This window comes from Streptomyces sp. NPDC055140 (assembly GCF_053607285.1).
Map to the genome: position 1 here is coordinate 421,724 of NZ_JBSGTG010000003.1, position 108,802 is coordinate 530,525.

General features: G+C 69.8%; 102 protein-coding genes and 1 pseudogene. 39 read left to right on the forward strand and 64 right to left on the reverse strand.

Features of this window, described 5'->3' with window-relative positions; translation table 11 throughout:
• Nucleotides 1-44: 44 nt before the first annotated feature.
• A complete protein-coding gene (locus ACWFR4_RS09570; RefSeq protein WP_453651765.1) occupies nucleotides 45-2,348 on the reverse strand; it encodes a transglycosylase domain-containing protein in 2,304 nt (767 codons plus the stop codon).
• 411 nt (nucleotides 2,349-2,759) lie between these two features.
• On the opposite strand from ACWFR4_RS09570, the pseudogene ACWFR4_RS09575 reads away from it, so the two are divergent.
• The 4 genes and pseudogenes from ACWFR4_RS09575 to ACWFR4_RS09590 all read left to right on the forward strand — a co-directional run.
• Nucleotides 2,760-2,909, forward strand: a pseudogene (locus ACWFR4_RS09575) (Uma2 family endonuclease); the annotation flags it as partial.
• 118 nt (nucleotides 2,910-3,027) lie between these two features.
• Nucleotides 3,028-3,555 carry a PadR family transcriptional regulator gene (locus ACWFR4_RS09580; RefSeq protein WP_389533500.1) on the forward strand — a complete coding sequence of 176 codons (528 nt, stop codon included), beginning with the start codon at nucleotides 3,028-3,030 and terminating at the stop codon, nucleotides 3,553-3,555.
• Entirely contained in the window at nucleotides 3,552-4,238 is a 687-nt protein-coding gene (locus ACWFR4_RS09585) for an ABC transporter ATP-binding protein (protein ID WP_227297022.1), read from the forward strand. Before ACWFR4_RS09580 ends, ACWFR4_RS09585 begins: the two co-directional genes overlap by 4 nt.
• The gene (locus ACWFR4_RS09590) at nucleotides 4,235-6,640 is read left to right on the forward strand and encodes an FtsX-like permease family protein (protein ID WP_453651768.1); all 2,406 of its coding nucleotides are present in this window, start codon (nucleotides 4,235-4,237) and stop codon (nucleotides 6,638-6,640) included. The genes ACWFR4_RS09585 and ACWFR4_RS09590 overlap by 4 nt, the downstream gene beginning before the upstream one ends.
• A 39-nt stretch (nucleotides 6,641-6,679) precedes the next feature.
• Here the strand turns inward: ACWFR4_RS09590 and ACWFR4_RS09595 are convergent, their stop codons facing one another.
• Entirely contained in the window at nucleotides 6,680-7,615 is a 936-nt protein-coding gene (locus ACWFR4_RS09595) for a LysR substrate-binding domain-containing protein (protein ID WP_453468361.1), read from the reverse strand.
• 160 nt (nucleotides 7,616-7,775) lie between these two features.
• Between ACWFR4_RS09595 and ACWFR4_RS09600 the strand changes: the two genes are divergently transcribed.
• Entirely contained in the window at nucleotides 7,776-8,330 is a 555-nt protein-coding gene (locus ACWFR4_RS09600; RefSeq protein ID WP_100598182.1) for a peroxiredoxin, read from the forward strand.
• 6 nt (nucleotides 8,331-8,336) lie between these two features.
• Nucleotides 8,337-8,867 carry an alkyl hydroperoxide reductase gene (locus ACWFR4_RS09605; protein ID WP_100598183.1) on the forward strand — a complete coding sequence of 177 codons (531 nt, stop codon included), beginning with the start codon at nucleotides 8,337-8,339 and terminating at the stop codon, nucleotides 8,865-8,867.
• Nucleotides 8,868-8,969: 102 nt separating this feature from the next.
• Here the strand turns inward: ACWFR4_RS09605 and ACWFR4_RS09610 are convergent, their stop codons facing one another.
• The 4 genes from ACWFR4_RS09610 to ACWFR4_RS09625 form a co-directional block, all read right to left on the reverse strand.
• Entirely contained in the window at nucleotides 8,970-10,370 is a 1,401-nt protein-coding gene (locus ACWFR4_RS09610; RefSeq protein ID WP_453651770.1) for an AI-2E family transporter, read from the reverse strand.
• 147 nt (nucleotides 10,371-10,517) lie between these two features.
• Nucleotides 10,518-11,249 carry an aggregation-promoting factor C-terminal-like domain-containing protein gene (locus tag ACWFR4_RS09615; RefSeq protein WP_453467777.1) on the reverse strand — a complete coding sequence of 244 codons (732 nt, stop codon included), beginning with the start codon at nucleotides 11,247-11,249 and terminating at the stop codon, nucleotides 10,518-10,520.
• A gap of 409 nt (nucleotides 11,250-11,658) precedes the next feature.
• Nucleotides 11,659-12,978: a PhoH family protein gene (locus ACWFR4_RS09620; RefSeq protein WP_100598186.1), complete on the reverse strand. Its 1,320-nt coding sequence runs from the start codon at nucleotides 12,976-12,978 to the stop codon at nucleotides 11,659-11,661.
• Between the two features lie 320 nt (nucleotides 12,979-13,298).
• A complete protein-coding gene (locus tag ACWFR4_RS09625) occupies nucleotides 13,299-14,060 on the reverse strand; it encodes an isoprenyl transferase (RefSeq protein ID WP_116510472.1) in 762 nt (253 codons plus the stop codon).
• 133 nt (nucleotides 14,061-14,193) lie between these two features.
• Between ACWFR4_RS09625 and mgrA the strand changes: the two genes are divergently transcribed.
• Nucleotides 14,194-15,234, forward strand: coding sequence for an L-glyceraldehyde 3-phosphate reductase (gene mgrA, locus ACWFR4_RS09630; RefSeq protein ID WP_453467775.1), 1,041 nt, complete (start codon nucleotides 14,194-14,196; stop codon nucleotides 15,232-15,234).
• 49 nt (nucleotides 15,235-15,283) lie between these two features.
• Here the strand turns inward: mgrA and ACWFR4_RS09635 are convergent, their stop codons facing one another.
• On the reverse strand, nucleotides 15,284-15,802 hold the full coding sequence (locus tag ACWFR4_RS09635; RefSeq protein WP_453467773.1) for a hypothetical protein: 519 nt from the start codon (nucleotides 15,800-15,802) through the stop codon (nucleotides 15,284-15,286).
• 338 nt (nucleotides 15,803-16,140) lie between these two features.
• On the opposite strand from ACWFR4_RS09635, the gene ACWFR4_RS09640 reads away from it, so the two are divergent.
• Complete coding sequence (locus ACWFR4_RS09640) at nucleotides 16,141-16,491, forward strand: DUF192 domain-containing protein (RefSeq protein ID WP_453467771.1); 351 nt, start codon at nucleotides 16,141-16,143, stop codon at nucleotides 16,489-16,491.
• Between the two features lie 292 nt (nucleotides 16,492-16,783).
• On the opposite strand, the gene ACWFR4_RS09645 is transcribed toward ACWFR4_RS09640, so the two are convergent.
• Entirely contained in the window at nucleotides 16,784-17,572 is a 789-nt protein-coding gene (locus ACWFR4_RS09645) for a class I SAM-dependent methyltransferase (protein WP_453651772.1), read from the reverse strand.
• A gap of 99 nt (nucleotides 17,573-17,671) precedes the next feature.
• Here ACWFR4_RS09645 and ACWFR4_RS09650 point away from each other — a divergent pair, with 99 nt between their 5' ends.
• Both ACWFR4_RS09650 and ACWFR4_RS09655 read left to right on the forward strand, forming a co-directional pair.
• Nucleotides 17,672-18,178 (forward strand): DinB family protein, encoded by a 507-nt coding sequence (locus ACWFR4_RS09650; protein WP_453651774.1) that lies wholly within the window; start codon nucleotides 17,672-17,674, stop codon nucleotides 18,176-18,178.
• Nucleotides 18,179-18,487: 309 nt separating this feature from the next.
• Nucleotides 18,488-19,807, forward strand: coding sequence for a cytochrome P450 (locus ACWFR4_RS09655; protein ID WP_453467765.1), 1,320 nt, complete (start codon nucleotides 18,488-18,490; stop codon nucleotides 19,805-19,807).
• Nucleotides 19,808-19,976: 169 nt separating this feature from the next.
• Here the strand turns inward: ACWFR4_RS09655 and ACWFR4_RS09660 are convergent, their stop codons facing one another.
• The 3 genes from ACWFR4_RS09660 to ACWFR4_RS09670 form a co-directional block, all read right to left on the reverse strand.
• On the reverse strand, nucleotides 19,977-20,303 hold the full coding sequence (locus ACWFR4_RS09660) for a hypothetical protein (protein ID WP_355691463.1): 327 nt from the start codon (nucleotides 20,301-20,303) through the stop codon (nucleotides 19,977-19,979).
• A 10-nt stretch (nucleotides 20,304-20,313) separates the two neighbouring features.
• Nucleotides 20,314-20,781 carry a hypothetical protein gene (locus ACWFR4_RS09665; protein ID WP_453467763.1) on the reverse strand — a complete coding sequence of 156 codons (468 nt, stop codon included), beginning with the start codon at nucleotides 20,779-20,781 and terminating at the stop codon, nucleotides 20,314-20,316.
• 1,188 nt (nucleotides 20,782-21,969) lie between these two features.
• Entirely contained in the window at nucleotides 21,970-22,251 is a 282-nt protein-coding gene (locus tag ACWFR4_RS09670) for a hypothetical protein (protein ID WP_453651775.1), read from the reverse strand.
• Between the two features lie 161 nt (nucleotides 22,252-22,412).
• Between ACWFR4_RS09670 and ACWFR4_RS09675 the strand changes: the two genes are divergently transcribed.
• Nucleotides 22,413-22,712, forward strand: coding sequence for a winged helix-turn-helix domain-containing protein (locus tag ACWFR4_RS09675; protein ID WP_453464543.1), 300 nt, complete (start codon nucleotides 22,413-22,415; stop codon nucleotides 22,710-22,712).
• Between the two features lie 210 nt (nucleotides 22,713-22,922).
• Here the strand turns inward: ACWFR4_RS09675 and ACWFR4_RS09680 are convergent, their stop codons facing one another.
• The 12 genes from ACWFR4_RS09680 to ACWFR4_RS09735 all read right to left on the reverse strand — a co-directional run bounded on the left by ACWFR4_RS09680 (nucleotide 22,923) and on the right by ACWFR4_RS09735 (nucleotide 33,310).
• Nucleotides 22,923-23,549, reverse strand: a complete 627-nt coding sequence (locus tag ACWFR4_RS09680; protein WP_453464546.1) for an OmpA family protein — start codon at nucleotides 23,547-23,549, stop codon at nucleotides 22,923-22,925.
• Nucleotides 23,550-23,552: 3 nt separating this feature from the next.
• The gene (locus ACWFR4_RS09685) at nucleotides 23,553-24,131 is read right to left on the reverse strand and encodes a hypothetical protein (protein WP_453651777.1); all 579 of its coding nucleotides are present in this window, start codon (nucleotides 24,129-24,131) and stop codon (nucleotides 23,553-23,555) included.
• A 21-nt stretch (nucleotides 24,132-24,152) separates the two neighbouring features.
• Entirely contained in the window at nucleotides 24,153-24,761 is a 609-nt protein-coding gene (locus tag ACWFR4_RS09690) for a pilus assembly protein TadG-related protein (RefSeq protein ID WP_453651868.1), read from the reverse strand.
• Nucleotides 24,758-24,946, reverse strand: a complete 189-nt coding sequence (locus ACWFR4_RS09695) for a hypothetical protein (RefSeq protein ID WP_453651870.1) — start codon at nucleotides 24,944-24,946, stop codon at nucleotides 24,758-24,760. Before ACWFR4_RS09695 ends, ACWFR4_RS09690 begins: the two co-directional genes overlap by 4 nt.
• 177 nt (nucleotides 24,947-25,123) lie before the next feature.
• Complete coding sequence (locus ACWFR4_RS09700) at nucleotides 25,124-25,933, reverse strand: hypothetical protein (RefSeq protein ID WP_453651779.1); 810 nt, start codon at nucleotides 25,931-25,933, stop codon at nucleotides 25,124-25,126.
• A 132-nt stretch (nucleotides 25,934-26,065) separates the two neighbouring features.
• Nucleotides 26,066-26,968: a DUF5936 domain-containing protein gene (locus tag ACWFR4_RS09705; protein WP_372564703.1), complete on the reverse strand. Its 903-nt coding sequence runs from the start codon at nucleotides 26,966-26,968 to the stop codon at nucleotides 26,066-26,068.
• A 42-nt stretch (nucleotides 26,969-27,010) separates the two neighbouring features.
• Complete coding sequence (locus tag ACWFR4_RS09710; protein WP_453651781.1) at nucleotides 27,011-27,961, reverse strand: type II secretion system F family protein; 951 nt, start codon at nucleotides 27,959-27,961, stop codon at nucleotides 27,011-27,013.
• A 34-nt stretch (nucleotides 27,962-27,995) separates the two neighbouring features.
• A complete protein-coding gene (locus tag ACWFR4_RS09715) occupies nucleotides 27,996-29,333 on the reverse strand; it encodes a CpaF family protein (protein ID WP_453464558.1) in 1,338 nt (445 codons plus the stop codon).
• Between the two features lie 8 nt (nucleotides 29,334-29,341).
• Nucleotides 29,342-29,749, reverse strand: coding sequence for a TadE/TadG family type IV pilus assembly protein (locus ACWFR4_RS09720; RefSeq protein ID WP_453464599.1), 408 nt, complete (start codon nucleotides 29,747-29,749; stop codon nucleotides 29,342-29,344).
• Between the two features lie 65 nt (nucleotides 29,750-29,814).
• Complete coding sequence (locus tag ACWFR4_RS09725) at nucleotides 29,815-31,410, reverse strand: AAA family ATPase (protein ID WP_453464561.1); 1,596 nt, start codon at nucleotides 31,408-31,410, stop codon at nucleotides 29,815-29,817.
• Nucleotides 31,411-31,471: 61 nt separating this feature from the next.
• The gene (gene cpaB, locus ACWFR4_RS09730) at nucleotides 31,472-32,182 is read right to left on the reverse strand and encodes a Flp pilus assembly protein CpaB (protein WP_453651783.1); all 711 of its coding nucleotides are present in this window, start codon (nucleotides 32,180-32,182) and stop codon (nucleotides 31,472-31,474) included.
• A gap of 78 nt (nucleotides 32,183-32,260) precedes the next feature.
• Nucleotides 32,261-33,310 (reverse strand): hypothetical protein, encoded by a 1,050-nt coding sequence (locus ACWFR4_RS09735; protein ID WP_453651785.1) that lies wholly within the window; start codon nucleotides 33,308-33,310, stop codon nucleotides 32,261-32,263.
• A 178-nt stretch (nucleotides 33,311-33,488) separates the two neighbouring features.
• On the opposite strand from ACWFR4_RS09735, the gene ACWFR4_RS09740 reads away from it, so the two are divergent.
• Together ACWFR4_RS09740 and ACWFR4_RS09745 are read left to right on the forward strand one after the other, a co-directional pair.
• A complete protein-coding gene (locus tag ACWFR4_RS09740; protein WP_453651787.1) occupies nucleotides 33,489-34,496 on the forward strand; it encodes a chitinase in 1,008 nt (335 codons plus the stop codon).
• A 304-nt stretch (nucleotides 34,497-34,800) separates the two neighbouring features.
• Nucleotides 34,801-35,352 (forward strand): hypothetical protein, encoded by a 552-nt coding sequence (locus tag ACWFR4_RS09745; RefSeq protein ID WP_453651789.1) that lies wholly within the window; start codon nucleotides 34,801-34,803, stop codon nucleotides 35,350-35,352.
• Here the strand turns inward: ACWFR4_RS09745 and ACWFR4_RS09750 are convergent.
• Nucleotides 35,339-35,734, reverse strand: coding sequence for an ATP-binding protein (locus ACWFR4_RS09750; RefSeq protein ID WP_453651791.1), 396 nt, complete (start codon nucleotides 35,732-35,734; stop codon nucleotides 35,339-35,341). The two genes, ACWFR4_RS09745 and ACWFR4_RS09750, sit on opposite strands and share 14 nt — an antisense overlap.
• A gap of 169 nt (nucleotides 35,735-35,903) precedes the next feature.
• Entirely contained in the window at nucleotides 35,904-36,611 is a 708-nt protein-coding gene (locus ACWFR4_RS09755) for a hypothetical protein (protein ID WP_453651793.1), read from the reverse strand.
• A 687-nt stretch (nucleotides 36,612-37,298) separates the two neighbouring features.
• Between ACWFR4_RS09755 and ACWFR4_RS09760 the strand changes: the two genes are divergently transcribed.
• Complete coding sequence (locus ACWFR4_RS09760) at nucleotides 37,299-37,823, forward strand: hypothetical protein (RefSeq protein WP_453651795.1); 525 nt, start codon at nucleotides 37,299-37,301, stop codon at nucleotides 37,821-37,823.
• 275 nt (nucleotides 37,824-38,098) lie between these two features.
• Here the strand turns inward: ACWFR4_RS09760 and ACWFR4_RS09765 are convergent, their stop codons facing one another.
• The 6 genes from ACWFR4_RS09765 to ACWFR4_RS09790 all read right to left on the reverse strand — a co-directional run bounded on the left by ACWFR4_RS09765 (nucleotide 38,099) and on the right by ACWFR4_RS09790 (nucleotide 43,990).
• A complete protein-coding gene (locus ACWFR4_RS09765; protein ID WP_453651797.1) occupies nucleotides 38,099-38,623 on the reverse strand; it encodes a hypothetical protein in 525 nt (174 codons plus the stop codon).
• 39 nt (nucleotides 38,624-38,662) lie between these two features.
• Nucleotides 38,663-39,913 (reverse strand): MFS transporter, encoded by a 1,251-nt coding sequence (locus ACWFR4_RS09770; RefSeq protein ID WP_453651872.1) that lies wholly within the window; start codon nucleotides 39,911-39,913, stop codon nucleotides 38,663-38,665.
• A gap of 211 nt (nucleotides 39,914-40,124) precedes the next feature.
• The gene (locus ACWFR4_RS09775; RefSeq protein WP_453469767.1) at nucleotides 40,125-41,606 is read right to left on the reverse strand and encodes a GntP family permease; all 1,482 of its coding nucleotides are present in this window, start codon (nucleotides 41,604-41,606) and stop codon (nucleotides 40,125-40,127) included.
• A 115-nt stretch (nucleotides 41,607-41,721) separates the two neighbouring features.
• A complete protein-coding gene (locus ACWFR4_RS09780; protein ID WP_100598214.1) occupies nucleotides 41,722-42,132 on the reverse strand; it encodes a RidA family protein in 411 nt (136 codons plus the stop codon).
• Nucleotides 42,129-42,941: an IclR family transcriptional regulator gene (locus ACWFR4_RS09785; protein ID WP_453468104.1), complete on the reverse strand. Its 813-nt coding sequence runs from the start codon at nucleotides 42,939-42,941 to the stop codon at nucleotides 42,129-42,131. The genes ACWFR4_RS09780 and ACWFR4_RS09785 overlap by 4 nt, the downstream gene beginning before the upstream one ends.
• Nucleotides 42,938-43,990 (reverse strand): sugar kinase, encoded by a 1,053-nt coding sequence (locus ACWFR4_RS09790; RefSeq protein ID WP_453468105.1) that lies wholly within the window; start codon nucleotides 43,988-43,990, stop codon nucleotides 42,938-42,940. Before ACWFR4_RS09790 ends, ACWFR4_RS09785 begins: the two co-directional genes overlap by 4 nt.
• 151 nt (nucleotides 43,991-44,141) lie before the next feature.
• On the opposite strand from ACWFR4_RS09790, the gene ACWFR4_RS09795 reads away from it, so the two are divergent.
• The 6 genes from ACWFR4_RS09795 (at nucleotide 44,142) to ACWFR4_RS09820 (ending at nucleotide 52,838) form a co-directional block, all read left to right on the forward strand.
• A complete protein-coding gene (locus tag ACWFR4_RS09795; RefSeq protein ID WP_453468106.1) occupies nucleotides 44,142-45,440 on the forward strand; it encodes an amino acid deaminase in 1,299 nt (432 codons plus the stop codon).
• 208 nt (nucleotides 45,441-45,648) lie between these two features.
• Entirely contained in the window at nucleotides 45,649-47,256 is a 1,608-nt protein-coding gene (locus tag ACWFR4_RS09800; protein ID WP_453651799.1) for an N-acyl-D-amino-acid deacylase family protein, read from the forward strand.
• A gap of 133 nt (nucleotides 47,257-47,389) precedes the next feature.
• Nucleotides 47,390-48,601 (forward strand): pyridoxal phosphate-dependent aminotransferase, encoded by a 1,212-nt coding sequence (locus ACWFR4_RS09805; protein WP_453651801.1) that lies wholly within the window; start codon nucleotides 47,390-47,392, stop codon nucleotides 48,599-48,601.
• 426 nt (nucleotides 48,602-49,027) lie between these two features.
• Nucleotides 49,028-49,603, forward strand: coding sequence for a tetratricopeptide repeat protein (locus ACWFR4_RS09810; RefSeq protein ID WP_453651803.1), 576 nt, complete (start codon nucleotides 49,028-49,030; stop codon nucleotides 49,601-49,603).
• A 52-nt stretch (nucleotides 49,604-49,655) separates the two neighbouring features.
• A complete protein-coding gene (locus tag ACWFR4_RS09815; protein WP_453468110.1) occupies nucleotides 49,656-50,930 on the forward strand; it encodes a glycosyltransferase in 1,275 nt (424 codons plus the stop codon).
• A gap of 399 nt (nucleotides 50,931-51,329) precedes the next feature.
• Entirely contained in the window at nucleotides 51,330-52,838 is a 1,509-nt protein-coding gene (locus ACWFR4_RS09820; protein WP_453651805.1) for a glycosyltransferase family 39 protein, read from the forward strand.
• Between the two features lie 332 nt (nucleotides 52,839-53,170).
• On the opposite strand, the gene ACWFR4_RS09825 is transcribed toward ACWFR4_RS09820, so the two are convergent.
• Both ACWFR4_RS09825 and ACWFR4_RS09830 read right to left on the reverse strand, forming a co-directional pair.
• Entirely contained in the window at nucleotides 53,171-54,289 is a 1,119-nt protein-coding gene (locus ACWFR4_RS09825) for a glycosyltransferase (protein WP_453651807.1), read from the reverse strand.
• Nucleotides 54,290-54,345: 56 nt separating this feature from the next.
• Nucleotides 54,346-55,461, reverse strand: a complete 1,116-nt coding sequence (locus tag ACWFR4_RS09830) for a glycosyltransferase (protein ID WP_453651809.1) — start codon at nucleotides 55,459-55,461, stop codon at nucleotides 54,346-54,348.
• A 217-nt stretch (nucleotides 55,462-55,678) separates the two neighbouring features.
• Here ACWFR4_RS09830 and ACWFR4_RS09835 point away from each other — a divergent pair, with 217 nt between their 5' ends.
• Nucleotides 55,679-56,251 carry a tetratricopeptide repeat protein gene (locus tag ACWFR4_RS09835; RefSeq protein WP_453651811.1) on the forward strand — a complete coding sequence of 191 codons (573 nt, stop codon included), beginning with the start codon at nucleotides 55,679-55,681 and terminating at the stop codon, nucleotides 56,249-56,251.
• Nucleotides 56,252-56,305: 54 nt separating this feature from the next.
• On the opposite strand, the gene rfbD is transcribed toward ACWFR4_RS09835, so the two are convergent.
• The 5 genes from rfbD to rfbA all read right to left on the reverse strand — a co-directional run bounded on the left by rfbD (nucleotide 56,306) and on the right by rfbA (nucleotide 60,981).
• Nucleotides 56,306-57,217 carry a dTDP-4-dehydrorhamnose reductase gene (gene rfbD / locus ACWFR4_RS09840; RefSeq protein WP_453651813.1) on the reverse strand — a complete coding sequence of 304 codons (912 nt, stop codon included), beginning with the start codon at nucleotides 57,215-57,217 and terminating at the stop codon, nucleotides 56,306-56,308.
• Nucleotides 57,214-58,188, reverse strand: coding sequence for a dTDP-glucose 4,6-dehydratase (gene rfbB / locus ACWFR4_RS09845; RefSeq protein WP_453651815.1), 975 nt, complete (start codon nucleotides 58,186-58,188; stop codon nucleotides 57,214-57,216). Before rfbB ends, rfbD begins: the two co-directional genes overlap by 4 nt.
• A gap of 190 nt (nucleotides 58,189-58,378) precedes the next feature.
• A complete protein-coding gene (locus tag ACWFR4_RS09850) occupies nucleotides 58,379-59,131 on the reverse strand; it encodes a hypothetical protein (RefSeq protein ID WP_453651817.1) in 753 nt (250 codons plus the stop codon).
• 245 nt (nucleotides 59,132-59,376) lie between these two features.
• A complete protein-coding gene (locus ACWFR4_RS09855; RefSeq protein ID WP_453468388.1) occupies nucleotides 59,377-60,021 on the reverse strand; it encodes a dTDP-4-dehydrorhamnose 3,5-epimerase family protein in 645 nt (214 codons plus the stop codon).
• A 30-nt stretch (nucleotides 60,022-60,051) separates the two neighbouring features.
• Entirely contained in the window at nucleotides 60,052-60,981 is a 930-nt protein-coding gene (rfbA, locus tag ACWFR4_RS09860; RefSeq protein ID WP_453651819.1) for a glucose-1-phosphate thymidylyltransferase RfbA, read from the reverse strand.
• Nucleotides 60,982-61,117: 136 nt separating this feature from the next.
• Between rfbA and ACWFR4_RS09865 the strand changes: the two genes are divergently transcribed.
• Entirely contained in the window at nucleotides 61,118-62,401 is a 1,284-nt protein-coding gene (locus tag ACWFR4_RS09865) for a glycosyltransferase 87 family protein (protein ID WP_453651821.1), read from the forward strand.
• A 132-nt stretch (nucleotides 62,402-62,533) separates the two neighbouring features.
• Here the strand turns inward: ACWFR4_RS09865 and ACWFR4_RS09870 are convergent, their stop codons facing one another.
• Nucleotides 62,534-63,613 (reverse strand): glycosyltransferase family 2 protein, encoded by a 1,080-nt coding sequence (locus ACWFR4_RS09870; protein ID WP_453651823.1) that lies wholly within the window; start codon nucleotides 63,611-63,613, stop codon nucleotides 62,534-62,536.
• A gap of 183 nt (nucleotides 63,614-63,796) precedes the next feature.
• On the opposite strand from ACWFR4_RS09870, the gene ACWFR4_RS09875 reads away from it, so the two are divergent.
• Together ACWFR4_RS09875 and ACWFR4_RS09880 are read left to right on the forward strand one after the other, a co-directional pair.
• Nucleotides 63,797-64,195, forward strand: a complete 399-nt coding sequence (locus tag ACWFR4_RS09875) for a GtrA family protein (protein WP_453651825.1) — start codon at nucleotides 63,797-63,799, stop codon at nucleotides 64,193-64,195.
• A 141-nt stretch (nucleotides 64,196-64,336) separates the two neighbouring features.
• Nucleotides 64,337-64,759 (forward strand): SCO4983 family protein, encoded by a 423-nt coding sequence (locus ACWFR4_RS09880; RefSeq protein WP_453468383.1) that lies wholly within the window; start codon nucleotides 64,337-64,339, stop codon nucleotides 64,757-64,759.
• 589 nt (nucleotides 64,760-65,348) lie between these two features.
• Here ACWFR4_RS09880 and ACWFR4_RS09885 read toward each other — a convergent pair.
• Entirely contained in the window at nucleotides 65,349-67,190 is a 1,842-nt protein-coding gene (locus ACWFR4_RS09885) for a phosphoenolpyruvate carboxykinase (GTP) (protein WP_453467573.1), read from the reverse strand.
• Nucleotides 67,191-67,430: 240 nt separating this feature from the next.
• Between ACWFR4_RS09885 and trhA the strand changes: the two genes are divergently transcribed.
• The 3 genes from trhA (at nucleotide 67,431) to ACWFR4_RS09900 (ending at nucleotide 70,469) form a co-directional block, all read left to right on the forward strand.
• Nucleotides 67,431-68,111: a PAQR family membrane homeostasis protein TrhA gene (gene trhA / locus ACWFR4_RS09890; protein ID WP_453467575.1), complete on the forward strand. Its 681-nt coding sequence runs from the start codon at nucleotides 67,431-67,433 to the stop codon at nucleotides 68,109-68,111.
• 139 nt (nucleotides 68,112-68,250) lie between these two features.
• The gene (locus ACWFR4_RS09895) at nucleotides 68,251-69,846 is read left to right on the forward strand and encodes a DHA2 family efflux MFS transporter permease subunit (protein ID WP_453651827.1); all 1,596 of its coding nucleotides are present in this window, start codon (nucleotides 68,251-68,253) and stop codon (nucleotides 69,844-69,846) included.
• Nucleotides 69,843-70,469 (forward strand): TetR/AcrR family transcriptional regulator, encoded by a 627-nt coding sequence (locus tag ACWFR4_RS09900; protein ID WP_453467579.1) that lies wholly within the window; start codon nucleotides 69,843-69,845, stop codon nucleotides 70,467-70,469. The genes ACWFR4_RS09895 and ACWFR4_RS09900 overlap by 4 nt, the downstream gene beginning before the upstream one ends.
• A gap of 34 nt (nucleotides 70,470-70,503) precedes the next feature.
• Here ACWFR4_RS09900 and ACWFR4_RS09905 read toward each other — a convergent pair whose 3' ends face one another.
• Nucleotides 70,504-72,522 carry a thioredoxin domain-containing protein gene (locus tag ACWFR4_RS09905; protein WP_453467581.1) on the reverse strand — a complete coding sequence of 673 codons (2,019 nt, stop codon included), beginning with the start codon at nucleotides 72,520-72,522 and terminating at the stop codon, nucleotides 70,504-70,506.
• A gap of 119 nt (nucleotides 72,523-72,641) precedes the next feature.
• On the opposite strand from ACWFR4_RS09905, the gene ACWFR4_RS09910 reads away from it, so the two are divergent.
• Nucleotides 72,642-75,845, forward strand: a complete 3,204-nt coding sequence (locus ACWFR4_RS09910; protein WP_453651829.1) for a tetratricopeptide repeat protein — start codon at nucleotides 72,642-72,644, stop codon at nucleotides 75,843-75,845.
• Between the two features lie 98 nt (nucleotides 75,846-75,943).
• Here the strand turns inward: ACWFR4_RS09910 and ACWFR4_RS09915 are convergent, their stop codons facing one another.
• The gene (locus ACWFR4_RS09915; RefSeq protein WP_453467584.1) at nucleotides 75,944-76,198 is read right to left on the reverse strand and encodes a hypothetical protein; all 255 of its coding nucleotides are present in this window, start codon (nucleotides 76,196-76,198) and stop codon (nucleotides 75,944-75,946) included.
• A complete protein-coding gene (mca, locus tag ACWFR4_RS09920; RefSeq protein WP_266569213.1) occupies nucleotides 76,191-77,051 on the reverse strand; it encodes a mycothiol conjugate amidase Mca in 861 nt (286 codons plus the stop codon). Before mca ends, ACWFR4_RS09915 begins: the two co-directional genes overlap by 8 nt.
• 172 nt (nucleotides 77,052-77,223) lie before the next feature.
• Here mca and ACWFR4_RS09925 point away from each other — a divergent pair, with 172 nt between their 5' ends.
• Both ACWFR4_RS09925 and greA read left to right on the forward strand, forming a co-directional pair.
• Nucleotides 77,224-77,628, forward strand: coding sequence for a DUF4307 domain-containing protein (locus ACWFR4_RS09925; RefSeq protein ID WP_453467586.1), 405 nt, complete (start codon nucleotides 77,224-77,226; stop codon nucleotides 77,626-77,628).
• A 198-nt stretch (nucleotides 77,629-77,826) separates the two neighbouring features.
• On the forward strand, nucleotides 77,827-78,324 hold the full coding sequence (gene greA, locus ACWFR4_RS09930) for a transcription elongation factor GreA (RefSeq protein WP_453467588.1): 498 nt from the start codon (nucleotides 77,827-77,829) through the stop codon (nucleotides 78,322-78,324).
• A 143-nt stretch (nucleotides 78,325-78,467) separates the two neighbouring features.
• Here greA and ACWFR4_RS09935 read toward each other — a convergent pair whose 3' ends face one another.
• The 3 genes from ACWFR4_RS09935 to ilvA form a co-directional block, all read right to left on the reverse strand.
• The gene (locus tag ACWFR4_RS09935; RefSeq protein ID WP_453651831.1) at nucleotides 78,468-79,310 is read right to left on the reverse strand and encodes an ABC transporter permease; all 843 of its coding nucleotides are present in this window, start codon (nucleotides 79,308-79,310) and stop codon (nucleotides 78,468-78,470) included.
• On the reverse strand, nucleotides 79,307-80,320 hold the full coding sequence (locus tag ACWFR4_RS09940) for an ATP-binding cassette domain-containing protein (protein WP_453651832.1): 1,014 nt from the start codon (nucleotides 80,318-80,320) through the stop codon (nucleotides 79,307-79,309). Before ACWFR4_RS09940 ends, ACWFR4_RS09935 begins: the two co-directional genes overlap by 4 nt.
• A 184-nt stretch (nucleotides 80,321-80,504) precedes the next feature.
• The gene (gene ilvA / locus ACWFR4_RS09945; protein ID WP_453651834.1) at nucleotides 80,505-81,734 is read right to left on the reverse strand and encodes a threonine ammonia-lyase; all 1,230 of its coding nucleotides are present in this window, start codon (nucleotides 81,732-81,734) and stop codon (nucleotides 80,505-80,507) included.
• A gap of 167 nt (nucleotides 81,735-81,901) precedes the next feature.
• Between ilvA and ACWFR4_RS09950 the strand changes: the two genes are divergently transcribed.
• The 3 genes from ACWFR4_RS09950 (at nucleotide 81,902) to ACWFR4_RS09960 (ending at nucleotide 83,250) form a co-directional block, all read left to right on the forward strand.
• The gene (locus tag ACWFR4_RS09950; protein WP_116510573.1) at nucleotides 81,902-82,402 is read left to right on the forward strand and encodes a MarR family winged helix-turn-helix transcriptional regulator; all 501 of its coding nucleotides are present in this window, start codon (nucleotides 81,902-81,904) and stop codon (nucleotides 82,400-82,402) included.
• Nucleotides 82,403-82,507: 105 nt separating this feature from the next.
• Nucleotides 82,508-83,002, forward strand: coding sequence for a sigma factor-like helix-turn-helix DNA-binding protein (locus tag ACWFR4_RS09955; protein ID WP_453651836.1), 495 nt, complete (start codon nucleotides 82,508-82,510; stop codon nucleotides 83,000-83,002).
• Nucleotides 82,999-83,250 (forward strand): hypothetical protein, encoded by a 252-nt coding sequence (locus ACWFR4_RS09960; RefSeq protein WP_405478818.1) that lies wholly within the window; start codon nucleotides 82,999-83,001, stop codon nucleotides 83,248-83,250. The genes ACWFR4_RS09955 and ACWFR4_RS09960 overlap by 4 nt, the downstream gene beginning before the upstream one ends.
• Before the next feature lie 33 nt (nucleotides 83,251-83,283).
• Here ACWFR4_RS09960 and ACWFR4_RS09965 read toward each other — a convergent pair whose 3' ends face one another.
• Complete coding sequence (locus ACWFR4_RS09965; RefSeq protein WP_453464652.1) at nucleotides 83,284-84,456, reverse strand: cystathionine gamma-synthase; 1,173 nt, start codon at nucleotides 84,454-84,456, stop codon at nucleotides 83,284-83,286.
• A gap of 90 nt (nucleotides 84,457-84,546) precedes the next feature.
• On the opposite strand from ACWFR4_RS09965, the gene ACWFR4_RS09970 reads away from it, so the two are divergent.
• Nucleotides 84,547-85,656: a hypothetical protein gene (locus tag ACWFR4_RS09970; protein ID WP_453464649.1), complete on the forward strand. Its 1,110-nt coding sequence runs from the start codon at nucleotides 84,547-84,549 to the stop codon at nucleotides 85,654-85,656.
• 219 nt (nucleotides 85,657-85,875) lie between these two features.
• On the opposite strand, the gene msrA is transcribed toward ACWFR4_RS09970, so the two are convergent.
• Nucleotides 85,876-86,388: a peptide-methionine (S)-S-oxide reductase MsrA gene (gene msrA, locus ACWFR4_RS09975; protein ID WP_453651838.1), complete on the reverse strand. Its 513-nt coding sequence runs from the start codon at nucleotides 86,386-86,388 to the stop codon at nucleotides 85,876-85,878.
• A gap of 194 nt (nucleotides 86,389-86,582) precedes the next feature.
• Entirely contained in the window at nucleotides 86,583-86,810 is a 228-nt protein-coding gene (locus tag ACWFR4_RS09980) for a hypothetical protein (protein ID WP_453651840.1), read from the reverse strand.
• 147 nt (nucleotides 86,811-86,957) lie between these two features.
• Between ACWFR4_RS09980 and ACWFR4_RS09985 the strand changes: the two genes are divergently transcribed.
• From ACWFR4_RS09985 to ACWFR4_RS09995, 3 genes are all read left to right on the forward strand, one after another.
• Entirely contained in the window at nucleotides 86,958-87,902 is a 945-nt protein-coding gene (locus ACWFR4_RS09985) for a hypothetical protein (RefSeq protein ID WP_453651842.1), read from the forward strand.
• Between the two features lie 328 nt (nucleotides 87,903-88,230).
• The gene (locus tag ACWFR4_RS09990) at nucleotides 88,231-88,701 is read left to right on the forward strand and encodes a hypothetical protein (protein ID WP_453651844.1); all 471 of its coding nucleotides are present in this window, start codon (nucleotides 88,231-88,233) and stop codon (nucleotides 88,699-88,701) included.
• Between the two features lie 49 nt (nucleotides 88,702-88,750).
• The gene (locus ACWFR4_RS09995; RefSeq protein ID WP_453651846.1) at nucleotides 88,751-89,215 is read left to right on the forward strand and encodes a hypothetical protein; all 465 of its coding nucleotides are present in this window, start codon (nucleotides 88,751-88,753) and stop codon (nucleotides 89,213-89,215) included.
• A 47-nt stretch (nucleotides 89,216-89,262) separates the two neighbouring features.
• Here ACWFR4_RS09995 and ACWFR4_RS10000 read toward each other — a convergent pair whose 3' ends face one another.
• The 4 genes from ACWFR4_RS10000 to ACWFR4_RS10015 all read right to left on the reverse strand — a co-directional run bounded on the left by ACWFR4_RS10000 (nucleotide 89,263) and on the right by ACWFR4_RS10015 (nucleotide 92,343).
• The gene (locus ACWFR4_RS10000; RefSeq protein WP_453464632.1) at nucleotides 89,263-90,201 is read right to left on the reverse strand and encodes a hypothetical protein; all 939 of its coding nucleotides are present in this window, start codon (nucleotides 90,199-90,201) and stop codon (nucleotides 89,263-89,265) included.
• Nucleotides 90,202-90,331: 130 nt separating this feature from the next.
• The gene (locus ACWFR4_RS10005) at nucleotides 90,332-90,739 is read right to left on the reverse strand and encodes a helix-turn-helix domain-containing protein (RefSeq protein ID WP_453464629.1); all 408 of its coding nucleotides are present in this window, start codon (nucleotides 90,737-90,739) and stop codon (nucleotides 90,332-90,334) included.
• An 82-nt stretch (nucleotides 90,740-90,821) separates the two neighbouring features.
• Nucleotides 90,822-91,178 (reverse strand): DUF1330 domain-containing protein, encoded by a 357-nt coding sequence (locus ACWFR4_RS10010; protein WP_453464626.1) that lies wholly within the window; start codon nucleotides 91,176-91,178, stop codon nucleotides 90,822-90,824.
• A gap of 124 nt (nucleotides 91,179-91,302) precedes the next feature.
• Entirely contained in the window at nucleotides 91,303-92,343 is a 1,041-nt protein-coding gene (locus tag ACWFR4_RS10015; protein WP_329581640.1) for an NAD(P)-dependent alcohol dehydrogenase, read from the reverse strand.
• 148 nt (nucleotides 92,344-92,491) lie between these two features.
• On the opposite strand from ACWFR4_RS10015, the gene ACWFR4_RS10020 reads away from it, so the two are divergent.
• Nucleotides 92,492-93,415, forward strand: a complete 924-nt coding sequence (locus ACWFR4_RS10020; RefSeq protein WP_453651848.1) for a helix-turn-helix domain-containing protein — start codon at nucleotides 92,492-92,494, stop codon at nucleotides 93,413-93,415.
• A 1-nt stretch (nucleotide 93,416) separates the two neighbouring features.
• Here the strand turns inward: ACWFR4_RS10020 and ACWFR4_RS10025 are convergent, their stop codons facing one another.
• The 6 genes from ACWFR4_RS10025 to ACWFR4_RS10050 all read right to left on the reverse strand — a co-directional run bounded on the left by ACWFR4_RS10025 (nucleotide 93,417) and on the right by ACWFR4_RS10050 (nucleotide 102,014).
• Nucleotides 93,417-94,187 carry a globin domain-containing protein gene (locus ACWFR4_RS10025; RefSeq protein ID WP_453464620.1) on the reverse strand — a complete coding sequence of 257 codons (771 nt, stop codon included), beginning with the start codon at nucleotides 94,185-94,187 and terminating at the stop codon, nucleotides 93,417-93,419.
• A gap of 136 nt (nucleotides 94,188-94,323) precedes the next feature.
• Nucleotides 94,324-97,626: a S8 family peptidase gene (locus tag ACWFR4_RS10030; RefSeq protein WP_453464617.1), complete on the reverse strand. Its 3,303-nt coding sequence runs from the start codon at nucleotides 97,624-97,626 to the stop codon at nucleotides 94,324-94,326.
• Nucleotides 97,627-97,777: 151 nt separating this feature from the next.
• The gene (locus tag ACWFR4_RS10035; protein WP_453464614.1) at nucleotides 97,778-98,464 is read right to left on the reverse strand and encodes an ABC transporter ATP-binding protein; all 687 of its coding nucleotides are present in this window, start codon (nucleotides 98,462-98,464) and stop codon (nucleotides 97,778-97,780) included.
• Between the two features lie 50 nt (nucleotides 98,465-98,514).
• Nucleotides 98,515-99,972 (reverse strand): ABC transporter permease, encoded by a 1,458-nt coding sequence (locus tag ACWFR4_RS10040; RefSeq protein WP_453464612.1) that lies wholly within the window; start codon nucleotides 99,970-99,972, stop codon nucleotides 98,515-98,517.
• A gap of 140 nt (nucleotides 99,973-100,112) precedes the next feature.
• On the reverse strand, nucleotides 100,113-101,369 hold the full coding sequence (locus ACWFR4_RS10045; protein WP_453464609.1) for a L,D-transpeptidase: 1,257 nt from the start codon (nucleotides 101,367-101,369) through the stop codon (nucleotides 100,113-100,115).
• Between the two features lie 300 nt (nucleotides 101,370-101,669).
• Entirely contained in the window at nucleotides 101,670-102,014 is a 345-nt protein-coding gene (locus tag ACWFR4_RS10050; protein WP_453464607.1) for a hypothetical protein, read from the reverse strand.
• A 109-nt stretch (nucleotides 102,015-102,123) separates the two neighbouring features.
• Here ACWFR4_RS10050 and ACWFR4_RS10055 point away from each other — a divergent pair, with 109 nt between their 5' ends.
• The gene (locus tag ACWFR4_RS10055) at nucleotides 102,124-102,408 is read left to right on the forward strand and encodes a hypothetical protein (RefSeq protein WP_453464604.1); all 285 of its coding nucleotides are present in this window, start codon (nucleotides 102,124-102,126) and stop codon (nucleotides 102,406-102,408) included.
• Between the two features lie 56 nt (nucleotides 102,409-102,464).
• Here ACWFR4_RS10055 and hutH read toward each other — a convergent pair whose 3' ends face one another.
• The 5 genes from hutH to ACWFR4_RS10080 all read right to left on the reverse strand — a co-directional run bounded on the left by hutH (nucleotide 102,465) and on the right by ACWFR4_RS10080 (nucleotide 108,488).
• Nucleotides 102,465-104,006 (reverse strand): histidine ammonia-lyase, encoded by a 1,542-nt coding sequence (gene hutH / locus ACWFR4_RS10060; RefSeq protein WP_453651874.1) that lies wholly within the window; start codon nucleotides 104,004-104,006, stop codon nucleotides 102,465-102,467.
• A 64-nt stretch (nucleotides 104,007-104,070) separates the two neighbouring features.
• The gene (locus ACWFR4_RS10065) at nucleotides 104,071-105,222 is read right to left on the reverse strand and encodes a diguanylate cyclase domain-containing protein (RefSeq protein WP_453467700.1); all 1,152 of its coding nucleotides are present in this window, start codon (nucleotides 105,220-105,222) and stop codon (nucleotides 104,071-104,073) included.
• 65 nt (nucleotides 105,223-105,287) lie between these two features.
• Nucleotides 105,288-106,079: an enoyl-CoA hydratase/isomerase family protein gene (locus tag ACWFR4_RS10070; RefSeq protein ID WP_453651850.1), complete on the reverse strand. Its 792-nt coding sequence runs from the start codon at nucleotides 106,077-106,079 to the stop codon at nucleotides 105,288-105,290.
• Between the two features lie 39 nt (nucleotides 106,080-106,118).
• The gene (locus tag ACWFR4_RS10075) at nucleotides 106,119-107,231 is read right to left on the reverse strand and encodes an adenylate/guanylate cyclase domain-containing protein (protein ID WP_453467702.1); all 1,113 of its coding nucleotides are present in this window, start codon (nucleotides 107,229-107,231) and stop codon (nucleotides 106,119-106,121) included.
• Between the two features lie 375 nt (nucleotides 107,232-107,606).
• Nucleotides 107,607-108,488, reverse strand: a complete 882-nt coding sequence (locus tag ACWFR4_RS10080; RefSeq protein ID WP_453467704.1) for a biotin--[acetyl-CoA-carboxylase] ligase — start codon at nucleotides 108,486-108,488, stop codon at nucleotides 107,607-107,609.
• Nucleotides 108,489-108,802: the final 314 nt, after the last annotated feature.

A 108,802-nucleotide genomic window follows, 5' to 3' on the forward strand; every position in this document is an offset into this window, starting at 1 on the left:
GGCCCGGAACCGTACGGTTCCGGGCCCACTCGCGTGCGTCACTGTCAGCCGGTCAGGCCGCGTGGCTTGTTGCTGCCCGAGTCGCCCGGCTTCTCCGGAATTCCGAAGGTCGGCGACGACGAGTCGGTCGGGGGTGTGACGCCGCCCGACGGGTCGTCGGTCGGCGGGGTGGACTCGGGGGTCGACTCCGGGGCGCTCGGGGTGTCCTCCGGGGTGGACTCCGGGGCGCTCGGCGTGTCTTCCGGGGTGGACTCGGGGGCACTCGGGGTGTCCTGCGGGGTGGACGGCACCTGGACGGCAGCGCCCATGTCCGTGTCGAGGTCGAACTCGGTCGGCGAGCCCATCGCGTCGAACGTGTACGCCGCCCAGATCTCGGCCGGGAAGCCACCGCCGTTGACGCGGCCGCCGCCGCCGGCGCCCTTCAGCGTCACGTGCGTACCGGCCTTGATCACCGTGCCGTCGGACTTCTTGATGTCCGTGGCCTGCTCGCCGAACAGGCCGACCGAGGTGACCAGCTTCGGCGTGTAGCCCGTGAACCAGGCCGACTTGTCCTCGTCGGACGTACCGGTCTTGCCCGCGACGTCCTGGCGGGAGTTGCGCACGGCGAAGCCCGTACCGTCGTCGACCACGCCGGTGAGCACCGAGGTGACCGAGTCGGCGGCGCCGCGGCTGATGACCTGGGTGCCGATCGGGTCGGGCAGTTCGACCGTGCGGTCCTTGTGCTCGGCGCTCTTGAGGATCGCCGGGGTGACCTTCTTGCCGTGGTTGTCGAGGGTCGCGTAGACGCCCGCCATCTCCATCGGGCTGGCGCCCATGGAGCCCAGGGTCTGCGCGGGCACGGCCTGCTGGTCCTTGACGTCCATGCCGAGCTCGCCGGCCGTCTTCATGACCTCGTCCATCCCGACGTCGACGCCCATCTGCGCGAAGACGGAGTTGATGGACTTGTTCATGGCCTTCTGGACGGTGGAGGGGCCGTAGTCGACGTCGTCCTCGTTCGGCGGGGCGAAGCCGACCTTGCTGCCGCCGTCGACGACGGGGCGCCTGCTCGTGCCGTCGTAGATCGTGTTCGCGGTGATCGGCTTGCCGGTCTGCGTCTGCGCCTGATTCTCCAGGGCCGAGGCCAGAATGAGCGGCTTGAACGTGGAGGCGGGCTGGTAGTCGCGCCGCATCGCGTTGTTCGTCCAGTGCTTGGTGAGTCCCTCGCCGCCGTACATCGCGAGGACGCCGCCCGTCTTGGGGTCGACGGAGACGGCACCGGCCTGCGCATTGGCGTCGGTCTTGCGGGACTTGGGATTCAGCTTGCTGGTGAGCTTGGCCTTGACGGCCTTCTCCAGCTGGGCCTGCTTCTTCTTGTCTATGTTGAGCGTGATGGTCCAGCCCCCGTCGCTGACCATGTTCTCGGCGTCCTTCGCCGAGGAGCCCTGGGCGACGAGCTGCTGCTCCAGCGAGGCGTCGGCGGCCTTCACGAGATAGCCGGTCTGGCCTTCGAGGCCGGGCGCGGCCTTCGGCTTGTGCGGCTTGGGGAACTTCATGCCGGCCCGCTCGCTCGCGGAGAGCCAGTGCTTCTCGACCATGTTGTCGAGCACGTAGTTCCAGCGCTGCTTCACCAGCTTCTTGCCGGTGTCGGAGGCGACGGCCCAGTCGTACTGGCTGGGGGCCTGGAGCAGCGCGGCGAGGTACGCGCCCTGTGCCACGTCCAGCTTGCTCGCGTCGACGCCGTAGTAGGCCTGGGCGGCGGCCTGGATGCCCGAGGCGCCGCGGCCGTAGTAGCTGGTGTTGATGTACCCGGCGAGGATGTACTCCTTGGACTTCTGCCGGTCCACCTTCAGCGAGATGACGATTTCCTTCAGCTTGCGGCTGACCGTCTGGTCCTGCGTCAGGTAGTAGTTCTTCACGTACTGCTGGGTGATGGTCGAGCCACCCTGCTTGCCCTTGCCGGTGACCGTGTTGAGCACGCCGCGGGCGGTGCCGCGCAGGTCGACGCCCTTGTCGTCGTAGAACGACTTGTTCTCGGCGGCGACGAAGGTGTGCTGCACGCCCGTGGGCACCTCGGAGAGGTCCACGATCTCGCGGTTGACCTGGCCGGTGCGGGCCATGACCGAGCCGTCGCTGTACTTGTAGACGTTGCTCTGCTTCTTCGCGAGGGCGTTGCCCTCGGGCACGTCGATCACCAGGTACAGCACGATGAACGCGCCCATGCCGAGCAGGCACAGGCCGAGGAACGTGCCGAGGATCTTCTTCCAGGTGAAGAAGCGGCGTATACCCGTCCGCCGGGTGGACGAGCCCCCGCGCGCCGCCCGGCGCGCGCCGCCGCGCTGCCGTGCTCGTCTCTCGTCCGCTCGACCCATGGCTCCCGTTACTCCGCTTCTAGTCGCTGACACGTCCGCGCGCACAGTGCGCACTTCACGCTCGTCGGTGCTGAATCAGCTCATGAAGCTAACACCGCACCTAAGGGCAAAAGGATGCCGATCCGGGCATTTCCGGACGTGACAATCAGCACCTACCCCATGGGAACCGACGACCGGGAGGCTCGGATGGTTGCGTGATTCTCGATCGTGTGAACCGGATCGCACCAGACAGTACGGATTCGCGCGTCCTACGATGATGACCTCGGCACCAGCCCATGGGAGGCGCGAGATGTCCGCAGCAGGCGCCCGTTCGTCGCGGCCGGCCTGGACGGCGGCGAGACCGAGATCCTGGAAGGCGTCGGCCTGTGGCTGCCGGACGGCCCCGAGGACTTCGCCGTACCGGACCTCTGCGTGATCGACGCGGATTTCGAAGATCATCTCGTCGACCACAACTGCTACGACCCGGTGGCCTTCCGACTCGCCCTCGAAGTGACCTCCGGCAACTACCGCAACGACCTCCAGACCAAGGTCGTCGCCTACGGGAACGCGAAGGTCCCGGTCTGCGTGATCGTCGACCGCAAGCACAACCGTCTGCACGTCCTGACCGAGCCCATCGAGAAGAACCCCACCCCCGAGCGGCTATACACACTACGTATACCCGCTATGTATAGTGGCCGGCATGTCCATCGGTCACACCCTTCTGGGACTTCTCGAGTCGGGCCCACGGCACGGCTACGACCTCAAGCGCACCTTCGACGCCACCTTCGGGCACGACAAGCCGCTGCACTACGGACAGGTCTACTCGACCATGTCGCGGCTCCTGAAGAACGGCCTGGTCGAGGTCGACGGGATCGAGGCCGGCGGCGGCCCGGAACGCAAGCGCTACGCCATCACCGACGCCGGCATCACCGATGTCCAGCGCTGGCTCGCCACCCCCGAGGCGCCCGAGCCCTACCTCCAGTCCGTCCTCTACACGAAGGTCGTCCTCGCGCTGCTCACCGAGCGCGACGCCACCACGGTCCTGGACACCCAGCGCGCCGAGCACCTGCGCATGATGCGCATCCTCACCGACCGCAAGCGCAAGGGCGACCTCGCCGACCAGCTCATCTGCGACCACGCCCTGTTCCACCTCGAAGCGGACCTGCGCTGGCTCGAACTCGCCACCGCCCGCCTGGACAAGCTCGCCGCGGAGGTGCGCAAGCCATGACCCCCGCCGGCTCCCTCCTGACCGCCCACGGTCTGCACAAGACCTACGGCGCCACCAAGGCCCTCAACGGCGCCGAGTTCTCCGTCCACCCCGGCGAGGTCGTCGCCGTCATGGGCCCCTCCGGCTCCGGCAAGTCGACTCTCCTGCACTGCCTCGCCGGTATCGTCACCCCCGACGAAGGCACCATCACCTACGCCGGACAGAACCTGGCCACCCTGTCCGACGCCGCCCGCAGCGCCCTGCGTCGCAGCGACTTCGGCTTCGTCTTCCAGTTCGGCCAGCTCGTCCCCGAACTCACCTGCCTCGAGAACGTCGCCCTGCCCCTGCGCCTCAACGGCGCCAAGCGCAAGGCTGCCGAGGCCACCGCCCGCGCCTGGATGGAGCGCCTCGAGGTCGACGACCTCACCGGCCAGCGCCCCGGCGAGGTCTCCGGCGGACAGGGCCAGCGCGTCGCCGTCGCCCGCGCCCTGGCCACCAGCCCCCGCGTCCTGTTCGCCGACGAACCCACCGGCGCCCTCGACTCCCTCAACGGCGAGCGCGTCATGGAGCTGCTCACCGAAGCCGCCCGCTCCACCCACGCCGCCGTCGTCCTCGTCACCCACGAAGCCCGCGTCGCCGCCTACTCGGACCGCGAGATCATCGTCCGCGACGGCAGGTCCCGCGACATGGAGCGCATCGCATGAGCGTGACGCGTACGAAGCCGCAGCCCTCGCCCGCGGTCACGGCGGAGGCCTCGGCCCCCACCGGCGTGCGCGCCTGGATCCGCGATCTGGGCATGGGCATGCGCTTCGCGGCCGGCGGCGGGCGCGAGGGCTGGGTCCGCACGATCCTCACCGCCGTCGGCGTGGGCCTCGGCGTCGCGCTGCTGCTGGGCGCCGCGTCCGTGCCGTATCTGACCGACCACCGCAGCGACCGCTCCTCGGCGCGCGAGGCCGCGGACCGGATGACCCTCGCGGGCAAGATCAAGCGGTCCGACACGACCGTGCTGATGAGGAACACGTTCACGACGTTCCGCGACCGCTCGCTGGAGGGCAGGTTCGTACGCGCCGAGGGCAGCCGGCCCGTCCTGCCGCCCGGCCTCGGCAAGCTGCCCGGCGATCACGAGATGGTGGTCTCACCGGCGCTGCGCGACCTCCTCGACGACCCCGGCGCGAAGCTCCTCAAGGAGCGCTTCCGCGACTACCGCGTCACCGGAACGATCGCCGACGCCGGCCTGGTCTCCCCGCGGGAGCTCTTCTACTTCGCGGGATCCGACGCCCTCACGACCCGCGACGGCGGCTACCGGGCGGCGAGGTTCGGCTCCGACTTGTCGGAGCCGCTGAACGCGCTCCTGATGGTGCTCGTCGTACTGATCTGCGTCGTGCTGCTCACGCCTGTGGCCGTGTTCATCGGTACGGCGGTGCGGTTCGGCGGCGACCGCCGCGACCGGCGCCTGGCCGCGCTGCGCCTGGTCGGCGCGGACACCAGGGCGGTGCGGCGGATCGCGGCGGGTGAGTCCCTGTTCGGGGCGATGCTCGGCCTGGCCGTCGGCGCCGTGTTCTTCCTCGCCGTACGCCAACTGGTCGCCGTGGTCGACCTCGACAAGGTCAGCGCGTTCCCGTCCGACGTGCGGCCGGTGCCGGTGCTCGCCGCGCTGATCGTCGTGGCCGTGCCGCTCTCGGCGGTTCTCGTCACCGTCCTCTCGCTGCGCTCGGTGGCCATCGAGCCGCTCGGTGTCGTGCGCGGGGGCGCGCCGCGCAGGCGGCGTCTGTGGTGGCGGCTGCTCCTGCCCGTCACGGGCATCGGGATCCTCCTGGCCATCGGCCGGGTCAGCAGTACCGACCAGGACATCAACACATACGCCATCGCCACCGGCGCGACCCTGGCCCTGGTCGGCCTGAGCACGCTGCTTCCCTGGCTGCTCGAATCGGTCGTGGCCCGGCTGCGCGGCGGCCCTGTGCCATGGCAACTGGCAACGCGGCGGCTCCAGTTGAGCAGCGGCACCGCGGCCCGCGCGGTCAGCGGCATCACCATCGCGGTGGCCGGCGCGGTCGCCCTGCAGATGATGTTCGCGTCGATGCACGACGACTTCAACCGGGTCACGGGCCAGGACCCGCACCGCGCCCAGCTGACAGTGAACTCCCTGGCCGGCGACGGCAGGCTCGCGCAGCGGATGATCGACGACTTCCGTGCCACGAAGGGCGTCCAGAGCGTCATCGGCACCGTGTCGACGTACGCCACGCGCCCCGGCCCGGTTCCGGAGGGCGAGATCCAGCCCACGACGATGATCAGCATCGGCACCTGCGCGACCCTGCGTGAGCTGGCCCGCGTCGGCAGCTGCCGCGACGGCGACACGTTCGTCTCGCACACCGGCGACCGGAAGATGAACGACTGGGTCGACGAGTCGGCGCGCCCCGGCAAGCCCGTCGACGTAGGGCCCGGCGACGGCAGGAAGTCGAGCCAGATCCTGTGGACGCTGCCCGCGGACGCCCGCACGGTCCGGGCGCGGCCCAGCCCGACGGGTGACAAGGTCGACGGCATCCTCGCCACCCCCGGCGCGATCGACATCGCGAAGCTGACCGAGGCCACGACCACCGCCATGGTGCAGATCGACCCGAAGGTGCCGGACGCCGAGGAGTACGTGCGCAACACCGCGGCCCATATCGATCCGATGCTCGACGTGATGTCGATCAAGGCGGTCAACCGCGACAAGCAGTACGCGAGCATCGCGAGGGGACTGCAGATCGGCGCGGCCGCGACGATGGCCCTGATCGCGGCGTCCATGCTGGTCTCCACGCTGGAGCAACTGCGGGAGCGCAAGCGGCTGTTGGCGGCTCTGACCGCGTTCGGTACGCGGCGCCGTTCGATGGCCTGGTCGGTCCTGTGGCAGACGGCGATCCCGGTCGCCCTCGGCCTCGGCCTGGCGATCGGGGGCGGGCTCGGCCTGGGCTACGTCATGACCCGCATGATCGACAAGCAGGTCACCGACTGGTGGGTGTTCGCCCCACTGACGGCGGGCGGCGCCGCGCTCATCGCGGTGGTGACGCTCCTCAGCCTGCCGCCCCTGTGGCGCATGATGCGGCCGGACGGCCTGCGCACCGAGTAACGCGCCCTGCCGGTACGAGAGTTGTCGCGCCCCCCGAGGTCACAGCACCCGTACCGGCAGCGGCCGCACCGCATCGCGCAGCGCCGCGGCCAGCTCCTCGTACTCAGCGCTGCGCGCGGCGCCCGTCCGCATGGCGAGGGCGATGCGGCGGGTCGGCGCCGGGTCCTCGAAGAACCCGGTGAGCAACTGGCTGCTGCGGCTGGTCTCCACGGCGAGCGCGGTGCGCGGCAGCAGCGTCACGCCGAGCCCGCCCGCGACGAGCTGGACCAGCGTGGACAGGCCGGCGGCCGTCGTGGTCACCGGGGCGTCCGCGCGGCCGGCCTCGCGGCAGATGTCGAGCGCCTGGTCGCGCAGGCAGTGCCCCTCGTCGAGCAGCAGGAGCCGCAGCTCGCGCAGCGCCTCGCGCGGGATGCCCTCCCGGCCCCCGAGCCAGTGGTCGAGCGGCGTGACGAGCACGAAGTCCTCGTCGAACAGGGGCAGTTCGGTGACGCCGGGCATCCCGAGCGGCACGGCGAGCAGCAGCAGATCGAGCCGCCCGGCCGCGAGCCCCTCCAGGAGGGACGACGTCTGTTCCTCGTGGACCTGGAGGTCCAGATCCGGGTACTTCTCGTGGACGAGGCGCAGGACCGCCGGCAGGAGGTAGGGCGCCACGGTGGGGATGACGCCGAGCCGGAGCGCTCCCGTGAACGGCGCCCGTACCGCCTCGGCCTCCTCCATCAGCGCGCCCACCTCGTCGAGCACGGCCTTCGCGCGCACCGCGAGCCGCTCACCCGCGGGCGAGAGGAGCACCTTGCGGGTCGTGCGTTCGAGCAGGATCACGCCGAGGGACTCCTCCAGGGCGGACACGGCACCGGAGAGCGCGGGCTGGCTCATGCCGATCGCGGCGGCCGCGTCCCGGAAGTGCAGATGCTCCGCGACGGCGGCGAAGGCACGCAGCTGGGCGAGGCTCGGCTGTCGCCGCTTGGCGCTTGCCACGGTCACTCCCTTTACCTAGGGCTACTGATAGCCGGTTCCGATCAACACAACCGAGTCTAGCTATTTCCGTAATCAATGCACCCTGTGCCACGATCGTGGCCAGTCCAACCCCCTTGGAAAGCCCTCAAAAAGGGCCCATCCATGCTGCAAGGAGTAGTGCGTGCTCACTGTCGGTGACAAGTTCCCCCAGTTCGATCTGACTGCCTGTGTCTCCCTGGAGAAGGGCAAGGAGTTCGAGCAGATCGACCACAAGACCTACGAGGGCAAGTGGAAGATCGTCTTCGCGTGGCCCAAGGACTTCACCTTCGTGTGCCCGACCGAGATCGCCGCGTTCGGCAAGCTGAACGACGAGTTCGCCGACCGTGACGCCCAGATCCTCGGCTTCTCCGGTGACTCCGAGTTCGTGCACCACGCCTGGCGCAAGGACCACCCGGACCTGACCGACCTGCCCTTCCCGATGCTCGCCGACTCGAAGCACGAGCTCATGCGCGACCTCGGCATCGAGGGCGAGGACGGCTTCGCGCAGCGCGCCGTCTTCATCGTCGACCAGAACAACGAGATCCAGTTCACGATGGTGACCGCCGGTTCCGTGGGCCGTAACCCCAAGGAGGTCCTGCGGGTCCTCGACGCCCTGCAGACCGACGAGCTGTGCCCGTGCAACTGGACCAAGGGCGAGAACACCCTCGACCCGGTCGCGCTCCTGTCGGGCGAGTGATCTGACATGGCTCTCGACGAACTCAAGTCCGCCGTCCCGGACTACGCCAAGGACCTGCGCCTGAACCTCGGCTCGGTCATCGGCAACTCCGACCTGCCGCAGCAGCAGCTGTGGGGCACCGTGCTCGCCTGCGCGATCGCGTCCCGCTCCCCGCGCGTCCTGCGTGAGCTGGAGCCGGAGGCGAAGGCGAACCTGTCGCCGGAGGCGTACACGGCCGCCAAGTCGGCCGCCGCCGTCATGGCGATGAACAACGTCTTCTACCGCACGCGCCACCTGCTCTCCGACCCGGAGTACGGGACGCTGCGCGCCGGCCTGCGGATGAACGTCATCGGCAACCCGGGCGTCGAGAAGGTCGACTTCGAGCTGTGGTCCCTCGCGGTCTCCGCGATCAACGGCTGCGGCCAGTGCCTCGACTCGCACGAGCAGGTGCTGCGCAAGGCGGGCGTCGACCGCGAGACGATCCAGGAAGCATTCAAGATCGCCGCGGTCATCCAGGCCGTGGGCGTCACCCTGGACTCCGAGGACGTCCTGTCCTGACGGACGGATCACCCCGGTAACCGCATACGCGAACGCCGGGCGGGCTGAAGGAAATTCAGCCCGCCCGGCGTTCTCATGTGTCCGGATGTCCGGACGAAAGCCCTAGGTCTTCCCGGCCGTCGGATCGACCGGCGCCACGTCGATGGCCGTCGCTCCGTGCGGCGAAGGACCCTGCCGCAGCGCAGCCTCACGTGAGTACGCGCGCAGATAGCCGACGACCGTGTTCGTCACGGCCACGAGCGGCACCGCCACCACCGCACCGCCGATCCCGTTCACCAGGCCGCCGGCCGCGACGGAGAGCACCACCGCGAGCGGATGCACCCGCACGGCCCGGCCCAGGATGAACGGCTGGAGGATGTGGCCCTCGATCTGCTGCACGGCCAGCACCACCGCGAGCGTCATGACGGCAGTGAAAACACCCTGGGTCACCAGGGCCACCACCACCGCGAGCGCTCCCGAAATCACCGCACCCACCAGCGGGATGAACGCGAACAGGAAGATGAAGACGGCGAGCGGCACCGCCATCGGGACCCCGAGGAAGAAGATGCCGAGCCCGATGAAGATCGCGTCGATCAGGGCGACTATCACCGTGCCGCGCACGTACGCGGTGAGCGTGCGCCACGCACGGGGGCCCGCACCCGAGATGCCCGGCCGGGCCTGGGCCGGGACGAGCCTGGTGGTCCACTCCCAGATGCGCCGGCCGTCGTAGAGCAGGAACAGTGTCGAGAACATCGTGAGCAGGATGCCGGTGAGCGCCTCGACGATGACGGTCACGCCTTCGAGGCCGGCGGACGTGATCTGGTCGGTGTTGGCGCCGACCGCGTCGCGCAGGGACTTGGCGATGTCGTTGATCTGACTCTCGGTCACATGGAACGGGCTGTTGAGGAGCCATCTGCGCAGCTCGTCGATGCCGTCCTGGATCTGGTCCGAGAGGTTGTCGATGTTCTCCTGGACCTGCCAGACGACGAACCAGCCGACGAGTCCCATGATGACGAAGCCGAGGATCGCGGTGAGTGCGGTGGCCAGGCCCCGCGGCACGCCGTGCCTCCTCAGGCGGGCCACGGTCGGCTGGAGGAGCGCGGTGATGAGCATCGCGGCGACGAAGGCGTACACCACCAGCTGCACCGCGCTGATGACCTTCATCAGGACCCAGAGGGCGCCCGCGAGGACGAGCAGCCGCCAGCCGGCCTCGGCCGCGACCCGCATCCCCCACGGCACGGCCGCGACGGGGTCGGGCCTGGCCGCTATCGCGGGCGCGTACGCGGGCGGCGGGGGTACGTGGTCGCCGCCGCCGTTCTCCGGCCGGGTGACGGGCACTTGGGACGCCTCGGCGGCCATGTGCGCGGGTGCCCGAGCGGCATCAGGGGCGTGCGGGGCGGTGTCCGGAGCGGAGTCGTCCCCGCCGTCGTCACGCTCGGCCTCGGCGCGGCGCTCGTCCAGCCGCTCCCCCATCCGGCTCAGCTCATCGCCGAGCCGGCCGAGCCATCCTGGAACTCGCGACATGATCCGCCCTCTTCCCCCGCGCTCTCTCACCACTCCCCCGGGAGTCGTCGGCTCCGACCGTACATGCCCGAAGCCCCTCACCGTAGGACGGCGAGGGGCTCAGGAAGGTTGACGGGCTCGGGGCCCGTCATGAAGCTGTACCGGCTTCTAGTACCAGTGGTTGGCCTGCCAGAAGGTCCAGGCCTCACACGGGCTGCCGTAGCGGCTGTCCATGTAGTTGAGGCCCCACTTGATCTGGGTGGCCGGGTTGGTCTGCCAGTCGGCGCCCGCGGTGGAGTACTTGGACGCGGGCAGCGCCTGGAAGAGACCGTAGGCACCGGAGGAGGCGTTGGTCGCCCGGTAGTTCCAGCTGGACTCGTGGTCCACGATGTTGCTGAAGCACTGGAACTGCCCGGCGGGCACCATCTGACGCGCCATCGCCTGTATCTGCGACGCCGAGTAAGAGGCCTGCGTGGCGAAGCTGGAGGCGTCGCGGGTGGCCGAACGGCTGGCGACCTTCTTGGCCTCCGCGCGTTCCTTGGCGTCCCTCTCCGCCTTCTCCTTGGCGTCGGCTGCCGCCTGCTGCTTGGCGACGGCGTCCTCGGCGGCCTTCTTACGGGCTGCTTCCTCCGCCGACTTCTGAGCGGCGTTGTCCGCGGCGATGGCCTGCGTCTCCGCCTGCTGCGTCAGGGTGGCGGTCTGCACCTGGGCCTGCTGGCCCGCGGGTATGTCGGCGAGGAGGGTCGCGTCGCTCGCCGTGGCCTCAGCCTCGTTGGTGGAGGGCTGAGCGGTGCTGCCCGAGGCAACACCCACGACTGCGCCGACTGTGGTGACCGCGGTGGCCGAAGCCACTGCGAATCCCCGGACCGAAATCCGGCTCACACGGTTTCCTTCCAGCATCGCCCGCTGTAGGTGACCCTCGCGGACGCAATCGTGCCCCTGACGCTGGCCTCCCAACTGCGGGGTCACGGGAGACACGGGCCCGGTGGGCAACTCCCGCTACGGGAGAGCCGCGTGGTGCTCGGGCGGCATACGACAGCCTCTGTGAAGTTCTGGTGTTCGTGGTGCTCTTCATGCTGTGGATGCACAAGTGTCGTATGCGGGGCCTGACAGGACTGAGACTCTGCCGGACGCGGTTGCCTCAAGGCAATTCTCATCCAAGTGGGAAAGCTCACACCTCGTTTGCCCCAGCGGTTTCACGGAAACAAGCGCACGGCACAACGCCGCCCGGCTAAGCTCCTGCGCTTCGCCGGGCGGCGCCAACTACCGCGTAACCCCTACAAGGTGGGGCGCTTCGCTCGCTCTCTCCTCACAAGGGGCCGTCCTCCAGCATCTCGGTGACCAGGGCCGCGATCTGTGAACGCTCCGACCGCGTGAGCGTGACGTGCGCGAACAGCGGGTGCCCCTTCAGCTTTTCGACAACGGCGACCACACCGTCGTACCGGCCGACCCTGAGGTTGTCGCGCTGCGCCACGTCGTGCGTGAGCACAACCCGCGAATTCGCCCCGATCCTCGACAGAACGGTCAAAAGGACGTTCCGTTCGAGGGATTGGGCCTCGTCCACGATCACGAACGCGTCGTGCAGGGAGCGACCGCGGATGTGGGTCAGCGGCAGGACCTCCAGCATGCCGCGCGCGGTGACCTCCTCGATGACGGCCTTGCCGGCGACGGACCCGAGCGTGTCGAAGACCGCCTGCGCCCACGGGCCCATCTTCTCGGCCTCGGTGCCGGGCAGATAGCCGAGCTCCTGGCCGCCCACCGCGTACAGCGGACGGAAGACCATCACCTTCTGGTGCTGACGCCGTTCGAGCACCGCTTCGAGGCCCGCGCAGAGCGCGAGCGCCGACTTGCCGGTGCCGGCCCGGCCACCCATCGACAGGATCCCGATGTCCGGGTCGAGGAGCAGATCGAGCGCGATGCGCTGCTCGGCGCTGCGTCCCTTGATGCCGAACGCCTCACGGTCGCCGCGCACCAGACGGACGTTGCCCTCGGCCGTGATCCTGCCGAGCGCCTTGCCGCGCTCGGACTGGATGGTGAGGCCGGTGTGGACGGGCAGCTCCGCCGCCTCCGGTACGTACAGGCTCTCCTCCTCGAAGAGGAGGTCCACCTGCTCACCGGAGAGCCGCAGCTCGGACATCCCGGTCCAGCCGGAGTCCGTGATGGCGAGCTCGGCGCGGTACTCCTCGGCGAGCAGGCCGACCGACGACGCCTTGATGCGCAGCGGCAGGTCCTTGGAGACGACGGTGACGTCGTACCCCTCGGCCTGGAGGTTGCGGGCGACGGCGAGGATGCGGGAGTCGTTGTCCCCCAGGCGGTAACCCGCCGGGAGAACGCCCGGATCCGAGTGGTTGAGCTCGACGCGCAGGGTCCCGCCCAGATCACCGATGGGGATCGGGGCGTCGAGGCGTCCGTGGCGGATACGGAAGTCGTCGAGCAGGCGCAGGGCCTGCCGGGCGAAGTATCCGAGCTCCGGATGATGCCGCTTGGCCTCCAGTTCCGTGACCACGACGATCGGGAGCACCACTTCGTGCTCGTCGAACCTGGTCAGGGCGTTCGGGTCGGCCAGCAGGACGCTGGTGTCGAGAACATAAGTGCGCCGGTCGGGCTGGCGCTTGTTGCTGGTCACCACGGAAGGACGTACCCCCTCGGATGAGGTCGGGGAGCGACAGAGGGATCCCGGGCCGGGCGGGGCGGGTCGTACCCGCCGGTCGACGGCCGCGATGCGTGGGCCGTGGACCGGCCCCCAGCCTCTCCAGCGGAGCACGTGCTCTCCGCGTGGTCGTCCTGGCGCAAAGGGCCTCCCGGGCGGACAGCCCCGTGCCGTCCGCTGAGACTCGACGTCCGTGAATCGGACATCGACCTGGAAGGCTTATTCCCTCGAACACGCGCGGCCATGCCACGGCATATGACGGCGCGCGCGTTAACTCCTGGTGACGTACGTCCCCGAGGTCAGCCGCCGTAACGCCGGTGACGGGCGGCGTAGTCGCGCAGGGCGCGCAGGAAGTCCACCTTGCGGAAGGCGGGCCAGAAAACTTCGCAGAAGTAGTACTCGGAGTGGGCCGACTGCCAGAGCATGAATCCGGACAGGCGCTGCTCGCCGCTCGTGCGGATGACGAGGTCGGGGTCGGGCTGCCCGCTGGTGTAGAGGTGCTTGGAGATCTGGTCGATGTCGACGCTCTCGGCGATCTCCTCGAGGGCGGTGCCCTTGTCCGCGTGGTCAAGCAGCAGGGAGCGCACCGCGTCGGCGATCTCCTGGCGGCCGCCGTAGCCGACCGCGACGTTCACGAGTATTCCCGTGTTGTCGGCGGTGGCCTGCTCGGCCTCCTTGAGGACGGTCTGGGTGCGGGCGGGGAGGAGGTCGAGGGTGCCGACGTGGTGGACGCGCCAGCGGCCGTCGACGGCGAGGCTGCGGACGGTCTCCTCGATGATGCCGAGGAGCGGCCGCAGCTCCTCCTCGGGACGGTCGAAGTTGTCCGTCGACAGCATCCAGAGGGTGACGACCTCGACGTCCGTCTCGGCGCACCAGCCGAGGAACTCCTCGATCTTGTACGCGCCGGCCTGGTGACCCTGCGCCGCAGTGCCACCGGAGGCCTTCGCCCAGCGCCTGTTCCCGTCGAGGATGACCCCGATGTGTTTGGGCACCTGATCGTGGTCGAGACGGCCTTCCACCCGGCGTGCGTAAAGTCCGTACACCAGGTCGCGCAGGTTCACTGTCTTTCAGCCCCTCCGTGCAGACGGCAGTCCCCGAGGGCGAAAGCCTACCGCTGTGAGGCGTCGCCCTCACTGTGGGGTGTCTGTGCTCCGATGCTGTGGGCTGTCGGTGCTCTGACGTAGCTTCGTACCCATGAACGACACGTCTTCCTACCGCGCCGCCGCGGACCGCTACGACTCGATGGAGTACCGGCGCAGCGGCCGCAGCGGTCTCAAGCTGCCCGCGATCTCGCTCGGCCTGTGGCACAACTTCGGTGACGACCGCACCCTCGACTCGCAGCGGGAGATCCTCCGCCGCGCTTTTGACATCGGTGTCACGCACTTCGACCTCGCGAACAACTACGGGCCGCCCCCCGGCTCCGCCGAGCTGAACTTCGGCAAGATGTTCGCCCAGGACTTCGCCCCGTACCGGGATGAGCTGGTCATTTCGACCAAGGCGGGCTATCTCATGCACCCGGGCCCGTACGGGGAGTGGGGCAGCCGCAAGTACCTGCTGTCGTCCCTCGACGCGTCCCTGTCACGGATGGGCCTCGACTACGTCGACATCTTCTACTCCCACCGCTTCGACCCGGACACCCCGCTCGAGGAGACGATGGGCGCGCTCGCGTCCGCCGTGCAGCAGGGCAAGGCGCTGTACGTGGGTGTGTCCTCGTACAACAGCGAGCAGACCGCCGAGGCGGCGCGCCTGCTGAAGGAGATGGGTGTCCCAGCACTCATCCACCAGCCCTCGTACTCGATGATCAACCGCTGGACCGAGGACGACGGCCTGCTCGACACGCTGGAGACGGCCGGCATGGGCTGCATCTCCTTCGTGCCGCTCGCGCAGGGCCTGCTCACGGACAAGTACCTCAAGGGCATCCCGGAGGGGTCGCGCGCCACGCAGGGCAAGTCCCTCGACCCGGGCCTCGCGGGCGACTCCGAGGTCATCCGCCGGCTGAACGGGCTGAACGACATCGCTCAGCGCCGCGGCCAGTCCCTCGCGCAGCTCGCGCTCAACTGGGTGCTGCGGGACGAGCGGATGACGTCGGCCCTGATCGGCGCCTCCAGCGTCCGGCAGCTCGAGGAGAACGTGGCGGCGCTGGCGGGCCCGAAGCTCACCGACGAAGAGCTGTCCGAAATCGACTCGTTCGCAGTGTCGACCCCGGGCACGAACATCTGGGCCGGACGGAGCTGACCCCTCCCGTTCCGTTCCGCGGGCCGCGGCCCTCGCGCCAGGACACTCCCTAGGCGCCGGGGGTACGCGGCCTGCGGAACCACGCGCCCGTGCTCGCCTGGCCGAGCAGGACGACCATGACGACCGCTCCGACCAGCGCGATGGGCCCGCCGATGTTGCCGCGCATCGTTGCGCTCAGGCCGAGCAGGATCTGCACGCTCGCGATGACGATCGACGTGACGCGCAGCCCACGTCCCGCCCTCCCGTAGAAGCAGGCGAGGACCAGCAGCGCGACGCCGAAGATGTTCCCGCCGAACGCGGCGCCGGCGCCCCGTGCCCCCTCCGTCACGCCGACGGCCACGGAGGCGAGGAGCGCGAGGCCGACCATCACGTACGTGGTCGTCCGGGCGGCGCGGAGCGAGGACGGCATGCTCAGGGGCGGCGCTGGGGCGACCTGCGGGTTCACCCCGTACGGTCCGGGCGCTTTGCAGGGGCCGGGGATGTAGGGGACGGGAGCGCCGTGCTGACCCGGGCCGCCGTACGGGCCGGGAGCGGAGGGCGGCGCCTGGTGCGGATAGTCGTTCGGCATGCCGGGGACTCTAATCGCGGCTCCGTGGCCCGGGGGGCGCACGCGCGCGGCCCGGTCGGAGACAAAAAAACGGGCCGGTCCGAGGGGGGGAGACGGACCGGCCCGAGGGGGGGTTTCCACCATAACCCTTCGTAAGTGATGGTGGGTGCATCGGCGTGCCACAACTACTCTCCGAAGTCGCCCGACGACGGCTGGAGGTCTGTTTCCGGCCGCTTCGGGCGGGGTTTCGCAATGGTTTTCCCGGCTTGCGGCCCGGGCGGGGGCGTCCCCCTCACGGAGTAGTCGTGCGACGAACGCGCGCTTGACGCCACAGCGGCCCGGAGGTTGGCTGCGCACCCATGGCGACCTTCACCGTGCCGGGACTCGAGGCCGAACTTCCCCTGGAAATAGCAGAGTCGGGGCCTGCGCGGCGGCGCGGGCTGCTCGGCCGGGACGGGGTGAACGGCGCGCTGCTGCTGACGGCGTCGTCGAGCGTCCACACCATGGGGATGCGCTTCGTGGTGGATGTCGCGTACCTGGACCGGCGGGGCACGGTGCTCGCCGTGCGGACGATGCGGCCGGGGCGGATCGGACTCCCCCGGCTGCGCGCCCGGCGTGTCCTGGAGTCCGAGGCGGGGGCGATGGCCCGTTGGGGCGTGCGGCGCGGGGTGCGGGTGACGATTCGGGGCGGTGACCACGAGAGCGGGTGACGGTCCGGGGTGGTGACGGCCCAGGGCGGCGTCTCGCGTCTCGCGGGAGGGCTTGGTGATCGCGGCAGGTCCGGTGACCGTGGTTGAGGGGAAGGCACGCGGCACCGCGCAGCCCCCTCCACTGCACGGTGCCGCCGCGCAGCTTTGCTCACGCGAATTACCTTGGTCTGAACCTACGTGACGGTGACACGTGTAGCGAGCCATTGTCGATAACGATGCGGAATCGTTTGGACGGCGGGCCTCCGGAAGATGCCCGGCGAACTCCTCCCGCTTGCACACCAATTGCCGTGAATCACCCGGCGATCGGCTTGCGGGCCTCGATCAGGTGGCGGGTGCTGTGAGCGACGAACGGCCCTTCCTTCGCGAGCCGTTCATGCAGCTCAAGGAGTCGCGGCCGGTACGCCTCGACGGTGAAGCCCGGGACCATCCAGATCACCTTCCGCAGGAAGTGCACGACGGCGCCGATGTCGTAGAACTCGATGCGCAGGCGCTCGGCGCGCAGGTCGACGACTTCGAGGCCGGCGACCTCGGCCTCGGCGCGCTCGCCCTCCGGGTCGCGGCCGTTCCTGACTTCCGCCGGCTGCGGGCCGAGGAAGAACTCGACGACCTCGAAGACGCTGCTCGGGCCGACGTGCTGCGCGAAGTACGCACCGCCGGGCGTCAGTACCCGGGCGATCTCGGCGAACGGGGCCTTCACCGGGTGGCGGCTGGTCACCAGGTCGAACGTGCCGTCGGCGAACGGCAGCGGCGCCCCCTCCGTCGAGGCGACGACCACGACTCCGCGCGGGGCGAGGAGCGCGGAGGCCTTGGCGACGTTGGGCGGCCAGCCCTCGGTGGCGGCGATCAGCGGAGGCAGTTTCGGGGCGGAGGCGAGGACCTCACCGCCGCCGGTCTGGAGGTCGAGCCCGGCCGAGGCGCGTGCCATGCGCTCGCCCATGGCGCGTGCGTACCCCCAGGAGGGCCGCTCCTCGGTGGCCCGGCCCTCGAACCACGAGAAGTCCCAGCCGTCCACGGGGGCGGCGGCCGCCTCCGTGACGAGCTCGTCGAAGGGGCGGCCGACGTGGGTGGGAGGTGTGCTCATGGGGCCATGTTCGCAGCGGCGTACCCGCGACGGCACGTGCTTTTTGTACTGCCCGCGCGGGAGGGTGCGTTGTCGGCGGGCGCTGTTACGTTCCCCGGCATGGGAATCCACGTGCCCTACACCGGGGGCGAGAAGGAAAGTCTGCTGGCGGCGCTCGACCGGCACCGCGATGTCGTGCTCTGGAAGCTGGAGGGGCTCGACGAGGAGCAGGTGCGGCGGCCGATGTCGCCTTCGGGGAACAGCCTCCTCGGCCTGGTCAAGCATCTGGCATCGGTCGAGTACGGCTGGTTCTGCGAGACGTTCGGGCGGCCGGTGGAGCCGCTGTGGTTCGACGCGGAGACGGACGAGGACCTGCGGGTGGGCCCCGAGGAGTCCACAGAGAGCATCACCGCGTTCTACGGCCGGGCGCGGGCCGCGGCCGACTCCGTGATCGGCGACATCGGGCTCGAGGAGACCGGCACGTCGTGGGACGGCAGGAAGGTGTCGATGCGGTGGGTGCTCATCCACATGCTGGAGGAGACGGCCCGGCACGCGGGACACATCGACATCCTGCGCGAGCTGATCGACGGCGCGGCGGGGGATCACCAGAGGGCGTCACGGGCGTGATCGCCGCGCGCCGACCGCCGGATTCCCAGGCGACGGCCGCCGGATTGCCGGGCGATGGCCGCTTGATCGTCGTGCGCCGGCCGCCGCACGGTCGCGTCACGGCCCCGTCGCCCCCGCCGTTTTCCCACCGGGCCCTCACCGAACTCCCGCCCGGTTCCCCGACCGAGCCGCTGAAGTGGGCGGGGGCGGTCACCGTCCGCCCGGCCTCGGCCTACGGGGGTTCTCCACGTACCCTGGGCGGATCCGCTCCGGGCACCGCTGCCCGACACAGGTAACGGCACCGTCCGTCCCGCGCCGAAATGCGAGCACATGTCCGATCGTTCCCTCCGCTCCGTTCGTTCTGCCCGTTCAGCGATAGCGGCCTGGCTCACCCGCCTCTACTTCGCCCGGCTCCGGAAGAAGGGCGGCCTCGACCTCTCCGTCCTCTCGAAGCTGCCCGACGCGGCGCTCCTTCCGCTGCGCCGCGAGGGCCTCGACCCGGTGGCCGAGATCGGCGAGCTGCGTGACCGGGAGCCGGTCAGCAGGCTGCCCATCCCCGGCATGACGGTCTGGCTGGTCACCGGCTACGACGAGGCGAAGGCGGTACTGGGCCACGGGTCCGCCTTCAGCAACGACTTCCGGAACCTGGTCGGCAACACCGGTGTCACCGACGACCAGAACCCGGGCGGACTCGGCTTCACCGACCCGCCGGACCACACCCGGCTGCGGAAGATGCTGACGCCGGAGTTCACGATGCGCCGGCTCTCCCGGCTCACGCCCCGTATCCACGCCATCGTCGAGGAGCGCCTCGCCGACCTCGCGAAGGCGGCGGACGCCGACGGCACGGTGGACCTCGTCGAGCACTTCGCGATGCCGGTGCCCGCGCTGGTGATCTGCGAACTGCTCGGCGTCCCCTACGAGGACCGGGACGACTTCCAGCAGTTCTCCGTGGCCCGCTTCGACGTGTTCGGCGGCGCGGGCGCGTCCTTCAGTGCCGTGTCCCAGTCCCTCGACTACCTGCGCGGGATCGTCGCCGAGCAGCGCCGCAACCCCGGCGACGGCCTCCTCGGCATGCTCGTACGCGAATACGGCGACTCCATCACGGACGAGGAACTCACAGGCCTCGCCGACGGCGTCCTCACCGGCGGCCTGGAGACCACCGCGAGCATGCTGGCGCTCGGCACGCTCATCCTGCTCCAGAACCCCGAGCACTTCACCGCGCTGCGCGACGCGGAGGACCCGGAGGCCGTCGCCGCACCCTTCGTCGACGAGCTGCTGCGCCATCTGACTGTCGTCCAGACCGCGTTCCCGCGCTTCGCGCGCGAGGACGTCGAGATCGGCGGGGTCCAGATATCCGGCGGCGACATAGTCCTCGTCTCCCTCAGCGCCGCCGACCGCGACGCACGCCTCGGCGAGGACATGGACCGCTTCGACCCGTCCCGCCAGGTCACCGGCTCCCACCTCGCGTTCGGTTACGGCATCCACCGCTGCATCGGCGCCGAACTCGGCAAGATGGAACTTCGCGCGGCCTTCCCCCAACTGGTCCGCCGCTTCCCGGAGTTGAAGCTCGCCGTCGAGTCCCGCGACCTGGAATTCCGCAAGCTGTCGATCGTGTACGGGGTGGACACGCTGCCGGTCTACGTGGCCTGAGGCGCGGTCCAGCCCCAGCACACCACTGTGCTTCCGATGCCGATCGGACGGCAGCAAGCCGGTCCGAAGTCAGCACCCCTCGCGCCCTGACTGGAGCGTCCCCGCCCGGATAACCGGACGGGGATGCTGTCGCGCTCGCCGCGCTACGTGCAGCGGTGCTCAGATCGTGCTATTTGATGCGTTCACCCAGCCTGGCCAACTGCCGTTCTGAGTCCTTCATGTGCCACCATTCGAACAAGCGGATTCGAAAGGCTGATGCCACGCTCCGGACCAGGTGATGAGGCGGCTGGCCGTCGAAGACGGCCATCTCCGAACTATCGCTTTCAAGTCGCACCCGCCAGCGTTGCCCGTAGGCTGTCAGCTCGAGTTCGACCGTGAAGCGCCGGCCATGCTCCACCACGCGAAAGCCGACCACGTCGAGTTCCGCGCTCCCGTCGTCCAGCCGCCCCATCAGATGTGGGACGAGAAGGTCACGAACACCTTCTGCTGTCGGCATGGGAGTCCTCCTAGCAAGCGGACGAAGCAAGGCTGGCCGGCTTGTACGCGGTCACGACCCCCTGCGGCTTGATGCGGGGATCCCGGCCGTAAGGCCCGGGGTTCGTCACGACCTTGAACAGCGTCCGAGGCGGGCAGCCGGTGAACTTGCGTTCATATGTGCGCTCCCCGGGTTGGTCGACTGTGATGGTACCGCTCCAGACAGTCGTGTTGATCTTCTTACTGAAGTTGCCACTCCAGCGGCCACGCTTCACCAAGTGCTTGTAGCCCCACGTCGACGTGCCACAGCGCAGCGGCACCACCGCGGGGCCGCGGTAGTACTTCTTCACGATGGTCTTCGCAGGCTTCCCCGTGCAGGCATTAGCTGCAACACCCGCGACAGTCTCCGGGCCGGACGATGCGGCGGCCGGCTCGACGGCCAGCGGCAGTGCGAAGCATGTTGCGGCAACGCTGACGACAATAGTGTTTGCGAATTTCAACGAGCTCCCCCTTTGTGGTCGTTACTGCATGTACATGCCTATCAGCAGCAAGTCGCGCAATGGGGGTTGAGATGCACCTCTGACTTAAAGGTGATCACGAGTTGACCGGCGCGTCACCAAGTGCCAGATCCTTGACTTCGTGGCTCGAGTAAGGCATATGAATGTCCGCTCAGACCAGGCGTATTCCTGAGGTGATGGCTGTGGGGCTGTCCAGCGTGGAACAGGTCAAAGAACTCAGATCACCTTGCGCGACCTGCAAGTGGGCCTCCCGACCAGAGATCCAGTCGTGACGTACAAGCCTTCGGACACCGAGAATCATGTAGAGGTCTTGATTCAGGATCAGACGGGCACGGTGTCGGCTTCCAGGTAGACGCCTCGCGGACGAAGCAAGAGATTCTGCCCGACCTTGGCGACAGAATCCCAGACGACTTCGTTGAGCTATTCACGGTTGGTCTGCCTATTGTTCCTGGAACGCAGCGGCCTGCTGTCCCGGAAATCGTCAGTGGCGTCGCTGTCTGGGTGGACCCAGGGGAACCTCCAACTGGTCCTGCGCGAAGGGCGAATAGCAATAGGGCAGATCAGGTACCCCCAGGTGCGCCGCGTCCGGCTGTGTGGACTGGTCGGCGCCTTCGCGATCGGGCTCCGTCGAGGTGGCCATCACGCAGGTCGGTTTCAAAGGCGTGGTGATCCATACGACCAACGAGAACAAGAACCCGCACATCACCACGGTCGGCCGTTCCTACAGCTCGCTCACCGCATAGTGCAGGCCGAAACAGGCGGGGCCGGGACGCTCCCCGGCCCCGCCGGCAGATCAGTTGGCTTCTGCCGTCCGACACTGCTCACACCGGCACGGCGGGTACGCGGACGAAGGCACGGGCTGATCCTCGGCCGAGGCGACGAGCACCCTCACCTCTCCTCGGTCGCCCACGACCTCACCGCCGGCTCTCACCCGGTAGACACGGAGGGTGAGCCGAGAGCGTCGCACTGGAGGCTCCAACTCACCTTCCCCACCCAGGAGTTCCAGCTCGTCGACGAGAGGCGGCGGGTAGTGGGCGGCGGCGCATTCCTGGCAGGCGTAGACGTTGAAGCCGGGGCCGGTCGCCGCGTGCACCTCATGCACGAGGACAGGTTCACCCGTGACGCATTGGCAGCGGGCACACATGCGCACCGCCGGACGGCGAGGGGCTGTCATTGTGCGCCTCCGTGGATGAGGTGCGGATGCGGACCCACGTCGATGCCGAAGGTGGCCAGGTACAGAGCGCGGCGGCGTCCGCGTTGGCGATGGCGTTCGCCGGGCGCCAGGAGGTAGGGGCGTACGAGCGCGGACGCGGCGCCGTCGAGGCGTTCGGTGTGGCGGGGTGGGGGCGGGGCGAGCGGCGAGGTGCGGATGCCTAGGCGGTGGCGGCCTTGGGGTGGTGGGGTGCAAGTCTTCAGCACCCAGAGGAGGAGTCGGACGGTATGGTCCAGCACGTTGACGCTCCTTTGCAGCGTTGACCGTGCCCCGGGGCGGTCCAGTCCACCGTCGCCGGGGTCTCATGCGACAAATCCTAGTCAGCATCGCACAGCTATGCATAGCAGTTAGATGCAATCCATTGATTGGCGCAGCTCATGACTGTCGTACGTTGTTCGATATGGCTGCTGATTCCGGCGGGTTCCGCATCGACCCCAACAAGATCGCCTACGTCTACACGCAGGTGGCGGACCACATCGCCCAGCGGATCAAGGACGGCGACCTGCACCCGGGAGCACGCCTGCCCGGCGAGCGCGACCTCGCCGCCGAATACGGAGTCGCCTACCTGTCCATCCGCCGCGCCACCAAGGAACTCCGTGAGCGTGGCCTCGTCGTCACCCTGCCTGGCAAGGGCACCTTCATCGCCTACCCCGAGTCCGCCTCTGAGCACGCAAAGGACTCGGACGGCACCGAGGACTGATCACCGCGGGGCAAAGCAGGAGGGGATCGGCGCAGCTGGCCTCCGGTGGGTGGTCGCCCATGCCTCCCTCCCTGTCGGCGTCGGCTCATAGTCCGGTGGGGGCCGACTTTCATGGGCTGAGGTTCGGACGTTGCGGTCGGATTGAACGTCCACTGCGGACAGGTCAAACGACCCCGCCGCGTCGCCCAGTTGGGATGCCGAGCCGAGAGCTCACGCCTTCGGGAACGACACCTCCACGCGGCGGTTCTTCTTGCGGCCCTCTTCGCTGTTGTTGTCGGCGATCGGGTAGTCCTCGCTGTAGCCGCGCACCGCGAACGTGACGTCCTGGTCCTGTGAACCGAGGGCTGCCGCCAGCTCGTCGTGCACGGCCTCCGCGCGCTTCTTCGAGAGCGTCAGCCCGTGGGCGTACGACCCGAGGTCGTCCGTGAAGCCGAAGACGCGGACGTTCGTGGCGTTCTGCGCCTTGATCTCGTCGGCGATGGCCTGGATCCGGGACTTGGCGTCCGGATTCAGCTTGGAACTGTCCTTCTGGAACAGCACCTCCGCCTGGAGCGCGAACTTCACGTCCTGGTTGGTGTCCTCGCGCCGCTCGTCGCCGGACAGGTCCTCGACGACGGACTTGATGTCGAGCACCTTGGCCGGCGCGAGCGTGGCGCCGTCGGCGAGCTTCAGCCCCGGACTGTTGGCGTCGACCTCCGGCGGCGGCGAAGTGGTCGTACTCCCCGGAGGAGCGCCTGACGGCTCCGGATCATCGGCGTAGGCGCTGCCGCTGAGGCTTCCGCTGAGGGTGATCAGGGCGACGGTGGTAAGGGCGGCGAGGCGCCGGGTGAGGGGCATGGGTCACTCGCCCTCGGAGATTTCTACGGGGGCGGGGGGCATGCCGCCGACTTGGAAGTCGACCTTGGTGGTGCCCTCGGGTGGTGCGGGGAACTGCGCGTACCAGTCTGCGGACTGACCCGCGTCCACGCCGCCGCCCTCGAACTTCGTGCAGAGGCAGCGCCCTTGGGTGTCCCGGAGGATGAGGTATTTCTTCTTGCCAGCCTTGTCCACGACAGAGGCACCGGCAAGGGACGATCCGTTCTTGCTCAGTTCGCGCTCGTCGCCCCGCCAGTCGGCCGCGATCCAGAACTTGCCTCCGCCGTTGGTCACCTTGCCGGAGAGGGTGAGAAAGCCCCCCTGGTCCCGGGCCGCCGAGGTGACTGTGAGCGTGATTCCGTTGCTCTTTACTTCCGCCAGCGTCTGTTCCGAAGAAGGAGAAGCGGACGGCTTCTCGTCGCCCTGGCCGGTGTCCTGCTTCGGTGAGGCCGAGGACTTCGACTCGGCCTTTCCGTCGTCGCCACCACCGCAGCCGGCCATCGTGAGTACCAGCCCTGTCGTGATCGCCAGAGCGGTCATTGCCGTGCGTTGCCGAGTCTTCATCGAAGCGCGTTCCTTCACTAGTCAGTCGGCCAGATGGACGGAGAACAGGGTGGACGCATCGGGGAGATCTCCCAGTTCGAAGTCACCCGGGTCGAAGTCGAAGGACTCACCGCCGTCGCAGTCGAACTCCACCGCCTTTTCCGGATCGGAGGAAGGAGTGACTTCGCAGCGCGGCTCGATGACAGCCGTGGCCTCAGCCTTCGCGTAATCGGACTCGGTGCCGGGGATGATCGAATCACCGACGGGGTCCAGGGATTCCACTTTCACCCAATAGCCGGGATACCCATTGACCTCCGCCGGCTGGAACCCGGTTACCCGCGCGTCGTTGTTCGCAGCGAGAGCACTCGCCGCCGTTTCGGCGCCGTCCCCGTTCGGTTTCTGCCCTGCAAGCCAGTCGAGCCAGTCATCCCCGTGCCCGATGGCCTGCCCCAGTCCATCGATGAGGTCGTCTCTCGCGTCCTGTGCCGCCGCCAACGCCGCAGCATCGGCAGCCGACTGGGCGCCGTTGCGCGCCGATGCCGCCTGGGCGAAGGCGAAGAACGCGAACGCGACGAAGAGCAGAATTCCCGTGAGCCAGATGTAGATGGGCAGGGTTTGTCCGCGATCGTCGCGGAGGCCAACGAGAATCAGCCGCCGGTCACTTCGGTAACCGCGTCCCGAATCGCGCCGGAGATCATTCCGTCGAGACCGATCTGGTCGATCAACGTAAAGATCCCGGCAATCAGGATCATCAACCCCGCGTACTCCACGAACCCCGCGCCGGAATCCCGCTCTCTCCCGCGGACGCGGTCCCCCACCGTCACGGTCCACTTCACCCACACCCCGAGTACGCGTTCCTTCAGCACGGTTTCCCCTTCGTTCCCGCCCGACTTCACCGCCCCGAACCTCCCGGGCACCATACGCAACGTACGGGAACTGCAACCCTCTGTGCCGTGTTTCGCACATTAACGGCGCACGCTTGACCGGAAGTTGGTCGCTTCCTGTCATGCCCCTCACCGCCCGTCGTACGCCACCACGACCCCACCCAGGTCGCAGGCGACCTTCGCGCCGAGGGTGGTGTCGCAGAGGCTCACGGTCCAGTTCCCCGCGGTGACCAGCTCGGCGGGGACGCCGCGGCACTTGATCGCCTCGCGAAGGGCGGCGTCGCGGCGGGCGTGGGTCGGGTGCAGGGTCAGGACCGCGCAGTTGGTGGAGCCCGAACCCAGCTTTCCGGTCTCGCACTTGATGCTTCCGGTGCTCGTGGTCTCCCGCTGGAAGCAGCCCACGGAGGCGGCCACGTCGTCGGCCAGGGCGTCCACCTTCTTGTAGGTGGGTGTGGAAGGGATGTGCAGGAGTGGGTACTTGGGGGTCTTCGCGTCCAGGGCCACCGCGTGCAGCGCCTTCGCGATCGCCGGGGCGGACGGCGGGTCCATGACGCGGATGTACCAGTTCCCCGCCGCGACCAGCGTCTGCGCATACGCGCCCGTGCGCCGGGACTCGACCGACGTACCGATCTCCGTCTTCGACACGACGTCGGGGTCGAAGACCGAGATCTCGTTCTCGACCTTCACCCCGTCGACCGTCGCGACGCAGTCCGCCGTGGAGCTGCCGTCGTAGTCCCGGCTGCGCACGGTCTCGCAGTCGAGGCCGGCCTCGCCCATCGCCCGTACGACCGCCTTCGCCGTGGTGTACGTCGGCGTGGGCGGCACCTCGGACGGGAGCGCCGTACCCGTCGGCTCGGGATGGGATGCGAAGCCGGCGCAGGCCGTGAGCGTAGCCAGGGCCAGACCGGTGTCCACCGCCCACACCTGTCTCCTCGTCATCGGTGAGCCCGAACCGTTCCGCTCGACATGCGATCCCCCGTCGGTGAGTCAGTCGCCGCCATTGCGAAATTCGCAACTGCCAACCAATCGCTCACGCCACTGTAACCACTCAACGCCTAGCGCAGCAGTCCCTCAACGTCCCAGAATCGAACCGAAGTTGGATCCGGAGCCGAGGAACATGCCCGTCGCGATGAGGATCATCGTGGCCGGGAGCATGAAGACGAGGGTGACCATCGTGGCCTTCGGAATCGTCTTCGCGGCCCGTCGGCGGGAGTTCTGGGCGTCGGTGCGCCGCATGTCCGTGGCGATCTGGATGAGGGTCTCGGCGATGGGCGAGCCGAGTTCCTCGCCCTGCTGGAGCGCGGAGACGAACTGCGCGACCTGTTCGGACGCATTGCGCCGGCGCAGCTCGTCGAACGCCTGACGCCGGCTGACGCCCATGTCCATTTGCCGGAGCGTAATGCGCAACTCGTCGGCCCACGGCCCCTCGTACTTCTCGGCGACCCGGTCGAGCGCCTGCCGGAAGCCGAGGCCCGCGCTGACGACGACGGCGAGTACGTCGAGGAAGTCGGGGAGCGTGCGGTCGATGACCTCTTTGCGCTCGCGTGTGGCCTGCCAGATCAGACCGTCCGCGGCGAGGAGGCCGAACGCGAGGGTGAGGGCGGCGAAGAGCGTCTGGCCGTTGGTGAGGAAGACCAGGCCGAGGACGACGCCGAAGATGCCGTAGACCGCGCGGCGCGCGGCGTAGCGGTCGATGGTGAGGCCGCCCGGGTTCCCCGCCATGTCGATCTTGCGGCGTTTCGAGGCGACGCGGCGGGGACCCATGGCCCGAAGGACGAGGGGGGCGAAGCGCATGCCCAGGCGGTCGACCGCGGACCCGGCTGCGGACACGCGCGTGGCGCCGACTTCGAGGGCGATGGCCAGGTCGCCGGGGAGCTTGGCCTCGGCGCGGTACATGCGGATGCCCAGGAAGATCCCGAGGACGGCGAGGCCCATCGCGAGGGCGAGCAGCAGCCCGATCAGACCCGTACTCATGACCTGCCCCGCTCGGTATGGGCCGGATGACGGACGCCCATGTCAGACCTCGATCTTCCCGAGCCGGCGGATCACGAAGAACCCGATCCCGTACAGGCCGAGCGAGACGAGGATCAGCGCCTGGCCGACCGGCGATCCCGTCACTCTGGCCAGCGCGCCCTCGTTCGACGAGTTGATCAGGAGCAGCGAGCCGAGACCGAGGAGCGGCACGGTGAACGCGGTCGCGTTGACCTCGGAGAGCATCGTGCGGATCTCGCGCCGGGTCTCCTTGCGGTCCTCCAGGGTCTGGGTGAGGTTCCGCAGGGACGACACGACCGAGCCGCCCGCCTTGTTGGCGAGGACGAGGGTCGTGACCAGGACGACGAGTTCGCGGGACGGGAGGCGGTCGGCGAGCTCGCCGAGGGTGTCGTCGATGGTGCGGCCGAGCGCGAGCTGGTCGGCGACCATGGACAGCTCCTCGCCCGCGGGCGCCTCCAGCTCCTCCGCGGCCATCGCGAGGGACGTACGCAGGGCGAGCCCGGCGGCGGTGGCGTTGGCCAGGAGGCGTGCCACGTCCGGGAGTTGATTGATGAACGCCTCGATGCGTTTCTGCCGCTGCCAGTTGAGGAAGATCACGGCGCTCCACGCGCCGACGAGCCCCGCGATCGGCCCGAAGAAGGGCGCGAGCGCGGCCGACGCGATCAGCCAGAGGGCGACGACCACGGCGAGTACGTACGTGAAGAACTCCCCCGCGGTCAGGTCGAGCCCCGTCGCGGACAGGCGCAGATGGATGGCGCGGCCGAGCCGGGTGCGGCGCAGCCTGCGGTCGACGGTGGCGAAGCGGCGTACGCGACCGGGGGCACCGCCGTGCGGCCCGGCGCCCGACAGGCCGTCGAGCCGGTCGACGAGGGCCTGTCGCTGCGCGCGCCCGGACGCGTACGCATGAAGGCCGACGACGGCGAGTGCGCAGGTCAGGATGGTGGCACCGAGGGCGATGAGGGCGGGGTCGCTCATGATCCGCCACCCTCGACGGCGGGTCGCTCGGTCCTCATCCGATGGCCTCCCTCGTGTTGCGTCCGTCGATGCCGTCCAGTACGCCGAACGCCGGTGGGATCGGCTCGTTCGCGACGTACAGGCGCTCGGCCACGCGGCGCGGCAGCGGCAGATGCTCGAAGGTGCCGCGCACACGGTGGTCGTGGCCGAGCGGGTGCGGCACGAAGCGGGAGACCGTCGAGATCCTGAACTGTTCGCGGCCGTGCGAGACCAGCAGGGCGATCTCGGTGACCTTGCGCGAGCCGTCGGCGTGCCGGGTGAGCTGGACGAGGACGTCGACGGCCGAGTTGATCTGGTCCTTGAGCGCCTCGAACGGGATCTGCACCTCGGACATGGACCCGAGGGTCTGCAGGCGCATGAGGGCGTCCTCGGCGGCGTTCGCGTGGACGGTGGCGAGCGAGCCGTCGTGGCCGGTCGACATGGCCTGGAGCATGTCGAGGGTCTCGCCGCCTCGGACCTCGCCGACGATGATGCGGTCGGGGCGCATGCGCAGGGAGTTGCGGACCAGGTCTCGGATGGTGATCTGGCCCTTGCCCTCGACGTTGGGGGGCCGCGATTCGAGGCGGATCACATGGTCCTGCTGGAGCTGGAGTTCCGCCGAGTCCTCGATGGTGATGATGCGCTCGTGGGGCGGGACGAGGCCGGAGAGCGCGTTGAGGAGGGTGGTCTTCCCGGAACCCGTACCGCCGCTCACGATGACGTTGAAGCGGGCGCGGACGAACGCGGACAGCAGCATCAGCATCTGCTCGTCCAGCGAGCCGAGGCCGATCAGCTCGGGCAGGGTGTAGGCGCGCGGGAAGCGGCGGATCGTGAGGGTGGCGCCGGTGAGGGACAGCGGCGGGATGATCACGTTGACGCGCTCGCCGGTGGGCAGGCGGGCATCGACCATCGGGTTCGACTCGTCGACGCGCCGGTTCACAGTGGAGACGATGCGCTCGATGGTCTGCATGAGCTGTTCCTGCGAGGCGAAACGCAGGGGGAGCTGCTCCACGCGCCCGGCACGCTCCACGAAGATCGCGTCCGGGCCGTTGACCATGATCTCGGTGATGGACGCGTCGGCGAGAAGGGGTTCCAGTACGCCGAGCCCGAGCGCCTCGTCGACGACGCGGCGGACCAGCTGGCTGCGTTCGGAGGAGGAGAGGACCGGGCCCTCGCGGCTGATGATGTGGCCGAGGACGCGTTCGAGACGGATCCGCCGGTCGGCCGCCGCGAGCGACGACATCTCGGCGAGGTCGATCTCCTCCAGGAGCTTCGCGCGGTAGACGGCGACGAGGCCGTCGTCGCGGGAAGGGCCGGGCTCCTCGCGGACCGTCACCCTTGATCGCAGGCTCATGTTCCGGCTCAACCCCCTTCCGGGTCACGGTCGTTCGGCATGGTGGCGGTGCGCCGTACGTCCCACCGGTCGTCCAGGAACGGGACGAGGACCGGGACGTGCACGGTGACGGTGGCGGTGGTCGTGTCGCCGCCTCCGCCTCCGGCGTCGATGTCCGCGTCGAGCCAGCCGCTCATCGCGGCCTGCCCGGCGCCGGTGCCGTCGCCGCCCTGCGACTGCACACGGGCGGCGGCCCTGGCGCCGGAACCGGCCTGGTTCGCGCTGTAGCCGACGAGGCCCAGCTGGATGGCGGCCATGCCGATGAGGAGGAGGAAGGGCAGGAACCCGGTGAACTCGAGGATGGAGACGCCTCGGTCGTCGGTGCGCAGGCTGCGGCGGGGGCCGCTTCCCGTCCGCGGGCGCCGGGCGCCGTCGATTCCCGTCCGAGCCCGCCGCCCGAGCCCGCGCCGGAGACGGCCCCTTGCGCCCGGGAGCCGTCGCCTCACGGCGTGCCCCCCTGGTCGTTCTCCCTCGCGGCGCCCGCCTCGCCCTTGACGGTCCACCCGGCGTCGATCCCGGGGAAGAACACCGGCACCTCGAGCTGCACGGTCGCCTTCATCACCGACCCGTCGGGTCCGCAGGTGATGGCGGCGCCCTGCCACGCCCCGGGCAGATTCTTCTCGCCCGCGGTCTGGCACGCGCCCGCCGTGTCGCCACTCCCGGCCTCGGCGGAGGTCGCGGCTCTGGCCGCCTCGTCCGCCGCGTTCCCGGCGAGCGAGTACGTGTACCCGTACAGGACGCACTGCCACAGCAGGCCCATCACCACGAGCAGCAGCGGGAACATGCCCGCGAACTCCAGGGTGACCGCGCCCTTGTCGCCGCCGCGGCGGCGGGCGCGGCGGCCGGTTTCCTGCGCGGCGGCGTCGACGAGGCCGAGCTCGCCCGCGAGCCCCCACAGCGCCTGCTTCACCGTCGACCGGCTGTCGAGGTCCTGCATGCGGCCCGCGTCGACCGCGCCCTGGAGCTCCTTGAACCCGGCGGGCACGCTGGCTCGCGCGACCCGGGTGCCCGTCACGCGCTCCACGAGCGACGCGGTGATCTCGGATCCACGCGCGTGACGGTTGATGACGGTGACGGTCTCCTCGGCCTTGCGGATCTGGAGGCGGTCCCACATACGGATCATGCGCTTCGCGGCGCGTACGGCGACGACGTCGGGGGTGACCAACAGGATTGCCTGGTCGGCGAGTTCGACGGCCGCCGCGTTCGCGGACCCCATCTGCGTACCGCAGTCGATGACCACGAGGTCGTAGCGGCTGCGCAGCGCCTGGACGACCTGGCGGGCCACGCGGTCGGTGACCTCCTCGCCACGCTCGCCGTCGGACGGCGCGAGCAGGAGGCCGAGACCGGTCTCGTGGGTGTAGACGGCGTCCTGGAGGACGCGCGGGGTGATGTCGCGGATGGCGGCGAGGTCGGCGACGGAGCGGCGGAACTGGACGTCGAGGTACGACGCGACGTCACCGGACTGCAGGTCGAGGTCGAGGAGCGCGACCGAGCGGCCCGACGCCTGGGCGGCGAGGGCGAGTTGGACGGCGGTGACGGTGGTGCCGACGCCACCCTTCGCGCCGGTGACGGTGATGACGCGGCCGCCGGACGTGCCGGCCGTGATCGCCAGCTCGCCGCCGGTGCCGAGGTGCCTGCGCATGCCGCCGGACCAGGACGCGGCGGCCTGCACGCGCTCGGCGAGCGCGTCGTACCCGAGGGGGAACCCGACGATGCCGCGCGCGCCCGAGTCCATCGCGGCGGTGAGCAGGGCGGGGCTGGTGTCGGCGGTGGCGAGGACGACGCCGACGGCCGGGAAGCGCAGGACGAGGTCCCGGATCAGTTCGAGGGCGGGCACGGGCCCGATCCGCTCGTGGACGAGGACGACCTCGGGCAGTTCGTCGAGCGACTCGGCGGCGAGCCGGGCGAGGGTGTCGAGGAGGGCGGTGGAGTCGGCGACGGGCGGCGCGGGCTCGGCGTCGGGCAGTTGCCCGAGCAGCGTGACCAGGGACCGGGCGGCGTCCAGGTCTCCCACCGCGGGAAGAATGCGGATGCTCACAGTGCGGCTCGCCTCCTCTCTGAGTCTATTTGTCGGCTTTGCCGGTCTGCTTGTCGCTGGACTACTTGTCCTCGTCGAGGGTGTACGAGCGGTCGCCCGGCGGGACGGCCGCGTCGCTGCCGGCGGCGACGAGGGCGAGCCGGACGTGGGTCGCGAACGACTCCGCGTACGCGACGCGCTGCGCGTCTGCGGGGTCGAGGGCGAAGGTGATCGGCACGGCCTCGCCCTGCCGGCGCCGCCCGTTGTCGCCGCCCTGTTCGTCGATGGGCGTGAGCTTGCCGACGTCCATGACCTCCGCGTTCTCGACGATGACCTTGGACTGGTCCTTGGCCTTCTCGTCGGCGGCCTTGAAGGTGGCGTAGACATTGACCTTCGACCCCGGCGTGATCTTCCCGGCGACGCCGGTCTCTGCGTCGATCATGATGGCGATCTCCTGCTGTCCGTCCCTGAGTCGGGGCCGGGCAACGATCATGTCGGTCTGGAGCAGGGACCCCTTCTTCAGCGTGGTGACGGCGATCTTGCCGCGGATCTGGCCGAGACTGGTCACGGCGGTCTTCGACAGCCACCGCTCGGGCATCTCGACCTTCTCGAACCGGTCGGCGGTCAGCTCCTTGTACGGCGCGACATCGTCCTTCAGCCGGTACGCCGCGACTTCCGGGCCCACCTTCGAGTTCACGTCACGGATCACCGAGAGCACCCCGGCGAAGGCGCCGACGGCGCACAGGGCCGAGATGACCAGCAGGATGACGCCGCGACGCTGACGTGAGTTCATGGACCGGACTACCTCGTGGGGATCTCGTCGGGGATCTCGGTGGGGAGCGCGTTGTGGATCTCGTTGCGGATCAAGGGATCAGGGGCGGGCGGCGGGTGGCAGGGCGGCGCGGGCCGGGCCGGTGACGGGGGCCAGTGCAGTAGCGGCAGCGAGGCCGGTGGCGGGTGCGAGGGCGCTGCCGCGACCGCGGCCGCCCGGTGGTTTCGCGGCCGGGGCGGGCGGATCGGCGAGCGGTGCGGCGCAGAAGCCGCAGCGGTCACCGATGAGTTCGAGTCCGCACCAGTGGCACGCCTCGCGCCGGACGGACGAGACGAGCTGGTAGAGCACGGAGATGTCGGGGATGGAGGCTGCGAACTCGGCGAGCTTCCCTGGGTTTCCGGGCTTCCCGGTGGCCCACCAGCGCCCGGACTCGGCGGGCAGCCTGGTCTCGACGGCGCCCTGCACCAACCAGGCGGGCGCGAGCGTCCCGGTGATCCAGTCGGTGGGCTGCTGCCCGGCGGCGTAATACATACGGGTACCGAAGGCGGGTCCGCTCAGCCGGGGCGGCTCGGGTCCGGTGAGCCGTACGAGTTCGGGCTGCGGGGTGGCGAGTACGGCGAACTGGGCGCCCGGAACCCACGACTTGGCGTGCGAGGTGAGGCTGACGGGGACGCGGTCGAGCCGGGCGACGGAGCCGAGCACGGCACCGGCGTAGATGTAGTGGGCGAGGAGCCGCGCGGCGGAGGCGAGCACGCCCGGGCTGAAGTCGCACATGGTCAACTGCCGCAGCTGGAGCACGAGTACGGCGAGCCCGAGCGGCGGGAGCTCCGGCCGCAGGATGGCGATCCGGTCACTTTCCAGCACGGAACGCACAGCGTGCAGCCGGTGAACGACCAGGTCCGGCACGGAAGCCGGGCAAAGGGCGATCACATAGCCGTGGTGCTCGATCAGGGTGTGCATCTCGACGATCGCTCGATCGAGGTCGTACGGCTCCGCCCTGCCGCCTCCGCCCTCGGCGGAGTGGAGCACGGCGGCGGACGGCGTATGCCGGTCGGCCGCGGCGAGGACCAGGTCAGGGCTGGTCACGGCTATCGCGGTCGGCACGCTCGCACACCCCCCGGTCTCTGTGCACTCCTGTCTCAGCACCATATCCGCGCATTGCCCGCTCAACACCCAACTTCCCGGTGTTCACCAGGTGGTTGCCCAGGATGCCGTCGCGGCCTGGCCAGGAACCAGTAATTCCAGAGGTCTTGACAACCCAAATGGTCTGGACCAGTTTGTAGAACCGGCAACTGCCCCTCCCCCCACATCTGAACCGGAGGCAGCAATGGCACGCGCGACGACAGAACCAGCACGGAAGCGTTCATTCCTAGCGGCGGCGCTGACCACGCTGGCCCTGGCCCTCGCCGGCACGGCGACGGCCACCGCGGACCCCGCCGGGGCGGCCGCGGCACCCCCGGCCCACGCCGTCACCGGCTACTGGCAGAACTTCAACAACGGCGCGACGGTCCAGAAGCTCAGCGACGTACCGGGCGACTACGACATCATCGCGGTGGCGTTCGCCGACGCGACGACGACGCCGGGCGCGGTCGACTTCACGCTCGACTCGGCGGGCCTCGGCGGCTACACGGAGGACGCGTTCAAGGCGGACATCAAGGCGAAGCAGTCTGCCGGTAAGTCGGTCGTCATCTCGATCGGCGGCCAGAACGGCACCGTCTCCATCAATGACTCGAATTCCGCGACGAACTTCGCGAACTCGGTCTCCTCACTGATGCAGGAATACGGCTTCGACGGCGTCGACATCGACCTCGAGAACGGCCTGAATTCGACGTACATGTCGCAGGCGCTGAAGTCCCTTGCGACAAAGGCGGGTTCGGACTTCGTCCTGACGATGGCCCCGCAGACGATAGACATGCAGTCGACGTCGGCCGAGTACTTCAAGACCGCACTGGCCGTGAAGGACATCCTCACTGTCGTCAACATGCAGTACTACAACAGCGGTTCGATGCTCGGCTGCGACGGCAAGGTCTACAGCCAGGGCTCGGTCGACTTCCTGACCGCGCTCGCCTGCATCCAGCTAGAGGGCGGCCTGGACCCGTCCCAGGTCGGCCTCGGCGTACCGGCCTCCTCCAGCGCGGCGGGCAGCGGCTACGTGTCCCCGTCCGTGGTCAACGCGGCCCTGGACTGCCTGACCAAGGGCACGAACTGCGGCTCCTTCAAGCCGTCGAAGACCTACCCCGGCCTGCGCGGCGCGATGACGTGGTCGACGAACTGGGACGCGTCGACGGGGAACGGATGGTCATCGACGGTGGGCCCGCACGTACACGGGCTCTGACCCCTACCTCCTGACCCCCGCCCCTCAACGCCCGGAATCCCCCCTCAAAATCCGCAGCGCCGCCGCTCCCCCGGCGGCGCTGCCGTGTGTCGGGCCAACTCCGGAAGGTAGGCGTGCCCTTCAATCCAACCTCGCCGCCTTCCTGCGCCGGCTCGACGAGCTGCGGGGAGCTGCGGGGAGCTGCGGGGAGCGGGAGATCTACCACAGCGATTCACACGCTGACGCTCTGCTACCGGCGCGTCGCCCCTGGCAGAATCGCGTCACGCCTGCGCGCCGTGCAGGCGCGTGAGGGTGGGGGTTGGTCGTGAAGAAGGTTGTCGGCGGGGTCGTGTTGGGTGCCGTTGCTGTCGGGGCCGGGCTGTGGGGTGTTCTTGGGCCGGGCGGCGCTCGGGAGGCTCGGGCCGCGTCGCCGGCCGCCTTCAAACTGTGGGCCGCGGCCGCCCATGCCGCCGTCGCGCGTGAGGGAGGGACCGCCACCTTCAACCAGCGCAACGGCAACGGAGTCTCCGGCGCTCACCAGCTCGGCCTGCGCAACGGCGGCCACGCCACCATCCGTATCCGCGATCTCGACCAGTCCCCCGAGAAAGCCACCATGCTCGAGGGCCGCACGTATTCACTGACCTTCGCCTGCGCCGGTTCGGGCAAATTCACCGTCCACGCCGTCGGCGCGAAGGCTCTGCGCCGGGACATGTACTGCACGCCCACCAAGAAGATCGAGACGGTCAGCCTCAAGCATCTTGAGGGCAGTCGCATAGGCGAGCACCGGTGGGACGGGCGCATGGACCTGACCATCACCACCCACGGCGTGCAGGGCATCCTCTCCTGGCACGCCGCCCAGATGTTCACCGCGGACTGACCACACCCGGCCCGCCGTACGCCGACGCCGTGCTCGTACGCGGCAACGTCGCCCACATGCGCGTACCGCCGCCCGGTTCATGTGCCGGGCCGAATCCACAGTCACCCCTGCAGGTACGGGTGACACAGGCCAGCAGGCGCAGCGAGGCCCGGCGCCGGGCCTCGCAGGCCGCGGCGACCCGCGCGTTCGCGTGGCGCGGGTGGCTGTCGTACGTGATCAGGCGCAGCGCGTCCTCCCGATAGCGCAGCGATACGTAGATCTCGGGCGAGGCGGTGAATTGGCAGGCCGTCGCCGTCAGTTCGGCGATTGCCTGGAGCGCCGCGTCCAGGATGTCGCGCAGCCCGTGCGCCACGAGCAGCGTGCGGGTCGCTGCGCGGGCCATCGCGGGTGACGTGAGCGTGGAGGGGAGGGTGAGGCTGTAGGTGAGGTTCTCGGGCGTGGGGGCCGTGCAGTCCGCGTGCGCGGGGCAGGCGGAGAGGGTGACCGGCGTGGCGAACCCCTTTGTGGGGTGGCGTGGAAAACAGTCGGGTGACCGACCCCGACGGCAACGCCTACATCTCCTTCGCCGGTGACGAAGGCGCCTCTCCCGGCGTCGCGCCTGCGCCCGCATCCGCGTAGCGGCCCGCCCGTACCGCCCCCGCCGCGCACACCAGCGTCGCCGCCAGCAGCGTCCATTCCAGGGTCCCCATCCAGCCCGGGACCAGGTCATACGTCTTGCCGTCCGCGTAGACGCACGTCGTCTGCGCGGGGAACGGTGTGCGGTGGACCGACTGTGCCCGTTCGTAGATGCCCGTGGTGAAGGCCGAGCAGGTCTCGAGGGGGTCGCTCTTCGGGAAGCCCGTGGTGAGGAACGCGAGGGCGTAGACGGCGGCCAGTGCGCCGGCCCCGGTGATCGCCAGTCTGCTCAGGCGGGTCGCCGCCTTCGCGCCGCGGACGCCGGTGAGTTCCAGGGCGAGCGCGCCCAGGCCCGACACGGTGAGGACCACGACCGCCACCCAGAAGATCCAGACGAGTGCGCCCGCGCTGGAGAGGGTCGTGCCGTCCTCGTACACGCAGCTCACGTTGGGCGGGAAGCTGCTCTCCTCCAGGCGGAAGCGGCCACCGGGGCCGACCATTCCCTGGGCGCACCGCTCGTCCTGCTCGGAGATCCCGGTGACGAGCCAGGACGCCATCCACACGACGAACGTGGCCCCGAGGGCAACGCCGAAGACCCCCCACAACCGGTCGGCGTCACGCTGCGATCCACGTATGTTCGACATGACGCGGGAGCCTATTGTCCTGCGCCGGAGTTCCGTCGTTAGTTTGTGTATGACTGCTTCTTCAGATGTGCCGGTGCCACGTCGGGGCCCGTGGCCAAGCCGGGCCAGCGAGGATGTGGGACCGATACCGGGGTTCGCTTCCACAAGGCCTGCTGGACATAGCCGAGTTGAAGGCACACTCCATGCGCATGCGTGCGGCGTACTCCATGTATGTCCCCGGCCTGTTCCAGACCGCCGACCATGCGCTTGCGATCTTCCGAGTGGTGATCCCGCAGCTGCCGCAACACGAGATCGCCCTGCGACTGGCTCCCACGGCAACGCCTACATCACCGTCGCCGGAGCCGAGGAAACGTATCTCACCGACAGCCGTGAGGCACTCCATGCCCTCATCCTCGGCATCAAGGCCGACAAGGCCGATCATCTGCTCTAGGGATCGCGCCGCGACGGTCGGAGGCGGCGAACCCGGGGCCGTCCTGTCAGGCAGGTCAGGAACCACTCATCGATCTGCCGGCCACGTCCACCGGTCCTGACGGCGAGGCCACGTCACCCATGGCCAGTAGTTACGAAATGGCCCTTAGGCTTACGGTCAGATCTGTGCGAACGGGGGTGTCGCAAATGGTAGTTGCTCAGCCGTTGCCAGTTCCCGGGATTCACACGGGCCCCTTCCCGATCGGGGCTGCCGTAGGCTTGCTCGTCGTCGGTGGGGTGGTCGCCGCCTCGGCCATGCTCTCGGCCAGGGGATCCCAGCCGAAGAGCGATGGCCAGTCCCTGAGGAACTGGCTGCTCGGACTCGGCGCGGCGTTGTGCGTCCTGGCCGGACTCGGCTTGTTCGACCACTACTTCGAGCTGCAGCGGACGAGCGACGGGCTGCACGCCGCCGGTCGCCGGATCATCGACGACACGGTGGAGGAGGCTCGGGACTGCGACCCGTCTTCCCCTGAACCCACCTTCGTCTATCCGAGCGGATCGGTGCCCAGCGGGGCTGCCACGTACGTTCCGTCGCCGTGCGACACCTCGCCGCGTGACGTACTGCTGTCGAACTCGACGACGTTGACCGACCAGATCGGGTACAAGGCGGAGGAAGGAAGTTCCTTCAGCACGAACGGGCACGTGACGGTGACCGACGAGGACGGTGGCAAGCAAGTCTGCGCCACCGTTCCGGACACGGCGAACGGCAGCGGCTCTGTCACCGACGGCCCCTGCCGGGATTAGACCCTCGCGGACTGGCGCCGGACACCGGTACTCGCCCGGGCCGATGGTGCGGTGCGGGACAAGTGCATTCTTCGGCCCCGCGTTCGGTCACCGCGGAATTCCGGGGTGACAGCCGCCCCGGGTGCCCGTGTGACGGTGACGGTCACTCGCCGCTGACACGGTCCCGTCGGTTCCCGGCCATCGCCCGGCGAGCGTCCCCGGCCGGCCGGGGAGCGCAGCCGATGTACCACTGTCGGATGGCGCCGGGCGAGAGGGGTTGCGGGAACCGGTGCCGGTCAGTCCTCGAAGTACGCGTCCAGGACCTTGTCGAGTTCGTCCGCCCACTCCTGGGCGCGCGCCTTGTTCGGGGCCTCCACATCGTTCGGGTACCAGCGGCTGTCCGGGGTGTGGACCGTGACGGTGAGGCGGCGCCGGGAGGTGCCGACCTCGACCGCGCCGATCTCGTCCCAGCGGAACTCGGCCTCCTGGTCGTCCAGTTGGAGGCGTACGCCGGTCGCGTCCGCGGTGATCGAGCCGCGGCGGTCGGAGGCGGTGAAGTCCGGTCCGGCCGTCTCGCCACCGGTCGGGGCGTCGGCCGGGGCGTCGGCCACGTCCTCGGCAGGCTTCGGTTCCGGTTCCGGCTCCGGCTCCGTGTCCAGCTCCTCCGCCGGTTCGGCCGGTTCGGCCTTGTCGAGCGACGGTGCCGTCTTGTCCTCCGTCTCCGGGGCCTGGCGCGGGGGCGTGAGGCCGGGGACGGAGGCCGGGTCGGCTCCGGCGGCGTCTACGGGCGTGACCTTCTGAGTGTCTATGCGCTGCTCCACGGAGCGAAGTATGGCGGACGAGCCTGTGGGGCGGGACCCTCAGCCCTGCGGAAGATCCGTGCGCCGCCGCACCGGAGAGAAGTAGACCGGCAGGAAGGCCAGGGTGAGGCACGCGCCGCCCGCCCAGAGTGTCATGTGGAGCGACGTCAGTTCCGTGAGGGCGCCGGAGAGGGCCGAGCCGATCGCGAGCGCCCCCATGAACATGAAGCGGAAAGTGGCGTTCATGCGGCCGAGCAGGCTGTCCTCCGTCATGCGCTGGCGCAGGCTCACGCCGAGGACGTTGGTCATGCCCGTACGCACGGCCGAGATGAACCAGCCCGCGCCCGCCACGAACAGCCACGGCCCCCGGTCGATGAGCGGGACGAGCAGGCCCGCCGGTGCCAGCCACAGGCCCGCCGAGCCGAGGGTCCGGCCGAGGCCGAGGCGGGCGGCGACCGGGCGGGCGCAGCGGGCGCCGAGGAGGACTCCGGCGCCGCCCGCCGCCCAGAAGAGGCCGAGCGCGCCTGCCGGGAGGCCGAGTTGGCGCACGAAGAGGAGGGGCAGCATCGTGTTGATGACCGTGGAGCCGAGGTTGATGAGTGAGCCGTTGAGGGCGAGGGCGCGCAGCTCGCTGTTGCCGACGACGTGGCGCAGGCCCTGGGCGATCTGGGTGTGCAACCGGACTCGTATACCGGGCGTGGACGGCGCGGGGCCGCGGCCGATCGAGGTCAGGCCCAGGGCCGAGGCGAGATAGCTCGCCGCCGCGGCCGCCAGAGCGAGTGGTGCGGTGAGCAGTTGGACCAGGCCGCCGCCGGCGCTCCGCCCGCCGATTCCGGTGAGGCCTTCGAGGGTGACGAAGGCGGCGTTGGCCTGGACGAGGTGGTCCTTGCCGACCAGTTGGGGCACCACGCTGTGCGAGCCGACGTCGAAGAAGACGGTGGCGCAGCCGTTGAGCAGGACGACCGTGTAGAGCTGCCCGAGGGTGAGGGCGTCGAGCCACCAGGCGAGCGGGACCGAGGCGAAGAGCAGGCCGCGCACGAGGTCCGAGACGATCAGGACGCGGCGCTGGCGCATCCGGTCGACCCAGGCCCCGGCGGGGAGGCCGATCAGCAGGAACGCGACGGTGCTGAGGGTGGCGAGGGCACCGATCTGGGCGGGGCCCGCGTGGAGTTCGGTGACGGCGAGGAGCGGTACGGCGACGTAGGTGACGTTCGTGCCGATCTGACTCAGCACGCTCGCGCCGAACAGGGAGCGAAAGGCGGGGGTGCGCCAGAGGCTCGGGGATCGGTCCGCCCGGGTGAGCCCGTCCATCGCCGTCTCGCGTCTGCCGGTCGTCACCGCGCGCCCCCTGTGTGTCTGCCCCTGTGTGGCTGTGAGTCCGGGGCAAGGGTGCCGAAGCGAAGCACGTAGAACAAACGGATAGTTGTGAGGCGTCGGGCGGCGGAGGAATTCTCCGCCGGTCCGACGCCTCAGCAGTCAGTGCACGGCCCGCGTCCTGGACGAGGGCACACAGCCCCTCGTCCTAGACGAACAGGCTGATCACCGCCGCCACCGCGAAGCCCGCCACCGAGAGGACCGACTCCAGGACCGTCCAGGTCTTGAGGGTGTCCCGCTCCGAGATGCCGAAGTACTTCGCGACCATCCAGAAGCCGCCGTCGTTGACGTGCGAGGCGAAGATGGAGCCCGCCGAGATGGCCATGATGACGAGGGCCGTGAAGGGCTGGGAGTAGTGGCCCGCCTCGATGAGGGGCAGGACGATGCCGGCCGTCGTGACGATCGCGACCGTGGCCGAGCCCTGGGCGACGCGCAGGACCAGGGAGATCAGGTAGGCGAGGACGAGGACGGGCAGGCCTACGTTGTTGAACGTGTCGGAGAGGGCCTGGGCGACGCCGCTGCCCTTGAGGACCGCGCCGAAGATGCCGCCCGCGCCGACCACCAGGAGGATGTTGGCGACCGGCTTCAGGGAAGCCGTGGACACCGTCTCCAGGGACTTGCGGGACCAGCCGCGGCGGATGCCCAGCAGGTAGTAGGCCAGGAGCAGGGCGATCGTCAGGGCGACGAAGGGGTGGCCGAAGAACTCGATGACCGAGCGGACCGTGGAGGGGTCGAGGGCGATCGAGGAGAACGTGGCCAGGAGGATCAGGACGAGCGGGGTGCCGATGATCGCCAGGACGGTGCCGAGCGGGACCGGCTTCTCGGTCGGCTTCACGCCGGCCTTGCGCTGCTCCTCGACGAGCGCGGCCTTCGCCTCGTCGGCGGCCTCGACCATGTCCTGCGGGACGGGCACGAAGATGCGCTTGCCGATCCACGCGGACCAGGCCCAGGCGGCGAGCACCGCGGGGATGCCGCAGATGATGCCCATGAGGATGACCCAGCCGAGCTGCACGTGGAGCAGCCCGGCGGCCGCGACGGGGCCGGGGTGCGGGGGCAGGAACGCGTGGGTCATCGACAGGCCGGCGAGCAGCGGCATGGCGTAGAGGACGATCGACTTGCCGCCGCGCTTGGCGGCCGCGTAGACGATCGGTGCGAGGACGAAGATGCCGACGTCGAAGAAGACCGGGATACCGAAGATGAGGCCGGTCAGGCCCATGGCGAGGGGGGCGCGCTTCTCGCCGAAGAGGTTCAGGAGGCGGGACGCCAACACCTCGGCGCCGCCGGAGACTTCGAGCACCGCGCCGAGCATGGTGCCGAGTCCGATGATGATCGCCACATGGCCGAGGGTGCCGCCCATGCCGGACTCGATGAGGGAGACGGCGTCGGACTTCTGGACGGTGCCGAACAGCTCGGTGACGGAGAGGCCGGCCGCGAGGCCGACGGCTATGGAGACCGTCAGGAGGGCCAGGAAGGGCTGGAGCCTGACCTTGATGATCAGGAAGAGCAGAAGGGCGATGCCGAGCGCAGCGCAGGTGAGCAGGCCCGTGGTGCCGCCGATGATCGTCAGGAGACCGCCGGTATGAGGTGGCGCGGGGGCGGGGGCGGTCGCGGCGAGAGGCAGGAGGGACATGAGGGGGGACCTCGTAATTCCATGCGGCTTTCAGGGCAGGGGGGATCGCGGTGCGGCGCCTCGGGGTTCGGCGCCGCACCGTGATGACGTACGGGTTACGGGTGTTGCGAAAGCGTCAGCTCAGGACGGCGAGCGCGTCGATCTCGATGAGGAGACCCTTGGGGAGACCGACGTAGACGGTGGTGCGGGCGGAGGCCGGGGCCTTGAGGCCCTGCTCCTCGAAGTACGCGTTGTAGATCGCGTTCATCTCGGCGAAGTGGTCGACGTCGGTGAGGTAGACGCGCATCATCATGACGTCGTCCCAGGTGGCGCCGCCCTCTTCGAGGATCGCCTTGACGTTGGCGAAGGTCTGGAGGGTCTGCTCGCGCAGGGTCGGGCCCGCGGGGGTGGGGGCCTGGCCCTCCACGGCCGGCAGGAAGCCGACCTGGCCCGCGACCTGAAGGATGTTGCCCTTCTTGACGCCGTGCGAGAACTTCGCGGGCGGGGTCGTGTGCGTGGCGGGGGTGAGCGCGGTCTTCTCGGTCATCGTGAGGTGGCTTCCTTGGTGGGGGCTTCTTTGCTGGCGGCCTTGGTGGTGGCCTCTTTGGAGCCGGGTACGGCTCCGGAGTACTCCCGGCTGATCGCGTCGGCCGTGCGGCGGACCAGCGGGAGCAGGGTGAGGAGTTCCTCGGCCGTGACGACCACGTTCGGCGCGGAGACCGACATGGCGGCGACGACGCGGCCGTCCGCACCCCGGATGGGCGCTCCGACACAGTTGATGGACTCCTCGTGGCCGCCGAGGTCGGTGGCCCAGCCCTGTTCGCGGACGACGGCGAGCTCCTTGAGGAAGGCGCCGGCGTTCGGGGTCGAACGGGCCGTGTACATGGGGTAGTCGAGCTTCTCGGCGATGGCGCGGCGCTCGGCTTCGGAGAGGTCGGCGAGGAGGAGTTTGGCGACGGCGGCGACCGTGATGGCCACCGGCTTCCCGATGCGCGAGTACATGCGGACCGGGTAGCGGCTCTCCACCTTGTCGATGTAGAGGACCTCGTTCTCCTCGTACACGGCGAGGTGGACCGTGTGCCCGCACTTCTCGTTGAGCGCGGTGAGGTGGGGGTGGGCGATCTCACGGACGTCGAGGTTCTCGACGGCTTCCTGGGCGAGGGCGAACAGGCGCGCGCCGAGGCGGTAGCGCTGGTCGGACTGGCGGTAGACCAGGCCGTGTTCGTGGAGGGTCCGCAGCAGGCGCAGGGCCGTGGACTTGTGGACGCCGAGGCGGTCGGCGACCTGGCCCAGGTCGGCGGGGCCCTCGGCGAGCAGCGGCAGGATGCTCAGCGCTCGGTCGACTGTCTGGCTCATGGCGTACGTACCTCCTCCACGGCCCCGTCGGCGGTCCAGCCGGGGCCGAGGTGCAGTGTCCCCCAGGAGGCGTCGTCGAGGTCGGCGAGGCGGTCGGCGTGGGCGCGGCTCGGGGGCGCGGCGAGGTCGCCGGGGGTGGTGAGGGCGGCCGCGGCCATGAGGTGGCCGTGGCGCAGCCGGGCGGGTACGGGCAGGCCGCGCAGGGCGCCGGAGAGGTAGCCGGCGGCGAAGGCGTCGCCGGCGCCGACAGCGGCGACGACGTCCACGCGCGGGGCGGGTTCCGTGTGACGGACGCCGTGTTCGTCGTAGGCGACCGCGCCGTCGGCGCCGCGCTTGACGACGAGCGTCGCGGGTTCGGGGAGGGCGGCGCGGATGGCGTCGGGGCCGCCCGTGATGCCCCAGGCGTCCTCGGCCTCGTCCTCGCCGACGAAGACGAGGTCGGCGCCTCGGGCCAGGTCGAGCAGGACGCGGGCGTCGTCGGGGCGGGGCCACAGGCCGGGACGGTGGTTGACGTCGAAGGAGACGAGGGGCCGGCCGGCGGGTGTGCGGGCGGTGAGGTCGGCGGTGAGGTCGAGGCAGCCGGCGGAGAGCGCGGGCGTGATCCCGGACAGGTGCAGGACGCGGCCGGAGCGGATCGCGGCCAGGTCCATGTTCTGGCTGGTCATCGCGGAGGCGGCGGATCCGGCGCGGTAGTAGGCGACCTCGTGGGCGTCGGTGGCGCGGTCGCCCGCAGTGCGGAAGTAGATGCCGGTGGGGCGGACGGGGTCGCGGCGTACGGCGGAGGTGTCGACGCCGTACGCGCCGATCGCGTCGACCAGGTGGTCGCCGAAGCCGTCGGCGCCGACGCGGCTGACCCAGCGGACGGTGTGTCCGGCGGCGGCGAGCACGCACGCCACGTTGGACTCGGCTCCGCCGATGCCGCGGTCGAAGGACGGTACGTCGGCGAGGCGCCCGGGTACGGAGGGCACGAAGGTGACCATGGACTCGCCGAACGTGACGACATCCACGGGTGCGTGGTGCGCGGGGGCGGCGGGTCCGGTGGCGGTCACGGTGGTTCGGGCTCCTCGTGGGATCTGGGCTCATGCCGGGAGGGATCAACGGCTCCGTTGACCCGGCGTTGGCTCGGATGTTAGACAGCAGTAAGCGACATACGCAATGACCGTTGCATTATTTGCAACGGCCTTCTCACGAGGAGGCTCCATGGCCGCCGACAACGCCGTCAACGCCGTAGCCCGTCTCAGGGACCTGGATCTCGAGCGGGTCGACCACCGCTTCAAGGGGCTGCCCCCGGACGCGGAAGGCCTGACCGTCGGCGAGCTCGCGGCCGAGCGCCGCAACCTCTTCACCGGCGGCTTCACGACCCCGGTCCTCGCACTGTCCGCCGAGCGCCTCGCGCACAACCTCGCGCTCATGGAGACATATGCCACTCGCCACGGCCTGGCCTTCGCGCCGCACGGCAAGACCTCGATGGCCCCGCAGCTCTTCCATCGCCAGATCGAGCACGGCGCGTGGGGCATCACCCTCGCCGTCCCGCACCAGGTGCGGGTCGCCCGCGCCTTCGGCATCGAGCGGATCTTCCTCGCGAACGAGTTCGTCGACCCGGCCGCCCTGCGCTGGCTCGCGGGCGAACTCGACCACGACCCCGACTTCCGCTTCATCTGTTACGTCGACTCGGTGCGCGGCGTCGAGCTGATGGACGCCGCCCTCGCCGAGGCCGGGGCCACGCGGCCGGTCGACGTGGTCGTGGAGCTGGGCGCGGGCGAGGGCGCGCGCACGGGCGTGCGGACCGAGGCCGAGTGCTTCGACCTCGCGAACGCCGTGGCGGCGGCGGACACGCTGCGCCTGGTCGGCGTCGCCGGTTACGAGGGCGAGGTGCCCGACGCGTCGTCCGAGACCGTCGGGGCGTGGCTGCGCCGGCTCACCGCGCTGCTCGTCGACTTCGACAAGGCGAGCCGCTTCGCGGACCTGGACGAGATCGTGGTCAGCGCGGGCGGCAGCGCCTGGTTCGACGCGGTGGCAGAGGTGTTCGCCGAACTGCCCGAACTCTCGGCTCCCGTACTGAAGTTGCTGCGCTCGGGCGCGTACGTGTCGCACGACGACGGCCACTACAAGCACCTCACGCCGTTCAACCGGGTCCCCGAGGAGGGCGCGCTGCACCCGGCGTTCCGGCTGTGGGCGCAGGTCGTCTCGCGCCCGACGGCGGAGCAGGCGTTCACGAACGCGGGCAAGCGCGACGCGGCGTACGACCTTGATCTGCCCGAGGCCCAGGTCGTGCGGGACGCCCGTACGGGCGAGGTGCGCGAGGCCACCGGCGTGACGGTGACGGGGCTTTCCGACCAGCACGGCTGGGTGCGCACGGACGGGGGCGAGGACCTGGCGGTGGGCGACTGGCTCGGCATGGGCCTGTCGCACCCGTGCACGTCCTTCGACAAGTGGCAGCTGATTCCTCTCGTCGAGGCGGACGGCACGGTTGTGGACTACGTCCGGACGTTCTTCTAGGTCTTCTGCGGATCCGTGAGGGCTGGTCGCGCCCCGCGGCGGAGCCGCTGATGGGCACTGCCCCGCGCCCCTGAAGGCATGCGCTGCGCGCAGCCTTCCCCGATGAGATGCCGCGCGAAGTGCGCATCTCAGGGGCGCGGGGAACTGCGCGACCAGCCCCGACGCACCCACCCGCACCCGAACACCCGCACCCAAGAGAGGCACCCCCATGGACCTGGTCATCCGCGACGCGCGCGTCATCGACGGCACCGGAGGCGCCTCCTACCGCGCCGACGTCGGCGTCCAGGACGGCCGCGTCACCACGATCCACCGGGAGGGCGACGGAGGCCCCCGCCCCTCGGCCCGGAGAACGGTGGAAGCGTCAGGTCTCGCCCTGTCCCCCGGCTTCATCGACATGCACGCCCACAGCGACCTGGCGCTGCTGCGCGACCCGGACCACAGCGCGAAGGCCGCGCAGGGCGTCACGCTCGAAGTCCTCGGCCAGGACGGCCTCTCGTACGCGCCGGTCGACGACCGCACGCTCGCCGAGGTCCGCCGCGCGATCACCGGCTGGAACGGTGGTGCGCCCGGGGACACGTCCGTCGACTTCGACTGGCGCACGGTCGGCGAGTACCTGGACCGCCTCGACCGCGGCATCGCGGTCAACGCCGCGTACCTGATCCCGCAGGGCACCGTGCGGATGTACGCGGTGGGCTGGGACGACCGCGACGCGACGCCCGAGGAGCTCGGCCGGATGCGGCAGCTCGTCGCCGAGGGCATGGAGCAGGGCGCCGTCGGGATGTCGTCCGGCCTCACCTACACGCCCGGCATGTACGCGAAGGACGCCGAACTCACCGAGCTGTGCCGGGTCGTGGCCTCGTACGACGGCTACTACTGTCCGCACCACCGCTCGTACGGCGCCGGGGCACTCGACGCGTACCGGGAGATGGTGGAGCTCACCCGCGAGGCGGGCTGCCCGCTCCATCTCGCGCACGCCACCATGAACTTCGGGGTGAACAAGGGCAAGGCGCCCGACCTGATCTCCCTGCTCGACGCGGCGCTCGCCGACGGCGCCGACATCTCGCTCGACACGTACCCGTACACGCCGGGCAGCACGACGCTCGTCGCGATGCTGCCGAGCTGGGCGAGCGAGGGCGGCCCCGACGAGATCATGAAGCGGCTGCAGGACGACGCGACCGCCGAGAGGATCCGCCACCACATGGAGGTCATCGGGGCGGACGGCTGCCACGGTGTGCCCATCGAGTGGGACGCCATCGAGATCTCCGGCGTGTCCGACCCGGGGCTCGCGTCCTGCGTCGGCAAGACGGTCCAGGAATCGGCCGACATGCGCGGCGAGGAGCCGTGGGTGACCGCGCGCCGCCTGCTCGTCAACGACAAGCTGGGCTCGACGATCCTCCAGCACGTCGGCCACGAGGAGAACGTCCGGGCGATCATGCAGCACCCGGTGCACACGGGCGGCAGCGACGGCATCCTCCAGGGACTCAAGCCGCACCCGCGCGCGTACGGCACGTTTCCGCACTTCCTCGGTCGCTACGCACGCGAGCTCGGCATCATGTCGCTGGAGGAGACGGTCGCCCACCTCACGTCGCGTCCCGCGGCGCGGCTGCGCCTGGCCGACCGGGGCCTGGTCCGCGAGGGCTACCGCGCCGACCTGGTCCTCTTCGACCCGGAGACGGTCGCGGCGGGCTCCACGTTCGAGGCGCCGCGCACGCTCCCCGTGGGCATCCCGCACGTCCTGATCGACGGGAAGTTCGTGATGGAGGACGGGCGCCGCACGGATGTGCTCGCGGGGCGGTCGGTCCGCAGGACGGCGTAACCGTCCCGGACGGCCGGGCCGGGCGCGGGCCACCGCGCTCACCCGCGACGACGCCCCGAAGCGCCCGCCCGCGCCACCCCACGTGTCCGAAAACACGGAGCGCCCCGCGATACCCGGCCGTAAGCTCACGGACATGCAGGTGATCCAGTCGACGAAGCTCGCCAATGTCTGTTACGAGATCCGGGGCCCGGTGCTCGAGGAGGCGATGCGTCTGGAGGCAGCAGGCCACCGCATCCTCAAGCTCAACACCGGAAACCCGGCCGCGTTCGGCTTCGAGTGCCCGCCCGAGATCCTCGAGGACATGCTCCGCAACCTCGGCGACGCGCACGGCTACGGGGACGCGAAGGGCCTGCTCGCGGCCCGCCGCGCGGTGATGATGCACTACCAGACCCTGGGCGTGGAGACGGACGTCGAGAACGTCTTCATCGGCAACGGCGTCTCCGAGCTGATCGTGATGGCGATGCAGGGGCTCCTCGACGACGGTGACGAGGTCCTCGTCCCGGCTCCGGACTACCCCTTGTGGACGGCCGCGGTCTCCCTCTCCGGCGGCACGGCCGTGCACTACCGCTGCGACGAGCAGTCCGACTGGATGCCCGATCTCGCCGACGTGGAGCGGAAGGTCACCGACCGCACCAAGGCGATCGTGATCATCAACCCGAACAACCCGACGGGCGCCGTCTACAGCGACGACATGCTGCGCGGCCTGACCGACATCGCCCGCCGTCACAACCTCCTGGTCTGCTCGGACGAGATCTACGACAAGATCCTCTACGACGGCGCGACGCACACGCCGACCGCCGCCATCGCCCCCGACCTGCTGACCCTCACCTTCAACGGCATGTCGAAGGCGTACCGGGTGGCCGGTTACCGCGTGGGCTGGATGGCGATCTCCGGGCCGCGCGCGCACGCCGACTCGTACATCGAGGGCCTCACGATCCTGGCGAACATGCGACTGTGCGCGAACATGCCGGGCCAGCACGGCGTCGTAGCGGCGCTCAGCGGACGCCAGACGATCAAGGACCTGGTGCTGCCGGGCGGCCGCCTGAAGGAGCAGCGGGACACCGCGTACGAGCTGCTGACACAGATCCCGGGCGTCACGTGTGTGAAGCCGAAGGGCGCGCTGTACCTCTTCCCGCGGCTCGACCCGAAGGTGTTCAAGGTCAAGGACGACCGGCAGATGGTCCTCGACCTGCTGCGCTCCGAGAAGATCATGGTCGTGCACGGTACGGGGTTCAACTGGCCGGAGCCGGATCACTTCCGGGTGGTCACGCTGCCGACGGTCGGCCAGCTCACGGAGGCCGTGACCCGTATCGGCCGCTTCCTGGACGGCTACAGCCAGCCCTGACGGAGCGCTCCGGTCCGAGCACTCACGGTCCGCGCCTCGACCGAGGGGACCCGGTTCTGGTGCAGACGCAATCCAGGCCAGGAAAACCGTCGCGGCATCCCGCGCCGACACCGCGGCGGCGCTCCTGCCTGCCGAGCACATGGCCGCGTACACCGCCGCACCGGCCGACCCGAAAGAAAATCGGCGCGGCCCACTGACGCCTCCCCGGGGCTCCTCGACGGGCCCCGGCCCGCGTGCACCCGCAGCGACGCACGGGCCGCGCGCCATTTATTTGCGAGCACGACGCGTACATTCGGGTGGACTGCGTGCTCCAAGTGCCCGCCAAACGAAGGCACTCTGACCACTGCCTCGTAACGTCGGTGGAAATGACGGTGGTTCGGACCCCAACACACCATCGTCCCTCTCTATTCCACGAGATGTGACAGAGTGAAACGCAAGGGATTGTTGGCAGGTCTCTTCGGTGTGGCCGCAGTTGCCACCGGAGTGACGTCGTGGGCGATTCAGTCGTACTCGGCAGCGGACCCTGATTCCAAGGCCCAGTCGGCGGAGAGTCAGAACCGGCAGGATGCCTCTTCGCTTTTGCAGGCCGGAATTCTGCAGCAGAACAACCACGATCTCGAAGGGGCCGACCGTACCTACCGGCGCGTGCTGGAGCTGGATCCGCGGAACGAGTTCGCCTGGTACAACCTGGGAGTCATCGCACATGAGGCCGGCAGGGCGGCCGATGCCCGTGCGGACTACGACAAGGCGCTGAAGGTCGATCCGGCGTTCACGTCGGCCCTCTTCAACGAGGCTCTGCTGCTGGAGACGAGCGATCCCGACCGGGCCGGCGATCTCCTGAAGCGTGTCATCGCCGGCAATACCAAAGCAGGCACGGCGCATCTGCACCTCGGACGGATCTTCCATCAGAAGAAACGTGACGACAAAGCCGCGGACGAGTTCCGTCGTGCGGTCGCGGACGATCCCTCACTGCGTTCCCAAGTGCCGGAGGAATTCCGGTGATTCCTGACTCCGCAAGCCCTTCACCGACATCAAGCCAAGCAGGGAGCAACAGATGACGTCGACGGCGACACCGAGGTTCTCCGTCTTCACCCCCAGCCACCGGCCCCGTTTCCTCGACGAATGCCTGGCGACCCTGCAGGCGCAGACGTGTTCGGACTGGGAGTGGATCGTCCTGCTCAACAACGGCGCCCGATGGCGACCGGAGCGCCCCGACGACAGGGTCCGCGTGGAGATCGCGGACGACATCGACGGCGTCGGCGCGGCGAAGCGCAGGGCCTGTGAACTGGCCCGCGGCGAGATCCTTGTGGAACTCGACCACGACGACCTGCTGGCGAAGGCGTGCCTGGCCGAACTTGCCAAGGCGTTCGACGCGCATCCCGAGGCCGTCTTCGTCTACAGCAACACCGCGCAGATCACCGAGGACGGGAAGCGGGACGACAGCCGCTTCGACGAGACGTGCGGCTGGCAGTACGAGGAAGTGAAGGTCGACGGCCGCAAGGTGCTGCAGGTCGTCTCCCTGGCGCCGACACCGCACAACGTCGCCTACATCTGGTACGCGCCCAACCACGTGCGGGCATTCCGCAAGAAGAGCTACGAGAAGGCCGGCGGGTACGACGCCACGCGTACGGTTCTGGACGACCAGGACCTGATGTGCCGCCTCTTCCACATCGGCGACTTCCACCACATCAACCGCTGCCTCTACCTCCAGCGGGTCCACCCCGCGAACACCCAGTGCGACCCGGAGATCAACGCGCACATCCAACGCGAGACGGTCACCCTGTACGACAAGTACATTGAGGCCAACGCCCTCGCCTGGACCCACCGGCGGGGACTGCTCGCGCTGGACCTCGGCGCGGCCCACCGGAAGCCGCCGGGCTACGTCGGCGTGGACCAGCGGCCGGGAAAGACCGTCGACATCGTCGCGTCCCTGCCCGAGAAGCTGGACCTGCCCGACGGCTCCGTCGGTCTGATGCGGGCGGTGGACTTCCTCGAGTACGTGCCCGCGAAGGTGCCGCTGATCAACGAGATGTACCGGCTGCTGGCGCCCGGCGGCATGCTCCTCACCATGACGCCCAGCTCCGACGGACGCGGCGCGTACCAGGACCCGACCCACGTCGCCTACTACAACGAGAACTCGTTCTGGTACTACACGGACGACCAGTACCGCACCTTCGTGCCCGACCTCGAGGCCCGGTTCCAGTCGTCGCGGCTGGTCACCTACTTCCCGAGCGAGTGGCACTCCAAGAACGACATCTCGTACGTGGTCGCCAACCTCATCGCGATGAAGGACGGCACCGCACGATGCGGCGGGAAGCTGCTGGTCTAGCCTGCGTGTCCCGCCTGCGGCTGTGTCCGGTGCGTGAGCGGGAAGACGCGAAAGTGCCTTCTGGACCGGGACGACAGGGCTTGTGCAAGGCTTCTGGCGTTCCAGCAGGAAGGCACTTTCTGCGTGCACACCGCCGGGTCACGTCCCCGGCTCGCCGAGGCCACCGGGCTGCCCCACGCCTACAGCGATGCCCCGCGCCGGCTCCGCTCGGCACCGGCCACGACCACATTGCGGTACTCGATGCCGCACACCCCCAACTCCCCGACGCCCGTCACATGAAGCAAGACCATTTTCATTCTTCTGCGCCCATTGAGGGGATCACTCGACCGGTCTGCCGTCCTGCTTCTCCAGCCGCCTATATAAGAGAGCGGTTCCCGTTGCAGTGCACAGGAGATCCTGATGGTAGCCACCGCGCCGCTGACCCCACCACGCGAAGAAATCCAGAGTGCAGAGGCGGCCGCACCAAGAAGACGCCGGACACGGCTGCCGCTGTGGCCATTCGTCCTCACCTTCGGCGTGACCAGCTACGGTCTGACTGCTCCCGTGCTGGGGCGCGATGAACTGGTCACCTGGGACGTGGTGACCCGCGACACAGGACACATCCTTGCCACTCTGCACAATGTCGACGCCGTGCACGGCGCGTATTACCTGCTGATGCACCTGTGGGTGAGTTTCTTCGGTGATTCCGTCATTTCCATGCGGCTTCCCTCGGTTTTCGCCGCGTCCGGAGCCGCGTCCGTCCTCAGCCTCATCGGGAAGCGGCTCTTCGGGTCGCGAGCCGGAATGCTCGCGGGAATTCTCTTCGCGCTCGTTCCGGCCGTGAGCCGCTACGCTCAGGAGGTACGCAGCTACGCCTTGGTGATCCTCCTCGTAGCACTCGCGACCCTCCTGCTGCTCCGGGTACTCGACCGCCCTCGCAGCACGTGGCGCTGGGGCGCATATGCATTCACGCTGGTCGGCCTCGGACTGCTCCACGTGATCGCGCTGTCCGTCGTAGCAGCCCACGCATGCATGCTCGCGGCCCACGCGCGCCGTGACCGCTCCCTGTGGTGGAAGTCCGCCCTCGCCCTCCTGGCCGTCGCCGCCTCGCTCGCCCCGGTCGTCCTGCTCAGCCGGTCCCAGGTCAACGTCCAGCTGGGCTGGGTTCCGGTGCCCGACAGGTGGGCGCTCCTCACCATCTGGTGGGACATCTTCGCCTCCGGAGCGTGCGCCGGAGCGCTGATCACCCTGGCTCTCCTGGCTCGCTCGCCGCGCAGGGCTGCGCTGCTCCTGTGCGCCGTCTGGGCCGTCCTGCCCCCCGTACTCGTCTGGCTCGCCTCCCAGGGTGACGTCTCCTACTTCCGCTCCGTGTACCTGTTGTTCACCGTCCCTGCCTGGGCTCTTCTCGGCGGCGCCGGCCTCAGCGCAGCCTGCCACTCCTGGAAGGGTGCGACGGCCCTCCTCGCGGTGCTGGCCGTTCTCAGCCTGCACGACCAGAGACAAGTGCGACAGCCGTTCGATCACGACGGCCCGATCCTCCAGCTCCCCCTCGACTACAGGTCCGCGGCGGACCTGATCAGGAAGCACTACCGGCCCGGGGACGCCGTCGTCTACGACCGTGAGCACGCATGGAAGCTCGACACCGGAGTCCAGTACTACCTGCCCCGCGGCCTCAAGATGCGCGACGTGTTCCTGCAGAGCGCTCCGAGGGAGATCAACCAGCTCTACGCGACCGACTGCACCGTGCCGGACTTGTGCCTGAACGGCGAGCAGCGCATCTGGCTCCTGGCCCACGGTGCCTACCCGGACCCGTTCAACGCCATCAACCAGGGCCAGGCCTCCGTTCTGCGGAACCGGTACAAGCCGTACTGGAGCCAATCGGTGACGGGGATGACCGTCACCCTGCTCGTACGCAACGACACGCCCTAGCCCGCATGTCTGACTTGCGGGCTGTGTCCGGGGCTTGAGCGGGAACGCGAAAGTGCCTTCCGGACTGGGACGACAGGGCTTGTGCAAGGCTTCTGGCGTTCCAGCAGGAAGGCACTTTCTGCGTGCACACCGCCGGGTCACGTCCCCGGCTCGTCGTCTCCGCCGACGGGTGCGAGGTGGTCAGCCATACCGGATCGCCGCACCTGCCGGCTGATCTCGCCGAGGCCACCGGGCTGACCCACGCCTTCAGCGATGCCCTGAAGGCGCCCGGTGGACCGTGGGCCCGGTCCACCGGGCGCTTTCCATGTCCGGCGGACCGGACACGTACCGCTTCAGACCCCGACGAGTTGCTTCGAGCGCAGGTGGCGTCGTGAGAGCTCCAGATTCTCGATCACGCGGTCGCGGTGTTCGGCGGGCAACTTGCCGCCCGCCAGCAGGCGTTCACAGCAGTCCTCCGACTCCTCGTACTCCCCGACCCAGTACGCGGACACCGCCAGTTCGTCGAGGGCGCGCCACTCGTACCAGTCGGGCTCGACGAACAGATGGTCGGCGCTCGGATACGGGAGGCGTGCCACCTGCCGCGCGAACAGGTGAGCGAGCGGCCACCGTTGCCCGTTGATGCGGCACCAGCGCGCGAGTCCGCCGAGCGCTTCGGCGCGCGTGGGGCGGCTCGCGTGCGCACCGAGGTAGCGGTTCATCACCTCGGCCGGGGGACGCTCCAGCGCTTCGGCGATCTGTGCGGCGACCAGACGGGAGCAGAAGACCTCCTCGTCCCAGCCGCCCATGCCGTCCCGGCGGTCATAGGCTGCAATCGCCTTCTCGAACTCACCGGCGCAGTGCCAGGTCTTGGCGAGGTAGAACACATAGCGCGCGTTGTCCGGCTCCTTGATCACGCCCTGCTGGAGGATCTCGGCATCTGCCAGGTACTTCTCGCGCGGGCTCTTCCCCCTGCTGCGTGCCCCGCCGCCCACGATGACGATGGTGGCGCCTTCCAGTGTCCCGAGGGTGTACTGCGAACCGCAGTCGAGGTACTCGTGCAGGACGCCGAGGTACCGCCATGGCAACCGCGTCGAGACCAGGGCGCGGCGCCGGTACCCGTAGGGCGTGCTGCTGACGTTGAGCCTGTAGGCGTCGAGAGTCAGCTCCGGCACACGAAAACCGGGCGCCACCTCCATCACGTCGTCGGCGTCCATGAAGAGCAGGTAGTCCGCGGCGGCACGGGCGAGTTCGATCGCCTCGGTGCGGCTCCCGTCGAACCCCTTCCAAGGCCGTTCATGCAGCTCGCCGGGCAGATCGCTGAAGACGTCACGGATGACGTCCTGCGTGCCGTCGGTCGAGCCCGTGTCCACGATGACCCACGTGTCGATCAAGGGCCGTACGGATTCGAGACAACGCCGGATCACCGGAGCTTCGTCCTTGACGATCATGTTCAGACAGACCGTTGGCTTCACGGGTCCCATCCCACTCCACTTCCCCGACTCGTACATCCGGGTGGTTCCACACCGCCTCAGACGCCGACGAGTTCCTTGGAGCGCAGGTGGCGTCGTGAGAGCTCCAGATTCTCGATCACGCGGTCGCGATGTTCGGCGGGCAACTTGCCGCCCGCCAGCAGACGTTCACAGCAGTCCTGCGACTCCTCGTACTCCCCGACCCAGTACGCGGACACCGCCAGTTCGTCGAGGGCGCGCCACTCGTACCAGTCGAACTCCACGCGCAGCTCGTCGTCGCTCGGGAACGGGATCTGTGCCGCCTGCCGCGCAAACATGTAGGCGAGAGGCCAGCGCTGGTCGCAGCGGCACAGCCGCGCCATCTCACCGAGGGCTTCGGCACGCGAGGGGCGGATCTCGTACGTGCGGAGGTATCGGTCCATCACCTCGGTCGGTGGCCGCTCGAGGATCTCCGCGAGCCGTGAGGCCCAGAGTCGGGACGTGTAGACCTCCTCGTCCTGGCCCCCCATGCCGGCCCGGCGGTCATAGGCTTCGAGGGCTCTCTCGTGCTCACCCGCGTCGAACAGACTCTGGCCGAGATAGAACACGTAACGAGTGTTGTCGGGCTCCTTGGCCAGGGCCTCCTGCAGGATCTCCGCATCATGCAGGTACTTCCCCCGCATGCCTTCGTTCCTGAGGCGTCCCCCACCGCCCACGATGACCATTTCGGCGCCTTCGAGAGTGCCGAGGCTGAAGCGCGAGCCGCATTCGATGTACTCATGCAGGACACTGACGTAGCGCCACGGCAGCCGCGTCGAAACCAGGGCGGGGCGCCAGTAGGCGAAGGGCCCACTGCGAATGTTCACCCTGTAGGCGTCGAGAGTCAGCTCCGGCACACGAAACCCGGACTCCAACTGCATCATGTCGTCGGCGTCGATGAAGAGCAGGTAGTCCGCGGCGGCGCGGGCGAGTTCGATCGCCTCGGTGCGGCTCCCGTCGAACCCCTTCCAGGGTCGTTCGTGCAGCTCGCCGGGCAGATCGCTGAAGACGTCACGGATGACGTCCTGCGTGCCGTCGGTCGAGCCGGTGTCCACGATGACCCATGTGTCGATCAGGGGCCGTACGGATTCGAGACAGCGCCGGATCACCGGGGCTTCGTCCTTGACGATCATGTTCAGGCAGACCGTTGGCTTCACGGGCCCCACCTAATCCAACTGCTGAAAAACACGCAAAGAGGCTGGGCCGAAACCATTCTCGCGACTCGTGCATTCGAGTGGTCTGAACACCCCGGGCGCCTGCCGAGCGGCGGCGCCACCGGCGCGGCCTCGTAACGTCGGTGCCGACCACCCGGGTCAGGTCAATTCCACCCGTCCGCCACCTTCCACGGAATGTGACACAGTGAAAAGTACAAAATTGTGGGCAGGACTCGCCGCGGCGGCGACGGCGGCCACCGGGGCGACCGTCTGGGCCGTTCTTTCCCCGTCGGCCGGGCCGTCGGAATCCAAGGACGCGTCGGTGACCCGGACAAGCATGTCGACAGGCGCGCTTCTGCAGTCCGCCCTTCAGCACCAGATGAACCAGGATTCCCTTGGGGCCGCCCGGGACTACCGGCACGTTCTGGAAAAGGACCCCAAAAACAAAGCCGCCTGGTACGGCCTTGGGACCATCGACCAGCAGCTCGGCAGAGCGGCGGATGCCCGGGCAGACTTCGAGAAGGCTCTCGAAATCGATCCGCACTTCATGTCCGCTCTCTACAGCGAGGCGTACATGCTGAGGTCGAGTGACCCCGACCGGGCCATCGAACTCCTCAAGCGTGCCGCTGCCACCGATCCGAAGGCGGCCGCGATCCATCTGCAACTGGGTCGGCTCTTGGCCGAGAGGCACCGCAAGGGCGAGGCCGAGGCTGCGTTCCGTCATGCGGTCGCGGCCGATCACAAGCTGCTCTCCCAGGTACCGGAAGAGTTCCGGGACGCCGCGAGCCGATGAGGCCTGGCGACCCGGCAGGCGCCCGGCGGACCGTGGGGTTCCGCCGGGCGCCTGCTATGTACGACGGGTGCTCGTGCGGGCCGCTGCGGCCCGGGCGGCGAACTCGGGCGCCTTCAGCGCGGCCGTCAGCTGGTCGTCCCACGGGGGAAGGGGAGCGAGGCCGGCCCGCAGCCAGCTGCCGTGACCGAGGACACCGAAGGCCGGGCGGGCGGCCGGACGCGGGAACTTGTCCGAGCCGACCGGGCGGATCCGTTCGGGATCGAGGCCGCTGAGCCGGAAGGTCTCACACGCCAGTCCGCACCATGTGGTCCGGCCTGCCGCCGTGCCGTGGTAGATGCCGGCCGGTGCCCGTCCGGTCAGCGCGGCCCGGCCGAGGGTGGCCAGCTGCCGGGCGAGCGCTCGGGACCAGGTCGGCTGACCGTGCTGGTCGGCCACCACGTCCAAGGTCTCGCGCCGGGCCGCGAGTTCGAGCATGGTGGCCACGAAGTTCGGGCCGTGCGTCCCGTAGAGCCAGGCGGTGCGCACGATGTAGCCGGTGCGCGGGAGCAGTTCGACGACCGCCCTCTCCCCCGCCAGTTTGCTTCGTCCGTACGCGTTGACCGGCCTCGTCGGTGCGTCCTCGGGGTACGGCCGGCGGGCGTCGCCGGGGAGCACGTAGTCGGTGGAGACGTGCAGCAAGAGTGTGCCGCTGTCCGCGCAGGCTTGTGCGAGGTGGCGGACACCTGTGCCGTTCACGGCCGTGGCCGCCGCCTCGGACCGCTCGGCGGCGTCGACGTCCGTCCAGGCGGCGCAGTTGACGACCACCCGCTGACCCGCGACGGCAGTGCGCACGGCCGTCCGGTCGGTGATGTCGAGCTGCTCACGGTTGAGCCCTGTCACCACGGCGTCCGGATCGGTGGAGAGTTCGGCCAGCACGTCCTGGCCGAGGAGCCCGCGGGCACCGGTCACCAGCCAGTTCGCGCTCATCGCAGTGCCGCCCTCTCCTTCAGCGGCTCCCACCAGGAGCGGTGCGCCCGGTACCAGGCGACCGTGGCGGCCAGGCCCTCCGTGAAGGACACCTGCGGGGCATAGCCGAGCTCTTCCCGGATCTTGGTGTCGTCCAGCGAGTAGCGCAGGTCATGGCCTTTGCGGTCGACCACGTACTCGACCCGGTCCCAGCCCGCGCCGACCGCGTCCAGCAGCAGGCCGGTGAGCTTGTGGTTGGTCAGCTCGATTCCGCCGCCGATGTTGTAGACCTCCCCGGCCCGGCCACCGTGCAGAGCCAGGTCGATGCCCCGGCAGTGGTCCGAGACGTGCAGCCAGTCGCGCACATTGCGGCCGTCCCCGTACAGCGGGACCGTCTTTCCGTCGAGAAGATTGGTGATGAAGAGCGGGATGACCTTCTCGGGGAACTGGTGCGGCCCGTAGTTGTTGGTGCAGCGCGTGACAACGACGTCCAAGCCGTGAGTGCGGTGGTAGGCGAGCGCCAGCAGGTCGGCACCGGCCTTCGACGCGGAGTACGGGGAGTTCGGCGCAAGAGGCCACCCCTCGGTCCACGAGCCTTCGCCGATCGAGCCGTACACCTCGTCGGTGGAGACGTGGACGAAGCGGCCGACACCGTGCCGGTGGGCCGCGTCGAGGAGCACCTGTGTGCCCGTCACATTGGTGTGTACGAAGGGACCGGCCCCGTCGATCGACCGGTCCACGTGCGACTCGGCGGCGAAATGGACCACCGCGTCCTGGCCGGCCATGACCTGGTCGACCACGTCCGGATCGCAGATGTCGCCCCGGACGAAGGTGTAGCCCGAGTGTTCCGCCACCAGTGCCAGATTTTCCTCGACCCCCGAGTAGGTGAGTTTGTCGAGGACGGTGATCCGGGCTGTCGGATCCGAGTTCAGCCGCCGACGGACGTATTCCGAACCAATGAAGCCGGCGCCGCCGGTCACAAGGATGCGCATAGTTCTCAGAGTTTCCTCGCCGCAGTGTCGATCCGACGTGTCCCCGTCGACCGTCCGGTGACGGTGCTTTCCTTTCCGGAATGCCGACGGTGCCCGCGAGGCCGAAGCCTCGGGGCACCGTCGTTCCAACTCCGATGAAGCGGACAGGCAGTACGGCACCGCTTCTCACGTGGGAGTTGTCATGCGGCACCTAGACGTGCGGCGGCGGATTGTCCTGGCAGATCGCGTAGACGGTGATCCCCTGGCCCGCGCCGTTCTGGGTGGCCGTCCACCCGGTGGCCGAGTCACCCACGGCACCGATCGGCACGCTGGAGCCGGGGGAACCGTTGCCTGCGTCGAATCCGCCACCTGTGGCGAAGTCGCCGCTGTCGCAGTTGACACTCACGGTCTTGCCCGAGGTGATGCCGGCACTCACGATGTAGGTGCTCAGACCCTGGCCCTGACCACCCTGTGCGCCCTGAGCACCCTGTGCGCCCTGAGCACCCTGCGGCCCCTGAACGCCCTTCCCGTCGTTCCCGTTGGCTCCCTGGGCACCCTGAGCGCCCTGCGCGCCCTGAGCACCCTGCGGCCCCTGAACACCCTTCCCGTCCTTCCCGTTGGCCCCCTGGGCCCCCTGAGCGCCCTGCGCGCCCTGAGCACCCTGCGGCCCCTGAACGCCCTTCCCGTCCTTCCCGTTGGCTCCCTGGGCACCCTGAGCACCCTGCGCGCCCTGCGGGCCCTGCTTGCCCTGCGGGCCCTGCGGACCCTGCGGACCCTTCTTGCCGTGCTTACCGTCATGGCCGTCATGGCCCGGCTTGCCCTGGGGGCCCTCCGGGCCCCGGTCGCCGCCCTTGCTGTCGTCGCCGTACCCGTCGCCGTGCTGGCCGGGCACCCCATAGGGGGCAGCGGTGTCGACGCCCGACCTGTGGATCGCGTCGGCGATGGCCACCGTGCTCGGCGCCACGTTGAGCACTACCGCGAGAGCGCCCGCCGACAAAAGCGTGGCGGACCTCAGGCGTGAGCTTCGAATCGTTCTACGGTTCAAGGGAATCGTCCTCAGGAACTGGGAGGGGGGGTCAAGCCGCATGCGCGCACATCCGGTGCGCTCTATTTGCATGCGCATCACGTCGCCTTTGACCACGGACAAATGCCATTGTTAAACTCGGGGCAATTGAATGGTTACGAGTCACGCCACGACTTGCGCGAGGATCACCCGAGCGGCCTCAGTTGACCAGCTCCCGCCATGCCTTCCGCGTGGATTCCTTCGGCGAGAGCAGTGCGATACGCGGTGCAGCTCTGGAAGGAAGGGAGCAGGCCTTGCCGCTCGGCCTCCTTCAGCGTGGGCGCCGCGGCGTCCTTGTCGGAAAGGTGCGGGACAAGCCCCTCGGGCCAGGCGATGGCCAGATCGGGGTCGAGCGGATTGATCCCGTGTTCGCGCCGTGGCGCGTATCCCTCTGAACAGAGGTAGACAACGGTGGAATCGTCTTCCAGCGCCATGAAGGCGTGGCCCAGCCCTTCCGAGAGGTAGACGCAGCGATGCGTCGTGTCGTCGAGCCTGACCGCCTCCCACCTGCCGAAGCTCGGGGAACCGGTGCGGATGTCGACCACCACGTCGAGGACGGCGCCACTGATGCAGGTGACGTACTTGGCCTGGCCCGGCGGGACCGATGCGTAGTGGATGCCGCGGAGAGTGCCGAGAGCGGAGCGGGAGCAATTGGCCTGCTCCAGCCGGAATCCCTGGCCGATGAAATCACGAAACCCTTCATTCTTGAACCACTCATGGAATCTGCCCCTGCTGTCCGAGAACACCTTGGGCGTTTCCACCCAGGCCCCTTCGATACCAAGTGGCTCCATGTGTTTTCTCCTTTTCGCCGCGCAGTCGGTTCAGGGTCGGCCCAGCGGTACATCGTGGCGCAATCCGCCGCCCCTTTGGGGCAGGACGACGTGGCGGTAGTCCTCCAGCAGTCCCAGCAGATAGTGGCCGTACCCGCTCTTGAGAAGGGGCTGGGCCAATTCCCGGAGCCGATCGTCATCGATCAGCCCGGCGCGCCACACCGCTTCCTCCACGCACCCGACCTTGAAGCCCTGGCGCTCCTCGATCACGCGGACAAACTCCGAAGCCTGCACCATGGAAGTGAAAGTCCCGGTGTCCAGCCACGCGGTGCCGCGGTCCAGTCGCGTGACGTGCAGCGCCCCGGCCTCCAGATAGACCCGATTGAGGTCGGAGATCTCCAACTCGCCCCGGGCGCTGGGCCGCAGTCCTCGGGCGACCTCCACGACGTGATCGTCGTAGAAGTAGAGGCCGGGCACGGCGTAGCGGGACTTCGGCCGAGCCGGTTTCTCCTCGATGGACAGCGCCGTGCCCGACTCGTCGAACTCCACCACGCCGTAGGCCGAGGGGTTGGCGACCTGGTAGGCGAACACCCTGCCGCCCTTGAGATCGTCGTGGCGGGCCAGCCGGGTGCCGAGGCCGCTCCCGTGGAAGATGTTGTCGCCCAGGATCAGGGCCACCGGCCGGCCGTCGATGAAGTCGGCCCCGAGGAGGAAGGCCTGGGCGATGCCCTCCGGCCGCTCCTGTGCCAAGTACTCCAGACTCAGACCGAGTTGACTGCCGTCGCCGAGCAAGCGGCTGAACTGACACTGGTCTTCCGGGGTGGTGATGATCAGGATCTCGCGGACACCGGCCATCACCAGCGTGGAAAGCGGGTAATAGACCATCGGTTTGTCGAAGACCGGCAGCAGTTGCTTCGACACCGAGCGGGTCAGTGGCCACAGTCGCGAGCCGGTACCCCCGGCCAGGAGAATTCCGCGCATGGCAGCACCATAGGCGACTTACCCATCAATACCGGTTGTTGCGCGCCATCATTGAACGTTTCGGACATACTGTTCGCCGTCGCGCCCGGATGTCGTCCGCGCGGCGCGATCGAGCGCGACCTGAACGGAGTCCGGAATGCCCGACACAGCCGCCGAGGAACCGCGCCGGCACATCGCCGATTCGACGGTGCTGGCGCTGGCCGCATACACCACGGTGACGGTGGCCCTCTTGGTTCGTACGCTTCTGCTGCCCAGCGAGTCGGGGGACTATCTCACCTTTCTCGACCCCTGGTACCAACACATCGCGGGCAACGGCGGGTTCAGCGCTCTCGCCGACCCCGGCTTCTCGGACTACAACGTCCCCTACCTCTATCTGCTGGCCGCGCTGACCTACATTCCGGTGTCGCCGCTGGCGGGCATCAAATGGATTTCGATCCTGTTCGATCTGGCGCTGGCGTACTACACCTTCCGCATTGTGTCCCGGCTGCGGCCCGCGGCCCTCTCGACGGCCCTCGGCGCGGCGGCGGTGGTGCTCTTCCTGCCCACCGTCGTCACGAACAGCGGTTGGTGGGGGCAGTGCGACAGCATCTACACGGCCTTCCTTGTCGGTGGGATCCATTACGTGCTGCGCCGGCGGCCGTGGTGGGCGTGCACGTTCTTCGGGCTCGCGCTGGCGTTCAAGTTCCAGGCCGTTTTCCTCTTCCCCTTCCTGCTCGTACTGGTGCTGGCGAGGCGGGTGCCGTGGCGATGCCTGCTCGCCGTTCCCGCGGCATACCTCGTACTCGATGTCCCGGCCCTCGTGCTCGGCGCCGACCCGGGACAACTACTGACGGTCTACGCCCGGCAGACGGACACATACCGCTTCCTCACCGTCAACGGGCCGTCCGTCTACCAGTTCGTGTCGGTGCCCGACGACGCCGCCGACGCCGTACGCAGCGCGGGTGTTCTGGTCGCGGGAGCGCTCGTGTCGCTCCTGATCGGACTGGCGGTGTGGTCTCTGCGCCGCGGTCGGCACGACGTGCCGGGCTCCGGCCGCGGAGTGCCGGGGCTCACGGACACCCGGATCGTGCTGCTGGCCACCTGTTCCGCGATCGCGGTGCCGTTCCTGCTGCCCTCGATGCACGAGCGGTACTTCTATGCCGCGGACGTACTCACCGTGATGGCCGCGTTCCAACTGCCCAGGCAGCTCTGGTACGTGCCGGTGCTGGTGCAACTGGCCTCGTTCGGCAGCTACCTGTACTGCGTCGCCCCTGGCCTGGCTCCGTATCTGTCGATGCCCGCGCACGGCGCGCTGATGCTGCTCGCCCTGGTGGCCATGTTGCGGACGACGATCCACGAGTTCCGCCATGGCCCCGAAGCACCGGCCGTACGCGACCGGCCGTCCCTCAGCATGAACACAGCCGAGCCGGCCCGGACGTAGCGCTTCGCGGACCCGGCAACGGGAGCGCCCCCCGACGGCCGACGGCCCGGCGCGCTCGACGGAGCGCGCCGGGCCGTCGCGGGCCCGGGTGTGACGGGGTGGCCCAGGGTCTTCCGTCTGGATCGGGCTGGATCAGGGAGCGGGGTCCGATCCGAACACAAGGCCCTGGCCGCCGAGGGAATCCTGACGGTTTCCCTGACCGCGGCGCGGGCCCGGCCAGGCGATGCCCGGCGTCGGCTCCATCGCCGCGCCGGTGTCGTCGCCGACGTAGTAGGTCGGGCGCTGCTGGAGGGCGGTGTAGATGCGGCCGATGTACTCGCCGAGCACGCCCAGGCAGATGAGCTGGACGGCGCCGACGAAGAGGACCGCGGTGATCAGGGAGGTCCAGCCGGGGGTGGTGTCGCCCGCCGAGTACGCGACCAGCGTGTACGCGAGCGTGCCGAGGCAGACGAAGAAGGCGAGGGCGCCCAGCCAGGTGGCCAGCCGCAGCGGCGCGACGGAGAAGCTGACGATGCTGTCGACCGCCAGCAGGATCATCTTGCGCAGCGGGTACTTGGTGTGACCCGCGACGCGTGGGTCGCGGTGGTAGGTGACCTCTCCACTGGGGAAGCCGAGCCAGGGCACGAGGAGCCGGTACACCTGCGGCTGGTCGGGCAGGGCCTTCAGGGCGTCGAGGGCGTTGCGCGACAGAAGGCGGAAGTCGCCGGCCTGGGCGGGGACATGGCTGCCGACCATGCGGCGCATGAGCCAGTAATAGGCACCGGCGGTGCGGCGTTTGAAACCGGTGTCGGTGGAGCGGTTGGCGCGTACGCCGTAGACGATGTCCAGGTGACGGGAGCGGGCCAGGGCGAGCATCTCGGGGATCTTCTCCGGGGGGTCCTGGAGGTCGGCGTCGAGGCTTGCGGCGTAGTGACCGCGGGCGTGGTGCAGGCCGGCGGTCAACGCGGCCTGGTGTCCACTGTTGCGGCGCAGTCGCACCACCCGCAGCTGCGGCCAGGTGGCCCCCAGGTCCACCAGCTGTTCGGCTGTCCTGTCCGTGGAGCCGTCGTCCACCGCGAGCACCTCGTACGGCTCGCACGTCCCGTCCAGCATCGGACGCAGCCGCCGCACCAGCGCCGGCAACGCCTCTTCCTCGTTGAACATCGGGATGACGACCGACAACTCAACCGATGACTCAATCTGGTCAGTTGGGTCGTGGAGCACATCAATCATTCGGAGATGCCAGCCCATTCTGGAGCGGGGAGGGCACAACAAACTGCCCGATTTGCTCGCATACGCTACAGTGTGCGGTTGTTTCAGCGCGTCCAGACACACGTTCTCGAAACCGGGTGCCGTAAACCGATGCCGAACCCCACCGCGCCCTCCGGGGCACCAACGTCCGATACGTCCGCCGACGTGGCCGAGACCGGCGTCACCCGGCAGCTGCCGGCGTTCGCGATCATCGGCGCGATGTCCACCGCCGCTTACCTGGGCCTATACACGGCACTCCGGCCCGTGCTCGACGCCCAGCCCGCCAACCTGGTCGCACTGCTGGTCACGGCCGTGGCGAACACCGCCGCCAACCGCCGCTTCACCTTCCGGGTGCGCGGCACGGACGGGGCCGCCCGGCATCAGCTCCAGGGACTGGTGGCCTTCTTCGCCGGGCTCGCACTCAGCAGCGGCGCCCTCGCCGTGGCACACCAGACCCTGCCGGAGGCGCCATACGTGGAGATCGGCGCACTGATCGTGGCCAATGCCGCCGCGACGGCGCTTCGCTTCGCACTGCTGAGGCTGTGGGTGTTCAGAGGGCCGTGACGACCCTTTCGTGGCGCCGTCACCACAGCTCACCCTGACACTCACCCTGCGCGCCCACTGCGACCAGTTCTGCCATCAGGCTCAACTTTAGACGAAATCTAAGCTAGGATGGCTTCCTGCCAGAGCACAGGAGGCCGTCCCATGTACGAACCGATCCGCACCAAGTCGGTCCACACGATGGCCGGCACCGCCCCCTCCGACTTCCCCCACCGGTCGCGCGAGGAGGAGCTGGACATCCAGCTCGCCGGTCACCTCGCCGCGCTGCTCGCGGTGACGGACGAGATCCGCGCGCCCGCGCCCTCCGCCGACCTGGACGCCGCCGCCGAGCGGCTCGCCGAGCAGGTGGCCCGGCTGCGGGGAGGATCGGCACCCGTACGTTCGGCGGTGGCCGCCGCCATCCATGACCCCGGCCTCACGGCGCTCCACCAGCGGGCGCATGCTCTCGCCGGGCGCGCCCTCGTCGTCGCGGCATCTCGCGCCGACACCGCTGCCGCGATCCTGGCGGCCGAGCGCATGGACGCCCACGCGGCCGCCGCCGACCCTCGCGAACTAGCGTCCCGCTGAGCCCGTCGACCCCCTCGAACGGCCCCGGTCCGCTCACACCCGTAGCGACGCGCGCGTACGGACCGGGTTACCAGAACACTGCGTTCACCGCGGCACCCCCGTAGTGGCACTCCCCGCACCCGGGCCTCGACCTCAAGGGGTGCGACTCCGCCTTCCCGCCCGGCCAGGTGCCGGCCGACGAGCGCGAGACTGTGGCCCGCGTCGACGGCGGGGGAGACGTCCTCGACGACCGCCGCCGTCGAGCGCTGGGCGGGCCCGCCGGAGCGCCCTTGATTTGCTCGAAGCACTCTCTGAACTCGCTCTCCGCCCCTGCCCGTCCCGTACCTCGGGGGCCGAGCCCCCAGACCCCCGCTAAAAGACCGCGCAGTTCCCCGCCCCTGAAAAGGGGCGGGGAACTGCGCGAACGGGGTCTGGGGCGGAGCCCCAGGAACGATGGGGGTCCCCCTGCTCGAGCGAAGCCGAGAGTTTGCGGGGAGGGCAGAGGCGGAGGGGGCGAGAACCCCGCCCCAGCGTCGCCATCACCGCGGCCGGCCTCGACAACGTCGCACGTCAGGACAACTCGAGTCGGCCGCGGAGCGACAGGCGGGCGTCAGCCCAGGCGCTTCACCAGCGCGCGGTACTCGTCCCACAGCTCCTTCGGCGTGTGGTCCCCGAAGGTGTTGAGGTGCTCGGGGACCAGGGAGGCCTCGTCGCGCCACACCTCCTTGTCGACCGTCAGCAGGAAGTCGAGGTCGGAGTCGGCCAGTTCGAGGCCGTCCGTGTCGAGGGAGTCACGCGTCGGCAGGATGCCGATCGGCGACTCGACGCCCTCCGCCTTGCCCTCGAGGCGCTCGACGATCCACTTCAGGACGCGGCTGTTCTCGCCGAAGCCGGGCCACACGAACTTGCCCGCGTCGTTCTTGCGGAACCAGTTCACGTAGTAGATCTTCGGCAGCTTCGCCTGGTCCTTGTCCTTGGCCACGTCGACCCAGTGGGCCATGTAGTCGCCCATGTTGTAGCCGCAGAACGGGAGCATCGCGAAGGGGTCGCGGCGCAGCTCGCCGACCTTGCCCTCGGCGGCGGCGGTCTTCTCGGAGGCGACGTTCGCGCCGAGGAACACACCGTGGTTCCAGTCGAAGGACTCGGTCACCAGCGGCACGGCGGAGGCGCGGCGGCCGCCGAAGAGGATCGCCGAGATCGGCACGCCCTTCGGGTCCTCCCACTCGGGCGCGATGATCGGGCACTGCGAGGCGGGGGTGGTGAAGCGCGCGTTCGGGTGCGCGGCCGGGACGCCGGACTCGGGGGTCCAGTCGTTGCCCTTCCAGTCGGTGAGGTGGGCGGGAGTCTCCTCCGTCATGCCCTCCCACCAGATGTCGTTGTCGTCGGTGAGCGCGACGTTCGTGAAGACGGAGTTGCCCCACAGCGTCTTCATGGCGTTGGCGTTGGTGTGCTCGCCGGTGCCGGGCGCGACGCCGAAGAAGCCGGCCTCGGGGTTGATCGCGTAGAGGCGGCCGTCCTCGCCGAACCGCATCCAGGCGATGTCGTCGCCGATGGTCTCGACGGTCCAGCCGGAGATCGTGGGCTCCAGCATCGCGAGGTTGGTCTTGCCGCAGGCGCTCGGGAAGGCCGCGGCGACGTACTTCGACTCACCCTGCGGCGGGGTCAGCTTGAGGATGAGCATGTGCTCGGCGAGCCAGCCCTCGTCGCGCGCCATGACGGACGCGATGCGCAGGGCGTAGCACTTCTTGCCGAGCAGGGCGTTGCCGCCGTAGCCGGAGCCGTAGGACCAGATCTCGCGGGTCTCCGGGAAGTGCGAGATGTACTTCGTGGAGTTGCAGGGCCACGGCACGTCCTGCTGGCCCTCGTCGAGCGGCGCGCCCAGGGTGTGGACGGCCTTCACGAAGAAGCCGTCGGTGCCGAGCTCGTCCAGGACGGGCTGCCCCATGCGCGTCATGGTGCGCATGGAGACGGCGACGTACGCGGAGTCGGTGATCTCGACGCCGATGGCGGAGAGCTCCGAGCCGAGCGGGCCCATGCAGAACGGGACGACGTACATCGTCCGGCCCTTCATCGAGCCGCGGAAGATGCCGCCGTTGCCCTCGTTGCCCTGGAAGATCTCACGCATCTCCGCGGGGGCTTTCCAGTGGTTGGTGGGGCCGGCGTCCTGCTCCTTCTCGGAGCAGATGAACGTCCGGTCCTCGACGCGCGCGACGTCGGTCGGGTCGGAGGCGGCGTAGTACGAGTTCGGGCGCTTGATCGGGTCGAGCTTCTTGAACGTGCCCTTGTCGACCAGTTCCTCGGCGAGGCGCTCGTACTCGGCCTCGGACCCGTCGCACCAGACCACACGGGCCGGCTGCGTCAGTTCGGTGATCTCGTTGACCCACGAGATCAGTTCCTGGTGCTTGGTGGGGACAGTGCCCAAGGAAACGGGAGCCGCGATGTCGCGCGCCACGATTGCTCCTAAATGAGGGGTTTTTGTGTTGTTGCCCCTTGGGGGCTGCGACCCGGATGCTTCACGTGTTGATCCCTCTGGCGCTCATCCGGTGCCGACCGCACTCATATGATCATCCGACGCGGGCGCGCATATGTCCAGAGGGCCCCACACCTGAGCGACGTGAGGATCGCCACTCGTTTGCGTCACCGATCGTCACTCATGTTCGTTACTTACGGCCCCGTAGGTACGATGCGGCTCATGACTGCCGCCACGCCATCCGAAGTGACCGCGACAGAGCCCGTTCCGGTGAAACCACGGCTGCGCGGCTGGCTGCACGCGGGAATGTTCCCCGCGGTCGTCATCTCCGGCCTGGTACTGACCGCCCTCGCGGACTCGACCCGCGGCCGGATCGCCTGCGGGATCTACGTCCTGACAGCCTGCCTGCTCTTCGGTGTGAGCGCGCTCTACCACCGGGGCAACTGGGGCCCGCGCGCCGACGGCGTACTGCGCCGGCTCGACCACGCGAACATCTTCCTGATCATCGCGGGCACCTACACCCCGCTCACGATGCTGCTGCTCCCCGAGGCCAAGGGCCAGTGGCTGCTGTGGGGCATCTGGGCGGCCGCCACGGCGGGCATCGTCTTCCGCGTCTTCTGGGTCGGCGCCCCGCGCTGGCTCTACACCCCGTGCTACATCGCGATGGGCTGGGCGGCCGTCTTCTTCCTGCCCGACTTCCTGCACACGGGCGGCACGGCCGTGCTCGTCTGCGTGATCGTCGGTGGGCTGCTCTACAGCGCGGGCGGCGTGATCTACGGGATCAAGCGCCCGAACCCGTCGCCGCGCTGGTTCGGCTTCCACGAGGTCTTCCACTCGCTCACGCTCGCGGCGTTCGTCGTGCACTACGTCGGCATCTCGCTGGTGGCGTACCGGCACGCCTGACCTCACCCTTCACCCTTCTGGCCGCGGCTTCCGAGCCGCGGCCATTTTTCGTGCCCCGACCCTTACGCCCGGGTCCGGGGCCCTTGTTTCCGGATCCATGGATTGACAGTAAGCATCTTTTGAGAGTTACTCTCATTTCATGGCTACTGTCACCAAGCAGGACTCACCGCGGGACAGCGTGCAGCGCGACCCTCCCCCAAGCTCTCGGCTTCGCTCGAGCAGGGGGGACCCCCATCGCTGGTGGGCGCTCGGCGCCCTGGTCGCGAGCATGCTCGTGCTCGGCTTCGACATGACGATCCTCAACGTGGCGCTGCCGACCATGGCCGCCGACCTCGGCGCGGACACCGGTCAGCAGCAGTGGATGGCGGACTCGTACGTCGTCGTCTTCGCCGCCCTGATGCTTCCGGCCGGGCTGCTCGGCGACCGGTTCGGGCGGCGCCGGATGCTCATCGCCGGACTCGGCGTCTTCCTCGCGGGCTCGCTCGTGGGGGCGCTCGCGAGCGACGTCGGCTCGGTGATCGGCGCCCGCGCGCTGATGGGTGTCGGTGCCGCGCTCGTCATGCCCCTCGCCCTGTCCGTGCTGCCCTCGCTCTTCGCCCCCGACGAGCGCACCAAGGCCGTCGGCATCATCTCCGCGGCCTCGGCGGTCGGCATGCCGCTCGGCCCGATCCTCGGCGGCTGGCTCCTCGACCACTTCTGGTGGGGCTCGGTCTTCCTGGTCAACGTCCCGATGGTCGCCATCGGGATCACGGCCTGCTTGTTCCTGCTGCCGGAGACCCGTGACCCCGCCTCACCGCGGGTCGACGCCATCTCCACCGCGCTCACCGCAGCCGGCCTCGGCGCCCTGATCTACGCGATCATCGAGGCGCCGCACCGCGGCTGGACCGACCCGGTGGTGCTGGTCCTGTTCGCGGCCTCCGTCGCCCTGGTCACCGCCCTCGTCCTGCGCGAGCGGCGCAGCGAGCGGCCGCTCCTCGACCTCACCTTGCTGGCCCGCCGCGGCTTCCTGCTCAACACGCTCGCGGCCACCCTCGGCATGTTCGTCCTGTCGGGCCTGATGTTCGTGCTGCCGCAGTACCTCCAGGCCGTCCTCGGCAACGACGCGCTCGGCACCGGCGTACGGCTGCTGCCGATGATGGCCGGGACGCTGGTGGCCGCGAAGTGCGCGCAGCCCCTGGTCACCAGGTTCGGGCCGCCCACGGTGATCAGCGCGGCGCTCACGGTCCTGGCCTTCGCCGCGTTCCTCGGCAGCCGCACCACGGCCGACTCCGGGTACGGGTTCACCGCGCTGTGGCTGGGCATCGCCGGGGTCGGCTTCTCCTTCGCGCTCGTCCCCGCGATGGGCGCCGCGCTGTCGGCGCTGCCCGCGGACCGGGCGGGCAGCGGCTCGGGCCTCCTGATGACGGTGCGGCAGGTGGGCGGCGCGCTCGGCATCGCCCTGCTCGGCGCGCTCCTCGCCGGGGCCTACGGCAGCCGCCTCGACACGGCCGGCCTGCCCGGTCCCGCGGCGGACACCGCCCAGGACTCCGTGACGGCCGCCCACGCGGTGGCCACGAAGCTCGGGGACCACGCACTCGCCTCGTCGGCGAACACCGCGTACCTCCACGGGATGAACGTGGTGCTGCTCGTCGTGGGCGTCGCGTCGCTGGTCACCGCCCTGCTCGCGGCCGCCCTGCTCCCCCGTACCGCGCCGTCCACCGGCGTGGCCCCGGCCCCCGGTGATGCCCGAGAATGAGTCCCATGGCCGCCTCCGCACGCTCCACCCCCGCCGCCGACCGCCCCGGGATGGGCCTACGCGAACGCAAGAAGCTCAAGACCCGGGTCGCGATCAGGGACGCGACGTACCGCCTGATCACCGAGCAGGGGTACGACGCGACGACGGTCGAGCAGATCGCCGAGGCCGCCGAGGTGTCGCCGTCCACCGTGTTCCGGTACTTCCCGACCAAGGAGGACATCGTCCTCACGGACGAGTACGACGCGGTCCTGGAGGCCGAGCTGCGGGCGCGGCCCTCGGACGAGTCGATCATCGACTCGCTGCAACACGTGATCGCGCAGGCCGTGCACCTCGGGTTCGACGACGATCCCGAGGTGTCACGGCTGCGGACCAGGCTCCAGGTCGAGGTGCCCGCGGTGCGCTCCCGGATGATGGAGTCCATGTCCGTCACCGGGCAGCTGCTGTGCCGGGTGATCGGCGAGCGCACCGGCCGCGACGCCGACGGCCTTGAGGTCCGCGTCTACGCGATGGCGCTGGTCGGCGCACTCATGGAGACCACCCTGTACTGGGCCGAGCACGGTCACCGGGACGAGTTGCGCGACCTGATGGACCGCACGCTGGAGACGTTCAGGAACGGTCTCTAGGGGCCCGGCACGGTCCGACGGCGTCCGGCTCGCCTCAGTCCTGCAGCTTCACCGCGAGCTGCTGGGCTTCGGTCACCGGGGCGTCGCAGGTGAAGTTGCGGCACACGTACGCGGCCGGGCGGCCGTCGACGAGCGGCCGGTCCACCAGCAACGGCAGTTCGCCGGCGCCCGGCCGGCCCGCCGCGACGACCGCGCCGGGCGCCGTGCCGAGCAGCGCCGTGCGGTGGAGTTCACCGCCGATCTCGCCGACGACGGCGACCTCCTTCGGCCCGTCGAGCAGCGCCTCCGCGACCGCGAGCCCGTGCCCGATGAAGCGCGGCGCGCGCGGCCCGAGCGCCCGCACGACGCCCAACGCCCGTTCGGCGGCGGTGCGGTGGGGCTCCGAACCGGTCTGCGCCGCGTACGAGAGCAGCGCGCCGGCCGCCGCGCTCCAGCCCGAGGGCGTGGCGTTGTCGGTCGGGTCCTGGGGCCTGCGGATCAGCTGCTCCGCGTCGGCCGCCGTGTCGTACAGCGCGCCGGACTCCGCGTCGGTGAACTGGTCGAGGACGTGGTCGAGGAGGAACCCCGCGAACTCCAGCCAGACCCCCTCGCCGGTCACGGACGCCAGCGTGAGGAAGCCCTCGGCGACATCCGCGTAGTCCTCGAGGACACCGGCGTTCGCGCCGACCCGGCCGTCCTTGCTGGTACGGGCGATGCGCGCCCGCGCGTCCATGTGGAGGCGCACGAGCAGATCGGCGGCGGCGAGCGCGGCCTGCACCAGGTCCGGCCGGTCGAAGTACGCGCCGGTCTCCGCGAGCGCGGCGATCGCCAGGCCGTTCCACGCGGCGACGATCTTGTCGTCCCGCCCGGGTGCCGGCCGCTCGGCGCGCGCCGCGAGCAGCCTGCGCCGCACGTCCTCGATCCGCGCGCTGTCGAACTCGGCTTCCTGTTGCGGGAGTTGGAGGACCGATGCGCCCTCCTCGAAGGTGCCCTGCTGCGTCACGCCGAAGTACCGGGCGGCCAGCTCGGCGTCCGCGTCCCCGAGCACCTCGCGCAGCTGCTCGGGCGTCCACACGTAGAACGCGCCCTCGACATGGCGGCCCTCGGCGTCCTCACTGTCCGCGTCCAGCGCGGACGCGAACCCGCCCTCGTTCGTCCGCAGTTCCCGCACCATGAAGTCCGCGGTCTCCAGGGCGACCCGCCTGGCCGTCTCCGAACCGGTGGCCCGCCACAGATGCGCGTACGCGCGGCACAGCAGCGCGTTGTCGTAGAGCATCTTCTCGAAGTGGGGCACGACCCACTCGCGGTCGACGGAGTAGCGCGCGAAGCCGCCGCCGAGCTGGTCGTAGATCCCGCCGCGCGCCATCCGCTCGCAGGTGTCGACGGCCATCTGGAGCGCGCCCTCGGCACCGGTGCGGGCGTAGTGGCGCAGCAGGAACTCGATCACCATCGACGGCGGGAACTTGGGTGCGCCGCCGAACCCGCCGCTCGTCGCGTCGTACTCGCGGGTCAGGCCGAGCAGCGCCTGCGCGAGCTCGCCCTCGCCGGGGACCTGCGTGTCCCCGTACGGCAGCTCGCGTCCGGCCAGATCGCCCACGATCTTCGCGGCGACCTCGGCGACCTCGTCCTTGCGCTCCGCCCACGCCTGCGCCACGCCCTGCAGGATCTGCGGGAAGGAGGCCATTCCGTGCCGGGGCTCGGGCGGGAAGTAGGTGCCGAAGTAGAACGGCTCGGCCTCGGGCGTGAGGAACACGGTCATGGGCCAGCCGCCCTGTCCGGTGGCGGCCTGCACGGCCTCCATGTAGACGGCGTCGACGTCGGGGCGCTCCTCGCGGTCGACCTTGATGTTGACGAAGCGGTCGTTCATGAGGCCGGCGGTCGCCTCGTCCTCGAAGGACTCGTGCGCCATGACGTGGCACCAGTGGCAGCTGGAGTACCCGACGCTGAGCAGCACCGGGACCCCGCGCCGCCGCGCCTCCTCGAAGGCGTCGGCCGACCACGGCCACCAGTCGACGGGGTTGTCGGCGTGCTGGAGGAGGTAGGGGGACGTCTCATGGGCCAGTCGGTTCGGCATGCGCCCCATCCTCGCGCACGCCGGTCGCCGATCGGCCCTTTGATCCCCGGCCCCTCGCGCCGTGACCCCATACGCAGCACACTTGACGCGGAACCGTTGCCGCCGGAGGGGGACCTGAGATGCGAGACAGCCATCGGGCGGAAGCCGAGGGGCTGTTGGCCCGGGCCGTGGAGGAGGAAGTACGGCGTTCGGGTGGGCGCACGGACGGCGGGGTGCTGCTGTCACGTGCGCGCGGTGCGCTCGACGCCATGGCGGAGACCGCCACCGAGGAGTACACACAGTTCACCCATGCCCTGGACGAGGCCGAGGCCGGGCAGATGTCGTTCGGGCAGCGCTTCGCCCAGGAGCGCGGGTCGACTCCCTTGCTGGTCACGGGCGTTGCCGCGGTGGGCGCCTGCGTGGCCGACCTGCTGCTCGGTACGGGCGCGGGGACCGCGGTCGGCGCGGGCGCGGCCGTCGCCGTGGTGGGCGCCGCCACGACCGTCGCGAAGGTGACGGCCTCCCATGTGCCCGCCGCGAGCCGCCGCGCCGGGGCGAGGAGCCAGCCCGGCGGGCCCGAACAGCTGAGACTGCAGTGGCTGACGGCGCTCGACGTGCGGGGGATCCGGCCGTTCCTCGACCAGCAGCGCGTCCTCGCCGCCACCGCGGGCACCGGCGCGAAGAAGCCGACGCCGCAGCTGCGCCGTACCGACAAGAGCGCGGCGGCCAGGCGGCGCAATGTCCTGGAGCAGTCTTTCGGCCAACTCCCTGAGCCTGAGGGCCCGTTCGCCGGCCGCAGGACGCAGATGCAGCGGATCGCGCAGTGGGTGCACGCGGCGCGCGCGAGCACCGAGACCCGGCCCACCGTCGTCGTGCTGCACGGCGCCCCCGGCTCGGGCCGTACGACGCTCGCGGTGCGGGCGGCGCACGAGCTGCGCGACCAGTTCCGCGGCGCGTGCGTCGTGGACCTGCGGGGCGACGCGCCCGAGGCCCCGCTGTCGACCCGGGACGCGCTGCTCCATCTGCTCAACCGGCTCGGCGCGCCGCGCGAGCAGCTGCTCTTCCGGGAGCGTTCCTCGCAGGAGCAGCAGTTGCGCCGCCTGAGCGACCTGTACCACCAGCATCTGACGGGGCTTCCGGTCACGATCGTCCTGGACGACGCGGGCGACGCGGAGCAGGTGCGCACGCTGATCCCCGAGCGGTCCGACAGCCTCGTGCTCGTGACGGCGCGCAAGCCGCTCGACCTGCCCGCGGACGTCCCGGCGTGGGTGCACCAGGTGCCGGTGGACGCGCTGGACGCGGCGGGCTCGGAGGAACTCCTGCGCGAGTCCGCGGAGGACGCGTCGGGGCCCTACGACTCCGAATCGTCCGACACCGTGAGGGAGTTGTGTGGGGGTCTGCCGCTGGCGCTGCGCATCGCGGGCTCCGCGATCGGGCCGCGCACGACTCGCGCACTGGCGTCCGACCTGGGTGCGTACGGGCCCGTGGAGCCGGTCGAGCGGGTGCTGTGGCTGCGCTACACCGACCAGTCCGATGCAGCCCGGCGGCTGCTGCGCCGGCTCGCGCTCGCCGGGCGGGCCTCGCTCGGCGCGGCCGCGGCGGCGGCGCTCCTCTCGACGGACGAGTCGGAGGCCACCCGCCATCTGACGGCGCTGTCACGGGCGGGGCTGATCAACCACGTGCGGGGCAGCCGGTACCGGCTGCACGACCTCGTCCGCTCCTTCGCGCACGCCCGTCTCCTCGACGAGGAGGAGCCGGCCGAGCGGACGGCCGCGCAGGAACGCCTCATCCAGAACTACGGGGAGCTCGCGGACTCGGTGATCCGGCTCGTCGACGGCAAGATGTCGACGCGGGCCGGCCAGATCGGCCCGCACGGCTTCACCTCGCTGGACGCCGCGCTGCGCTGGCTCGACGACGAGTCCAGCTTCATCACGGCGACGCTGCGGGGCGCGGAGGGCGTCGACCAGGCGGCCGTGCTCAATCTGCTCGGCGCCCTGTGCGACTACTGCCTGCTGCGCGGCGACCTCTACCGCCTCGGCGAGATCAGCGAACTCACCCAGGCCGTCGACCAGGGGCTTCTCGTGCGCTCGGTCCAGTGGCGCACGGGTATCGCGGCGCGCCAGCTCGGCGAGCTCGACAAGGCGCGTACGACGCTGGCGTCCGTGGTGGACCTGTACTTCGAGGCGCACCACAACGCGGGCGCGGCGCGCGCCCTGTGCTCGCTGGGCATCACGCTGCACCACCAGGGCCAGCTCAAGGAGGCGGCGGCGAAGCTCCGCGAGGCCCTCGACCTGCAGATCACGGACGAGACGTCGGGCGACCGGGGCTGGACGCTGCACGCGCTCGCCGCGGTGGAGCGCGACCGGGCTCACGTGAAGGAGGCGCTCGACCTGCTGACCGCGGCGCTGGCCCTGCACCGCGAGAACGAGTCCGTGCACGGCGAGGCGTGGGCGCACTTCCAGCTGGGGCAGCTGTGCCTGCGGATGGGGGACGTGCCGGGCGCTGAGCGTGAGCTGCGCACCGCCCTCGACCTGTACAGCCGTACGCGCGACAGCCGGGGCGAGGCATGGGCGCTCACCCAGCTGGCGCGGGCGCGCCTGGTGGACGGCGACGCGTCGGCGGCCGTCGACGGACTGCGCCAGGCCACCTCGCGCCACCGCGACAACGAGGACGCGCGCGGCGAGGCCTGGACGCTCTACTACCTCGGCCAGGCCCTGGAGGAGAGCAGCGACCTCGACCAGGCGGTACGTGAGCTGGAGCGCTCCCGCACGATGTTCTCGCGGATGCGCGACGTGTACGGGCTCGCCTGCGCCCGCCATCACTCGGCCCGCGTCACGCGTGACCAGCGCGCCGCGCAGACCGGCTCGCTGCGCAACTCCGGCTTCGCGCGTCAGCTCCTGGTCGACGCCCGCGCCGACTTCCAGCGCATCGGCGTCGCGCACGGCGAGGGGTGGACCTGCCTGGAACTGGCGGTGGTGGACGCGGGCAACGGGCGCGCGGCCCAGGCCCTGACCCTGTGCGAGGAGGCGGCGGCACTGTTCGCGTCGTACGGCGACCGCCGCGGCGAGGACTGGGCGAACTTCCTGCGCTGCACGCTGCTGCCGTACGCGTCACCGGGCGGCTCGGAGATCGGCACGGCCGTGGCACAGGAGGAGCTGTCCCAGCTCGCCCGCACCACCCACGCCGGCCGGGACGGCAAGCTCGACGACTACGTGGAGGCCTACCAGCTCCTCCTGGAGCGCGGCGCGGACCTCGAGGCGGGCTGGCAGGCCTGGCGCCTCGGCATGGTCCCGAAGCGGCACGCCCGGGACGTGATGGGCGTGGAGGTGAGCGCGGGGCGCTGAGGGCGCGCGGGCGCCGGGGCGCCTGAGCGCCGGGGCGCAGCACGAAGGCGCTCGGCGCGGCTCATCGCCGTGCCGAGCGCGTTCCGTCCAGCTGGGCGTCAGCCCTTGGCGGGCGAGGCCGGGGAGGCGCCGGAGCCGGCCGCGGGGTCCGCGGCGGCGTCCGGCTTCTCCTTGAAGTCGACCTTGCCCATGTGGCGGTTCATCGACTTCATCAGGCCCCAGACGGCGACGGCCATCACCGCGAAGACGATGAAACCGAGGACGCCCGGGGTCACCTTGTTCTCGTCGACCTCCTTGGCGAGGGGGACGAGATGCGTCATTGCCAGGCTTGCGCTTGCGCTCATGTCAGGCATTGTCGCGGATGCCCGCAAAGAGGTCGTCCTCGGGGAGGGAGGTGTCGACGAGGGACTTCGCGAGCTCGTACTCCTCGGTCGGCCACACCGCCTTCTGGACGTCCATCGGGACGCGGAACCAGCCGCCGTCGGGGTCGATCTGCGTGGCGTGCGCGATCAGCGCCTTGTCGCGGATCTCATAGAACTCGGCGCACGGGATGTGCGTGGTCAGCGTCCGCTCGACCCGCTCGAACTCGTCCCAGCGCTTGAGCCACTCCGCGTACGGCGACTCGAGGCCGCGGTCGAGCATCGCCTGGTGCAGCGCCTCGGTGCGCGGCCGGTTGAAGCCCTGGTTGTAGTAGAGCTTCTGCGGCTGGTAGGCCGGGCCGAACTCGGACTCCGGGTACTTCTCGGTGTCCGCCGCGCCCTCGAACGCCACCATCGAGATCTTGTGGGTCATGATGTGGTCGGGGTGCGGGTAGCCGCCGTTCTCGTCGTACGTCGTGACGACCTGCGGGCGGAACGAGCGGATCTGCCTGACCAGCTCACCCGCCGCCTTGTCGACGTCCTCGAGCGCGAAGCAGCCCTCGGGCAGCGGCGGCAGCGGGTCACCCTCGGGCAGGCCCGAGTCGACGAAGCCCAGCCACTCCTGCTTGACGCCGAGGATCTCGCGCGCCTCGTCCATCTCCTTCTTGCGTACCTCGTGGATGTGCTCCTCGATGTACTTGTCGCCCTGGAGCTTCGGATTGAGGATGGAGCCGCGCTCCCCGCCCGTGCAGGTCACGACGTGCACGTCCACCCCCTCGGACACGTACTTGGCCATGGTGGCCGCGCCCTTCGACGACTCGTCGTCGGGGTGGGCGTGAACGGCCATCAGTCGCAGCTGCTCAGTCAAGACAAGATCCTCAGTGAATGACTCGGTGAATAAGGCGCCCTCGGTCATACAGCGCAATGGGCGGCTTCTATAGTGACCGAACCGGGGGGCGGAAAATTCCGGCAGTCTGTCCGGGGCCGGTCCTCGACCGTCCCGCGCGAGAGGATCGATCATGAGTGCGGTGAGTGAGCAGCTCCCCGACGGCCGCTACGGCCGTTCCCGCTCCGCCGACGAACGCGCGGACCGCACCCTGAAGATTGTCGGCGCCGTGCTCGGCGCCCTGCTCGTCATCCTCATCGGCTGGTTCGGCTACCACTACGTGTTCGGTACGAAGATCAGCGCCGAGGTCATCACCTTCAAGGCCTCCGACGAGGCGGTCAAGGTGCACCTCGAGGTCCGTAAGGACACCGACGCGAAGGGTTACTGCACCATCCGTTCGCTGTCCACCGACGGCGCCGAGGTGGGCCGCGCGGACTTCCGCTTCGACCAGCGCGACAGCCGGATCGACAAGGTCGTGACGCTGCGCACCACGGCCCGCGGCACCAGCGCGGAGCTGCTCGGCTGCCACGCGGGCTGACCCCACGGCGGCCACACCGCGACCGCATCGCCGGCCGTACGGGTTTCGATGCCTGACCTGCATCGACGAATTCTTGATGGCATATGTCCTCCCCCTTCGGCGCCTGAATTGTTAGGCTCGTGGTTTCGCCCTCCCGTGAGAGCACATGCTTCTGGGTAGGGCGATGCTTTGTATTCCCAGTACCTACGAGGAGCACCTGTGACCCAGACCAGCGAAGACGTCACCTGGCTCACGCAGGAGGCGTACACCAAGCTCAAGGACGAGCTGGAGTACCTGTCTGGTCCCGCGCGCGCCGAGATCACCGTGAAGATCGCGGCGGCACGCGAGGAGGGCGACCTGCGCGAGAACGGCGGGTACCACGCGGCCAAGGAGGAGCAGGGCAAGCAGGAGCTCCGCATCCGCCAGCTGACCCAGCTCCTGGAGAAGGCCAAGGTCGGCGAGGCGCCTGCCACGGCCGGCGTCGCCGCCCCCGGCATGGTCGTCACGATCGCCTTCGACGGCGACGAGGACGACACCATGACGTTCCTGCTCGCCTCGCGCGAGTACGCGAGCACGGAAATCGAGACGTACTCGCCGCAGTCCCCGCTGGGCTCCGGCGTGAACGGCAAGAAGATCGGAGAGGACGCCCAGTACGAGCTGCCGAACGGCAAGCTCGCCTCGGTGAAGATCCTCGAGGCGAAGCCCTACAGCGGCTGATCCGACACATGCGAAGGCCCCCGGCGCGTGCTGCGCCGGGGGCCTTCGCATGTTCTCGTGCCGAGCCGTGTCGGTCGGGCCGTCTCGGTCGGCCGTCGCCGTCAGGCCGTCGCCGTCAGGCCGTCGCCGTCAGGCCGTCGCCGTCAGGCCGTCGCGTTGCGGTACTTGCGGACCGAGAGCGTCCGGAAGGCGACGATGATCAGGACGGACCAGATCAGCGAGGCCCACACGGGGTGCTGCATGGGCCAGGCTTCGGACGTCGAGACGCCCGGGTTGCCGAACAGCACGCGGCAGGCCTGCACCGTGGCGCTGAACGGGTTCCAGTCGGCGATGTGGCGCAGCCAGGGCGTCATCTGGCTGGAGTCCACGAACGCGTTCGAGATGAACGTCACCGGGAAGAGCCAGACCAGCCCGCCCGACGTGGCCGCCTCGGGGGTGCGTACGGACAGGCCGATGAGGGCGCCGATCCACGTGAACGCGTATCCGAGGAGGAGCAGCAGGCCGAAGGCGCCGATGGCCTTCGGGAGGCCCTCGTGGATGCGCCAGCCCACCAGGACCGCGACGATCGCGAGAACGAGCAGGGTCAGGGCCGTCTGTACGAGGTCCGCGAGGGTGCGCCCGGTGAGGACGGCGCCGCGGGACATCGGCAGCGACCTGAAGCGGTCGATGAGCCCCTTGTGCATGTCGTCGGCGATGCCCGCTCCGGCGCCCGCCGTGGCGAACGTGACGGTCTGGGCGAAGATGCCGGCCATCAGGAACTCGCGGTAGACCGCGGGGTCGGTGGTGCCCCCGATGTTCATCGAGCCGCCGAACACGTAGCTGAACAGCACCACGAACATGATCGGCTGGATCAGTCCGAAGATGACGACCTCGGGGATCCGCGTCATCCGGATCAGATTGCGCTTGGCGACGACGAGGGAGTCCCGGACGGACTGCGCGGGGCCGCCCGCGGGGCGGGGGGCGAGGGGCTGGGTGACGGCGCTCACTTGTCGGCCTCCTTCTTGCGCTTGGACTGCTTGGCGGCGCCCGCCCCCGAGCCGTTCTCGTCCTCTTTCTCCTCGGCCACGTGGCCGGTCAGGGAGATGAAGACGTCGTCGAGGGTGGGCCGGCGCAGACCGATGTCGTCGATCTCGATGCCGCGGGTGTCCAGCTCCCTGATGACCTCGGCGAGGAGCTTGGCGCCGCCGATGACGGGGACGGTGAGCTTGCGGGTGTGCTGCTCGACGGTGGTCTCGCCCTTGCCGAACCCGGCGAGGATCTCGGCGGCGGGCGTCATGTGCTCCCGCTCGTGCACCACGAGCTCGACACGCTCGCCGCCGGTCTGGGCCTTGAGCTGGTCGGAGGTGCCGCGCGCGATGACGCGGCCGTGGTCGATCACACAGATGTCGTGCGCCAGGTGGTCGGCCTCTTCGAGGTACTGGGTGGTCAGCAGCAGGGTCGTGCCGCCGGCGACCAGCTCCTGGATGACCTCCCACAGCTGCAGCCTGTTGCGCGGGTCGAGTCCCGTCGTGGGCTCGTCCATGAACATCACGGGCGGCGAGACGACGAGTGCGGCGGCCAGGTCGAGCCGGCGGCGCATGCCTCCGGAGTACGTCTTCGAGGTCCGGTCGGCGGCGTCCGCGAGGTTGAACCGCTCGAGCAGTTCGGACGCCCGCGCCTTCGCCTCTTTGGCCTTCATCTGGTACAACTGGCCGACCATTTGCAGGTTTTCACGACCTGTCAGATACTCGTCGACGGCGGCGAACTGACCGGAAAGGCCGATCGAGCGCCGCACCTCGTTCGGATGCTTGAGAACGTCGATGCCCGCGACGACGGCCTTGCCGCTGTCCGGCGTGAGCAGCGTCGTCAGACAGCGCACGGCAGTGGTCTTCCCCGCCCCGTTCGGACCGAGCAGGCCGAGGACCGTGCCCTCCGGGACATCGAGATCGACGCCGTCCAGCGCCCTGACGTCGCCGAAGGTCTTCACCAGACCTTCGGCGTAGATGGCGCCTGGCATGTGGCTTCCCCCATGGGTTGTGGGTGACCTTTTTGGTTGCCTTGCTCAGCGAAATCTTAGATATGTCCGCCTGGGCACGCCCGACGGAGTAGTGACACGGACCACAAGGTATCGCGATACATCGCGTCTCATCAACCGGTTTTCCGTAATCTGCCGGCGGGCCGGTGATTCCGCGGCCGGCCGGTCAGTCGATGACGAGGTAACCCGCGTCCCGCAGCGCCGCGCCGACCTCGGCGCAGTGCACCGGGCCCTTCGTCTCCAGGTGCAGCTCGACCTCGGCCTCCGTGAGACCGAGCCGGGGATCCGTGCGCACGTGGCTCACGTCGAGGACGTTGGCGTCGACCGCGGACAGCACACCGAGAAGCGTCGCCAGGGCGCCGGGACGGTCCGTCAGACGCAGCCGCAGCGACAGATAACGCCCGGCGGCAGCCATGCCGTGGCGCAGGATCCGCTGCATCAGGAGCGGGTCGACGTTGCCGCCCGACAGGAGCGCCACGACCGGGCCCTCGAAGGAGCGCGGGTCGCTCAGCAGCGCCGCGACAGGGCTCGCCCCAGCCGGTTCGACGACCAGCTTGGCCCGCTCCAGGCAGAGCAGCAGCGCGCTCGACAGCGCGTCCTCCGAGACCGTGCGGACCTCGTCGACCAGCTCCTCGACCAGCTGGAACGGCACGTCACCGGGGCGCCCCACCTTGATGCCGTCGGCCATCGTCGCCGGATACGGGATCGACACCGGCCGCCCGGCCTCGAGCGAGGGCGGGTACGCCGCCGCGCCCGCCGCCTGCACACCGATCACCTTCACATCGGGACGCAGCGCCTTGACCGCCACCGCGATGCCCGCGGCGAGCCCGCCGCCGCCGATGCCGACGACGATCGTGCGCACCTCGGGGCACTGCTCCAGGATCTCGAGGCCGACCGTGCCCTGCCCGGCGATGATGTCCGGGTGGTCGAAGGGGTGGATGAACACGGCACCCGTCTCGTGCGCGTACTCCTGCGCCGCCGCCAGCGTCTCGTCGACGACCTGCCCGTGCAGCCGCACCTCCGCGCCGTAGTCCCGCGTCGCCGCGACCTTGGGCAGAGGCGCTCCGACCGGCATGAAGACCGTGGAGCGTACGCCGAGGAGAGAAGACGCGTGCGCTACACCCTGCGCATGGTTTCCGGCACTCGCGGCGACCACGCCCGCGGCGCGCTCCTCGGGAAGCAGGCCCGCGATCCTGACGTACGCACCGCGCAGCTTGAAGGAACCGGTCCGCTGGAGGTTCTCGCACTTGAGGTGCACCGGCGCCCCGACCAGCCCCGAGAGGTGCCGGCTGCCCTCCATCGCCGTCATCCGAGCGACCCCCGAGAGCATCTTCTGCGCACCGCGCACATCGTCCAGGGTCACCGTCGGCAAGGAGTCAGCCGTGCTGTAGCTCATGACGGCAAGTCTCGCAGCTCACGCCGTACGGCTCCTGGCGTGACCACGGTCCGAGACTGGTTTGTGCAGCGTCGGTACGGCCCGCCGTCCGGCCGCGTACCCTGTCCCCCAACCCACCACCCCTCGCATGAAGTGAGCCCCCGGCCATGCCCACACCACCGGAAACGATGGACATGACGACCGCCGGCGACACCGGCCTCCTCGAAACCCTGCAGCACCAGGTGGCGGTCTTCGCCCGCCGTGCCGAACAGACCCGGCTCGGCGGGGTCGGGCAGGTGCGCAACTCGATGGACCGAGCCGCGTATCTGCTGCTCAACCGCCTGGACAAGGAAGGCCCGATGGGCGTCAAGGCGCTCGCCGCGAGCATGGGCATCGACTCGTCGACGGTGACACGTCAGGTCGCGCCGCTCGTCGACACGGGCCTCGTCAAGCGGACGTCCCACCCGGAGGACGGGCGCGCGGTCGTCCTCCAGCTCTCGCCGCGCGGCCTCGCCCGGCTCGACGAGGTACGCACGTCCAGGCGGTCCCTGATGGCCGAGTTGACGCAGGAGTGGACCCCGCAGGAGCGCGAACAGTTCTGTGCGCTCCTCACGCGCTTCAACACCGCGCTGTCCGCGCGGCAGACGGGCCAGCCCGCCCCGTCCGGGGAAGCCGCTCCCGGCTCTTGACCCCGGGCCCGCACCTGCCCTCATATGAGACCGGGCCCCTGTCGCATGCGGCCGGGGCCCGTCCCGTCCGGCGACCGGCCGCCGAGCGGCCCGGCTGGAGGTGCGGTGCGAGAACGGCGCGCGTTCCAGGACGCCCGCCGGGCCCGGGAGTTCGAGGCGTTCATCGCGGGCGCGGCAGGGCGGCTGCTCCATGCCGCGACCCTGCTCACCACGGAGCCGGCCGACGACAACCCGCGCGCGCGGAAGCTGCTCACGTCGGCGCTCGCGCAGACGTACGCCTCCTGGGACCGGCTGCGCGGCGAGGACCCCTACGACCGTGCCCGCAAGGAGCTCGCCCTGCGCTTCGCCCGCGCGGCCTGGCACCAGCACCGCGGGTACGGCGGCGTGCTGCGTCACCTGGGCCCGCAGGAGCGGCTGATCCTGGTGCTGCGCCTGTACGAGGGGGTCGGCGAGGAACAGGCGGCGGCACTGCTCGGGCTCCCCATGGAGCGCGTGCACGCCATCCACGCGCGCGCCATGGCGCTCGTCCTGCACCCGCCGCGCGGACCCGCCCCGGCCCCCCTTGGAGACGCGGCGGCCCTGGAGGAGGTGCCGTCATGAACGCACAGGCCCGCAGGGAACGCGAGGTCCGCGCGGTTCTGGAGGCCGCCCAGGGAGCGCTGCCGCCCGAGATCCACGCCGAGGCGGTGCGCCGGGGCGGGCGGATCCTGCGTCGCAGGAGGGTGCTGCGCCGCCTGATGTGGCTGGCGCTGTCCCTGGCGATGACCGCCTTCTTCGTGTGGGCCCTGCTGGCCAGGCCCTGGGTGGAGCCGCCGTCCGGGACGACTCCACCACTCACGGGCTGGTGACCGCGCGCCTCCTCCAGGAGGCTCTGCGCGGGATCAGCCGAGCGCCTGCTGGAGGTCGGCGAGCAGGTCGTCGGCCGACTCGATGCCCACGGAGAGGCGTACGAGGTCGCTGGGCACCTCGAGCGCCGAGCCCGCGACCGAGGCGTGCGTCATGCGTCCCGGGTGCTCGATCAGGGACTCCACACCGCCCAGGGACTCGCCCAGGGTGAACAGCTTCGCCCGGTCGCAGACCGCCACGGCGGCCTCCTCGCCGCCCTCGACCTGGAACGACACCATGCCGCCGAACGCCTTCATCTGCTTGGCGGCGACCTCGTGACCGGGGTGCTCCGGAAGGCCCGGATACAGAACACGCGTCACGCGCGCGTGCCGGGACAGCATGTCGGCGACCTTCGTCGCGTTCTCACTGTGCCGGTCCATGCGCACGGGCAGCGTCTTGATGCCGCGCAGCACCAGCCAGGCGTCCATCGGCCCGGCGACGGCGCCCATCGCGTTCTGGTGGTACGCCAGCTCGTCGCCCAGCGTCGGGTCGGCGACGATCAGCGCACCGCCGACGACGTCCGAGTGACCGCCCATGTACTTGGTCAGGGAGTGCACGACGACGTCCGCGCCGAGCGCCAGCGGCTGCTGGAGGTACGGGCTCGCGAAGGTGTTGTCGACGACGAGCCGCGCCCCCGCCTCGCGCGCGACCTGCGCGACGGCGGCGATGTCGGTGATCCCGAGCAGCGGGTTGGACGGCGTCTCGACCCAGATGACCTTGGTCTTCGGCGTGAGCGCGGCGCGCACGGAGGCCGGGTCGCTGGTGTCGGCGACCGACCACTCCACGCCCCACCGCGAGACGACCTTCGCGAACAGGCGGAACGTGCCGCCGTACGCGTCGTTCGGGATGACCACGTGATCGCCGGGGCTGAGGAGCGTACGGAGAAGGCAGTCCTCGGCGGCGAGCCCGGAGGCGAACGCGAGGCCGCGGCGGCCGCCTTCGAGGGCGGCGAGGTTCTCCTCCAGGGCGGTCCTGGTCGGGTTGGCGCTGCGGCTGTACTCGTAGCCGCCGCGCAGCCCGCCCACGCCGTCCTGCTTGTACGTGGAGACCTGGTAGATCGGGGGGACCACGGCGCCCGTCAGGGGGTCGGCCGTGTTGCCCGCGTGAATGGCCACGGTCTCGAACCCGTGACCGCCGTGGGCGTTCTGGCTGTTGTGCGTGTCGCTCATGCGGCCAGAGCGTAGTGCGCACACGGGCCGCGCGGCTGCCTACCGGGCCTGGTTCGCCAATTGTCCGACCCGTCTGGTTCGCTTGTACCCATGGGAATTCTCTGGGTCCTGATGGCAGTGGTCATGTTGGGGGCGGTGCTCGGCCCGTACCTGCTGCGCAGGCGCGGCGGGATACGCCAGGTCGCGCCCGGTTCGCCGGACGCCGCGGACCCGGCGGAGTACGGCTTCATGCGCCAGGAGGACCTGGACGTGCGGCTCCCGGGCCCCGACCAGGACCTGTTGAACGTGATGTCGGTGGTCCAGCGCAACCAGGACTTCACGGCCGCCAAGCAGCTCCTCGCCGGCACGGGCAAGGAGAGCGAGCAGCGCTGGGAGCGCGTGCAGGCGATCGCCGGCGCCGCCGCCCTGGAGCTGGCGCAGACCCCGCGGCTCGGAGCCGGATGGCTCCACGCGTGGCGTGCCCAGGACCCCAAGGACCCGGGCGGGGCGCAGGTGTTCGCGGAGTTCCTGGTCCAGCAGGCCTGGCGGAACGCGGGCGGTGAGGCCCAGGCCGACGAGCGGCGGATCATCCTGGAGGAGGCCAGGTCGGCCTGCGAGGATGCGGCGCTCCTGGCCCCCGGCGACCCGGTCCCCCACATCACGCATCTCGCCGTGGCCCGCGGCCTCGGGTACTCCCAGCACGACTTCGAGCAGCTCTGGCTCAAGATCCTCGACACGGCGCCGGGCCACATGGGCGCCCACCTCGCGGGCCTGCGGTACTGGTGCGAGAAGTGGCACGGCTCGCGCGAGCTCGCCTTCGCCTTCGCCGAGGCCGCCGCCGCGCGCGCCCCGCGCGGCTCGCTCCTCGCCGCGCTCCCCCTCTTCGCGCTCTACGAGCACCTGCCCGACGTCAATCTGGTGCGCAGCTTCTACCAGAGCGAGGTCGTCACCAAGTCGATCCACGGCGCGCTCTTCGCCGTCCAGGCCGCCCGCCCGGACGACCCGATGCTCGCCCACGTCCGCCACCTCCTGGTGTTCTTCCTGGTCCGCTGCGAGCGCTGGGCCGAGGCGATGGAGCAGCTGCTCCACGTCGACGGCCACGTCGGCGCGCTCCCCTGGACGACGGGCACGGACCCGGCCGCGGACTACGCCGTGTACCGGGCGCTGGCGGTCGCGGGCTACGAGGCGAACGGCGGGAGCCCGGCGACGCTGCGCCACTGACCGCCCCGCGCGGACCGGAAGTCCGGGCCGCTCTCGTACGTCGAGGAGGAGGCGCCGCGCAGCATCAGCCCGCGCGCAGCCTTTCCCAGGAGCACCCCATGCTCTTCGGCCGTACGACACCCCGCATCGCGACCCCGGACCAGGCCCTCAAGGGCCGCGCCACCCGCGAGTACGAGGTCCCGTTCCGCCAGGGCAACGACGTCGGGCCGCCTCGCGCGGTCAGCTCTCCGCGCGGACGGGCAGCCGCCAACCCGGGCGCGGGAAGTGGCAGGTGTAGCCGTCCGGGTAACGCTCCAGATAGTCCTGGTGCTCGGGCTCGGCCTCCCAGAAGGGGCCGACCGGCTCGACCTCGGTGACGACCTTGCCCGGCCACAGTCCGGAGGCGTCCACATCCGCGATCGTGTCCTCGGCGGTCCGCTTCTGCTCGTCATCCACGTAGTAGATCGCCGAGCGGTAGCTGAGGCCGATGTCGTTGCCCTGGCGGTTCTCAGTGCTCGGGTCGTGGATCTGGAAGAAGAACTCCAGGAGCGCGCGGAAGCTGGTCCTCTCGGGGTCGAAAAGGATCTCGATGGCCTCCGCGTGCGTGCCATGGTTACGGTACGTCGCGTTCGGCACGTCACCCCCGGTGTATCCGACCCGGGTCGCCGTCACGCCCGGGAGTCGGCGGATCAGGTCCTCCATCCCCCAGAAGCATCCGCCCGCCAGCACGGCCCTCTGCGTCTGCGCAGCCATTGCGGCCCCTCCAATATCTGTCAGCTCGGTCACTCGGGCTGCTCGGCTCGCACACCACCGGCATCCCATATCCACTCGCCTCAACGCGCGAGGGTTCCAGGCGATTCCGTGCCCGTCCAACCGGCCCTGCGGTCGCCGGCCGCCCGCCGCCGCGAGAAGTGCGCTGACCTGTTGCCTCCCCCACGCCGGTGGCCTCAGCGGAACTGGCGGCCGGACTCGGTCAGCTGCTCGTAGTCCTCGTCGTCCGCGCGCTCCTCGCGCGTCAGCGTGGTGACGGCCGGCAGCGTGTGGGTTTCGGCCTGACTGGTTGTCCGGTCGGCGGTCGGTCCTGCGTGGCCTGATAGCGGTAGGACTCGGTCCCGGTGTCGTCGGGCGCGCGGTGCCAGGGCCGTTTTCCCCGCCGCGTGGAAGCGGGGCCGCATGACGTGGATCAAGCCATGCTTCCGCTGCACCTCTCCGTCATGCGCAGATGTCACCACGAGCCGAAGGGGCGAGGAACGTACGAGAGGCTGCGCAACCATCCAGCGCACTCATGTGTCAGTTGTACACCGCATGAGGTCAGGAGAGGCATGGACTATCGCCGGGACGTACCCCCTGTGGGGCCGGGAACCGCGCCCGAGAAGTGGTTGCTGCGCGTCGGTGTCGTGGGCCTCCTCATCGCGGCCCCGGGCGCGGCGGTGGGTTACTTCGAGGGGTTCCGGGACGGCACGGAGGCCGGTGACTTCGCCTGGGTCATGATGTTCTTCGGCGGTCTGCTGATGGGTGTCACGGCATGGGTCGGTGTTGTGCGCAGGCTGGATCCCGAGTCGAGGAGGGAGCGTCGCCGCAGGACCGCCGTCCGACGTTCCCGGCAGGCGCCCCTGGCTGCCGCGGAGCTCACCCATGGGACCCTCCTCGAAGCGGCCGTGCGCTCCACGGCCGAGGCCGTACGTCCTCAGCCGCCCGCGCCCGTGACCGACAGTCGGGGGCGGTTGGTCTGGTGGCGCAACCGCGACCTGCTCACCGCTTTCGGCCTTCCCGGCGTAGCTGCCTGGACCGTCGTCATGGCGCTTGTCGGGTTCGGCGGCGTGCTGCACATCTTCGGCGGGGCCGGCCGCGGGTGGTTCTTCCTCGTCGGCTCGGCCTGCGGCCTGGTGGCCGTCGTGTTCGAAGCGCGGCTCGCCCGCGGTCTCGCCCGCGTGGCCGTCAGTGAGCATGTACGCCCGATGCGCTGGCTGCTGCTGCGCGAACCGGACGCGGGTGAGGCCTACTTGGTGCTGTACCGGGCCGACGGCGATCCGGACGAGGCTCCGCCAACGCTTCTGCGGCTCGCCAAAAAGCGGCAGGCACGACGCCTCCCGTCGGCGGGCGTCGCGGACGTCCACGGCCTGCTCCGTCCCGTCACCGTGCTCGTGCCGTGGATCGACGGCTCACCTGTGTGGACCCGCCACCCCGTGACCACACTCGACTTGACGACTGAGCGCGACCGAGGGCGGCTGACCTACCTCAAGGGATCCGAGATCCACGGCCGATAGGCGCTCTTCGCGACCGGATCCGACGGCGCTGAGCACCGAGATCCCGGGCATTGACTCGCCTTGTCGCGGTCCCAGTCACGAAAGTGGTCGTGAACGCGGCTTGATGTCAAGCCGTGCTCACAGACCGCAACCGGGACGATCGCGACGGGCTCCATCTTCCTCGGAGGGCCGCAGAAGACGTTCCAGCAGCAGGGCCGCCGGCTGCCCGACGACCTCCCCGCCAAGGGCGGCCTATCGCGACGCCGTCGCGGACGTCGAGTCGCTGGAGCAGGACATCGCCCGCGCCGATCACGGCAGCACCGCGCTGCCCTACGACCGCGCTCTGAACGTGAAGCTGGCCGATGCCGCGGATGCGCTGCGCGTCGGCGACGGAGTGGAGAAGCTCCCGGACTTCCTCAAGGAGATCCCGGTCCTGGATGTCGCCGCCGCGGGCACGTGTGGTCTGCTGGAGGCGTCGGACGACCAGGACAAGGGCTGGTCCTGGCAGCACTCGATAGCCGTGGACGGCGGTGCCAACGTCGGCGGCCTCGTCGCCGGTACGGCCATCACCGCGGGCCTGGTGGCCGCCGCGCCCTTCGACGTCCCCGTGGCCGTGGTGGCCGGGGTCGGCGGCGCGGTCGTGATCGGCGCGACCGGTGTCATCGACCACGCCTTCCACGAGCACTGGAGCGAGGACATCCACAAGGACGGCGTCGTGGGCGGTGTGCTGCACGGCAGCGGTCATGTCCTCTCCCAGACCGGGGACGACTTCAAGCGACTTGGGAAGGATGTCCGGGGTGGCGTCAAGAGCATCTTCTGAGGTTCCCGCTGCGGGGGCCTCGCCCGTGCCGGGCGGTGGACGGATTCCGGTGCTGCCCGGGCTCGGGACCAGTTGGTACGAGCGCGGGGCGCGGTACTGGATGCGGCGTACCGGGACCGGCGTGCTGTGGCTGGTCGTGCTGGCGTTCTTCTGTTTCGTCTCTCTGAGCCTTTACTCGGGGTTCCGTGAGGTGCTGCCGTCGGACGTGCGCACCGTGTGGGACGTGGCGCAGGTAGTCGCGGCCTGTGGGGGCGCCGTCTGGGGCTGGATCGTGCAGCGGCGGGCGCACCGCAGGGACCTGCTGGACCCGCCCGGTCCCGGGCGGGGGCGTGCCGCGCGGCGTGCTTCCGTCCGGCGCTCCACCGGTCTGGCCGTCCTCGGCCGTGGCCTCGTGGTGATCGCGGCTCCTGTCATGCCGGCGTTCGCCGCGTTCTGCGTGGGCTGGAGCGTCGCCGCGCTCACCGTCCGCGAGTATCCGACCGAGGTCGGCGCGCGGCGGGCGATGCAGGGGTAGGCGGGGTGGGCTCGCCGCATCAGGGGCGTATCGGCGGGCGTGCGGGATCAGGGGTGGCTGCCCGAGGCGCGCAGTGCCGTCGCGTGGTGGCGCAGGGGCTCGATCTCCTCGGTGGCGCGCTCCAGTTCCGTCAGCCAGGTCCGTATCCGGGTGTCGTCCGCGGCGTACTTCAGGCACTCGCCGAGCGCCGCGGTCAGGACCTTGAGCTTGTTCTCGTAGACCGTGATGTAGTCGTCCATCGCCGTGCGGGCGGGGTGGACCGTGGAGTTGAAGAGCACGCCGACGCTCTCGCCGCCGGACGGAGTCAGTTCGCGCACGCGGTCGGCCATCCGGGACAGGCGTTCCCTGATCTCGTCGGAGCTTTCCCAGGCCGGAGGCCCGTAGGCCAGCACCCGGACGGATTCCCATGCCTCGCTCGCCCGGCCCTTCTTCGTCCTGCCGCAGTCGAGGGACAGGCTCACCCCGTAGAAGTCCCTGCCCCGCTCCGCCTCCGTCGCCACCAGGGACACGGCGAATCTGTCCACGGTGCCCGCGGGGATCAGCTGACTGACGGAGTGGCGGTAACTCCCCTCCCTGAGCGGGAAGTTGACGGCGTACGCGGTGCTCGGGCCCGTTCTTCGCTGCTGCGCCGGCAGGGGTGCGGTGATCGTCGCCCCGGGCAGGACGAGGACGCACGGCGGCTCGATCGGCGGGACGTGGAGCAGGCCTTCCACGTCCACCTGCACGCGTCGCACGATGCCGTCCAGGTCGCCGTCGTTGCATACGGCGATGTCCAGGACCGGGCGCTCCGGGACCAGTTCGCCCAGGACACGCACGTCCGCGTCCGGCTCCGCGAGCACCGTCTCCGCGTCCTTCACCGTGACGTCGAGGAAGCTGATCGCCCCGTCCTGCTTCCGCCGCGCCCGCAGCGTCGCCCACGCCGCGATGACCGCGCCGACGGCCGCCGCCACGATTCCCCCGACGGCTCCCATGACCGCAACCAGCATCGCGCCCCCGCTCCCCGTCCCGCCCGAACGTCATGAACCCTTACGTCCGGCAGGCGTCACACAGCCGCCCTCGCAGCGTAGGTGCGACCACTGACAACGGGCTGTGCTCAGGGTGTCCGGAACGGTGTTCTCACGCCGCGAGGCGTACCTCGCCCTGGCGCGGGGGCGCCCGGCGCACCGCAGGCCGTGAGGCCGGAGTGGCGAGGCGGAGCAGTTCGGACTGGCCGAGGGCCAGGACGTCGGCGAGGCCGAGGCCCAGGGCGTGGGCGGCGGCCGCCAGGACCTCCGACGACGCCTCCTTGAGGCCGCGCTCGATCTCGGAGAGGTACGGCAGGGAGATTCGGGCGGCGTCGGCGACATCCTTCAGGGTGCGTTCCTGGGCGAGGCGCTCACGGCGCAGGACGTCCCCCACGATGTCGCGCCAGAGCGGCTCCTTGGACGGGGGCCCGGCAGGCTCCGCCGGGGCGGGGCGCGGGTCCGGGCGCAGGTCCGGGCGCAGAGGGATGACGCGGGCGTGGTTCGACGCGTGGCTGCTCACGGGTTCAGCGTAGGAGCGGCGCACGCAGGACGGCCCACCGTTCTGCCCCCGGCATAACGGTGAGCGTGATCCCCGGCCCGCGTCACACGCGCCCCCGCGCCACCTCGGCCCGCATCCGCGCAGCCGTACTCGACGGGTCGTAACCGTCCGGAACCCCCTCCACGAAGATCACCTCGCCGTCCAGGTTCCGTGTCCGCAGCGGGATGAGCTCCTGGTAGGCGTCGGAGTCGTACCAGCCGTGGGCCGCGGCCTTGTCAGGGAACGAGATGACGACGACGCCCCCCGGCCACGACCCCTCGATGTCCTCCAGCTGGGCGCCGTGCACGAGGAAGCGGCCGCCGAACGGGTCGAGGGTCGACTGGATGCGCTCCATGTAGTCGAAGACCTCTTCGTTCGGCACGGTGGTGTTGCGCAGGGTGGCGATGGCGTACGCGGTCATGAGGTCCTCCCCGGCAGGATCGGTTCGATGACTCGATCCTGCCGGGGGACGGACGGGCCGTCGATTACGCCTCAGGTAATGCCCCAGGTGACGCCCTGGGTAATGCGACGGGCAACAGCGAACGTCAGATCGTCGCCGTGTCGATCACGAAGCGGTACCGCACGTCGCTCGCGAGCACGCGCTCGTACGCCTCGTTGATCTGGCTCGCCTCGATCAGCTCGATCTCGGCACCGAGGCCGTGCTCGGCGCAGAAGTCGAGCATCTCCTGGGTCTCCTGGATACCGCCGATGCCGGAGCCGGCGAGGGACTTGCGGCCCGCGATCACGGAGAACAGGTTGATGGAGATGGGCTCCTCGGGGGCGCCCACGTTCACCAGGGCGCCGTCCGTCTTCAGGAGCGAGAGGAACGCGCCGAAGTCGAGCGGGGCGGAGACCGTCGACAGGATGATGTCGAAGGTGCCGGCCAGCTCCTCGAAGGTCTTCGGGTCGCTGGTCGCGTAGTAGTGGTCGGCGCCCAGCTTGAGGCCGTCCTCCTGCTTGCGCAGGGACTGCGACAGGACGGTCACCTCGGCACCGAGCGCGTGCGCGATCTTGACGCCCATGTGGCCGAGGCCGCCCATGCCGAGGACGGCGACCTTCTTGCCGGGGCCCGCGTTCCAGTGCTTGAGCGGGGAGTACGTGGTGATGCCCGCGCACAGCAGCGGTGCGGCCTCGTCGAGGGCGAGGCCCTCGGGGATGCCGACCGTGTAGTTCTCGTCGACGACGATGTGGGTGGAGTAGCCGCCGTAGGTGGGCTCGCCGTTCTTGTCGAGGGCGTTGTACGTGCCGACGTTGCCCTTGGCGCAGTACTGCTCCAGGCCCGCCTTGCAGTTGTCGCACTCGCGGCAGGAGTCGACCATGCAGCCGACGCCGACGCGGTCGCCGACGGCGAACTTGGTGACGCCGGGGCCCACCTCGGTGACGATGCCGGCGATCTCGTGGCCGGGGACCATCGGGAAGATGCCCTCGCCCCAGCCGTCGCGGGCCTGGTGGATGTCGGAGTGGCAGATGCCGGCGAACTTGATGTCGATCAGGACGTCGAACTCGCCCACCGGGCGGCGCGGAATGGTGGTGCGCTCCAGCGGAGCCTTTGCGGAGGGTGCGGCGTAGGCGCTGACGGTGGTGATCTGTGCGGTCATGCGTACAGCCTGCCCCAGCCGGAGGCATCCTCCGAGCTCAGGGCCTTGCCCCGCTTTGCGTACGCCCACTGGTCCTACTACTGGCGGGGTCAGGAACACCTTCGTACGACTGTGGCTGCCCGGCGATACTGGAGGCATGGACGATCACGGGACCCGCGCCGCCCCGGCCGCCGGCGAGCCGCTGGACCGGCGTGCCGAGCTGAGCGAGTTCCTGCGCACCCGGCGGGCCCGGCTGAAGCCGCAGGACGTGGGGCTGCCGGACTTCGGCAGGCACCGGCGCGTGCCGGGCCTGCGCCGCGAGGAGCTGGCGCAGCTGGCCGGCGTGTCGGTGGCGTACTACACGCGCCTGGAGCAGGGGAACGGGCGGAACGTGTCGGCGGAGGTGCTCGACGCGATCGCGCGCGCCCTGCGCCTCACGGACGCGGAGCACGCGCATCTGACGCATCTGGCCAAGCCGAAGCAGCACAAGAAGAAGCGGGCCTCGCGGGAGCAGCAGCAGGTGCGCGGGGCGCTGCGGCATCTGCTCGACAGCCTGGAGGGCGTGCCCGCGTACGTGTCCGGCCGGCGCTCCGAGGTGCTCGCCTGGAACCGGATGGCCGCGGCGGTCTTCGGCGACTGGAGCGAGCTGCCGCCCCGGGAGCGGAACTGGGCACGGATGGTGTTCCTCGCCCCGGCCTACCGCGACCTGTTCGTGGAGTGGGATGCGAAGGCGTCCGACATGGTCAGCTATCTGCGGCTGTACGCGGGCTGCCACCCGGACGACCCGGAGCTGTCGGCGCTGGTCGGCGAACTCTCCGTCAAGAGCGAGGAGTTCAGGCGGCTGTGGGCGACGCACGACGTCAAGGAGAAGAGCCACGGCGTGAAGCGGCTGCGGCATCCGCTGGTGGGTGAGCTGAGCCTGTCGTACGAGAGCATGAACCTGCCCGACGACGAGGAGCAGCATCTCGTGGTCTACCACGCGGAGCCGGGCTCCCCGTCGGCCGAGGCGCTGCGCCTCCTCGCGAGCTGGGGCACGGACGCGATCCGGGCGGGCCAGGGACAGAGCCACACCCAGGACTGAGCTACGGCTGGTAGGGCGGCGCCGCCCCCCAGTTCCACAGCGGTACGGGCTGTTCGGCGGGCCGGTCCGCGTCGGGGCCGGAGAAGTACACGGCGAGCCGGGTGCCCCACTCGACGTAGGCGCTGAACGCCGAGCGGAACTCGGCGTCGGACGGCAGGCCCGCCTCGTCCGCCGCGTCCTGGATCAGATTGACCCAGCGGCGGCGCTGCGGCTCCGTGATGTGCTTGCCGACGTGCTTGGCGACCATGTGGCTGTGGCCGCCCTGCTGTTCGGAGTAGGTGGCGGGGCCGCCGAAGACCTCGCCGATCCACAGGGCGACGTGCCCGGCGTGCTCGGGCGGGAGGTCCGCGAACAGGGGACCGAGGAGGTCGTCCTTGAGGACCTTGGCGTAGAAGACGTCGGTGAGCCGCGCGAAGGCGTCGGCGCCGCCGGCCCAGTCGTACAGGCTCGGGACGGACGCGCCGGTGCCGCGCACCGATGTGGGCTTGTAGTGGCGCATCTCGTCGATGTTCCCGACGTACGGCCTGATCTCGGCGAGGAAGTCCTGGAAGAGGTCGGACTTGCGGAAGCCCTCGATGTGGTCCTCGGTCGAGGTCCAGGTGATGCGCAGGATGAAGTGCTCGAAGTCCTCCTCGCAGCGCGCCAGCTCGTAGTCGACGCACTGGGGCGCCGCGGCGAGCCGGCCGGCGGCGCGCGTGTAGGCCGAGAGGAACTCGGCGGACTGAGCCTCGGGGATCCGGTAGCGGATGTACTCGACTGTCTGCGTCGTCATGGCAGTCAGCAAAACACGGGTGGCCCGCCCCGGCCATGAGGTCGGGACGGGCCACCTGGGCTGTCAGCGCTGAGCGTAACGGGCCATGCCCGTCACTACGCCGGCGGGCGTAGCGCGCCTACGCCACGCGTCGCGGCTACTTGCCGTAGTACGCGTTGTAGACCGAGATCGTCGACTTGTTGCCCTTCTTGTCGGCGATCTTGGCGTGGAAGGAGACGGCCTTGCCCTTGGCCGGGTTCTTCACGGTGACCTTGCCGTTCTTGACGTCCAGCTTCTTCCACGTCTGGCCGTAGTCGTAGGAGACGTACACGGCCAGCGACTTGAGGTTGCTGCCCGCGGCCGCGCCCTGGACGGTGACGGGGACCGACTGGGTCCGGTCGGCGGGGGCGGTGCTGTCGAGGCCGACGGCCGCGGCGAAGCGGGCCGTGGACAGCGGCAGCTTGGCCGCCTCGTCGGAGGAGGCCGGCTTCTTCGAGCGGAACGTCCAGCTGGCGTCGACGCGGGTGGAGGCCGCGGCGATCTTGACGCTGCGCTTGATGGACGTCGACAGCTTGTACTCGGCGTCGCCGGAGGTGACCTTGAAGGGCTTCTCGCCGACCAGCGGGTCGTCGTTCTCGCCGACCTTGGTGCTGCCCTTGTAGAGGGTGGTCTTCACCGAGAGGTACTGCGAGTAGCCGGCGTGAGTCTTGCCGTCGGCGTACATCGGCAGGTTGCCGTAGATCTCGTTGCCGTCGCGGTAGACCCCGTAGCCACCGCCGATGCGGGGGCCGAAGACGCCGGTGTTGAACGTCTTCTCGTACGCCTTGCCGCCCTGGAACGACTGGGGAGTGCCGAGCGTGTAGGAGGCCTCCTCGGTCGGGAAGCCGTCGCTGTCCTCGGGGCCGTTCTGCGAGAACTCCAGGCCCCACTTCACCTTGTCGGCGGTGGACAGGTGCAGGGTGCGGGTGCCGGGGAGCTTCTGGTCGATGGCGACGAACCAGCCGCCGGAGCTGACGGGCAGCATGCCGATCGCGCCCACGGAGCCGGTCTTGTCCTTGGCCGCCCCGCCGAGCCCGACCTTCACCGTGGCCAGGTCGCTCGCCTTGTAGTGCTTGGTGTAGCCGGTGGCGAGCTTCTTGACGGCGCCGCCGGCGACGGTGTCGTACTCGGTGTCGGTGCCCTTCGCCCACACACCGGTCCACTGCTGCTGGAGCTTGACGCCGGTCGGCTCCGGGCCGAGGCCGGCGGTGCGGAAGTTGGTGTACGAGTCCAGGATCCAGCCATAGCCGGACGAGGAGTCGGCGGTGTCGAGCGTGAACTCGGGCGCGGCCAGGACGCCCTTGGCGGCGGCGTCCGGGACGGTGACGTCGACGGGCTTGGTGGTGCGGGCGTCGAGCGTGACCGTCGTGTTCCTGGTGACGTCCAGCTTCGGCTGCACCAGCCAGTCGGCGCCCTTGGAGAAGTCCTCGGGGTCGGCCACCAGGTACTCGTTCAGGATGTAACTGCCCTTGGGAACACGGACCTTGACGGTGCCCGAGTTCGGGTCGTAGGCGTTGAAGTAGGCGTCCGTACCGATGCCGGCCAGGGAGGTCTCGTAGCCCTGGGCGTCCTTGCCGTCGCGCCCGATGTGCTTGAGCGTCACGTCGTACGACTCGACCTCGCGCTGCACGGCGGCCGCGGTACGCACGGACTGGCCGCCGCCCGTCGCCACGACGTACGCGGAGTACGCGCCGTCGACCGTGCCGCCGAGCTTCGTGTTCGCGGTCAGATCCACGGAGGCGGTGCCGCCCGCGGGGACGGTCACCTTCGTCGCACCGAGCTTGAAGAAGCCGGCCGGGGCGGCCTGGCCCTTCGGGTTGGTGCCGGTGGCCGTCAGGTCGAGAGTGACGTCCTTGTCGCCGGTGTTCCTGTACGTCACCTTCTTGGTGATCGCGGCATCGTCGGTGTGCGGCCACTGCGCGACGCCGAAGCTCACCGAGACGGGCTCGGCGAACACGGTCTGCTGGATGGCCTTGTCGACCTGGATGCGGCCCGAACCCTGCTCGAACGGCGTGTACTTGCCGCCCTTGGTGGAGCCGGTGAGGGCGCCCTTGAGCTCGGTGGACTTCCAGTCCGGGTGTTCCTGCTTGAGGATCGCGGCGGCGCCCGCGACGTGCGGGGTCGCCATCGACGTACCGGAGATCGTGAGGTAGCCGGCGGGGTTCTCGCCGACCTCCTTGTCGATGACGCTGCCCGGGGCGGCGGCGGCCGTGATGTCGACGCCGGGGGCGGTGACGTCCGGCTTGACGGCGCCGTCGCCGATGCGCGGGCCGCGGCTGGAGAAGTCGGCCAGCTTGTCGTTGCCGTCGACCGCGCCGACGGTCAGGGCGGCGTCCGCGCTGCCCGGGGAGCCGACGGTCGAGTCGCCGAACTCGCCTTCGTTGCCCGCGGCGATGGCGAACAGGATGCCCTTCTCGGCGGACAGCTTGTTGACCTCGGCCTCGAGCGGGTCGATCTCGGGGGTGTCGCCGCCGCCGAGGCTGAGGTTGACGACGTCGGCGCCCTGGTCGGCCGCCCATTCCATGCCGGCGAGGATGCCGGAGTCGTCGCCGTAGCCGTCGTCGCTGAGGACCTTGCCGTTGAGCAGCTTGGCCCCGGGGGCGACGCCCTTGTACTTGCCGCCCGACTTGGCTCCCGTACCGGCGGCGATGGACGCGACGTGCGTGCCGTGGCCGAAACGGTCCACGGCGTCGGCGGAGGTGGAGAAGTTCTTCTCGCCGACGACCTGGCCCTTGAGGTCGGGGTGGGTCGCGTCGACGCCCGTGTCCAGGACGGCGATCTTGACACCCTTGCCGTCGTAGCCGGCCGCCCACGCCTTGGGGGCGCCGATCTGCGGGACCGACTTGTCGAGGCTGGCCTTGCGCACGCCGTCGAGCCAGATGCGGCTGATGCCGGAGGCGGTGCCGCCCCGGGAGGTCGTGACGGCGTCCCAGAGGCGGGTGGCGTCCTGCTTGGGCGTCGTGACGGCGTCCGCGTTCAGGGACTTGAGGGTCCTGCGGACCGTCGTGTCACCCGCGTCGCGCACGTCGGCACGGGCGGCGGTCGCGGTGCCCCGGTAGCCGACGATCACCTTGAGGCCGTGCTTCTGGGCCTTGCGGTTGGCCGACTTGGAGAGCTCGGTGACGTCGAAGAGCCGCTGGTCGAGCTTGCCACTCGCGACCAGGCGCTGCGCGTCGGCCGGCACCACGAGGGTGTGGCCGCCGACGGTGCGCGTCTGCGCGGGGATGTGCTCACGGCCCTTGGCGTGCTGGTAGCCGACCGGCTTCCCCTTCGCGTCGAGGGTGACGCGGTCGCCGGTGATGAGCGTGATGTGCTGCTTGGGCGCGGCCTTCGCGGCCTCGCCGGACTGCGCCGCAGGGGCGGCGGCCACGGCCGGGGCGGTCAGACCCGCGGTGAGGACGACGGCCGCCGCGGCGGCCACAGTCGTGGCGCTACGTCTCTTTGAGGTTATTCGTGCCTGTCTGTGCAACTTTCCCCCTGGTGACGGTAGTTCACCGGTGGGAGACCCGAGCGGCCCCCCTGCAGAGAGATGATGCAGGGGGGTCACCGGTTGTGCACCGAAGTGATTGAAATCAGACAGCTTTTGAGTTTTCTGTGATGGTGATCCGGCCCTTGCGGATGGTGGCGAGGCGAGGCGCCCTGCGGGCGATCGACGAGTCGTGGGTGACCATGATGAAGGTCAGCCCGTGCTCCTTCCACATGGTCTCGAGCACGTCCATGATCTCGTCGCGCATGGACTCGTCGAGGTTTCCGGTGGGCTCGTCGGCGAGCAGCACCTTGGGGTTCTTGACGAGGGCGCGGGCGATGGCGACGCGCTGCTGCTGGCCGCCGGACATCTCCGAGGGCAGATGGCCGAGCCGCTCGCCGAGACCGACCGAATTCAGGGCCTGCGCGGCGCGTTCGCGGCGGTCGGCGGCCTTGAGGCCGAGCGGCACGAGGGCCGTCTCGACGTTCTCCTGAGCGTTCAGCGTCGGGATCAGGTTGAAGCTCTGGAACACGAACCCGATGGACTCGGCGCGGAACTTGGTGAGCCGCGCCTCCGGGAGCTTCGCCAGGTCGACGCCGTCGAGCTCGATGCTGCCCGCGGTCGGCCGGTCGAGCCCGCCGAGCATCTGGAGGAGGGTGGACTTGCCGCCGCCGGTGGGGCCCTGGATGACGAGCCGGTCGCCGTCGCCGATGGTCAGGTCCACGTCGACGAGCGCGTCGACGGTGGCCTTGCCCCGACGGTACTGCTTGGTGACGCCTCTCAGCTGATACATGGTGCAACTCCTGCGGTACGTAGAGGTGTTCTGGAGGCCGCGCGGTGCGGCTACTCCACGCGGCGCAGGGCGTCGGCCGGGCGCAACCGGGAGGCGCGCCAGCCGCCGAAGGCGCCGGCGATCAGGCCTCCGGCGACGGCGAGGGCGACGGCGAGCGTGATGGTGGTGGCGCTGACGGGCGCGCTGAGGGCGATGTCGAGGGTCTTGCCGGCGCTCTGGCGCATGCCGGCCCCGCCCATGGCCATGCCGCCGCCCCTGGCTCCGCCGCCCGCGCCGGAGCCGAGTTCGGCGGTGAGGGTGGGGCTGATCGCGGTGACGGCGTAGGCGCCCGCGAGGCCGACGGCTATACCGAGGGCGCCGCCGACGAGCCCGTTGACGACGGCCTCGCCGACGACCTGGCGGGTGACGCGGCCGGACTTCCAGCCGAGCGCCTTGAGCGTGCCGAACTCCCGCACACGGCGGGAGACCGCCGACGAGGTGAGCAGCCCCGCGACGAGGAACGCGGCGACGAGCACGGCGATGGAGAGCCACTTGCCGACGTTCGCCGCGAGGTCGGACGCGGTGGACAGGGAGCCGGAGACGGTGTCGGCGAGATCGGCCGAAGTGGTCACCGTCGTACCGGAGATGTTCTTCTGGATGGTGGCCTTGACCGCGGAGATCTGCTGCGAGTCGGTCGCCTTCACATAGACCGTGGTGATCTTGTTCTTGGCGCCGGCGAGGGTCTGCGCCTGCTTCAGCGGCACGTACAGATTGGCGGCAGCGTCACCGCTGTCCGGCGTCGCGATGCCGATGAGCTTGTACTTGACGCCCTTGATCTTGACCGTGCCGCCGAGGGAGAGCTTCTTCTCCTTGGCGTACGACGTGTCGGCGACGGCCACCTTGGCGTCGGTCTCGGACGCCTTGAACGTACGGCCCTTGGTGACCTTGGAGGAGGTGAGCGGGCCGAGGCCCTGCTTGGCCACGTCGGTGCCGTACACGCTGTAGGAGTTGACGTCGAAGGAGGCGCCGCCGCCCTCGACCTGGCCCTGCGGCTGGCTGCCGGAGCCGCCCGGACCGCCCTGGCGGGTGGCGCCGCCGCTCTGGTCCTGCTTGAACTGGCCGCGCTTGAACTCGCCGCTGACCTTCATCACCTGGAGGCTGAGGCCGCCCACCGAGTCGGCGACGCCCTTCTGGCCGGCGACCTTGGTGACGGTCGACGAGGCGAGGGTCTGGAAGCCCTGCACCATGACGCGGTCGCTGCTCTGCTCCTCACCGTCGTCCTTGGCGCCGAACTCGAACCGCGGCCGCCCGGTCTCACCGCTCTTGGGAGCCTCGGCGGCCTTGGTGACGGTCATGTCGGTGCCGAGGCCGTACAGGGACTGGAGGACCTTGTCCTGGGCCTGGTTCATGCCGGAGGACACGGAGTTGACCACGATGACCAGCGCGATGCCGAGCGCGAGCCCGGAGGCGACGACGAGGGCCGCCTTTCTGCGGCGGCGCAGTTCGCGCCTCAGGTAGGTGAAGAACATGCCGTGAAGCTAAGGACACACCGTGATGTTCGGATAAGCCCAGGATAAGAGACCGATGAGAACTCTCCGGAAACGCCCGAAGGCCCGCACCCCGTCGCCGGGGTGCGGGCCTTCCGCGAGGACTGTCGGGCCGAGGACCGTCAGGCGGCCGAACCGGCCTTCCACTGCTCCCAGTCCAGGTTCCAGCCATTGAGGCCGTTGTCCGGCTGGATGGTCTTGTCGCCGGTGTTCTTCACGACGACGACGTCACCGACCATGGAGTTGTCGTAGAACCAGGCGCCCGGGGTGCTCGGGTCGTCGGCACCCTTGGCGTCGGCAAGGCCGACGCAGCCGTGGCTCGTGTTGGAGCCACCGAAGATCGACTTGTCGCCCCAGTAGTTGCCGTGGATGAAGGTGCCGGAGTTCGACAGACGCATCGCGTGCGGCACGTCCTTGATGTCGTACTCACCCTTGCCGTCGGTGCCCTTGAAGCCGACCGTCGAGCCGTCCATGCGGGTCTCCTTGAACTTCTCGGAGATCACCATCTGGCCCTGGTACGTCTTGTTCTCCGGCGAACCGGCGGAGATCGGGATGGTCTTGACGACCTTGCCGTCCCGCGTGACCGTCATGGTCTTGGTCTCCGCGTCGACGGTCGACACCTGGTTGCGGCCGACCTTGAAGGTGACCGTCTTCTGCTGCACGCCGTAGACGCCGTTCGCACCCTCGACGCCGTCGAGGTTCAGCTTCAGCGTGACCGTGGAGCCGCCCGTCCAGTAGTCCTGGGGGCGCAGGTCGAGGCGCTGGTTGCCGAACCAGTGGCCGACGACCTCCTGGCCGCTGCTGGAGGAGACGGTGATGCCCTTCTGGACATCGGCCTTGTTCGCGATCGCCTTGTCGAAGTTGATCGAGACCGGCATGCCGACGCCGACGGTGGAGCCGTCCTCGGGCGTGAAGTTGCCGATGAAGCTGTTGGCCTGCGAAACCGTGGTGAACGAGGCGTTCTCGTGGGCCGCGCGGCCGCTGGAGTCCTGGGCCTCGGCGGCGATCTTGTAGACGGTGGCGCGCTGGAGCTGGCCCGCGGGCTTCCAGGTCTTCTTGTCAGCGGATATCTGCCCCTGGACCGCCGCGCCCTCGGCGGTCGTCATCGTCACGTTCGTGAGCGAACCCTTGCTCACGGTGACGGCGGCGGCGTTGTTGATGCCGGCGTTGTCGGAGCCGTCCTTCGGCGCGATCTTGATCAGCGCCTCCGACGTCTTCTTGGCGGCGGCCTCGTCGACCTGGGCCTGCGGCGAATTCTTGCCGCCGCCGTCGGTACCGCTCGCCTGGCTGCCGCTTCCGCTGCACGCGGAGAGCACCAGCACTCCTCCGACCAGGGCGGACGCGGCCATCAGGCCCTTGCGCCGCTTACTGTCCGTCATCACACGCATCCTCCATCGTCGCCAATTCCCCCAACAACCCGGAAGGCCCTGCAGGCCTCGATCCCCGCAAGGCGGAAATCCCCAATGGCCCATGTAACGCCATGACCGGTTCGTCCCGTTCCTTTTCCGTCCCCGATGTGGGGGATGACACGTCGAAACTCCCGTGACCAGGCATGCACCAGTGGTAACGGAACCCTCCTGGTACCCCCTGTGGGACGAGGAAACCCCGGCCGGCGGTTGCCACCCGGGGTCCCGAGTCCGTGCGGTCCGATCCGGCCCCGCATCCCGCCGCATCCCGCTCTAGTCGTCCGCGTCGAGAGCGTCGCCGGAGTCGTCATCATCCACGTCGAGGTCCCACTCGGGCGAATCGGGATCGTAGTCGACCTGTTCGCTGGACCAGGAGGCCTGTACGAGGTCCGTCCCGGGCACCTCGCTGACCAGGTCGAACGGGTCGACGAGATAGGCGAGTGCCTCCGCCTCGTCCTCGTTGACGGCGGCCTCGGCGTGGGCCCGCTCGTCGGCCGCCATGTCGTCGTCCTCGGCGATGCGCTGCAACGCGGCCCCGGTGATGGCAGCGGAGTCCTCGATCTCCAGGACCAATTCCACGCGGAGCCGAACAAATCGTGATGTCTCAGAGGTGCTCATACGACGGAGCGTATGCCTCACCCCACCCGTGACTTTCCTGTGACCCGCACCTTTCACTAACATCGCCTCACACGGCCAATTCGCCAGCTCCACAAGGGGGATCGATTCCGTGTCCGCCGCACGACGATCGCTGCTCACCGCCACTGCCGCCGGGACACTCCTGGCTGCTCTGTGGTTCGTTCCGTCCGCCACCGCGACGCCCGAGAAGACAGCGGAGGCAGATCAGCAGCAGACCGCGACAGCGGTACACACGCAGTCCGAGGGCCAACTGCGCCTGGCCGACACGGGAACGGTCGACACGACGCCGTACGTGATCGGCGGCTCGGCGTTCCTCGGGATCGGCGCGGGCTTCCTGACGTACTCGGCCAGGAAGAGCCGCGAGTCGGCCTTCTGAGCAACGAAGGGCGGGCCGCACCCCGAGGGTGCGGCCCGCCCGTGTTTCCGTAACCCCTAGGCCAGCGGCCCCGTGACGGGCTCCACGGCCGCGACGAGGTGCCCGCCGCGCACGAAGGCGTCGGCGGCCGCGAGGTCGGGCGCGAGGAACCGGTCGGGGCCGGGACCCTGAACTCCCGCGGCCCGTACGGCATCGATCACGGCGCGCGAGGCGGGAGCGGGCATGAGGCCCTCCCGCAGCTCGATGCCGCGCGTGGCCGCGTACAGCTCGACGGCGACGATCCGCGTCAGGTTGTCGATCGCGGTACGCAGCTTGCGGGCGGCGGACCAGCCCATGGACACGTGGTCCTCCTGCATGGCGGAGGACGGGATGGAGTCCGCGGAGGCGGGCACGGCGAGCCGCTTCATCTCGCTGACCAGGGCGGCCTGCGTGTACTGGGCGATCATCAGGCCGGAGTCGACGCCCGCGTCGTCGGCGAGGAACGGCGGCAGCCCGTGGGACCGGTTCTTGTCGAGCAGGCGGTCGGTGCGCCGCTCGGCGATGGACCCGAGGTCGGCGGCGGCGATGGCGAGGAAGTCGAGCACGTAAGCCACCGGCGCGCCATGGAAGTTGCCGTTCGACTCCACACGCCCGTCCGGCAGCACGACGGGGTTGTCCACGGCGGACGCCAGCTCGCGCTCGGCGACGAGCCGCGCGTGGGCCATGGTGTCCCGCCCGGCCCCGGCGACCTGCGGGGCGCAGCGCACGGAGTACGCGTCCTGCACGCGCGGCGCGTCGTCCTGGTGGTGCCCGGTGAGCTCCGAACCCTTCAGCACGGCCAGCATGTTGGCGGCGCTGGCGCCCTGGCCGGGGTGCGGCCGGATGGCGTGCAGCTCGGGCGCGAGGACCTTCTCGGTACCGAGGAGCGCCTCGAGCGACAAGGCGGCGGTGATGTCGGCGGACTTGTACAGGTTCTCGAGATCGGCGAGCGCCATGACGAGCATGCCGAGCATGCCGTCGGTGCCGTTCAGAAGGGCGAGGCCCTCCTTCTCGCGCAGCTCGACGGGCGCGATGCCGTGGGCGGCGAGCAGCTCGCCGGCGGGCGCGACGACACCGTCGGGCCCCTCGGCGTCGCCTTCGCCCATCAGCGTCAGGGCACAGTGGCTGAGCGGCGCGAGGTCGCCGGAGCACCCGAGGGACCCGTACTCGTGCACGACGGGCGTGATCCCGGCGTTGAGCACGTCGGCCATGGTCTGCGCGACCTCGGGCCGCACACCGGTGTGCCCGGAGCAGACGGTCTTCAGCCGCAGGAACATGAGCGCGCGCACGACTTCCCGCTCGACGCGCGGTCCCATTCCCGCCGCATGCGAGCGGACGATGTTCCGCTGCAGCTGAGCCCGCAGCTCCTGGCTGATGTGCCGGGTGGCGAGCGCGCCGAACCCGGTGGAGACCCCGTACACGGGCTCGGGCTTCGCGGCCAGCGCGTCCACGATCGCGCGGGCCGAGGCAAGGGCGGCCACCGCCTCTTCGGAGAGCTCGATCCGGGCATTCGCCCGCGCCACGGCGACGACATCTGCCGCGCTGACGCCGGACGTCCCCACCACCACCACAGTGTGCATATCCATATTCAGGAGCGTACGAGGTGAAGAGCTCAATGTCACGACCGAGTTCGGGATGGACCCCTTACGCCCCCGCGTCCCGCCCCCTGAGCCGGCGCCGCTCACTGTCGCCGACGGCGGGCGGTGGCGAGTCGGCAAGGCGTACGACGGGATCGTCGGGCCCGTCCCTCCCGGCGACAACGGGTTTCACGGCCCGCAGCGCCTTGGCCCGGTACTGGGCGGCATCGGCGAGCCGGAAGAGCCGCCGCGCACTGAGCACCTCGCCGATCGGGTCACCGGTAGAAGCGATCCCACAGGCAACCCCGTCCCCCAGCTCCAACTCGGAGGCCCGCAGACACAGTTCCTCGCCCGCCCGCACCACGTCATCGGCGTCGGGCCCCACCGCCACAAGACAGAACTCGTCACCCCCCAGCCGCGCGGCCAGGGTCCCCGGCAACATCGCGCCGCACAACGAGAGAACGGACCCGAACCGCTCCAGCAACCGGTCCCCGACCGCGTGCCCCAACGAGTCGTTGACGCGCTTGAGCCCGTTCAGATCACAAACGACGAGAGAAATGACATCGCCCCCGACGCTATGCCGCTCGATGGCCTCATCAAGGCGCATATCGACGGCACGCCGGTTCGCGAGCCCGGTCAGGGCGTCGGTGAAGGCGAGCCGCCGCGCCTCCTCGAGCCGCTCGGTCTGAGCGATGCCCGCGGCGGCAACAGCCGCAAGCACGGTGGCGAAGGCGGCATCGTGCGCGCCGAAGACCTCGGCGCCCTCGGGCCGGGCGACGTACAACTCGCCCCAGGCGCGCCCATGGAGCACGATCGGCGCGACGACACAGCAACCGCGCCTGCGCCGGCGCAGGGCGGCGACGCGCTGATGGCAGTAGCCGCCGCCTTCCACGGTCCCGGCGGCGGTCTCGACCCAGGCGCGCGGAGCACCCCCGCCCACCCACTGCTCGTGCAGGAACTCGGCGATCTCGGGGAACTGGTGAACGGGATAGGCCTCGTCCTCGGGGAACTCGACCTCACCCTCGGCGCGCTCCCCCACGTTCACCAGGACGCGCAGCCGCCCGCGCTCCCGCTCCCACACGGACAGAGCCGCGAAGGTGCCGGACAGGGCGTGACAGGCCCCGAGTGCGGCGGCCCGCCAGGACTCACGCGGAGACTGCGCCGCGGCCATCCCCTGCGCCATCGCGACCACGGCCCGCAACCGCACTTCCTCTCCCATAAGCCAAGATTAGGAAAGAAAAGCCCAATTCGATACATTCAAGACCCATACGAGGCCAGGAATAGTCATTCACCGGGCCACTGAGGCGCCCGCTTCTCATTGAAGGCGGCGACACCCTCGGCCCGATCGCCGGAGAAGGCGACGGACCTCCACGCGGCGTCCTCGACCTCGAGCCCGGCGCGCAGATCGAGCCCGTACCCGACCCTCAGAGCGCGCTTGGCGGCCCGAAGCCCCACGGGCGAATGGGCGGCGATGCGCCCCGCCAGCTCAAGCGCGGCCTCACGATCGTCACCCACCCCCACCACCTGATCGACAAGCCCCATCTCCAGGGCCTCCCGGGCCTCGACACGCCGCGCGGAGAAGATCAGCTCAGCAGCTCTCGCAGCCCCCACGCGCCGGGGCAGCAACTGCGTACCGCCCCCACCGGGAATCACACCCACAGACACTTCGGGCAGCCCCACGACAGCGGTCTCGTCGGCCACGATGAGATCGCAGGCGAGAGCCAGCTCGAACCCGCCACCGAGGGCGAACCCGTGCACAGCGGCGATGACAGGCATAGGAAGCTCGAGTACGCCCCCGTAGGCCCCCCGAGTCACAGGCCGCTGCCGAAGAAGCTCGGCATCGGAAAAGGAGTTCCGCTCCTTGAGGTCGGCCCCCACACAAAAAGCACGAGAGGCGGAAGAAGAAACAACAACGACCCGAGCACCACCATCAAGCGCAAGAGAGGCGCAAGCCTCCCCGACGCTCACTGCCATGGCACTGGACACGGCATTCATGGCCTTGGGCCGATCGAGAACGAGCTCGGCGACAAAGCCGTGCCGCCGCACCTCGACGAACTCTCCGAACCGCTCGCTCACAGACCCTCCCGGTTAACGACAGTTAACAACGGCAGAATCCTAGAGCGGCCGCCGTGTCAGAAGCCAGGGCTCGATGACACCGAGCCCACGCACGGGCCGCTGCCACATGGGCTGAAGGGCAAAGCGGTACGAGGGCGCGTCCTCGCCCTCCTTCTCGGCAAGAGCGGCGGCCTCGGCCTCGGAAGCGGGCGCCTCTCCGGCCCGCTGCAGCTCCTCGGCAAACGCGCCGTCGACGAGCACGGCATCCCGAGGAGCTATCGACGTGAGCCGGCTGGCGAGATTCACGGTCGTCCCGAAGACATCGCCCATCCGGGTCGTGACGGTCCCGAAGGCCATACCGACGCGCACCTCGGGCATGGTCTCGTCATTGGCCATGGTCTCGATGAGCCGCAGGGCGATCTCGGCGGCGGTCCCCGAGTCATCGGCGGCGTACAGCACCTCGTCGCCCAGGGTCTTGATCAAACGCCCGCCGTTGGCGGCCACAAGATCGGCAGCGGTGGTCTCGAACGCCTCGACGAGCTCCCCGAGCTCCTCTTCCTCCATACGCCGAGTAAGCCGCGTGAACCCGACCAGATCGGCGAACCCGACGGCAAGCCGCCGGTCCACCATCTCCTCATCGTCAGCGGCCTGCACCACACGCCCGGTGGCCGCGGCCAGCTGCCGCCGCCACACGTAGACCAGAAACTCCTCCAGCTCGGGCAGGAGCAGCTCCATCAGGGGATACGTGACTTCGGTACGGGTCATCCCAGGCTCGGGAGGCTCAGTAAGCCCTTCCAAGAAGGAATCGATCTGCCACTCGGCAAGCCGGGCGGTGGTCTGGCCCGTGGACCGGGCGACCTGCACGGCCATGGCCTCGCTGAGCAGCCCGGCCTCGACAAGACCGGCAAGCCGCCGCAGGGCGAGCACATCGGCCTCGGTCAGCGCCTTGGCCTGCCCGATGTCGGCAAACCCCATGGCCCGCCAGAACCGGGAGGCGAGCTCCATGGAAACACCGGCGCTGCGCGCGGCCTGGAAAGGCGTATACCGCCGCTCCGCGCCAAGAATGAGCTGTTCGAGACGGAGGGCAAGCGGATCCTCACCGCCGGCACCTTCCTCGACAGACCCGATGTCGGTTGGGGTGCCCGCGCCGGAGCCCGAGTCGTCGACGGTCACGCCTGCTGCCCTTCCGATCTGCCACGGTCATGTATCGACCGGCCTCAACTTTACGGCAGGTGTGCCGCAGCTCACTCCCACAGCACACACGAGTCCCGAGCCCCCGGCCAAGTACAAACCGAAGCGAAAATCCCACCGACGACCAGCCACGTACAAAACCCGGGAACCCACCGAACGGTCGGCCGCGTACGAGCCGCGACCCGAGGGCCGGGAGCCCCACCGGGCGGACAGCCGCAGACGAGACGGGAGGGGACGTGGGGGCATGTGCGCGCGGAGCCGCCAGCACCACGTACAGGCAAGACACCCCGACGCAACGAACGACGACGCACCCGAGAACGAACCCCAGCGCTGTCCCCGGCCCGCACCGGAAGCCCGTCAGCCCCCCGCCCGCAGATGAACGATGTCCCCCGCCCCCACAGGCTGCTGCACACCGTCCTCAGAGGCGATGACGAGCCGCCCGTCCCCGTCCACGGCAACCGCCTCCCCCACAAGCTCCAGCCCCCCAGGAAGCTCGGCCCGTACATTCCGCCCGAGCGTCGCGCACCCCGCCGCATAGGTCTCCTGAAGCCGCGACACCGCAGGATCCCCACCCGCGGCCCGCCACCCGACGAACCGCTCCTCCAGCGACCGGAGAACGGCCCGCAGCAGCGGATCCCGGTCAGTGGAAACGGCCCCGGCCAGGGCAAGCGACCCGGCCCCCGGCACAGGCAGCTCGTCGGCGCGCAGCGAAACGTTGAGCCCGATCCCGACGACCACACCGTCCCCGGCGCGCTCGGCGAGGATGCCCCCGGCCTTGCGCTCCTCGCCGCCCACATTCACCAGCAGGTCGTTGGGCCACTTGAGGGCGGTGTCGACGCCGGCGGACCGCGCGAGCCCCGTGGCGACGGCCACCCCGGTGAGCAGGGGCAGCCACCCCCACCGCTCCACGGGGACTTCGGCGCCGGGCTTGAGGAAGACGGAGAAGAAGAGCCCGGACCGCGCAGGAGCGGTCCACTGCCGGTCGAGCCGCCCGCGCCCGGCGCTCTGCGACTCGGCGACGAGGACGGCCCCTTCCTCGGCCTTGCCGCTCAAGGCGAGGGCAACGAGATCGGAGTTGGTGGACCCGGTGGCGGGAACAACGTCGACGGAGGACCAAAGCCCTCCGCGTACGAGGGCGCGCCGCAGGGCGGTGGCGTTCAGCGGGGGCCGGTCCAGGTCCGACCACTGCTGACCGTCGTTCGCGTCGGAAGGATCACCTGAAGCATTTCGGGGCGTCATGCAACCCACCCTAGGTGTGGTAAACGCCGCACTGCCGAACGGTATCCACGCCACTACGCTACGAGCCAGTAGCAACGGGGCCAGGCCTCAACCAGCCCCCAACCCCGCCGCACCGCACCGCCGCGCCACATCGCCCCGTCCCGTCCTCACGTCCCCATTGAGCAGCCAGGGAGCCGCATCCCGATGTCCGTTCCGGAAGAGCCCAACGTGTCCAGCGCCATCGACATCCACACGACCGCGGGGAAGCTCGCGGACCTGCAGCGCCGGATCGACGAGGCCACGCACGCCGGCTCCGCACGCGCGGTGGAGAAGCA

Bases quoted from the DNA above. Each gene is read 5' to 3' on its own strand.
- ACWFR4_RS09570 (WP_453651765.1), bottom strand. From the start codon at position 2,348: ATGGGTCGAGCGGACGAGAGACGAGCACGGCAGCGCGGCGGCGCGCGC.
- ACWFR4_RS09580 (WP_389533500.1), top strand. From the start codon at position 3,028: ATGTCCATCGGTCACACCCTTCTGGGACTTCTCGAGTCGGGCCCACGG.
- ACWFR4_RS09585 (WP_227297022.1), top strand. From the start codon at position 3,552: ATGACCCCCGCCGGCTCCCTCCTGACCGCCCACGGTCTGCACAAGACC.
- ACWFR4_RS09590 (WP_453651768.1), top strand. From the start codon at position 4,235: ATGAGCGTGACGCGTACGAAGCCGCAGCCCTCGCCCGCGGTCACGGCG.
- ACWFR4_RS09605 (WP_100598183.1), top strand. From the start codon at position 8,337: ATGGCTCTCGACGAACTCAAGTCCGCCGTCCCGGACTACGCCAAGGAC.
- ACWFR4_RS09610 (WP_453651770.1), bottom strand. From the start codon at position 10,370: ATGTCGCGAGTTCCAGGATGGCTCGGCCGGCTCGGCGATGAGCTGAGC.
- ACWFR4_RS09615 (WP_453467777.1), bottom strand. From the start codon at position 11,249: ATGCTGGAAGGAAACCGTGTGAGCCGGATTTCGGTCCGGGGATTCGCA.
- mgrA (WP_453467775.1), top strand. From the start codon at position 14,194: ATGAACGACACGTCTTCCTACCGCGCCGCCGCGGACCGCTACGACTCG.
- ACWFR4_RS09635 (WP_453467773.1), bottom strand. From the start codon at position 15,802: ATGCCGAACGACTATCCGCACCAGGCGCCGCCCTCCGCTCCCGGCCCG.
- ACWFR4_RS09640 (WP_453467771.1), top strand. From the start codon at position 16,141: ATGGCGACCTTCACCGTGCCGGGACTCGAGGCCGAACTTCCCCTGGAA.
- ACWFR4_RS09645 (WP_453651772.1), bottom strand. From the start codon at position 17,572: ATGAGCACACCTCCCACCCACGTCGGCCGCCCCTTCGACGAGCTCGTC.
- ACWFR4_RS09650 (WP_453651774.1), top strand. From the start codon at position 17,672: ATGGGAATCCACGTGCCCTACACCGGGGGCGAGAAGGAAAGTCTGCTG.
- ACWFR4_RS09655 (WP_453467765.1), top strand. From the start codon at position 18,488: ATGTCCGATCGTTCCCTCCGCTCCGTTCGTTCTGCCCGTTCAGCGATA.
- ACWFR4_RS09660 (WP_355691463.1), bottom strand. From the start codon at position 20,303: ATGCCGACAGCAGAAGGTGTTCGTGACCTTCTCGTCCCACATCTGATG.
- ACWFR4_RS09675 (WP_453464543.1), top strand. From the start codon at position 22,413: ATGGCTGCTGATTCCGGCGGGTTCCGCATCGACCCCAACAAGATCGCC.
- ACWFR4_RS09680 (WP_453464546.1), bottom strand. From the start codon at position 23,549: ATGCCCCTCACCCGGCGCCTCGCCGCCCTTACCACCGTCGCCCTGATC.
- ACWFR4_RS09685 (WP_453651777.1), bottom strand. From the start codon at position 24,131: ATGAAGACTCGGCAACGCACGGCAATGACCGCTCTGGCGATCACGACA.
- ACWFR4_RS09700 (WP_453651779.1), bottom strand. From the start codon at position 25,933: ATGACGAGGAGACAGGTGTGGGCGGTGGACACCGGTCTGGCCCTGGCT.
- ACWFR4_RS09705 (WP_372564703.1), bottom strand. From the start codon at position 26,968: ATGAGTACGGGTCTGATCGGGCTGCTGCTCGCCCTCGCGATGGGCCTC.
- ACWFR4_RS09710 (WP_453651781.1), bottom strand. From the start codon at position 27,961: ATGAGCGACCCCGCCCTCATCGCCCTCGGTGCCACCATCCTGACCTGC.
- ACWFR4_RS09715 (WP_453464558.1), bottom strand. From the start codon at position 29,333: ATGAGCCTGCGATCAAGGGTGACGGTCCGCGAGGAGCCCGGCCCTTCC.
- cpaB (WP_453651783.1), bottom strand. From the start codon at position 32,182: ATGAACTCACGTCAGCGTCGCGGCGTCATCCTGCTGGTCATCTCGGCC.
- ACWFR4_RS09735 (WP_453651785.1), bottom strand. From the start codon at position 33,310: ATGGTGCTGAGACAGGAGTGCACAGAGACCGGGGGGTGTGCGAGCGTG.
- ACWFR4_RS09740 (WP_453651787.1), top strand. From the start codon at position 33,489: ATGGCACGCGCGACGACAGAACCAGCACGGAAGCGTTCATTCCTAGCG.
- ACWFR4_RS09750 (WP_453651791.1), bottom strand. From the start codon at position 35,734: ATGGCCCGCGCAGCGACCCGCACGCTGCTCGTGGCGCACGGGCTGCGC.
- ACWFR4_RS09755 (WP_453651793.1), bottom strand. From the start codon at position 36,611: ATGTCGAACATACGTGGATCGCAGCGTGACGCCGACCGGTTGTGGGGG.
- ACWFR4_RS09770 (WP_453651872.1), bottom strand. From the start codon at position 39,913: ATGGACGGGCTCACCCGGGCGGACCGATCCCCGAGCCTCTGGCGCACC.
- ACWFR4_RS09775 (WP_453469767.1), bottom strand. From the start codon at position 41,606: ATGTCCCTCCTGCCTCTCGCCGCGACCGCCCCCGCCCCCGCGCCACCT.
- ACWFR4_RS09780 (WP_100598214.1), bottom strand. From the start codon at position 42,132: ATGACCGAGAAGACCGCGCTCACCCCCGCCACGCACACGACCCCGCCC.
- ACWFR4_RS09785 (WP_453468104.1), bottom strand. From the start codon at position 42,941: ATGAGCCAGACAGTCGACCGAGCGCTGAGCATCCTGCCGCTGCTCGCC.
- ACWFR4_RS09795 (WP_453468106.1), top strand. From the start codon at position 44,142: ATGGCCGCCGACAACGCCGTCAACGCCGTAGCCCGTCTCAGGGACCTG.
- ACWFR4_RS09800 (WP_453651799.1), top strand. From the start codon at position 45,649: ATGGACCTGGTCATCCGCGACGCGCGCGTCATCGACGGCACCGGAGGC.
- ACWFR4_RS09805 (WP_453651801.1), top strand. From the start codon at position 47,390: ATGCAGGTGATCCAGTCGACGAAGCTCGCCAATGTCTGTTACGAGATC.
- ACWFR4_RS09815 (WP_453468110.1), top strand. From the start codon at position 49,656: ATGACGTCGACGGCGACACCGAGGTTCTCCGTCTTCACCCCCAGCCAC.
- ACWFR4_RS09820 (WP_453651805.1), top strand. From the start codon at position 51,330: ATGGTAGCCACCGCGCCGCTGACCCCACCACGCGAAGAAATCCAGAGT.
- rfbD (WP_453651813.1), bottom strand. From the start codon at position 57,217: ATGAGCGCGAACTGGCTGGTGACCGGTGCCCGCGGGCTCCTCGGCCAG.
- rfbB (WP_453651815.1), bottom strand. From the start codon at position 58,188: ATGCGCATCCTTGTGACCGGCGGCGCCGGCTTCATTGGTTCGGAATAC.
- ACWFR4_RS09855 (WP_453468388.1), bottom strand. From the start codon at position 60,021: ATGGAGCCACTTGGTATCGAAGGGGCCTGGGTGGAAACGCCCAAGGTG.
- rfbA (WP_453651819.1), bottom strand. From the start codon at position 60,981: ATGCGCGGAATTCTCCTGGCCGGGGGTACCGGCTCGCGACTGTGGCCA.
- ACWFR4_RS09865 (WP_453651821.1), top strand. From the start codon at position 61,118: ATGCCCGACACAGCCGCCGAGGAACCGCGCCGGCACATCGCCGATTCG.
- ACWFR4_RS09870 (WP_453651823.1), bottom strand. From the start codon at position 63,613: ATGATTGATGTGCTCCACGACCCAACTGACCAGATTGAGTCATCGGTT.
- ACWFR4_RS09880 (WP_453468383.1), top strand. From the start codon at position 64,337: ATGTACGAACCGATCCGCACCAAGTCGGTCCACACGATGGCCGGCACC.
- trhA (WP_453467575.1), top strand. From the start codon at position 67,431: ATGACTGCCGCCACGCCATCCGAAGTGACCGCGACAGAGCCCGTTCCG.
- ACWFR4_RS09895 (WP_453651827.1), top strand. From the start codon at position 68,251: ATGGCTACTGTCACCAAGCAGGACTCACCGCGGGACAGCGTGCAGCGC.
- ACWFR4_RS09900 (WP_453467579.1), top strand. From the start codon at position 69,843: ATGAGTCCCATGGCCGCCTCCGCACGCTCCACCCCCGCCGCCGACCGC.
- ACWFR4_RS09905 (WP_453467581.1), bottom strand. From the start codon at position 72,522: ATGCCGAACCGACTGGCCCATGAGACGTCCCCCTACCTCCTCCAGCAC.
- ACWFR4_RS09910 (WP_453651829.1), top strand. From the start codon at position 72,642: ATGCGAGACAGCCATCGGGCGGAAGCCGAGGGGCTGTTGGCCCGGGCC.
- ACWFR4_RS09915 (WP_453467584.1), bottom strand. From the start codon at position 76,198: ATGCCTGACATGAGCGCAAGCGCAAGCCTGGCAATGACGCATCTCGTC.
- mca (WP_266569213.1), bottom strand. From the start codon at position 77,051: ATGGCCGTTCACGCCCACCCCGACGACGAGTCGTCGAAGGGCGCGGCC.
- ACWFR4_RS09925 (WP_453467586.1), top strand. From the start codon at position 77,224: ATGAGTGCGGTGAGTGAGCAGCTCCCCGACGGCCGCTACGGCCGTTCC.
- ACWFR4_RS09940 (WP_453651832.1), bottom strand. From the start codon at position 80,320: ATGCCAGGCGCCATCTACGCCGAAGGTCTGGTGAAGACCTTCGGCGAC.
- ilvA (WP_453651834.1), bottom strand. From the start codon at position 81,734: ATGAGCTACAGCACGGCTGACTCCTTGCCGACGGTGACCCTGGACGAT.
- ACWFR4_RS09950 (WP_116510573.1), top strand. From the start codon at position 81,902: ATGGACATGACGACCGCCGGCGACACCGGCCTCCTCGAAACCCTGCAG.
- ACWFR4_RS09960 (WP_405478818.1), top strand. From the start codon at position 82,999: ATGAACGCACAGGCCCGCAGGGAACGCGAGGTCCGCGCGGTTCTGGAG.
- ACWFR4_RS09965 (WP_453464652.1), bottom strand. From the start codon at position 84,456: ATGAGCGACACGCACAACAGCCAGAACGCCCACGGCGGTCACGGGTTC.
- ACWFR4_RS09970 (WP_453464649.1), top strand. From the start codon at position 84,547: ATGGGAATTCTCTGGGTCCTGATGGCAGTGGTCATGTTGGGGGCGGTG.
- msrA (WP_453651838.1), bottom strand. From the start codon at position 86,388: ATGGCTGCGCAGACGCAGAGGGCCGTGCTGGCGGGCGGATGCTTCTGG.
- ACWFR4_RS09980 (WP_453651840.1), bottom strand. From the start codon at position 86,810: ATGCGGCCCCGCTTCCACGCGGCGGGGAAAACGGCCCTGGCACCGCGC.
- ACWFR4_RS09985 (WP_453651842.1), top strand. From the start codon at position 86,958: ATGGACTATCGCCGGGACGTACCCCCTGTGGGGCCGGGAACCGCGCCC.
- ACWFR4_RS10000 (WP_453464632.1), bottom strand. From the start codon at position 90,201: ATGCTGGTTGCGGTCATGGGAGCCGTCGGGGGAATCGTGGCGGCGGCC.
- ACWFR4_RS10010 (WP_453464626.1), bottom strand. From the start codon at position 91,178: ATGACCGCGTACGCCATCGCCACCCTGCGCAACACCACCGTGCCGAAC.
- ACWFR4_RS10020 (WP_453651848.1), top strand. From the start codon at position 92,492: ATGGACGATCACGGGACCCGCGCCGCCCCGGCCGCCGGCGAGCCGCTG.
- ACWFR4_RS10025 (WP_453464620.1), bottom strand. From the start codon at position 94,187: ATGACGACGCAGACAGTCGAGTACATCCGCTACCGGATCCCCGAGGCT.
- ACWFR4_RS10035 (WP_453464614.1), bottom strand. From the start codon at position 98,464: ATGTATCAGCTGAGAGGCGTCACCAAGCAGTACCGTCGGGGCAAGGCC.
- ACWFR4_RS10040 (WP_453464612.1), bottom strand. From the start codon at position 99,972: ATGTTCTTCACCTACCTGAGGCGCGAACTGCGCCGCCGCAGAAAGGCG.
- ACWFR4_RS10045 (WP_453464609.1), bottom strand. From the start codon at position 101,369: ATGACGGACAGTAAGCGGCGCAAGGGCCTGATGGCCGCGTCCGCCCTG.
- ACWFR4_RS10050 (WP_453464607.1), bottom strand. From the start codon at position 102,014: ATGAGCACCTCTGAGACATCACGATTTGTTCGGCTCCGCGTGGAATTG.
- hutH (WP_453651874.1), bottom strand. From the start codon at position 104,006: ATGCACACTGTGGTGGTGGTGGGGACGTCCGGCGTCAGCGCGGCAGAT.
- ACWFR4_RS10065 (WP_453467700.1), bottom strand. From the start codon at position 105,222: ATGGGAGAGGAAGTGCGGTTGCGGGCCGTGGTCGCGATGGCGCAGGGG.
- ACWFR4_RS10080 (WP_453467704.1), bottom strand. From the start codon at position 108,488: ATGACGCCCCGAAATGCTTCAGGTGATCCTTCCGACGCGAACGACGGT.